General features: G+C 64.3%; 91 protein-coding genes, 1 tRNA gene and 2 pseudogenes. 57 read left to right on the top strand and 37 right to left on the bottom strand.

The features are described from left to right. Positions 1–413: 413 nt before the first annotated feature. Entirely contained in the window at positions 414–1,181 is a 768-nt protein-coding gene (locus IOC82_RS12825; RefSeq protein WP_290546585.1) for a hypothetical protein, read from the top strand. 15 nt (positions 1,182–1,196) lie between these two features. Here IOC82_RS12825 and IOC82_RS12820 read toward each other — a convergent pair whose 3' ends face one another. The 9 genes from IOC82_RS12820 to IOC82_RS12780 form a co-directional block, all read right to left on the bottom strand. Further along, the gene (locus IOC82_RS12820; RefSeq protein WP_290546584.1) at positions 1,197–1,607 is read right to left on the bottom strand and encodes a metallopeptidase family protein; all 411 of its coding nucleotides are present in this window, start codon (positions 1,605–1,607) and stop codon (positions 1,197–1,199) included. A 505-nt stretch (positions 1,608–2,112) separates the two neighbouring features. Continuing rightward, complete coding sequence (gene leuC / locus IOC82_RS12815) at positions 2,113–3,522, bottom strand: 3-isopropylmalate dehydratase large subunit (RefSeq protein ID WP_290546583.1); 1,410 nt, start codon at positions 3,520–3,522, stop codon at positions 2,113–2,115. Between the two features lie 79 nt (positions 3,523–3,601). Then, positions 3,602–4,372, bottom strand: a complete 771-nt coding sequence (locus IOC82_RS12810) for an SDR family NAD(P)-dependent oxidoreductase (RefSeq protein WP_290546582.1) — start codon at positions 4,370–4,372, stop codon at positions 3,602–3,604. Then, a complete protein-coding gene (locus IOC82_RS12805) occupies positions 4,369–5,367 on the bottom strand; it encodes an ABC transporter permease (RefSeq protein ID WP_290546581.1) in 999 nt (332 codons plus the stop codon). The genes IOC82_RS12810 and IOC82_RS12805 overlap by 4 nt, the downstream gene beginning before the upstream one ends. 82 nt (positions 5,368–5,449) lie before the next feature. Next, the gene (locus IOC82_RS12800; protein WP_290546591.1) at positions 5,450–6,484 is read right to left on the bottom strand and encodes a sugar ABC transporter substrate-binding protein; all 1,035 of its coding nucleotides are present in this window, start codon (positions 6,482–6,484) and stop codon (positions 5,450–5,452) included. A gap of 39 nt (positions 6,485–6,523) precedes the next feature. Continuing rightward, positions 6,524–7,333 carry an ATP-binding cassette domain-containing protein gene (locus tag IOC82_RS12795; protein WP_290546580.1) on the bottom strand — a complete coding sequence of 270 codons (810 nt, stop codon included), beginning with the start codon at positions 7,331–7,333 and terminating at the stop codon, positions 6,524–6,526. Next, entirely contained in the window at positions 7,330–8,490 is a 1,161-nt protein-coding gene (locus IOC82_RS12790) for an ROK family transcriptional regulator (RefSeq protein ID WP_290546579.1), read from the bottom strand. The genes IOC82_RS12795 and IOC82_RS12790 overlap by 4 nt, the downstream gene beginning before the upstream one ends. 60 nt (positions 8,491–8,550) lie before the next feature. After that, complete coding sequence (locus IOC82_RS12785; RefSeq protein ID WP_290546578.1) at positions 8,551–9,741, bottom strand: aminotransferase class V-fold PLP-dependent enzyme; 1,191 nt, start codon at positions 9,739–9,741, stop codon at positions 8,551–8,553. A 38-nt stretch (positions 9,742–9,779) separates the two neighbouring features. Beyond that, on the bottom strand, positions 9,780–10,571 hold the full coding sequence (locus tag IOC82_RS12780) for a hypothetical protein (RefSeq protein WP_290546577.1): 792 nt from the start codon (positions 10,569–10,571) through the stop codon (positions 9,780–9,782). 362 nt (positions 10,572–10,933) lie between these two features. On the opposite strand from IOC82_RS12780, the gene IOC82_RS12775 reads away from it, so the two are divergent. From IOC82_RS12775 to IOC82_RS12760, 4 genes are all read left to right on the top strand, one after another. Next, positions 10,934–11,308, top strand: coding sequence for a hypothetical protein (locus tag IOC82_RS12775; protein WP_290546576.1), 375 nt, complete (start codon positions 10,934–10,936; stop codon positions 11,306–11,308). A 133-nt stretch (positions 11,309–11,441) separates the two neighbouring features. After that, positions 11,442–12,386, top strand: a complete 945-nt coding sequence (locus IOC82_RS12770) for a lipase family protein (RefSeq protein WP_290546575.1) — start codon at positions 11,442–11,444, stop codon at positions 12,384–12,386. A 139-nt stretch (positions 12,387–12,525) separates the two neighbouring features. Continuing rightward, positions 12,526–13,149: a transglutaminase-like cysteine peptidase gene (locus IOC82_RS12765; protein WP_290546574.1), complete on the top strand. Its 624-nt coding sequence runs from the start codon at positions 12,526–12,528 to the stop codon at positions 13,147–13,149. A gap of 15 nt (positions 13,150–13,164) precedes the next feature. Continuing rightward, positions 13,165–13,371 carry a hypothetical protein gene (locus IOC82_RS12760; protein ID WP_290546573.1) on the top strand — a complete coding sequence of 69 codons (207 nt, stop codon included), beginning with the start codon at positions 13,165–13,167 and terminating at the stop codon, positions 13,369–13,371. A gap of 183 nt (positions 13,372–13,554) precedes the next feature. On the opposite strand, the gene IOC82_RS12755 is transcribed toward IOC82_RS12760, so the two are convergent. The 6 genes and pseudogenes from IOC82_RS12755 to typA all read right to left on the bottom strand — a co-directional run bounded on the left by IOC82_RS12755 (position 13,555) and on the right by typA (position 18,447). Next, complete coding sequence (locus tag IOC82_RS12755; protein WP_290546572.1) at positions 13,555–13,980, bottom strand: glucan biosynthesis protein; 426 nt, start codon at positions 13,978–13,980, stop codon at positions 13,555–13,557. A 103-nt stretch (positions 13,981–14,083) separates the two neighbouring features. Then, positions 14,084–14,968, bottom strand: coding sequence for a DMT family transporter (locus IOC82_RS12750; protein WP_290546571.1), 885 nt, complete (start codon positions 14,966–14,968; stop codon positions 14,084–14,086). 184 nt (positions 14,969–15,152) lie between these two features. Beyond that, positions 15,153–15,407: pseudogene (locus IOC82_RS12745) on the bottom strand (integrase core domain-containing protein); the annotation flags it as partial. Positions 15,408–15,479: 72 nt separating this feature from the next. Continuing rightward, positions 15,480–15,614 (bottom strand): leucine zipper domain-containing protein, encoded by a 135-nt coding sequence (locus IOC82_RS12740; RefSeq protein ID WP_290546570.1) that lies wholly within the window; start codon positions 15,612–15,614, stop codon positions 15,480–15,482. Positions 15,615–15,707: 93 nt separating this feature from the next. Next, positions 15,708–16,244: an inorganic diphosphatase gene (ppa, locus tag IOC82_RS12735; protein WP_290546569.1), complete on the bottom strand. Its 537-nt coding sequence runs from the start codon at positions 16,242–16,244 to the stop codon at positions 15,708–15,710. Between the two features lie 370 nt (positions 16,245–16,614). Beyond that, complete coding sequence (gene typA, locus IOC82_RS12730; RefSeq protein ID WP_290546568.1) at positions 16,615–18,447, bottom strand: translational GTPase TypA; 1,833 nt, start codon at positions 18,445–18,447, stop codon at positions 16,615–16,617. Positions 18,448–18,574: 127 nt separating this feature from the next. Between typA and IOC82_RS12725 the strand changes: the two genes are divergently transcribed. Then, positions 18,575–19,033 carry a J domain-containing protein gene (locus IOC82_RS12725; RefSeq protein ID WP_290546567.1) on the top strand — a complete coding sequence of 153 codons (459 nt, stop codon included), beginning with the start codon at positions 18,575–18,577 and terminating at the stop codon, positions 19,031–19,033. A gap of 1 nt (position 19,034) precedes the next feature. Here the strand turns inward: IOC82_RS12725 and IOC82_RS12720 are convergent, their stop codons facing one another. The 3 genes from IOC82_RS12720 to IOC82_RS12710 all read right to left on the bottom strand — a co-directional run bounded on the left by IOC82_RS12720 (position 19,035) and on the right by IOC82_RS12710 (position 21,161). Further along, entirely contained in the window at positions 19,035–19,964 is a 930-nt protein-coding gene (locus IOC82_RS12720; RefSeq protein WP_290546566.1) for an alpha/beta hydrolase, read from the bottom strand. A gap of 3 nt (positions 19,965–19,967) precedes the next feature. After that, positions 19,968–20,558 (bottom strand): hypothetical protein, encoded by a 591-nt coding sequence (locus IOC82_RS12715; RefSeq protein WP_290546565.1) that lies wholly within the window; start codon positions 20,556–20,558, stop codon positions 19,968–19,970. Positions 20,559–20,717: 159 nt separating this feature from the next. Further along, on the bottom strand, positions 20,718–21,161 hold the full coding sequence (locus tag IOC82_RS12710) for a hypothetical protein (protein ID WP_290546564.1): 444 nt from the start codon (positions 21,159–21,161) through the stop codon (positions 20,718–20,720). A gap of 237 nt (positions 21,162–21,398) precedes the next feature. Here IOC82_RS12710 and IOC82_RS12705 point away from each other — a divergent pair, with 237 nt between their 5' ends. Next, positions 21,399–21,857, top strand: a complete 459-nt coding sequence (locus tag IOC82_RS12705) for an Hsp20 family protein (RefSeq protein WP_290546590.1) — start codon at positions 21,399–21,401, stop codon at positions 21,855–21,857. Positions 21,858–21,912: 55 nt separating this feature from the next. Here the strand turns inward: IOC82_RS12705 and IOC82_RS12700 are convergent, their stop codons facing one another. After that, positions 21,913–22,962, bottom strand: a complete 1,050-nt coding sequence (locus IOC82_RS12700) for a low specificity L-threonine aldolase (RefSeq protein ID WP_290546563.1) — start codon at positions 22,960–22,962, stop codon at positions 21,913–21,915. Positions 22,963–22,967: 5 nt separating this feature from the next. Then, complete coding sequence (locus IOC82_RS12695) at positions 22,968–24,191, bottom strand: FAD-dependent oxidoreductase (protein ID WP_366935682.1); 1,224 nt, start codon at positions 24,189–24,191, stop codon at positions 22,968–22,970. Between the two features lie 141 nt (positions 24,192–24,332). Here IOC82_RS12695 and IOC82_RS12690 point away from each other — a divergent pair, with 141 nt between their 5' ends. The 5 genes from IOC82_RS12690 to IOC82_RS12670 all read left to right on the top strand — a co-directional run bounded on the left by IOC82_RS12690 (position 24,333) and on the right by IOC82_RS12670 (position 30,088). Continuing rightward, on the top strand, positions 24,333–25,148 hold the full coding sequence (locus IOC82_RS12690; protein WP_290546562.1) for an aldolase/citrate lyase family protein: 816 nt from the start codon (positions 24,333–24,335) through the stop codon (positions 25,146–25,148). 1 nt (position 25,149) lies between these two features. Further along, entirely contained in the window at positions 25,150–26,154 is a 1,005-nt protein-coding gene (locus IOC82_RS12685) for a hydroxyacid dehydrogenase (RefSeq protein WP_290546561.1), read from the top strand. A gap of 70 nt (positions 26,155–26,224) precedes the next feature. Beyond that, a complete protein-coding gene (gene iolD / locus IOC82_RS12680; RefSeq protein WP_290546560.1) occupies positions 26,225–28,069 on the top strand; it encodes a 3D-(3,5/4)-trihydroxycyclohexane-1,2-dione acylhydrolase (decyclizing) in 1,845 nt (614 codons plus the stop codon). Positions 28,070–28,073: 4 nt separating this feature from the next. Then, the gene (iolE, locus tag IOC82_RS12675; RefSeq protein WP_290546588.1) at positions 28,074–28,967 is read left to right on the top strand and encodes a myo-inosose-2 dehydratase; all 894 of its coding nucleotides are present in this window, start codon (positions 28,074–28,076) and stop codon (positions 28,965–28,967) included. Then, the gene (locus tag IOC82_RS12670) at positions 28,967–30,088 is read left to right on the top strand and encodes a Gfo/Idh/MocA family oxidoreductase (RefSeq protein WP_290546559.1); all 1,122 of its coding nucleotides are present in this window, start codon (positions 28,967–28,969) and stop codon (positions 30,086–30,088) included. Before iolE ends, IOC82_RS12670 begins: the two co-directional genes overlap by 1 nt. Positions 30,089–30,331: 243 nt before the next feature. Here the strand turns inward: IOC82_RS12670 and msrA are convergent, their stop codons facing one another. Then, positions 30,332–30,985, bottom strand: a complete 654-nt coding sequence (gene msrA, locus IOC82_RS12665; protein WP_290546558.1) for a peptide-methionine (S)-S-oxide reductase MsrA — start codon at positions 30,983–30,985, stop codon at positions 30,332–30,334. Between the two features lie 112 nt (positions 30,986–31,097). Between msrA and IOC82_RS12660 the strand changes: the two genes are divergently transcribed. Further along, positions 31,098–31,187: transfer RNA gene (locus IOC82_RS12660), tRNA-Ser, on the top strand. A gap of 240 nt (positions 31,188–31,427) precedes the next feature. Here IOC82_RS12660 and IOC82_RS12655 read toward each other — a convergent pair. The 11 genes from IOC82_RS12655 to IOC82_RS12605 form a co-directional block, all read right to left on the bottom strand. Next, the gene (locus tag IOC82_RS12655; RefSeq protein WP_290546557.1) at positions 31,428–32,342 is read right to left on the bottom strand and encodes a restriction endonuclease; all 915 of its coding nucleotides are present in this window, start codon (positions 32,340–32,342) and stop codon (positions 31,428–31,430) included. Further along, positions 32,339–35,014 (bottom strand): DEAD/DEAH box helicase family protein, encoded by a 2,676-nt coding sequence (locus IOC82_RS12650; protein ID WP_290546556.1) that lies wholly within the window; start codon positions 35,012–35,014, stop codon positions 32,339–32,341. Before IOC82_RS12650 ends, IOC82_RS12655 begins: the two co-directional genes overlap by 4 nt. Continuing rightward, on the bottom strand, positions 35,011–36,672 hold the full coding sequence (locus tag IOC82_RS12645; protein ID WP_290546555.1) for a site-specific DNA-methyltransferase: 1,662 nt from the start codon (positions 36,670–36,672) through the stop codon (positions 35,011–35,013). Before IOC82_RS12645 ends, IOC82_RS12650 begins: the two co-directional genes overlap by 4 nt. An 8-nt stretch (positions 36,673–36,680) precedes the next feature. Further along, complete coding sequence (locus tag IOC82_RS12640) at positions 36,681–38,990, bottom strand: AAA family ATPase (RefSeq protein WP_290546554.1); 2,310 nt, start codon at positions 38,988–38,990, stop codon at positions 36,681–36,683. After that, positions 38,987–39,169 carry a hypothetical protein gene (locus IOC82_RS12635; RefSeq protein WP_290546553.1) on the bottom strand — a complete coding sequence of 61 codons (183 nt, stop codon included), beginning with the start codon at positions 39,167–39,169 and terminating at the stop codon, positions 38,987–38,989. Before IOC82_RS12635 ends, IOC82_RS12640 begins: the two co-directional genes overlap by 4 nt. Next, positions 39,166–42,027, bottom strand: a complete 2,862-nt coding sequence (locus IOC82_RS12630) for an SNF2-related protein (protein ID WP_290546552.1) — start codon at positions 42,025–42,027, stop codon at positions 39,166–39,168. Before IOC82_RS12630 ends, IOC82_RS12635 begins: the two co-directional genes overlap by 4 nt. Beyond that, positions 42,017–42,271 carry a helix-turn-helix domain-containing protein gene (locus tag IOC82_RS12625; protein ID WP_290546551.1) on the bottom strand — a complete coding sequence of 85 codons (255 nt, stop codon included), beginning with the start codon at positions 42,269–42,271 and terminating at the stop codon, positions 42,017–42,019. Before IOC82_RS12625 ends, IOC82_RS12630 begins: the two co-directional genes overlap by 11 nt. A gap of 87 nt (positions 42,272–42,358) precedes the next feature. Beyond that, positions 42,359–42,760, bottom strand: a complete 402-nt coding sequence (locus IOC82_RS12620) for a hypothetical protein (protein ID WP_290546550.1) — start codon at positions 42,758–42,760, stop codon at positions 42,359–42,361. Continuing rightward, positions 42,760–44,100: a recombinase family protein gene (locus tag IOC82_RS12615; RefSeq protein WP_290546549.1), complete on the bottom strand. Its 1,341-nt coding sequence runs from the start codon at positions 44,098–44,100 to the stop codon at positions 42,760–42,762. The genes IOC82_RS12620 and IOC82_RS12615 overlap by 1 nt, the downstream gene beginning before the upstream one ends. Further along, entirely contained in the window at positions 44,097–44,543 is a 447-nt protein-coding gene (locus IOC82_RS12610; RefSeq protein WP_290546548.1) for a DUF2924 domain-containing protein, read from the bottom strand. Before IOC82_RS12610 ends, IOC82_RS12615 begins: the two co-directional genes overlap by 4 nt. Further along, a complete protein-coding gene (locus IOC82_RS12605; RefSeq protein WP_290546547.1) occupies positions 44,540–44,755 on the bottom strand; it encodes a hypothetical protein in 216 nt (71 codons plus the stop codon). Before IOC82_RS12605 ends, IOC82_RS12610 begins: the two co-directional genes overlap by 4 nt. Positions 44,756–44,895: 140 nt before the next feature. Here IOC82_RS12605 and IOC82_RS12600 point away from each other — a divergent pair, with 140 nt between their 5' ends. The 18 genes from IOC82_RS12600 to IOC82_RS12515 all read left to right on the top strand — a co-directional run bounded on the left by IOC82_RS12600 (position 44,896) and on the right by IOC82_RS12515 (position 58,969). Continuing rightward, on the top strand, positions 44,896–46,128 hold the full coding sequence (locus IOC82_RS12600; RefSeq protein WP_290546546.1) for a hypothetical protein: 1,233 nt from the start codon (positions 44,896–44,898) through the stop codon (positions 46,126–46,128). After that, on the top strand, positions 46,088–47,056 hold the full coding sequence (locus IOC82_RS12595; RefSeq protein ID WP_290546545.1) for a hypothetical protein: 969 nt from the start codon (positions 46,088–46,090) through the stop codon (positions 47,054–47,056). The genes IOC82_RS12600 and IOC82_RS12595 overlap by 41 nt, the downstream gene beginning before the upstream one ends. A 100-nt stretch (positions 47,057–47,156) precedes the next feature. Further along, on the top strand, positions 47,157–47,732 hold the full coding sequence (locus IOC82_RS12590; protein WP_290546544.1) for a sigma factor: 576 nt from the start codon (positions 47,157–47,159) through the stop codon (positions 47,730–47,732). 34 nt (positions 47,733–47,766) lie between these two features. Beyond that, positions 47,767–48,108 carry a hypothetical protein gene (locus IOC82_RS12585; protein ID WP_290546543.1) on the top strand — a complete coding sequence of 114 codons (342 nt, stop codon included), beginning with the start codon at positions 47,767–47,769 and terminating at the stop codon, positions 48,106–48,108. Next, on the top strand, positions 48,108–48,587 hold the full coding sequence (locus tag IOC82_RS12580; RefSeq protein WP_290546542.1) for a hypothetical protein: 480 nt from the start codon (positions 48,108–48,110) through the stop codon (positions 48,585–48,587). Before IOC82_RS12585 ends, IOC82_RS12580 begins: the two co-directional genes overlap by 1 nt. A gap of 12 nt (positions 48,588–48,599) precedes the next feature. After that, positions 48,600–48,923 carry a hypothetical protein gene (locus tag IOC82_RS12575; protein WP_290546541.1) on the top strand — a complete coding sequence of 108 codons (324 nt, stop codon included), beginning with the start codon at positions 48,600–48,602 and terminating at the stop codon, positions 48,921–48,923. A gap of 2 nt (positions 48,924–48,925) precedes the next feature. Next, positions 48,926–49,801 (top strand): ATP-binding protein, encoded by an 876-nt coding sequence (locus IOC82_RS12570; protein ID WP_290546540.1) that lies wholly within the window; start codon positions 48,926–48,928, stop codon positions 49,799–49,801. Between the two features lie 6 nt (positions 49,802–49,807). Next, complete coding sequence (locus IOC82_RS12565; RefSeq protein ID WP_290546539.1) at positions 49,808–50,404, top strand: hypothetical protein; 597 nt, start codon at positions 49,808–49,810, stop codon at positions 50,402–50,404. A 9-nt stretch (positions 50,405–50,413) separates the two neighbouring features. Continuing rightward, positions 50,414–52,138, top strand: a complete 1,725-nt coding sequence (locus IOC82_RS12560; protein WP_290546538.1) for a DEAD/DEAH box helicase — start codon at positions 50,414–50,416, stop codon at positions 52,136–52,138. Then, positions 52,138–52,359: a hypothetical protein gene (locus tag IOC82_RS12555; protein WP_290546537.1), complete on the top strand. Its 222-nt coding sequence runs from the start codon at positions 52,138–52,140 to the stop codon at positions 52,357–52,359. Before IOC82_RS12560 ends, IOC82_RS12555 begins: the two co-directional genes overlap by 1 nt. Further along, a complete protein-coding gene (locus tag IOC82_RS12550; protein WP_290546536.1) occupies positions 52,352–52,558 on the top strand; it encodes a DUF6511 domain-containing protein in 207 nt (68 codons plus the stop codon). The genes IOC82_RS12555 and IOC82_RS12550 overlap by 8 nt, the downstream gene beginning before the upstream one ends. After that, complete coding sequence (locus IOC82_RS12545) at positions 52,558–53,316, top strand: PD-(D/E)XK nuclease family protein (protein ID WP_290546535.1); 759 nt, start codon at positions 52,558–52,560, stop codon at positions 53,314–53,316. Before IOC82_RS12550 ends, IOC82_RS12545 begins: the two co-directional genes overlap by 1 nt. Next, positions 53,313–55,571, top strand: a complete 2,259-nt coding sequence (locus IOC82_RS12540) for an AAA family ATPase (RefSeq protein ID WP_290546534.1) — start codon at positions 53,313–53,315, stop codon at positions 55,569–55,571. Before IOC82_RS12545 ends, IOC82_RS12540 begins: the two co-directional genes overlap by 4 nt. Before the next feature lie 344 nt (positions 55,572–55,915). Next, positions 55,916–56,419, top strand: a complete 504-nt coding sequence (locus IOC82_RS12535) for a hypothetical protein (protein WP_290546587.1) — start codon at positions 55,916–55,918, stop codon at positions 56,417–56,419. Then, positions 56,416–56,619 carry a hypothetical protein gene (locus tag IOC82_RS12530; protein WP_290546533.1) on the top strand — a complete coding sequence of 68 codons (204 nt, stop codon included), beginning with the start codon at positions 56,416–56,418 and terminating at the stop codon, positions 56,617–56,619. Before IOC82_RS12535 ends, IOC82_RS12530 begins: the two co-directional genes overlap by 4 nt. Then, a complete protein-coding gene (locus tag IOC82_RS12525) occupies positions 56,600–57,037 on the top strand; it encodes a DUF6362 family protein (RefSeq protein ID WP_290546532.1) in 438 nt (145 codons plus the stop codon). Before IOC82_RS12530 ends, IOC82_RS12525 begins: the two co-directional genes overlap by 20 nt. Positions 57,038–57,401: 364 nt before the next feature. Continuing rightward, entirely contained in the window at positions 57,402–58,760 is a 1,359-nt protein-coding gene (locus tag IOC82_RS12520; RefSeq protein WP_290546531.1) for a ParB N-terminal domain-containing protein, read from the top strand. Beyond that, on the top strand, positions 58,757–58,969 hold the full coding sequence (locus IOC82_RS12515) for a hypothetical protein (RefSeq protein ID WP_290546530.1): 213 nt from the start codon (positions 58,757–58,759) through the stop codon (positions 58,967–58,969). Before IOC82_RS12520 ends, IOC82_RS12515 begins: the two co-directional genes overlap by 4 nt. Before the next feature lie 4 nt (positions 58,970–58,973). On the opposite strand, the gene IOC82_RS12510 is transcribed toward IOC82_RS12515, so the two are convergent. The 3 genes from IOC82_RS12510 to IOC82_RS12500 all read right to left on the bottom strand — a co-directional run bounded on the left by IOC82_RS12510 (position 58,974) and on the right by IOC82_RS12500 (position 60,768). Further along, positions 58,974–59,759, bottom strand: a complete 786-nt coding sequence (locus IOC82_RS12510; protein WP_290546529.1) for a hypothetical protein — start codon at positions 59,757–59,759, stop codon at positions 58,974–58,976. A gap of 128 nt (positions 59,760–59,887) precedes the next feature. Then, a complete protein-coding gene (locus IOC82_RS12505; RefSeq protein ID WP_290546528.1) occupies positions 59,888–60,454 on the bottom strand; it encodes a DUF3489 domain-containing protein in 567 nt (188 codons plus the stop codon). 92 nt (positions 60,455–60,546) lie between these two features. Further along, the gene (locus tag IOC82_RS12500) at positions 60,547–60,768 is read right to left on the bottom strand and encodes a hypothetical protein (protein ID WP_290546527.1); all 222 of its coding nucleotides are present in this window, start codon (positions 60,766–60,768) and stop codon (positions 60,547–60,549) included. A gap of 95 nt (positions 60,769–60,863) precedes the next feature. Here IOC82_RS12500 and IOC82_RS12495 point away from each other — a divergent pair, with 95 nt between their 5' ends. From IOC82_RS12495 to IOC82_RS12410, 17 genes and pseudogenes are all read left to right on the top strand, one after another. Next, on the top strand, positions 60,864–61,427 hold the full coding sequence (locus IOC82_RS12495) for a hypothetical protein (protein WP_290546526.1): 564 nt from the start codon (positions 60,864–60,866) through the stop codon (positions 61,425–61,427). Then, complete coding sequence (locus IOC82_RS12490) at positions 61,375–63,405, top strand: phage terminase large subunit family protein (RefSeq protein ID WP_290546525.1); 2,031 nt, start codon at positions 61,375–61,377, stop codon at positions 63,403–63,405. Before IOC82_RS12495 ends, IOC82_RS12490 begins: the two co-directional genes overlap by 53 nt. A gap of 9 nt (positions 63,406–63,414) precedes the next feature. Next, complete coding sequence (locus IOC82_RS12485) at positions 63,415–63,624, top strand: hypothetical protein (protein ID WP_290546524.1); 210 nt, start codon at positions 63,415–63,417, stop codon at positions 63,622–63,624. Next, entirely contained in the window at positions 63,621–65,129 is a 1,509-nt protein-coding gene (locus IOC82_RS12480; RefSeq protein ID WP_290546523.1) for a phage portal protein, read from the top strand. The genes IOC82_RS12485 and IOC82_RS12480 overlap by 4 nt, the downstream gene beginning before the upstream one ends. A 17-nt stretch (positions 65,130–65,146) precedes the next feature. Further along, positions 65,147–67,114 (top strand): prohead protease/major capsid protein fusion protein, encoded by a 1,968-nt coding sequence (locus IOC82_RS12475; RefSeq protein ID WP_290546522.1) that lies wholly within the window; start codon positions 65,147–65,149, stop codon positions 67,112–67,114. Between the two features lie 47 nt (positions 67,115–67,161). Further along, a complete protein-coding gene (locus IOC82_RS12470) occupies positions 67,162–67,497 on the top strand; it encodes a DUF2190 family protein (protein ID WP_290546521.1) in 336 nt (111 codons plus the stop codon). A 1-nt stretch (position 67,498) separates the two neighbouring features. Beyond that, positions 67,499–67,813, top strand: coding sequence for a hypothetical protein (locus IOC82_RS12465; protein WP_290546520.1), 315 nt, complete (start codon positions 67,499–67,501; stop codon positions 67,811–67,813). Positions 67,814–67,817: 4 nt separating this feature from the next. Then, positions 67,818–68,450, top strand: coding sequence for a DUF6441 family protein (locus IOC82_RS12460; RefSeq protein WP_290546519.1), 633 nt, complete (start codon positions 67,818–67,820; stop codon positions 68,448–68,450). A 12-nt stretch (positions 68,451–68,462) separates the two neighbouring features. Continuing rightward, positions 68,463–68,897, top strand: coding sequence for a hypothetical protein (locus IOC82_RS12455; RefSeq protein ID WP_290546518.1), 435 nt, complete (start codon positions 68,463–68,465; stop codon positions 68,895–68,897). 93 nt (positions 68,898–68,990) lie between these two features. Then, positions 68,991–69,518 (top strand): annotated as a pseudogene (locus IOC82_RS12450) (phage tail tube protein); the annotation flags it as partial. Between the two features lie 229 nt (positions 69,519–69,747). Further along, positions 69,748–70,236 (top strand): phage tail tube protein, encoded by a 489-nt coding sequence (locus IOC82_RS12440; protein WP_366935681.1) that lies wholly within the window; start codon positions 69,748–69,750, stop codon positions 70,234–70,236. A 22-nt stretch (positions 70,237–70,258) separates the two neighbouring features. Beyond that, complete coding sequence (locus IOC82_RS12435; RefSeq protein ID WP_290546516.1) at positions 70,259–70,636, top strand: hypothetical protein; 378 nt, start codon at positions 70,259–70,261, stop codon at positions 70,634–70,636. A 161-nt stretch (positions 70,637–70,797) separates the two neighbouring features. Continuing rightward, on the top strand, positions 70,798–70,944 hold the full coding sequence (locus IOC82_RS12430) for a hypothetical protein (protein WP_290546515.1): 147 nt from the start codon (positions 70,798–70,800) through the stop codon (positions 70,942–70,944). Continuing rightward, complete coding sequence (locus tag IOC82_RS12425) at positions 70,941–73,475, top strand: phage tail length tape measure family protein (RefSeq protein ID WP_290546514.1); 2,535 nt, start codon at positions 70,941–70,943, stop codon at positions 73,473–73,475. Before IOC82_RS12430 ends, IOC82_RS12425 begins: the two co-directional genes overlap by 4 nt. After that, the gene (locus tag IOC82_RS12420) at positions 73,475–74,065 is read left to right on the top strand and encodes a DUF2460 domain-containing protein (RefSeq protein WP_290546513.1); all 591 of its coding nucleotides are present in this window, start codon (positions 73,475–73,477) and stop codon (positions 74,063–74,065) included. The genes IOC82_RS12425 and IOC82_RS12420 overlap by 1 nt, the downstream gene beginning before the upstream one ends. Then, on the top strand, positions 74,062–74,949 hold the full coding sequence (locus IOC82_RS12415; RefSeq protein ID WP_290546512.1) for a DUF2163 domain-containing protein: 888 nt from the start codon (positions 74,062–74,064) through the stop codon (positions 74,947–74,949). The genes IOC82_RS12420 and IOC82_RS12415 overlap by 4 nt, the downstream gene beginning before the upstream one ends. Further along, a complete protein-coding gene (locus tag IOC82_RS12410; protein ID WP_290546511.1) occupies positions 74,946–75,374 on the top strand; it encodes an NlpC/P60 family protein in 429 nt (142 codons plus the stop codon). Before IOC82_RS12415 ends, IOC82_RS12410 begins: the two co-directional genes overlap by 4 nt. A 10-nt stretch (positions 75,375–75,384) precedes the next feature. Here the strand turns inward: IOC82_RS12410 and IOC82_RS12405 are convergent, their stop codons facing one another. Next, positions 75,385–75,915 (bottom strand): GNAT family N-acetyltransferase, encoded by a 531-nt coding sequence (locus IOC82_RS12405; RefSeq protein WP_290546510.1) that lies wholly within the window; start codon positions 75,913–75,915, stop codon positions 75,385–75,387. Beyond that, positions 75,891–76,187, bottom strand: a complete 297-nt coding sequence (locus IOC82_RS12400) for a DUF1778 domain-containing protein (protein ID WP_290546509.1) — start codon at positions 76,185–76,187, stop codon at positions 75,891–75,893. Before IOC82_RS12400 ends, IOC82_RS12405 begins: the two co-directional genes overlap by 25 nt. Positions 76,188–76,246: 59 nt before the next feature. Between IOC82_RS12400 and IOC82_RS12395 the strand changes: the two genes are divergently transcribed. The 9 genes from IOC82_RS12395 to IOC82_RS12355 all read left to right on the top strand — a co-directional run bounded on the left by IOC82_RS12395 (position 76,247) and on the right by IOC82_RS12355 (position 85,573). Then, a complete protein-coding gene (locus tag IOC82_RS12395) occupies positions 76,247–80,185 on the top strand; it encodes a glycoside hydrolase/phage tail family protein (RefSeq protein WP_290546508.1) in 3,939 nt (1,312 codons plus the stop codon). A gap of 13 nt (positions 80,186–80,198) precedes the next feature. Next, complete coding sequence (locus IOC82_RS12390) at positions 80,199–80,897, top strand: DUF2793 domain-containing protein (RefSeq protein ID WP_290546507.1); 699 nt, start codon at positions 80,199–80,201, stop codon at positions 80,895–80,897. 20 nt (positions 80,898–80,917) lie between these two features. Then, a complete protein-coding gene (locus tag IOC82_RS12385) occupies positions 80,918–81,250 on the top strand; it encodes a hypothetical protein (protein WP_290546506.1) in 333 nt (110 codons plus the stop codon). A gap of 71 nt (positions 81,251–81,321) precedes the next feature. Then, entirely contained in the window at positions 81,322–81,891 is a 570-nt protein-coding gene (locus IOC82_RS12380; protein ID WP_290546505.1) for a TIGR02594 family protein, read from the top strand. Between the two features lie 23 nt (positions 81,892–81,914). Then, positions 81,915–82,112 (top strand): hypothetical protein, encoded by a 198-nt coding sequence (locus tag IOC82_RS12375; RefSeq protein WP_290546504.1) that lies wholly within the window; start codon positions 81,915–81,917, stop codon positions 82,110–82,112. Further along, a complete protein-coding gene (locus IOC82_RS12370) occupies positions 82,109–82,456 on the top strand; it encodes a hypothetical protein (protein WP_290546503.1) in 348 nt (115 codons plus the stop codon). Before IOC82_RS12375 ends, IOC82_RS12370 begins: the two co-directional genes overlap by 4 nt. Further along, complete coding sequence (locus IOC82_RS12365; RefSeq protein WP_290546502.1) at positions 82,414–83,493, top strand: IS5 family transposase; 1,080 nt, start codon at positions 82,414–82,416, stop codon at positions 83,491–83,493. The genes IOC82_RS12370 and IOC82_RS12365 overlap by 43 nt, the downstream gene beginning before the upstream one ends. A gap of 276 nt (positions 83,494–83,769) precedes the next feature. After that, positions 83,770–83,952: a hypothetical protein gene (locus tag IOC82_RS12360; protein WP_290546501.1), complete on the top strand. Its 183-nt coding sequence runs from the start codon at positions 83,770–83,772 to the stop codon at positions 83,950–83,952. Between the two features lie 1,135 nt (positions 83,953–85,087). Further along, positions 85,088–85,573: an acyl-homoserine-lactone synthase gene (locus IOC82_RS12355; protein WP_290546500.1), complete on the top strand. Its 486-nt coding sequence runs from the start codon at positions 85,088–85,090 to the stop codon at positions 85,571–85,573. Positions 85,574–85,693: the final 120 nt, after the last annotated feature.

Genomic DNA, 85,693 nt, shown 5'->3' with positions numbered 1-85,693 from the left:
GCTTAAATCCGCTCAGCCGCAACACCTGTGGAAATGTGGACAAGGCTCCGCCTTGCCCACAGTCCCACAGGAGAACAAAAGACAAGAAGCGGACATTTGATGTGCTACCAAAACCGGACAAGTTAATTAGCTATCGACACATGGGTGGCCATTCGCAGCCTGAAGGGAAACCATTCTCCCGGTCCGGGGATCTCCAAGCCAGTGGAGACAGGAGAAGCACTGTTCTCCCCCTTGCTGCGGATTCCGATCCCTATCCCCAGCAAATCCCGTGACCGGAACGGCGCAGTCCCTCAGAAACCGGGCGTGACCTTCCCCTCCACGGCCGGTTTCCTCGCTTTGTTGCGCGCTGCAACGGAAGGTGGTTGATCGCGCCCGGGCCTGCATGCTTTCATCGTCCGCAAGGGGAGGCGGAAATGCAGCGGCGGCGGATCATTCTTGCTTTCATGGCGGGCTGTCTCGCCCCGGCCGTGGCGCGGGCCGATGCGCCGGCCGGCCTCGACAGCTTGATCGCGGCGCTGGCGCCAGCGCCCTCGGGCGAGGCGCTGGCGCAGATCCCCGATCCCGGCCGCAAGCTGCTCGCGCTCCGCAGCTACCTCCGCTATGGCAGGGGCCTCTCCGAACGCTGGAGCTGGACGGCGGAAGAGGTGAAGGCCTTTGGCGGCTCTCCGGCATACACGGCGCTGATGGCCGAGATCGCCGCCGTAAATGCCCATTTCAACGCGGCCAATCCCGGCTACGAACTCTATGTGCTCACCACCGTGCGAAGCCTCGACGAGCAGATCGCCAAGTGGAATTCCAACGAGTCGGTGGGTGTGGGCGCGGCAGAAATCCTTGGCGCCTACAGCGTGGCCTTCGGCAAGGCCGGGGTGCAGCCCGCCGATGCCGCAGCCACGAAGCTGGCCGCCTGGCTTCGCGCCTTCCAGCCGGCGAAGCGGGCCAATCTCGCGGCGCCCGGCCTGACGCTGCATGGCCGGGCCAGTGCTATCGACTTCCAGGTGATGAAGGACGGCAGGATTTACGCTGGCGCCAGCGAAAAGCTGGTCGCCAGCGTGTGGCGGGCGGAAGGCTGGGATGTGAAACTCAACGCCAGCATAACGGCCGCGGGGCCGTCCTTCTCCGGGCCGCTGACCAATCCTGACGAGCCTTGGCACTATGACTATTCGCCGAAGCCGCCTGGGTGAGGACGGCGCAGGTTCTTAGGGAACCTGGTCCTCGATGCCGTATATGTCGTCGTCGGAGAGGCCGAAATGGTGGCCGATCTCGTGGACCAGCACATGGGTGACGACGTCACCCAGCGTCTCGTCATGCTCGGCCCAGTAGTCGAGGATGGCGCGGCGGTAGAGGAAGACCATGTTGGGCATGCGCCCCGTTTCCGGGACCGCCGCGTCATGGGCGAGGCCTACGCCCTGGAACAGGCCGAGAAGATCGAAAGGACCGGCGTCCATGTCCTTCTGCACCTCTTCCGTGGGGAAGTCGGAGACGGAAATGACCACCTCGCCGCAAAGCGCGCGAAAATCGTCTGGCAGGTCCCTGAACGCCTCTGCCGCCAATTCTTCGATGTCACTGAGGGAAGGAGCGGAGAGTCCGGCCAGCCGGTGTTCCGCCATGGAGACGGCGTTACTGGCAGCTGCCGGCGCAGCTGCTGGCCGGGCCGGTCATGGCCTGCACGGTTGTAAGGCCGGCGAGACCGCCGGTAACGAGGGTCAGCAGCACAAGAGCGAGGAAAATGCGACGCAAAAACTTCGCGTCAGCCTGAACAGATGAACCAGCCACTGAATACCCCCACTCGAATGTTGACGCCGACTTTAGCCTCGGAACCACCCTATCGCCACTTTGGTGACATAAGGATTAACGAAAGGTTCAACAACAGTTAACGATCTGCATCTCAACCGTGTTGCGACCATCGACTTTCGGGGCCGGTGCCTTGTCCCTGCCGGGGTTTTCCCCGTTCCGGAACGCCTGCAACGTATAGCTGCTAGCCGAGCCGGCTGTGGTTCGCAAATGAACTTTCCAGGCCGAAAATTTCAAAGCGCAATCAATGGGTAGGCCCACTCGCCCCGGTGAACCCCGCCGGGGTGGCGGGGCCGTTCTGCAAAATCATTGGAGCGGACGTCAGGCGCCTTTGCGCACGTCGACGAAGCGGCCGGCAAGCGCCGCCGCGGCGGCCATTTCGGGGGACAGCAGGTGAGTGCGGCCCTTGTAGCCCTGGCGGCCCTCGAAATTGCGGTTGGAAGTGGAGGCGCAGCGCTGGCCGGGCTTCAGTTGATCCGGGTTCATGCCGAGGCACATGGAGCAGCCGGGCTCGCGCCACTCGAAGCCCGCGGCCTTGAAGATCTTGTCCAGGCCCTCGGCCTCGGCCTGCTCCTTCACCAGGCCTGAGCCCGGAACGATCATCGCATAGGCGAGGCGGTCCGACACCTTCTTGCCCTCGACGACCCTGGCCACCGTGCGCAGGTCTTCGATGCGGCCATTGGTGCAGGAGCCGATCCACACGACGTCGAGCTCGACGTCGGTCATCCTGGTTCCCGGCTTCAGGCCCATGTATTCGAGTGCCCGCCATTTGGACTGGCGCTTGCCCTCGTCCTGGATATCGTCCGGATTGGGAACGCTTCCGGCGATCGAAACGACATCCTCCGGGCTTGTGCCCCAGGAGACGATCGGCGGCAGGCTCGCGGCATCGAGTGTGACCACTCGGTCGAAGTGGGCGCCCTCGTCCGTCGCCAGCGTGTCCCAGTAGCGGCGCGCCTTGTCCCATGCCTCGCCCTTGGGCGCCATGGGGCGGCCGTCGAGATAGGCATAGGCCTTCTCGTCGGGTGCGATCATGCCGGCGCGGGCCCCGCCCTCGATGGTCATGTTGCACACCGTCATGCGGCCTTCCATGGACAAGCCGCGGATCGCCTCGCCCGCGAATTCGATGACCGAGCCGGTGCCGCCCGCCGTGCCGATCTCGCCGATGACGGCGAGGATGATGTCCTTGGCGGTCGAGTGCTTCGGTAGCTTGCCGTCGACCTTGACCAGCATGTTCTTGGCCTTCTTCTGGATCAGCGTCTGGGTGGCGAGCACATGCTCGACCTCGGACGTGCCGATGCCATGGGCCAGCGCTCCGAAAGCGCCGTGGGTCGAGGTGTGGCTGTCGCCGCAGACGATGGTGGTGCCGGGGAGCGTGAAGCCCTGTTCCGGACCCACAACGTGGACGATGCCCTGGCGCTTGTCGAGCTCGTTGAAATACTTGACGCCGAACTCGGCGGCATTTTTCGCCAGCGTCTCGACCTGGATGCGGCTTTCCTCTTCCGCGATGCCGTGCGAGCGGTCGGTCGTCGGCACGTTGTGGTCGACGACGGCAAGGGTCTTCTCCGGGTGGCGCACCTTGCGGCCGGTCATGCGCAGCCCCTCGAAGGCCTGGGGGCTTGTCACTTCATGGACAAGATGGCGGTCGATGTAGAGAAGGCAGGTCCCGTCCTCGGCTTCATGGGCCAGATGGTCGTCCCAGATCTTGTCATACAGCGTGCGCGGCTTGGCCATGGGGGTGATCGCCTTCGGGAAGAATTGGATTTTGGGGCGTATTTAGCGGCTTGGGGCTTCAAGTCAAACCCCCGCGGGCTCACTCTGGCGTAATGCGGAAATCCGCCCCCTCGGGGAGCGTCTGGCCGCCGTCGACGATGATGGTCGTGCCGGTGATGTAGGAGGCTTCGTCGGATGCGAGGAACAGCGCGCAGTTGGCGATGTCGCGGGGCGTGCCAAGGCGGCCGAGCGGCACCGCGTTCTCCATGGATTTGATGAAGGCCTCCGAACGGTGCATCTGCATGCCCGACGTGAGGATGTTGCCCGGCTCGATGCCGTTGACGGTGATGCCATAGCCGGAGAACTCAAGCGCCGCCGACTTGATGAAGCCGTTGATGCCCGCCTTCGACGCCGAATAATGACCGTGGCCGGGGCTGGTCACCCGCGGGCCGGTGATCGAGGAGGTGAAGATCATGCGGCCCGCCTTCTTCTGCTTCATGTGCGGCAGGGCCGCCCGCGCCGCGAGAAAGGTGCCCTTGAGGTTCACCGCCAGCACCTTGTCCCATTCTTCAGGCGAGGTGTTCTCGATCAACGTCCAGGGATAGATGCCGGCGTTCTGGACCAGGATGTCGAGGTTGCCGAAGCCGTCGAGTGCCGTCTGCACCGCGCGCTGAGCGTGGTCCAGGCGCGAGATGTCGGTTTCGATGAACAGGCCCTTGAGCCGCGCCGCGGTCTCCTTGCCGGCTTCGGCCTCGGTGTCGGCGATCACCACTCTCGCGCCCTCTTCCACGAATCGCTGGGCCACGCCCTCGCCGATGCCGCGCGCGGCGCCGATCACCAGCGCGACTTTGCCTTCAAGCCGTCCCATCATGCGAACCTCTGGCGGATCTGAATTTTCAATGTGTCGAGCAGCACCGCGGCGAGAACGAGAAGGCCGAGGATCACCTGCGTGTAATGCGCGGGCAGGCCCATCAGGTTGATGGCGGTGTGGATCGATGAGAGCAGCAGCACGCCGGCATAGACGCCCGGCAGTTTGCCCACACCGCCCTTGAGGCTCACGCCGCCGATGACCACGGCCGCAAAGGCGTTGAACAGCATGCCGGTGCCGAGATTGGCGGTCGCGCCGCTCGTGCGGATGGCGAGCAGCCAGCCGGCGAGGCCCGCGATGGCGCCGGCGAGAATGAAGGAGATGAACATCAGCCGGTCGACCTTGATGCCCGCCCGGAAAGCCGCCACCGCATTGCCGCCGATCAGGGTCACGTGGCGTCCGAAGGGGGTGCGTCCCATGATGAAGGAGAACATCACGAAGCAGATGATGGCGATCCAGGCCATTAGCGGAATGTAGAGCACCTGTTCGATGCCAATGGAGCGCAGCGAGGGCGACAGGTCTTGTGCCGAGCGACCGCCCGAGATCGCCACCACAAGGCCGCGGACCCAGATGTAAGAGGCGAGCGTTACAATGAAGGCGTTCATCTTGAGCTTGATGGTGAAGAAGCCGTTGAGGAAGCCGATGAGGCCGCCCACCGCAAGCGAGATGACGAGCGAGACGGGGATGACCAGCCATTCCGGCGCGAACGTCAGCCCCATGCCGATGCCGCGCGAGCAGAACAAGATGCCGGTGATCATGGCAGCCAATGCAGCGGTCGATTCCACGGAGAGGTCCATGTGACCCGCGATGATGACGATGGCGAGGCCGATGGCCATCACGCCCACGAAGGTCGACTGCTCGACGATGTTGGCGAAGATGCCGATCTGGAAGAAATTCGGCACGAAGATCGAGAAGGCGATCAGCACCGCCGCGAGCATGAACCAGACGAGATGGTCAAGAATGAATTCTGCGGTTGCACGCTGGCGGGGTGAGGTCATGGGATGGTCCAGTTGTTTCCTCCCGGACGTCACCCCGGCGCGAAAGCCGGGATGACGTGAGAGAGGCCTGTTGCGTTGTTCGTTACTGCACCGGCATGATCTTGTCGGCGGGCGCTTTCAGGTTGCCCCAGAAGCGCGGTTCGTCGACGTTCTCCTTGGTGATGGCGGCGCCCGGGATCTTGATGTTCGGACCCCACTTCTCGATGGTCATCACCGAGTCGAGGCCGAGCACGTTGTAGTTGCCGGGCTTGATCTCCTGCTTGTTCACCACCTTGTCGGCGAACATGGCAAGGGCGGCGGCCTGGGCATAGAGCGGCTGTTCCACCTCGACGTTGAGCCAGCCCTTGCGGATCAGGTCAAGGCCCACGGGGGCGCCGTTGGACGAGATCATCATCACGTCGCCCGGCTTCTTGCCCTTGGCCTCCAGTGCCGCCACCGCGGCCACCGAGAGATGAGCGGCGTGCAGGAAGATCAGGTCGATGTCGGGGTTCGCCACCATCTGGTCGGACACGATGGTGCCGGCGTTGGAGGCTTCCCACTGCATGGCGGGCAGCGAAATGATCTGAACGCCGGGGAACTCCTTCATCTTGTCCTCGAAGCCCTTCTGGATGTCGAGGGAGTAGGGGTCGGCGGGATCGCCCAGCACCTGCAGAACCTTGCCCTTCACCGCCCCGTTCTTCTCCTTCAGCAGGCGCTGGATCTCGCCCGCCGCAACCTGGCCGATCTCGATCGTTCCGGCGACCGAGGTGAGGTCTGACGGCGTCGAGGTGATCTGGCGGTCGAAGATCATGACCGGGATGCCGGCCGCGCGCGCCTTGTCGATCGACGGAGCGAGCGCGTTGAAATCCACCGCGGCGAGGATGATCGCCGAGGGCTTCTGCAGGATGGTGTCGTTCATCTGGCTCTGCTGCAGGTCGGTCTTGTTGTCGGCGTTCAGCGTCACGACCTCGTAGCCCACGTCATCCATGAATTTTGTAATGGCGTTGACCGACTCGGTCTGGAACTCGTCCAGCAGGGTCGGCACCATGTAGTAGATCTTGCCCTTCGTGTCGGCGAAGGCAGGCGAGACAACGCCCATCGCGGCAATCGCGATGGAGGCGGTCAGAAGGCGGCGCAGTCGGTTCATGTTCGTCTCCTTGTTTGGCTTTGGTCCGGTTCAGTTTGGGATAGGGCCGTTCGGCCTCGTTTCTTGGGTTTGGCCCGAAGGCTTGCCGTAAGCCTGAGCCTCGCCGGTGATAAGCCCTACGACTTCATCGGGGCTCGTCTGTTTCGCCGGCACGTCTCCCGCGACGCGGCCCTGGCGGATGACCACGATGCGGTCCGCCACCTGGAAGGCCTGCTGCATGATGTGGGTGATGACGATGACGCCGATCCCCTGGCCTGCGATGCGCCTGATGAGGCCGAGGCCGCGCCGCGTCTGCTCGACGCCCAAGGCCGCGAAGGGCTCGTCGAGCAGCACCAGCTTGCCGCCCCAATGGGCGAAGCGGTTCAACTCTATCGCCTGGCGCTGGCCGCCCGAGAGATGCTCGACATTGGTGCGCAAGCTGGGAATGCGCGTGCCGGCATTCTGCAGCGCCTGCGCCACCACGGCCTCCATCTCCTTTTCCTGCAGCACGGGGATGAAACCGAGCCACTTCTTCACCATCTCGCGGCCCATGAAGAAATTGCCGACCACGTCGACATTGGTGCACAGAGACAAGTCCTGATAGACGGTCTCGATCCCCTGCGCCTTCGCCTCGGCCGGCGTTGGGAAGAAGCGCTCCTCGCCGTCGAACACCATGCGCCCAGCACTCGCCTTCAGGCCGCCGGATATAATCTTGACGAGGGTCGACTTGCCCGCGCCATTGTCGCCCAGGAGCGCCACCACCTCGCCCTTGCCGACCTTGAAGGAGACACCCCGCAGCGCCTCGATGGCGCCGAAGTTCATGCGGATGTCGTCGAGTTCGAGGAGAGTGGGAAAGCTCATGCCACGCGGCTCCTTGGGAAGAGGGGGTCGTTTGCCGGGGCATCGGCCTGGCCGAAGCGCGGCGACAGCACGCCCGAGAAGGCGAGCGAGGCCGCCCCGCGCAGTACCGCGTTCTGCCCCGAGGCGGAGCGCATGAGGCGCTGCGCCGTGCGCCCCTTGCGGTCAGCAACCGACGTCGGCAGCGGATTGGCGGCGGAGACCAGCGCGCCCAGCAGATCGTCATCCATGATGCCGCCGATCACCACGGTCTCGGGGTCGAAGAGGTTCTCGATGGTCACGATGGCGCTGCGCAGCAAAGGGGCTGCTTCCGCGATCCAGGCCGGCTGCCCGATGATGGGGGCGCGGCGCTGAAAGGCTTCGAGCGAGACGTAGCGCTCGAGACAGCCCCTGTTGCCGCAGGAGCAGGGCTGGCCATCGGGCACCAGCGGCACATGGCCGATCTCGCCGGCGTTGCCATAGAAGCCGCGCATCGGCACGCCGTCCTTCACCATGGCGCCGCCGAGACCGACGCCGAAATAGAGATAATAGAAGGCGCTCACATTGCGGCCTGCGCCGTGGAGGCTCTCGCCGAGGGCCGCCGCCGCCATGTCATTCTCGACGAAGGCGGAAAGCCCTGTGGATTCCGACAGCCGCTGCGCCACGGCCACGCCGCGCCAGCTTTCGAGCGTTGTGGGACCGACGAAACTCATCGACTCGACGTCGAATGGGCCGGGCATGGCAAGGCCCACGCCAACCAGCAGGCGGCCGGCGGTCTGGGCACGGAAGCCCTTCACCAGCTTGCCAATCTCGCGGAAGCTGTCTTCCGGGCCGGGCGGCGGCATATCCAGCCGCCTGGCGGCGACGATGGTTCCGGCGAGGTCGACGAGGGCCGCCTCGATGCCAAGCGGCGTGACGTGAACGCCCACTGCATAGGCTCCCTGCCGGTTGAGTCTGAGGCTCATGGGCGGTGAGCCGCGGCTTTTCTTGTGGGTGCGCTCGCCGGAAATCAGGCCGAGCTCTTCCAACTCGCGGATGATGTTGGCCACCGTCTGGACAGTCAGGCCCACCCGCCGCGCGATCCCGGCGCGTTCGATCGGCCCGTGCTGGCGGATCGTTTCGAGCACGATCCGCCGGTTGTACGGCCTGCCGAATTCCTGGTTCGTCCCCTTGAGGGACATGGTTTCATCCCCGCTTTTGAGTAGCGATGATGCGCCGAATCCCGAATAATGCAAATGAATTTATGATTGGCGAAGGAGTTGAGCGATCTGCCCGCCCACCAATTTTGCCTCTCCTGGCTTCAGGCACATGGGGTTGACCGTCACGACGCCCTTGTCACGCTGGGCGGGGTCCAGCGCCACGGCCGTCTCGCCCGCCTGCAGCCTGAGGCAGAGTTCGGTCGGGCTCATCCGGTCAGGGTCGAGCGTGATCTCGACGGTCGGCACCGCGCCCGTGTCGTTGCTCCCGGTAATGGTGACGAGAAAGCCGTCGAGTTCCGCCACCACCGTCTCGCAGTCCTTCAGCCAGCGCGCATGGCGCACCGCATCGCCCTCGGCGATGAACAGGCGGAGCGCGGTCAGGAGGCCCACGATCTCCTCCTTCCCTGCCTTGCAGCTCCGCCCGATGCCGTGCTGTGGGGCACCCTTGAGCCGCGCCTTGTCGATCAGGCCCGCAGGCGGCTCCCACATGTCCCAGAACACGTCGAGGTCGAGGTGCTGGAGGGCCGCCGCCATCACGAGGTCGCGCCGTCCCGCCAGGATGCCGCTCGCCTGCGGCCCGCCCAGCGCCTTGCCGCCCGAGAAGGCGACGAGGTCCGCACCCTCCGCGATGAAGCGCCGGAGATTGGCCTCGGGCGGCAATTGTGCCGCGGCATCGACCAGCACCGGCACGCCGCGCGCATGGGCCACGGCCGTGACCTCGGCCACCGGCGGCTGCGACTGCGCATCGGCGACGTAGAAGACGCAAGCCGTCCGGCCGGTGATGGCGTCGTCGATCTCCCAGGCTTCCGCATCGCGCACGCCGGCCCCGGCATAGCGATCGGGCAGTCCCACCTCGACGATGGAGAGGCCTGCGGCGCGGATCGCATGGTCATAAAAATTGCGCTGGCTCCGCACCATCACGCATTCGTTCTTCATGCCTGTGGTATCCGGAAGGCGGGCCATCCGGCCGGGGTCCAGCCCGGTGATGCAAGCGGCCGCGCCGATCAGCAGGCAGGCCGAGGCGCCTGAGGCCACATAGCCCGCTTCCGCCCCCGTCGCCTCCGCAATGATGCGCGAGGCCGCGGCCTGCAGCTCCGCGATGTCAACACAGGCCTGCGAGGCCTCCACCATGGCGGCGGAGACCTCGGGCCGCATAATGCCGCCCGAGAGCCGCGTCGCGGCGCCCTTCGCGTTAATGAGGGTGCGCACACCCAGTTCGCCATAGACCGTCACGCCACGCTCCACATTCAGGTCAGTTTATGCGCGCGCCGTCAGAGCCGATCAAGCCAGTCGGCGATGGCGGGAAACTCCGGCCGGAAATAGGCGATCATCCGGCCCTCGGGTGCGCCCGTCGCCGCCTCGCCCCACGGCGCCACGCCATGCACAAGGTGGCGGTGCGCCAGTACGGCGTCTCCGGGCGAGGAGGGGAGCGCCACCCGCTCGCACACCGCGAAGACCTGCCGCCGCGCTTCCCGATAGGCATCGGTAACATCGATCCCGCGCCACGTCCCGGGCGGCCTCCCTGCGAAGGCCGTGGCGAACATCGCCGTCATGATGCGGTGCGAGCCCTTCCACACGGTCAGCGGTGCGGCATCTCCAGACTGCTCGGTCAGCGTCACCCCCAGGATATAGGCATGCGGCTCCCGAAGGTGGCGCCGCTTCTCCGGCCCTTCGGCGAGCAATCCGTCCACATGCGCGGCATCGCGGTTGCGGCGGAAGCGATAGGCAGCCGCGCTCTCCTCCGCCGAGGGCTGGGGATAGCCCCGATAGCAGACGGAGACCTGGGCGCGGTGCAGCGGCAGGCTGACGCCCAGTTCGTCCCGCACGAAGTCCATCGCCGCTCCCGCCAGCGGCGGCCCGCCCGGCAGCCGCCCGGCCGCGTCGTTGGGCAGCGCATCGACGCCGACGAACCACGTGCCGCCGCAGCGCAGCCAATGCGCCTGAGCGGGGTCGCGCGCCGCCGCGGCCGCGAAGCCGCGGGCATGGCGGGCCCAGGCCAGCAGCGGCTCCTCAACCGCAAAGCGCAGGAAACCATCGGCGAGAAAGCTGTCAAGAAGGCCCATGCTTGTTCCCTAGCACGGGCCGCGCCGTCTTCAAGCAGGGCCCCGCGGCATTCGGGCCTGCGGGAAACTCCGGATCATGGTGAAGAACTCCTGAATGAACTGCAGCGCCCAAGGCAAGGCCATGGCGGCTGAAGAGGATCCAAACCGGCGAAAGCCACTCGCATAGGCTGCAAACACCAGTGCTAGATGGACAATTACAACCTTAAAGCGTTCATGTGCCACCACTCTTGACCCACATCAAAGAGGTTCCACGCCACGCTCTCCCCATATTTCAACCACATGAGGCTGCCAAATGCGGGCCCGAAAGCAACGGGCAAGCGGCCAGGGGGCCACGGATTGCCGCAAACAAAGGGTTTCAGTACATGAACCTTCGTACCGCTCTTGCGGCAAGCCTGACTGCTGCCACCATATTCTCCCTCGCCGGCATTGCCGCTGCGGCGCCACTTGCCCGCGCCGAGGTCACCAAGCTGTTTCCGGGCCAGTTCGAGGCCCAGGTGAGGGGTTACCGCGTCAACTTCGCCGGCACCCGTGGCGGCTCCATCACTGGCATGGCCTATGGCCAGCAGGACACCGGACGCTGGTACATGCAGGGCGCGGCACTCTGCGTCTCCTTCGACAAGTGGACCAAAGGCGAGGCCAAGTGCGGCCGCATCAGCCAGCAGGGCGGCTGGTATGTCGCCAAGGGGGCTGACGGCGAACTGCTGAAGTTCCGCCGCACCGACCTTGCCCAGAACTGATCGCACGCCGGGCTGAGGGCGGCAGGCCGCTGCCATCGGCCCAGCTGCGGTTGACCTGGCCTGCGCCTCGCGCCAAGCTGGCGCGATGATCGAACGGGATTTGACGGCATTGCATTCTTCGACATCACGCGGCATGACGCCGCGCTTTTTTCCGCGCCCGCTGGCGGCGGCCGCCATCTGCCTCAGCCTGCTCGCGGGCTGCGCCAGCCTGCCGAGAGGCGAGCTTCAGACACTGGGGTCGGAAGTCGTCAGGGAAAAGGTCGATTTCCAGACGCTGGATGCCGGCGCCAAGCGCGCCAAGGCCGCCTATTCCTCCCCCGCTGCAATCCGTGCCGCCTATCCCAAGACGGTCCGCGTGGCCACGCCGGGCGGCCGCGACGTGCAGTATTTCATCGAGCGGGACGACAAGGCCAAGGTCCAGTACATCACCGTGCGCGGCACCACGGACGACACCACGCTGAAGGAGGATTTCGATACCAAGGTGCGGTCCGACCGCGCCACCAAGATCCCCGTCCACTCCGGCTTCGACCTCGATGCCCGCGCCGTGTGGACGGATGCCCAGCCTTACCTCAAAAGCGGCTATCAGACCTACGTTGTCGGACATTCGCTCGGCGGCGCCGTGGCGGCCATCCTCGGCATCTACATGATCGAGGACGGATATAAGGTGGACAAGATCTACACCTACGGCCAGCCGCGCTTCACCACAGCAGATGGCGTCAAGCAACTGGGCTTCCTGCCGCTGCTGCGGGTGGTTGACGAGAACGACCTCGTGCCGGTGCTGCCACCCGGCATGATGGGCAACAAGAAATATGGCCGCTACGAGCAGGTAGGCCCCGAGATCATCCTGCTGGAAGGTCCGGACTACGTCTACCTGCCAGGCGCGGTGGCGGCCGAACTGAGCTACGGCGAATTCTGGCGTGACCTGCACGTGGCGGACCTTAAGGACCACAAGCTCGACAACTATATCCGCCGCATTGAGGACAAGTTCGCAGCGAGCCGTCAGGTGGCCTATAATTCGCGCGAGACCTACGTTGCCAAGAAGAAGGTGGTGGCAAGCCTGCAGCCCGGACAGCGATGACCCCCGCCGAAGCCCGCCGCGAACAGTGCCGAGGGCCTGTCCGGCCCCTGCCGTTAACTTAACTTTTCGTTTACGATTGCCCGAGACCCGGCCCCAAGGCATGTTTACGCCACATTAACGATATGGCCAAGGCATGGGGATGGGGAAAATCGCAAAGGAAGTGGCGCTGCTGCTGGGTTGGCTTCTGACCCTCGCCAGCCCGTCTTTCGCCGGCAGCAGCCAGAAGGTCTTCGCCTTCGCCCGTGAATACTCCGAGACCCTGCCGCCCATCGGCTTCGTCGAGTTCTGCCAGCGCAGCCCCAAGAACTGCCAGCCGGACGGCGCGCGCGCCCGCCGCATTGCCATGACCGGGGAAAAGTGGCTGCTGGTGCGCATGGTCAACGCCTTCGTTAACGGCGCCATCGCGCCGGTCACCGACGAGACGCTCTATGGCACCGCCGAATACTGGACGATCCCGACCGACGCAGGCGACTGCGAAGACGTGGTGCTGCTCAAAAAGAAAGTCCTGACGTCCAAGGGCATTCCGGAGGAGGCGCTGCGCATCACTGTGGTGCTGGACGAGCATGGCGAAGGCCATGCCGTGCTCACCCTCACGGCTGCAGCGGGCGATTACATCCTCGACAACCGCCGCAACGATATCCGCTCGTGGGGCGATACGGGCTATACAATGCTGAAGCGCCAGTCGGCGCAGGACCCGCGCAAGTGGGTATCGCTCGAGCCGGCCCGACCGGGTTCGGCCATTGCCGGCACGGCCAGCAAGTAACCGGAAAGCGCGCCCATGACCGGACTTCCCTTCCGCATCCTCTCCACCATCGCCATCGCGTTGTTCTTCTCCAGCAAATGGGTGCGCCGCGCGGCGGCGGCCGTCGCGGTCTCCGCGGTGATGGTCGCGGTGCAGAACCAGGACATGCTGCAGGCGCTGGCAGGCGAGCAGTCGGGCCAAGTCTCGCTGCTCAGGGCGCTTTCTGCCATTTCCGGAGGCTGACCCTCCCGCGACTCCCAGGCAGGTGGACAGGGGCAGCCCTGGCGGGCCGAGGGGGGCGCTTATGTGGGAACACGTTACAAGGCTGAGGTCGATGCGCTGGTGGCTGGCCCATGCGGCGGCACTTGCGCATGTGCTGCCGGTCCTCGTCGGGCAGTTGCCGCAGCCGCCACTTTCGGCATCAGCTTATCGACGATCGGCCTGGCCTTGGGGGCCGGGCGTGAACAGGTCGGGGCTGTAGAGCACATCGCGCGACTGGCCGCCCTCGACGATGGCGATCTTCCCCGATAACTTGAAATCGCGCCCCAGATGGAACATCCGTACCGGGCAGCGCAAACCCTTGAACAGCGCACTCCCCAGCTTGAACGCGATCTGCTGACAGGCATCGAAGTCGATCTTCTCCGGCAGCTCGGCGCCGCGCACCGGCGTGGATGCGAAGGGCTTCAGCAACATCTCGCGCGCCGTGGCAATGACGCTGTCGAAGCGGAACGGAACCGGACCCCGCAGGGCGATGCCCCCGATCTCCTGCGCCGCCACGGCGGGCGCCGATTCGGCAAGGCCGGAGGCCGCCGCCGCGGGGAAGAAGGCACGTCTGGAGAGGGTCCGGTTCATGGCGATAATGCCGACGGTTCGGAAAGTGGTTTGCAATACTGACCGGGCCTCCGCATGCAATCGAAGAGTGGCGGCGGCATGTTGGACGTATCGGGAGTGGCGCTCAGTCTTCGACAGGCTGCATGCTGGCCCGCGCGGCGATCCAGCAGCCGGCGATGATCAGGCCGGCGCCGGCCAGCGTCTCCCATGACACGGCTTCGCCGAAGAAGAACCAGCCCAGCGCGATGGCCCAGATGAAGGCCGTGTATTCGGTGCTGATCAGGTATTGCGCCTCGGCCCTCGCATAGGCCCAGCTCATGAGATATTGGCCCGTGAGCGACAAGGCCGTCACCCCCATCAGCGGCGGCCACAGCTCTGGCGGCAGCAGGCTCGCAAGCCAAGGCGCCGCGAGGCTCATGATGATCAGCAGGCAGAGGTTCTGGAAGAACATGATGTCGATGGGTTTGGCGATCTGCGCCTGCTTGCGCGTGAGCACCAGGTTGAAACCGTAGAAGATGGTGGAGATCAGGATGGACAACGTGCCGAGCAGTGTGTCCTGCGTGTAGGCCGCGCCGCCGAACTGTCCCGCCACGATCGCGGCGACGCCGGCAAAGCCCAGCATTGCCGCCCACACCGCCTGGGCGCGGATGCGCTCGCCCAGCAGCAGAGCCGCGAGAAACAGGGCAAAGAGCGGTGCGATGAAGCTGAGCCCGATGGCTTCCGCAAGTGGAAGCCGCGCCAGGCCCCAGAAGAAGGTGATGATGACGATGCCGACGATCGCCGCGCGCAGGGCGTGAAGCCGCATCGCGCCCAAGTCTGGCCGCACGCGAGAATTCACCGCCCAGCCGGCGGCGGACGCGATGGCCGCCAGCAGGCTGCGCCACAACACGATATTGTAGACGCCCGCCGCAAGCACCAGCGATTTCATCCCGGCATCCATGGCCGAGAGAAGAAAGATCGCCAGGGTGCACACCAGCACCGGTATGGTTGCAGACGCGGTGCTCCGCACGTGCATTGTCCCCGGTTCGAATCTGGCCGAACCGTGACACTCTATGGCAGACAACGGCCCCGGCTCATAGCGCCAGCGCGGAATGAAGCGATGCGGCAACTTCGGGGCATGTTGCGCCAGATCTTGGATCAGGGGCAGCTTCGGCGCCACAAGCGAGTCCACTTCCTCGCCCGATGCGCCAGCTGTGGAACCTCAACAGGTTGTCCTGCGATGACGGGAACCGGCTGATGGGCGATTTTGAATTTAGACTGCCGTGCGGTCTGTGCCAATTGTATCTGTGAAGCCAGATAGGCAGCTCGCAGGAGCGTTCGCGGGAGTCGGCATAGGTCCTGGCGTAGGCCCATTCGCGCAGCGCGGTTTGGATGAAGCGTTCAGACTTTCCGTTGGTTCTGGGCGTATAGGACTTGGCGCGGATGTGGCGGATCCTGAGGCGTTTGCAGGCGGCGGCGAAGTGCAATGACCTTCTGGACGGTCCCATCAGGCGTGGCCTCGCCTTGTTCTTCGAACCGCTTCACCACTTGCGCGCCGTCCGCGGGCAGACACCTGTGGCTCGTGCAGCGGCCTCCGGTGTCTGCCCGCTGAGCATCGCCATCACCAGCCGCTCTCGACCAAGCGGCGTCAATCGTGCATTCTTGCGAATGTTCATCCGGTCCTCCTTGAAGAGACTGAAGTGTCACAACCACAGCTTCCTCCATCCGGACCGGATGGACATCCTATTGAGAGATCACATTTAGGTTTTTTAGGTTTTTGCCTTACTCGCGCGCTCGATCGCCTCGAGGATCATCCGCTCGGCTTCGGCCGCGTTGCCCCAGCCCACCACCTTCACCCACTTGCCGGGCTCCAGGTCCTTGTAGTGCTCGAAGAAGTGCTCGATCTGCTGGCGCGTGATCTCGGGCAGGTCGGTGTATTCGTGGACGTTTTCATAGCGGCGGGTGAGCTTCGGGATTGGCACGGCGATGATCTTCTCGTCATGGCCGGCCTCGTCCCGCATCTTGAGCACGCCGACGGGTCGCACCGCGACGAGGGCGCCGGGAATGATGCCGCGCTGGTTGGCGATCAGCACGTCGATCGGGTCGCCGTCATCCGAGAGCGTGTGCGGAATGAAGCCGTAATTGCCGGGATAACGCATCGAGGTATAGAGAAAGCGGTCGACCACCAGGGTGCCCGCCGCCTTGTCCATCTCGTACTTGATCGGCTCGCCGCCGACCGGCACCTCGACGATGACATTGACTTCCTTGGGCGGGTTCTTGCCGATCGAGATAGCGTCGATGCGCATGGGACTTCCTTGGATGTGATCTCTCTGGCAGCCTCTCTGCCATGAGAATGGCGCTCTGGCTATGCTTCTTCTGTTTGTGGCCGGTGCCGTGCTTCTGGCGAAAACACCTGCGGTGATGGGCCATTCGATCGCGGCACGGCAGGCCCGCCGGTGGAGACCGGCGGCAGCGCGGCTTTCGCCGGCATCTGGCGCTGCACAGGGCCCGTTGCGATAAATCGTTATACTCGTGAAATCTGCCGTCAATAGACTGCCGCGAGGGGCGGTCTCATGCGTGCAAGAACTTGCAGACGATTGGCGCGTACGTGCTGCCACATGGAACAATGCCGGGTACGAGCCCGGGCGTCATGGACTTGAATGGAAAAAGGACTGCTTACGCCTCGCTCCCGGCTTCCTTCTGGCGGCTCACGCGCTTCCTTTCATGCGGGTCGAGGATGGCCTTCCTCAGGCGGATCGACTTTGGCGTCACCTCGACGAGTTCGTCCTCGCCGACATAGGCCAGCGCCTTCTCGAGCGACATCTTGATGGGAGGCGTGAGGATCAGCGCCTCGTCCTTGCCGGCTGCGCGGACGTTCGACAGCTTCTTGCCCTTGATCACGTTGAGCTCGAGGTCGTTGCCGCGCGTGTGCTCGCCCACGATCATGCCGGGATAGACCTTGGTGCCGTGCTCGATGAACATGGGCCCGCGGTCCTGCAGATTGAAGATGGCATAGGCCACGGCCTCGCCGTCGCTGTTCGAGATCAGCGCGCCGGTGTGGCGGCCGGGGATCTCGCCGAAATGCGGCGCATAGCCGTAAAAGATGCGGTTGAAGATCGCGGTGCCGCGCGTGTCGGACAGGAGTTCCGACTGGTAGCCGATGAGGCCGCGGGTGGGCGCGTGGAACACGATGCGCTGGCGGCCGACGCCGGAGGGACGCATGTCCTTCAGTTCGCCCTTGCGCTCGGAGAGCTTCTGGACGACAGCGCCGGTATAGGCCTCGTCGACGTCGATAATCACTTCCTCGACCGGCTCCATGCGCTCGCCGGTTTCCTCGTCCTGTTTGAACACCACGCGCGGACGGCCGACGGTGAGCTCGAAGCCCTCGCGGCGCATGGTCTCGATCAGGATGCCGAGCTGGAGTTCGCCGCGGCCCGCCACCTCGAAGGCGTCGGTCTCGTTTTCGGATGGCGTCACCTTGAGAGCGACATTGCCCTCCGCCTCGCGCAGCAGGCGCTCGCGGATGACGCGGCTCTGCACCTTGTCGCCTTCCTTGCCGGCGAGCGGCCCGTCATTGATGCGGAAGGTCATGGTCAGCGTCGGCGGGTCGATCGGCTGGGCGTGGATCGGCTCGGTGACGGTGGGGTCGCAGATCGTATCGGCCACCGTCGCGGTGGTGAGGCCGGAGATGGCGATGATGTCGCCCGCCTGCGCCTCGTCCACCGGCACGCGCTCAAGGCCGCGGAAGGCCAGCACCTTGGAGATGCGGCCCTGCTCGACGCTCTTGCCGTCGCGCGACAGTGCTTTAACCGCCTGGTTGGCCTTGATCGAGCCGGATGTCACCCGGCCCGTGAGCACGCGGCCGAGGAAGGGGTTGGACTCGATCGTCGTCACCAGCATGCGGAAGGGGCCTTCCTCCACGGTGGGTGCGTGGAAGTGCCTGACGATGAGGTCGAAGAGCGGCGCCATGTTGTCCTGCGGACCGGTGGGCGCGTCGGCCATCCAGCCCTGCTTGGCGGAGCCGTAGATGATAGGGAAGTCGAGCTGCTCCTCGTTGGCGTCGAGATTGGCGAAAAGGTCGAAGACCTCGTTCACCACCTCGTTGTGGCGCTCGTCCGGACGGTCGATCTTGTTGATGCAGACGATGGGCCTGAGGCCGATCTTGAGGGCCTTCTGCAGCACGAATTTGGTTTGCGGCATGGGGCCCTCGGCGGCGTCCACCAGAAGGACGGCGCCGTCCACCATGTTGAGGATGCGCTCCACCTCGCCCCCGAAATCGGCGTGGCCGGGGGTGTCGACGATATTGATCCGGGCGTCCTTCCAGTTGAGCGAGGTCACCTTGGCGAGGATGGTGATGCCGCGCTCACGCTCCAGGTCGTTCGAGTCCATGGCGCGCTCGGCCACCTTCTGATTTTCGCGGAACGAGCCCGACTGCGACAGGAGACGGTCGATCAGCGTGGTCTTGCCGTGGTCGACGTGGGCAATGATGGCGATATTGCGCAAATTCATGAGGGCGCACTGACTTTCTGCATGCGTTTGACTGGGAATTGCGGCGCGCTTAGCATGCGCAGAATGGAAAGGCAATTTAACGGTTGCTTCACCTTTGGCGATGTACTCAACTCGTCGAGGGTTCGCAATGTTCAACGGCCGTGACGACAAAGCCAATCGCACTCCGGTCTTCGTGACGCTCGCCGACGGCTCCGTGGTGACCGTATCCATCCGCATGCCGCTGTCCAACCGGCTGGGGGACGCGCTAAACAATGGCGACATTTTCCTCGATGCCGTCTCGCCCTCCGGCCAGCAGCAATACATTTCCAAGTCGATGATCAGGTCGGTGCGCTCCGCCAATGTGCCCAACACCGACCAGCTCGATGTCAGCCCCAGCGCCCCCGGCACGGCCAATTTCGACCCTTATCAGGTGCTCAAAGTGGCGAAGAACGCGAGTCCGGATGAGATCCGCCAAGCCTATCACCGTATGGCCAAGCTCTATCACCCTGACCGCATCTCTTCCTTCGACCTGCCCGACGAGGTGATGGACTATGTCCGCGCCATGCTGGTGCGGATCAACCTCGCTTTCGAGCAGATCGGCGGCTAGCTCAGGCCGGCAGGAAGCTGTCGAGCGCGGCGAAGAACTGGCGGCGGATAATGTCCTGCTCGCCCAGGATCTCGTGCTTGGCGTTGGGGATGAAGGTCAGCGCCACGCCGGGCACCCGGCGCGCAAGGCGGCGGATTCCTTCATTGCCCACCACGCGGTCGGCGCCCGCCGCAACGATCAGCACGGGTGCTGTGGTTTTCCGCATGCGGCGGATGCTGGAAATCGATTTTCTCGCGGCTCCCAGCCAGCCGAAGGTGGGTCCGCCGAGGCCCAGCTGCGGGGCCGCCTCAAGTGTCGAGCTGTCGCGCTCCCAGCGGCGGCGGTCGGAGGTGAGCGGGTTGCCGGGGAAATCGGCGCGGCCCATGGGCGCCCGGTGCACATGTGGCAGGAAGAAGTTGGCGAGGCCGGTGAACCACATGGTGTTGAGCAGAAGCCACACCACCGGCTTCGGCCATGGCCCATAGACGATTTCCACAAGCGGCGACACGAGAACGGCGCGGTCGAACCACTTTTGCTTGCGGAGCAGGCGCAGCAGCACATGCGCCCCGGTCGAATGGCCCAGAGCGAAATAGGGCGCTGGGCAGGACGGAATGACGAGCCTCTCCATCAGCGTGCGCACGTCCTTGTCGAAGCCGGCGAAGCTTCGCGTGCGGTCGCGGTAGGGCTGGCGCTTGGGGCGCTGGGAGCCGCCCTGACCTCGCATGTCGAGGGCCACCACGGCGTAGCCGCGCGCCATCAGATCCCGTGTGGTTTCGAAATAGCGTTCGATGAAATCGCCGCGCCCGCCGAGAATGACGAAGGTGCCGCGCGGGTTCTCCGGCACGGCCTTCATTGCCCGCAGCCGCAGCCTGCCGCGCGTCACCAGTTCCACGCATTCCGCCCCCGGCGGCAGCGGGTTCTCTGGCGTGGGATGGAGGACAGCCGGGCACATGCCTCAGGGCAGCTTCTTGACTTCGGTGATCTCGCCGCTCGCCGGATCGAGCTTGATCGCAAAACTCCTGCCGCCGCGCTTGGCGTTGAAGGCATAGAGCTTGCCGGAGCAGGAGGAGGCTTCAACGCTGGAGAAGCCGAAGCCGCTCACCACCTCAGTGGCCTTCTCGCAGCTGAGCGGAGCGCCGCCGGCGGGATTGGGCGCAGCCCCGGCCGAGGCCGTTTTCTGCGGCAGGGCGGGATTGGCGGGCGCCGCTTGCTTCGCCGGAGCTGTGACCGTACTGGCGGCGGGCTTGGCCGGCTTTGGCTTTGCCGGGGCGGCCGGCTGCGGCTCGTAATAGCTTTCGTCGATCTGCGGCTTTTTCTTCTTCTTTTCGAAGAGCTTGTTGTACTCCTCTTCGGTCAGTGTGTAGTCGCCGAAGAGCAGACGCAGGCCCGGAATATTGCGGACGATGGGCGGGCCGGAATAGGTCCCTGTATTGACCGGCGGCGGCTCGCCCTGTTTTCCGCCCGCCATGGCTGGGCCGCTCGTCCCCAGCGCCAGCAGCGCCACGCCGGCCAGGCTCACACCGCGAATGATCGACGATCCCCACATTGCCTCTTACCTCTCGGCTTCCGGCCATAAGGCCGCCGCATGTCAAGTCAAACAGATGACGCGGCCATGCGCAACCGCTGACGTCCACATTGTGTGAAGCTTCATGGCCATTCTGCGGCGCGGCGATGGCAAGCTTCCGCCCTGTCCAAGGCGCGGCGGTCAGTCATAGATCCGGCGCAGCCTGGTGACGCCGCCGCCGGCGTCGACAGCCATGAGATACTGCTTGCCGTTGCGCCAGGCGGTGTAGCGGTAGACGCCGCGCCGGCAGCTTTGCACCTCGATGCCGGAATAGCCCCGGCGCCACAGAATGCGCCGGCCGTCTCGGCAAGTAACGTAGCCGTCATAGACAGGGCGATGGCCGTAACCGGGGCCGTCATAGCCGTGGTCAACGCCATAATCGCCGTCATCGTCCGGGTCATAGCCGCCCAAATAACCGCCATAACCGCCATAAACGCCATAGCCGCCGTTCCAGCCAGCCGTGACCGGCGGGTGGATGCCGACGCCAATGTCGACGGAAACGCCGGCCTGGGCGGCGGGTGCGGCGGCCAGCCCGAGGGCGAGGCCGCCGGCAGCGAACAGGGTCTTGATCGAAAGGGCTTTCATGGTGGTGCTCCGTATCTGAACGCCGCTGATCGGTGATCGTTGGGCAGACCCTAGCTGAAGCAGATTGAACCCCGTCCGAACCGGCCGTTCATCTGCCGTTCAGCTCGCCGCCAGCCGCCCTTGAAACGGAGGCGGGGCTTCCTATCTCATCCCATGCAGGCGCCCATCCGGGGCCTGCGACCTGAACCTGCCCGGCCCTTGCGGCGGGCGTCCAATGTGACATTGCTCAAGGAGAATGTGACCATGTTCGATCTCACCCCCCTCTATCGTTCGACCGTCGGCTTCGACCGTCTGGCCCGCATGCTGAACGAGGCCTCTGCCTTCGAAGCCCCCACCTACCCGCCCTACAACATCGAGAAGCTTTCGGATGACGAATACCGCATCACTATGGCGGTGGCCGGGTTCGCGCCCGAGGACATCACCATCGAGGTGAAGGGCAACGCGCTCACCGTCTCGGCCAAGAAGACCGAGAAGCAGGAACAGACCAGCGAATTCCTGCACCAGGGCATTGCCTCGCGCGCCTTCGAGCGGCGCTTCCAGCTTGCCGATCACGTGCTTGTGCAGTCTGCCGGCATGGAGAACGGTCTCCTGCACGTCGCGCTGAAGCGCGAGGTGCCGGAAGCCCTCAAGCCGCGCACCATTCCGGTGAACGGCGTCGAGGCTCCCAAGGTCATCGAAGCCAGGAAGGCTGCCTGAACCAGTCACGTCCTGAACGGATGAGGGGCGCTCCCGCAAGGGAGCGCTCTTTGCGTCAGTCCTGTGCCACCAGCCTCACGAAGGCGTCGACCTCCTCTTCCGGAGTGGCGAAAGAGAGGACGAAACGGGCGAATTTCTCGTCCGCTGCGATGGCATCACCGAGGCTGTCCGGCATCCAGTCATAGAACTTGGCGCCTTCCGCCTGAAGCCTGTCGAACATCGTCTTCGGCATCACGGCGAAAACTTCGTTGGCCTCCACCGGATTGGGGATGCGCAGCTTGCCCCCCGCCGTCAGCCCCCCGGCCAGCTTCTGCGCCAGCGCATTGGCGCGCCTGGCATTCTCCAGCCACAAGCCGTTTTCCAGATAGGCGATCATCTGCGCGCCGAGATAGCGGCTCTTCGAAAGCAACTGGCCGCCGCGCATGCGGCGGTAGGCGAAGTCCTCGGCGAGGCCAAGGTCGAAGAACACCACCGCCTCGAGCATCATGGCACCATTCTTGGTGGCGCCGAAGGACATGACATCGACACCCGCCTTCCAGGTGAGTTCGGCCGGCGTGCAGCCAAGCCCCGCGACCGCATTGGCGAAGCGGGCGCCATCCATGTGCAGCTTCATGCCGCGCGGGCGGATGAGGCCGGAGAAGGCCTTCACCTCGGCCGGTGAATAGACGGTGCCGAGCTCGGTGGCATTGGTGAGTGACACGCCCTTGGGCTTCGGGTCGTGCTCGCCGCGGATGAAGCCGTTCAGCGCCTTCTCCACCTGCCCGGGCGTGATCTTGCCGCTGGGACCGTTGAGGCCGATGATCTTGGCCCCGCCGGTGAAGAACTCCGGCGAATTGCATTCATCGACCGCGATATGGGCCTCTGCATTGCAGAAGATCGCACCGAAGCCGGGCGTGATCGTCGATAGCGCAAACCCATTGGCCGCCGTGCCGCTGGTGACGAGGAAGGCGCGCAACTCGCACTCGAACACTTGCCTCAGCATCTCTTCGGCGCGCCTGGTCTGATCGTCACCGCCATAGGAGGGGGCGGTGCCGCCATTCACTTGCGTGAGGGCCGCGAGAATCTTCGGATGCACGCCATAGACATTGTCGGATGCGAAATTCATGAGGTTCAGCCCTTGAGAAGCACTTTGAGTTGAACGGATGGGTCGGCGAGCTGCTCCGCCGTGGGAGCCGAGCGTTTGGCGATCAGCATTTCGGCCAGCTTCACGTCGCGCGCGATGGAATTGCCGGGTCCGATCCCTGACGCGCCGACGAGGCGGCCCTCGGGATCGCGGTGGAACATCACGAAGGACTGTTCGCCCGTCTGGCGCTTCACGACCTCCGGGCCATCCGCCGGGTTGCCGGCAATCTGCAGCGACAGGTCATACTGGTCCGACCAGAACCACGGCACGGCCATGTAGGGCTTCGACGCACCCAGCATGTTCCCGGTCGCGACATTCGCCTGGTCTGTCGCATTGCGCCAGGCCTCGAGCCGCATGCGCTTGTTGCCGAACAGCCCATGCGGGAAGGAGCAGCAGTCGCCCGCGGCATAGATGTCCGGGTCGCTGGTCTGAAGCGTCGCATCGCAGGCGATGCCATTGTCGACGGCAAGCCCCGCGGCCTGCGCCAGCGCGATCTCCGGTGCGGCGCCGATGCCCGCCACCACGATCCCGGCCTTCACCTTGCGGCCATCGGCGAGGCGCACGCCGCCGGTCTCGACCGCCTTCAGCGCGGTGCCGACCTGCATGGTCACGCCTGCTTCGACGTGGCGCGCGTGCACCACCTTGGCAATCTCCTCCGGCACGCCGCGCATCAGAATGCGCGGCTGGGCTTCGATCAGCGTTACGTCGAGGCCGAGCTTTCTTGCGCTCGATGCCACCTCGAGGCCAATGAAGCCGCCGCCGACAATGGCAGCCGACCTGCTTTGCCGCAGGCGGTGGCGCAGGTGGTCGCCATCGGCGAAGTCGCGCAGGGTGTAAGCGAGTTCGCCGCCTTCGATCGACAGCCGGCGCGGCTTGGCGCCGGTGGCGATCAGCAGCTTTTCGTAGGAAATGGTGCGGCCATTCTCCAGCACCAGCGCCTTGGCCGTGCGATCGATTCCGATCGCTTTCACCCCCCGTACGAAGCTGGCGTTAAGCGAGGCGATCATGCCCTGGTCCAGAAGATGCACCGGCTGCGGCTCCGTTTCTTCGACCAGCATGGCCTTGGACAAGGGCGGCCTGTCATAGGGCAGCAGCGTTTCCTCGCTCACCAGTGTGATCGGACCGTGGAAGCCGTTGGCGCGCAGGCTGACGACGGCGCGCGCGCCTGCCATGCCGCCCCCCACGATCACCATGCCTGCGTCCGCCATCATCCCTCCGCAACCTGAGGAGCAGGCTGGTTACGCCATCCCGTCCGGCAATTCCAGCCTCTCCAGCCATGCTCAGACATCGGTGCTCGATCCCTTGACGGCGGGCGGCTGCTGGCCAATCAAAGACGGCAGGGAGAAACGAAAATGACCCAGAACAACATCCGCCGGCTGTGGGCCGAAGGGAAGCCGGTGCTCAATGGCTGGCTGTCGATCGGCAATGCCTTTACCGCCGAAATTCTCGCGGCCCAGGGCTATGACTCGCTCACCATCGACCAGCAGCACGGCTTCCTCGGCTATGAGGCGCTGGCGCCGATGCTGCAGGCCATGAAGGGTCCGGCGACCCCCCTGGTGCGCGTGCCGTGGAACCAGCCGGGCGATATCATGAAGGCGCTGGACGCCGGCGCGCTGGGCATCATCTGCCCGATGATCAACAGCCGCGAGGAGTCCGGGCAGTTCGTTTCCTGCATGCGCTATCCGCCGCGCGGCCAGCGCAGCATGGGGCCCACCCGCGCGGTGTTCGCGCATGGCGCCGACTACGGCAAATGGGCCGACGGCGAGGTGATCGCGCTTGCCATGATCGAGACGGCGGACGGCATAAAGAACCTGAAGGACATTGTGGCCACGCCCGGCCTCGACGGCGTCTATATCGGCCCCGCAGACCTGACGCTTGGCCTCACCGGCCGCAAATATCCCACGGGCTTCGACCGCGAGGAGCCGGAGATGATCGAGGCCATCAAGGAGATTCTGGCGCGCGCCCACGAGGCGGGCATCAGGGCGGCGATCCATTGCGGTAATTCGGCCTATGCCGCACGCGCCATCGGCTGGGGCTTCGACATGGTGACGCTCTTGAACGACGTGCGCCTGCTCGCAGGAGCCGCCAAGGCCAGCGTCGACCAGGCCCGCAAACTCATCGGCGAGCAGGTGGCGGACGCCCCCGCGCCGAAGAATGCAGGCTACTGACATGGCGCATATCCTCGTTGCCGGAAAGCTGCATGCCGCGGGCCTCGAGCGGCTGAAAGCCGCGCCGGACATGACGTTTACGCTGGTGGACGAGATCTCGCTCGACTCCTACCTGCCGCATGTGGGCATGGCGGACGCTGTGATCCTGCGCACCCAGCCGATGACGGCGGAGGTGATCGCCGCGGCGCCCAATCTCAAGATCGTGTCGCGCCATGGCGTCGGTTACGATGCAGTGGACGTGAAGGCGTTGACCGCACGCGGCATTCCATTGTGCATCGTTGGCGACGTCAACTCGCGCGCCGTGGCCGAGCACACGCTGATGCTGATGCTCGCCACCGCGCGCAAGGCGGCCCAGCATGATGCCGCGGTGCGCAAGGGCGAGTGGAACATCCGGAACCGCTTCGAGACGGTCGAACTCGATGGCAAGAACCTGCTGCTCGTCGGCTTCGGCCGCATCGGCCGCCGCGTGGCGGAACTGGCCCGCGCTTTCGGCATGGCGGTCAGCGCTTACGATCCCTTCGTGAAGCCGGAGGCGATGGCCAAGCATGGCGTGCGCCCGGCGGCCGATCTGGCGAAGGCGCTGGGCTGCGCCGACTATGTCTCCCTCCACATGCCCGGCACAACGGCGGGCGGCGTGATCCGGGAGGAGGAGATCAAGGCGATGAAGCCCGGCGCCATTCTCGTCAATGCCGCCCGCGGCGGGCTGGTGGACGAGGCGGCGCTCGACCGGGCGCTGCGCGGGGGCCGCCTCGCGGGGGCCGGTCTGGACGTGTTCAGGGCCGAGCCGCCCGCCGCCGGCGATCCGCTGCTGGCGAATGACCGGGTGCTGCTCAGCCCACATGCGGCGGGCCTCACCGCGGAATGCGCGGCCCGCATGGCGGTGGCGTCGGTTCAGAATGTGCTCGACTACTTCGCCGGCAGGCTGGACCCCGCGCTGGTGATCAATGCGGCGGAGGTGGCGATTTCGCCAGGGAGGCCCCAGAACGGCCGGGTGACGCGCCAATAGAAGTCGTATTCCATCACTTGAAAAAGATAGACGAAATGTTCCAAAACACATTCCAATTGGAGAAACCGACATGCTGACTGTCCGCTTGACCATGGGCCAGGCGCTCGTGCGCTATCTGTGCAACCAGTTCACCATCATCGACGGCAAGCGCGAGCCGCTGTTTGCTGGCCTCTTCGGCATTTTCGGCCACGGCAACGTGACCTGCATCTCGGAGGCCCTGGAGGCGGTGCAGGACCAGCTTCCCACCTGGCGCGGCCAGAATGAGCAATCCATGGCGCTGGCGGCCATGGCCTATGCCAAGGCGATGCGGCGGCGGCAGATCATGGTGGCGCTGTCATCGATCGGGCCGGGCGCTCTAAATATGGTGACGGCAGCAGGCTGCGCCCATGCCAACCGCATTCCGGTTCTGATCCTCGCGGGCGACATCTTTGCCAACCGCAGGCCGGACCCCGTGCTGCAACAGGTGGAGCATTTCAACAACCCCACCACCTCGGTGAACGACGCTTTCAAGGCGGTGACACGCTACTGGGACCGCATCACGCATCCCGAGCAGATCATCTCCTCGTTGCCCCAGGCGGTGGCCACCATGCTCGACCCCGGCGACTGCGGACCCGCCTTCCTCGGCCTGTGCCAGGACACGCAGGAACTGGCCTTCGATTATCCGGAGGCCTTCTTCACCCCGACGGTCCACACTATCCCGCGCCTGCGTCCCGACCGTGACCGCGTGGCTAAGGCCGTCGAACTGATCAAATCCGCCAAGCGGCCGCTCATCATCTCCGGCGGCGGCGTGCGGTATTCGGGGGCGGAGAAGGAGGTCGCGGACTTCGCGCTGACGCACGGCATTCCTATGGCCGAAACCATCGCCGGCAAAGGAGCCGTCACGCATGACCATCCCGCGCATGTGGGGCCAATCGGCGTGATCGGTTCCACCTCTGCCAATGAAATGGCGGGGGCTGCTGACGTGATCGTCGCCATCGGCACGAGGCTCCAGGACTTCACCACCGGTTCCTGGACGGTGTTTGCGCATGATGCGCAGTTCGTCTCCATCAATGCGGCGCGTTACGACGCCACGAAACACCGCGCCCTCGCCGTCGTCGGCGATGCGAAGGAAACGGTAACGGAGCTGGCGGCGGCGCTTGGCGGATGGAAGGCCGATGCGGCTTGGACCAACAAGGGCAAGACCGCCTTCAAGGCCTGGAACGACCTCGTCGACCAGCACCAGAAGCCGACCAATGCGGCAGTGCCGACCTATGCGCAGGTCGTGGGCCTGGTGAACACATGGGCCGCCCCCAACGACACGATGGTGACGGCGGCGGGCGGACTTCCCGGCGAGACGGCCAAGGGCTGGCGCGTCAAGAACCCCAACACCTTTGACCTCGAATTCGGCTTCTCCGCCATGGGCTATGAGATTGCCGGCGGCTGGGGCCATGCCATGGCCAAGAAGGGTGACGGAGAGACCATCGTGATGGTGGGCGACGGCTCCTACCTGATGATGAACTCGGACATCTATTCGACGGTTCTCACCGGCCACAAGATGATCGTCGTCGTCTGCGACAATGGCGGTTTCGCCGTCATCAACCGGCTGCAGAACTTCAAGGGCACGCCGTCGTTCAACAATCTGATCAAGGACAGCCGGGTGAAGCAGCCTTTCGCTGTCAACTTCGCACAGCATGCCGCCTCGATGGGTGCGCTGACGCGCCATTGCGAGAGCCTCGCCGATCTCGAAGCGGCACTCGCCTGGGCCAAGACGACGGATCGCACCACGGTGATCTCCATCGTTACCGACGCCTATGCCTGGGTGCCGGGCGATGCCGACTGGGACGTGGGCGTGCCGGAAGTCTCCGACCGGCCCGAGGTCAACAAGGCGCGCGCGCACCACGAGACCATCCGCAAGAAGCAACGCATTGGAGTTTGAGATGTTGAAAGCAAAGCTGGGCATGTCGCCCATCGCCTGGTGGAACGACGACCTTCCCGAACTCTCGGACGATGTGTCGCTGGAGGAGTGCTTGCGCCAGTCGCGTTCTGCGGGCTTCACCGGCATGGAGCAGGGCCGCCGCTTCCCCGCGACGGCCGCCGAGATGTTGCCGGCGCTCAAGAAGGCGGACGTGACCCTGTGCGGCGGCTGGTACTCGGCCACGCTGGTCAACGAGTCGCTGGACGTGAACAAAAAGCGCATCCAGCCGATGATCGACCTGTTCAAGGCGGTGAACGCGCCTTGCATCGTCTATGGCGAGGTGGGCCTCTCGATCCAGGGCGACCAGTCGCGGCCGCTCGCCAGCAAGGCCAAGCTCTCGGCTGACGAGATGAAGGCCTATGGCGCCAAGGTCTCCGAATTCGCCAAGTGGGTGGAAGCCCAGGGCATGCCCATCGTCTATCACCACCACATGGGCGCCGTGGTCGAGACCGAGCCGGAGCTCGACGCCTTCATGGCGGCTTCCGGCATTGCACTCTTGTTCGACGCGGGCCACATGGCCTTCGCCGGCGGCGACGTGCTGCGCTGCATCGACAAGCATCACAAGCGCATCCGGCATGTGCACACCAAGGATGTGCGCATGGAGGTGATCGAGAAGCTCGACCGCACGAAGGACAGCTTCCTCGATGCGGTGATCAAGGGCGCCTTCACCGTGCCGGGTGACGGATCGCTCGATTTCGAGGCAATCGTGAAGAAGCTTGCTTCCTATGGCTATCAAGGCTGGTTCGTGGTCGAGGCCGAGCAGGACCCGAAGAAGGCGCCGCCCCTGAAGATGGCGCAGGTGGGCCACGCGGAGCTGATGCGGGTGATGACGGCCGCGGGATATGAGGTTGTTGCGTGATGAGGGAACTCGGCATCGGCATCGTCGGCACGGGCTTCATGGGCAAGGCCCATGCCTTCGCCTACCGCGCAGCCCTTGCGGCCTTTCCCGATATTCCTGTCCCCCGCCTTGAGATGATCGCCGATGTGGAGGCGGGGCTTGCCGCCAAGGCCGCGCATCAATATGGCTTCGCGCGCTTCACCGCCGATTGGCGCGCACTGGTGAATGATCCCAGGGTCGATGTCGTGTCCATCACCACGCCCAATACCCTGCACAAGGAGATGGCGCTGGCGGCGATTGCCGCGGGAAAGCACGTGCATTGCGAAAAGCCGCTGTCGCCCTCGCTTGGCGACTCGCGCGAGATGGTGGAGGCGGCGGAGAAGGCGGGCGCCGTCACGCAGGTGGGGTTCAATTATATCAAGAACCCGCTTCTCAAGATGGCGCGCGGCATGGTGGCCGCGGGCGAATTGGGCGAGATCACCGGCTTCCGCGGCATCCATGCCGAGGACTATATGCATGATCCCGAGGGCCCATACACATGGCGGATCGACCCCGTGGGCGGGCCCGGCGTGATTGCGGACCTGGGCTCCCACATCATCGGCATGGCGCGCTTCCTGCTGGGGCCCATCGCGGAGGTGAGTGCGGATGTGCGCACGGTCGTCAAATCGCGCCCCGTGGCGCGCGGTGCGAAGGAGCGGAAGGACGTGCTGGCCGACGACGCCGCGCGCATGCTGGTGAACTTCGCGCGCGGCTGTGGCGGCACGATCGAGGCCAACTGGATCGCCACGGGCCGCAAGATGCAGCTCGGCTTCGAGCTCACGGGCGAGAAGGGCTCGCTGGTGTTCAGCCAGGAGCGGCTGAACGAACTGCTGTTCTACCGCGCAGGCGGCGACAGCCGCACCAATGGCTATGTGAGGATCGAGGCTGGCCCGCAGCACCCGCCTTACGGCGAGTTCTGCATCGCCGGCGGCCACCAGCTGGGCTTCAACGATCTCAAGACCATCGAGATGGGCGAGTTTCTGCGGGCCATCGGCCGGGGCGAAAAGGCCTCGCCGGATTTCCGCGAGGCCTATGAAATCCAGAAGGTGGTGGAGGCGGCGATTTCCTCATCCAAAGCGCGTGGCTGGGTGAGGGTGGGCTGAGGGCTTGCCGTGTGGCCCCCCACCCCTACCCCTCCCCACAAGGGGGAGGGGAATCACAGCCGACAGATCGTCTATTGGAGTCCCCCTCCCCCTTGTGGGGAGGGGTAGGGGTGGGATGCCGTGCAGGGACTTTAGAGTATGATCCGCAAAAGTGGAACCACTTTTGCGATAAGATCATGCTCAAGATTATGATCTGGCGCATGTTCTTGTCGATCAGGTGATTCCACCTGATCGGAACATGCTCTAAGCCGCAACGCCTGTGCCGATGGGGCAGGAGACGCCGGTGCCGCCCAACCCGCAATAGCCGCCGGGGTTCTTGGCCAGATATTGCTGGTGATAGTCTTCGGCGAAATAGAACGGCCCTGCCTCGGCGATCTCGGTGGTGATGGGGCCATAACCCTTGGCGGCCAGCGCCTGCCCGTATATCTCCTTGGCGGCCAGCGCCGCGTCACGCTGGGCGGGAGTCGTCCAGTAGATGGCGGAGCGGTACTGGCTGCCTACGTCATTGCCCTGGCGCATGCCCTGGGTGGGATCGTGCGATTCGAAGAACAGTTTGAGCAGCTCCGCGTAGCTCACTTGGGCAGGATCATAGACCGCCAGCACCGACTCGGCGTGGCCGGTCATCCCCGAGCACACCTCCTCATAGCTCGGATTGGGGGTGAAGCCGCCGGCATTGCCCACGGCCGTGACCCACACGCCCGGCTGCTGCCAGAACTTGCGCTCCGCCCCCCAATAGCAGCCAAGCGCGAAGGCCGCAGTCTCGAAACCGGCGGGGTAGGGGCCCTTGAGCGGGTTGCCGTTCACGTAATGTTTGGCGGCGGTGGAGATGGCTTCGGCCCGGCCGGGAAGCGCCTCGGCGGGCGAAACCATGCGGGCTTTCTGGCGGCTGAAGAACATCTGGAGGCTCCTTCCTCTGTTGCCCGCCAGATATAGGCGGACAAACGCCTCGCCGCCACTCAACAAAGCTTGATTTACGAGAGGGTTGGCGATATTCCCGGCCCCACGTCAAGGAAGGGTGGCCGAGTGGTTTAAGGCACACGCCTGGAACGCGTGCATACGTGAAAGCGTATCGAGGGTTCGAATCCCTCCTCTTCCGCCATTGCCTCCAAATGAAGCGTCTCCCGCATTCAGGCGTCTGCTGAAATCCACAAACAATTCCGGGGCCTTCCCATGCCGAGCTGTGTACTGCGGCGGTCGTGCTGAAGTGTCATCTCTCTCCATTTACCCCGATATTCTCCGTACCCGAGGACTGACGCCGCCGCGGTACGGAACTCAACGCATTGAAATAAATGTGTTTTTATTTCTGCGCTGCCCTCGGAGTTCGAGCGAGCATTGCCGATCATTCTTCGGCAAAAAAGTCCTCGTCGATACGCTTGAACTCCAGCATACGGCTCGACCGAACGCCGACACCGTGCTCGATCATCAGTTCGGTGAGCCTCTTCCCATCGATGAGGATCACGCGTTGCGGAATTCGAGCCGCAAACTCGATGGCCTGAGGCGAGAACGTCGATGTTGTCACGAACACGCCCTTGGTCGCGCCCAGCCCCACAAGACTGCCGGTGAATGCTTGGACGTCAGGCCGTCCGACGGACGTGCCGGGACTGTAGCGCTTCGCTTGGACGTAAACACGGTCGAGGCCCAGAACGTCTTCGTTGATGACGCCATCCACCCCGCCATCACCGGTTCGACCCAGTTGCGCCGCTGCATTGCGATGCGAGCCGCCATAACCCATTGCGACGAGGAGCTCGACGATCAAACCTTCGAAGAACCCTGGCCCATTCTGGAGGATCCGGTCCAAGAGTTCCGTTCGGAGTGCTGCCTGTGTGGCATTGAACGCCGCCTCGATCACTTCTTCGGGCGTGGCCGTTGGCGTGGTGCTCTGCGCTGTTTGACCGACGGTCTCATCTGGCTGATCGGCACGATAGAAATCCCGGAAGACCGGCACGGACAACAGGTATTGGGTGTCGAGCTTCGCTGGTGGCTTCGCCAGTAGGGCCGTCCCAGCGGGCGTGATCATGAAGCGTCCGCGCCTGGGGGCCTCCAGATATCCCGCCTTGGTCAGATAGAACTTTGCCCAATGGATTCGGTTGTGAAGGACGCGCTGCTTGCCGCTCGGGAGCATCTGTTCGCGCTCCTCCTGCGACAGAGCAAACATGGCCGCAATCTCTGCCTCGGCAAGCGGAACCGAGGTTTCGCCCTTGGCGGCGATCTGGAGAACCGGCATCATCAGGGACTGATAGTCGGGGATGCTCATTTGGTCGTACCAAATTGGCGCAGCAGACCGGCCAGTGTCATGTTTTCCGCGATCGCGTCATGTGGGATCAAGGCGTAGCGCCACGGTTTGCCGCCATAACTTGCCGAATGACTGCTCGCGTGCCGGCACCATTCGACCGCTGAATCGCGCTTCGCCACCACCTCTGGCTCGGTCATCTGGTTTGAGGCCTTGGGCTCAAGCATCAGGATGCTGTCATCCGTCTCTGCGACGAAGTCCGGCTGGTACTCCTGCAGATCCGTGCCGTTGCGGTAGAACAACTGAAACTGCCCACGCGCGGGCTTGAACCATTTCTGGGCTTCGCGATCGAGAATGACTGCGAGCTTTCGCTCGGCGTCTGACTGGAACTTTTGTGTTGGATAGAGGCACTTCTGAAACCCGCCGAACAGGTAACGCGCCATATTCGCCTTGTCGGAGGGGGACTGGCGGAAATCGAGAGGTGCCTCGCCGGCTGCCGCCGTGTACGCGCTCTTTCGTAGTTCAGTGAAGCCCCGTGTGACGACGACCTCGTATTCGACCGCCGTGTCCTGCCAGAAGTGCGTCTGCATCTGCGCATGCACGAAGCGGGCGATTTCCTTCTGGTGGAGGCGCAGGATCTTGCGAACGCCGTCGTCCGCGTGCGTCGCCAACAGATGGTTGGCCACCTGTGACGCGAGGTCGTAGAGCAGATCGGCGTGCTCGTCGTAGGCCACGTCATCAAAGTCGATGAGGCCGCTGACGATGTAGTCCTCCAGCCGCTGTTCATCGATATTGCCGGCGCCGAGGCCGATCCGATCGACCTGTCCGGTCCTGAGGTGAGCAGCCCATAGCGTTTCGTTCGGCACTTCGTAGCGCATGCGCGACAGATCGAGCGTGAAGTGATGGAAGCCCGACCTCACCTCGCCCTTCGGCGTGACCAGGATACGCGGAATGTCGATCGTCTGCTGGACGACAAGGTCGACGGTCTTGGCGACGATGGCTGTGAGATCGGGCTGCTTGGCAATCCCCTCCAACTCCAGCTGGGCAGGCCGATACTGGCTTTGGACCTCCCGGAGGACTGCCGCCTGAACCTCCGGCTTCTGCAGATGCGCGACGCTGGGCAGGCGCGACGGCTCGGTCTCCATCTTGCGGATCACGTCATAGGCGATCCGAACAACCTGCTGCTCCTCGTGCGTGAATTCAGCCTGCGCTTCCTCGAAGCCCGACATTCCATTCGCCGGTGTGTCGGAGCGCAGTCCAAGCTTGGCGGCAAGCTGCGGGCGGGACTCGACCGTAACCGTCTTCTGCTGCAACTGTCCTTCGGTGAGGATGACCTGCTGGAGGCGAATGGCCGAGTCCGGCTTGCGGGCTTCGTCAACGATTTCCTGGAAGCGGTCATGCGCCACGATGTTCAGGCGGTCGACGGCTGTGACCCCTGTCCGCCTGCCATAGGGAAGCCGCAGGCCACGCCCTATCGACTGCTCGATCAGCGTCCGCGCATTGGCGGCGCGCAACGGCACGATCGTGTAAAGGTTGGTGACGTCCCAACCCTCTTTCAGCATGTTGACGTGGATGACGATCTCGGTCGGCTCATCCGGGCTTTCGACCTTGAGCAACCTTTCGATCGTCTCCTCTTCCTTCACGCTGGAATCGACCTGGATGACCTTGTCCGCATAGCGCCCCTCGAAGAAGGCGGCGGACTTCACCAGCGTCATCAGTTCAGCAGCCTGGGTCGTGTCGCGTGCGATCACCAGCATGAACGGTTTGACGATTCGATCGCCGACCTGGCGCGCATAGGTTTCCAATTCGACCTTGACGCTTTCGTGCAGGCGCACGCCGTCTTCCAGCTTGATCTGCTGCAACTGCTCGGGCGACTTGCCGGCCGCGACGAAGTTCTCGCGGGTAACGACGGCAGGTTCTTTCACGAAGCCGTCGGCCATGGCGCGGCCGAGCGGATAGTCGAAGATCACATTCTGGAACGGCGTCGGGCCGCGCGTCGTCTCCACGAATGGGGTGGCGGTCAGCTCCAGGCCCATCACCGGCTTCAATTCGTTGATGGCGCGCACGCCCGCCGTCGCGCGGTAGCGGTGGGATTCGTCCATGATCATGACGAGGTCTTTCTGGGCCGCGAGAAAGTCGAAATAGCTGTCTCCGATCTCCTCCTTGAAGCTGCGGATGCGCGGGCTTCGGCCGCCGCGCACCTCGGAGTTGATCTTGGAGATATTGAAGATGTTGATCGTGACGGGGAACAGGTTGCCGCCACTCGCGATCTGTCGTTCGAAATTGTCGCCCGTCGTGATGACGGGCGGCGAAATCGCGAACTCCGCGATACCCTTCAGGACATATTTCGGCGTGTTGGGCGTGAAGTCCGCGATCAGCTTGTTGTAGATCGTCAGGTTCGGCGCGAGCACGAAGAAGTTATTCAGGCCATGCGCCAGGTGCAGATAGGCGATGAACGCGCCCATCAGGCGGGTCTTGCCGACGCCCGTCGCCAACGCGAAGCACAGGCTCGGAAAGTCGCGTTCGAAGTCAGTGACGCTTGGGAACTCGCTGCGAAGCGCAGCAAGCGCGGCTTCAAGATCGGCGTCCTTTCGCGGCGGAACCAGCTCGGTGACGCGATCGAGAATTTCGAGGGATTGCCGCTGCGGAGCGCGGAGGCTGAGACGACCGGCGATGGCGTTGACGTGACGGTTCATTGATCGTCTCCCGCGAGATCAAACAGGCCCGGCTGGGAGGCGGAACGAGGTGTTGCCTTATCGATAGCCTTTGTCGCGGGCGGTGCCTTCGGGAGATTTTCGACATTGAGGCTGTAGTCGTCATGACCCCATTCGCAGCGCTCGCGAATGTGGTTCGGGATCTTTTTCACCGTCAGATTGGGCCAGGCGGAGGGGTTGCCACGGAAGGCGGCGCAGAGCACCAGCAGCGTTCGTCCCTCGCCAACCTCTTCGCTTAGGGCGTCGAGTTGCTCGGGCGACAGCGTCTGCGTCGTCACATAGATGAAGTCGCGCTCGGTCGAGGTGCCGTGCTGCCAGTAGACGCTATCGCTCGGGGCATAGGTGAAGCCCTCGATCTTGCACAACGCCTCGGCCAGCATCTCGGCATTGTAGGACTTGCTGATGACCTCACGGCCCCACTTATCCTTTTCGAGGAGCGAAGGCGCCAGCTTGAAATAGCGGAACCCCCCGCCACCCTGCCAGCCGGTCACCTCGGTCACGCCGCCCTTGTCCTCGCCGTCTATAACCTTCGTCAGGCGCGGGATGATGTGGGTATGGCAGTGCTCACCGAGCTCCACCATGATCCAGCGACGGCCCATCTTGTGCGCGACCGCGCCGGTCGTGCCGGAGCCAGCGAAGGAGTCGAGGACGAGGTCGCCGGGGTCTGTGGCAATATGAATTATGCGTCCCAGAAGCCGTTCTGGTTTAGGCGTGTCAAAAGCGTTTTCCTTGCCGTGAAGATTGTAGGCGTCTTTCTTTGCTTCATCATTATGTCCTACTTCTTCATGAGGCCACCATGTGGATGGGACCAGACCCTCGACTTCTGAAAGATATCGGATTACTCGAGGGACCCCCTTACCATCCGAACCGAACCAAATTCTGCCTTCCTTTCGAAGTCGATGGTACTCAGGCTCAAGCGCCGCCCAATGGCGTCCCTCCGGTGGCCGATGCTCACGCCCATCCGGTCCGATAATCGGATACATCATGTTTGCGCGAAAGCCAGCACCAGTAAAAGAGATAGACTGCCAAGGACCTTTTGGATCGTTGTTCGGATTTTTATAGGGGGCACGCGTCTTATAATCCAATTCAACGCGATTTCGTGTTTTACGAAACGCATCAAATGTCTTCTCATAGACAAATACGTGGTCATGCGCACTGCCAATTGCAGCGTTGTTATCCCGAGCATATCGTTTTTGCCATACGACGTTAGCAACGAAATTCTTTCGACCAAAAATTTCGTCGCACAAGACCTTCAAGTAGTGCGCCTCGTTATCGTCTATTGTAATCCAAAGAGAGCCCTCCTCCGACAAAAGGCGGCGAATGATTTCCAGCCGATCGCGCATCAAGCCAAGCCAGATCGAGTGCTCCAGCCCGTCGTCATAATGCTCGAATGCGCTGCCCGTGTTGTAGGGCGGGTCGATGAACACGCACTTCACCTTGCCGGCGAATTCCTGCTCCAGCGCCTTCAGCGCGAGGAGGTTGTCACCGAAGATCAGCCGGTTGTCGAAAATGTCGTCGTCGCTGACGCGATGCTTCGCGTGATAGGACTTCTCCGGGTCCTCCAGCAGAATGCGCGGCTCAAGCCGCGGCCTGTTCTCTTTGCCGACCCATGTGAGTTCGAGTTTCTGGTTCTTCGCCATGAGTGGCCTTATGTGGGTTTCTTGAGCGGGTGCAGGCGGCGCGTGTCGCCGCCATTGTTCCAATAGCTGCCGGACTTGTCCTTGCTGGGCCAGCCGTGGTCAGGGCAAATGAGTGCATCGGCAAGCTGCTCGACCAGCTTGGCGAAATTGATGCCGTCCTGCGGATAGAGCTCGAAGGATAGTGTATTGAAGTGCGCTCCCATCACATTGCGGGTTTGGGCGATGCTGCTGATTTGATCGATGATCGGCTTGAGCTCGGTAGCTGCAGCGGGAGCGCTTCCTGTCGGATCGAGCGCTTCCACCTTCAACGCGGCGAGCAGTTTTCCATTCACGGTTGGGAGTAATTCACCCAAGGTGTATGAGCCGCCGGCGCGTCGCGGAACGGCACAAGCGTATTTCAGGGTCAGGAAGTCCAGCAGCGCTTCCAAGATCACCCCGGCCTTACCGCTGATGGCTTGTATGTCCGGGTTAGGGTCCGTCAGTAGTGTCCTGAGCCGCGCGATTTCGGGGGTGGAGCCGGTAAGCGTCATGCCGGCCCCAAGATTCCACTGCCGCAATTCGACAAACTGGCAAACCTGATCCGGTTTGAGAAAACCCCAACGAAACTTCTCGCGCCAAGGGCGATAGTGTGTGGTGACGATGGTGTGGCGGAAAGTTGCACTCACCTCGTAAATCATGCTGACGACCCGCTCGACGTGCGGTTCGTCCACACTGCCCAGCACATCGTCGAGAATGAGTACGGTCTCGCCCGGCTTGTCGCGGGTCGCAAGCGCGAGGAAAACGCAAAGCCCCAGTGTATCTAAGTGCGACTGGCTGAAGTAAGCTTGCGGTGGAACATCCAAACCCGAGAACTTCGCCTCCAGTTCAATCGAGGCGCGCTTATTCGGGTCAAGCGGCAGTGCGATCTTCTCCAATCCCTCGCCGGGATGGACTTTCTCGTAGATTTCGCCAACGCGGGTCGCAATGTCTGTGAGGATGCCATCGGTGAACGACCGCCGCTGCTGCATACAGACGTCAAGAGCTTTCTCAGCGCGAGGGCGCAGCTCCTGAAGCGTCATGCGACGGTGAAGATTGCTTTCGTACTGCTCGACTGCGCTTCTCAAAGCCTTGACGAACTTCACTTCCTCACGCCACGCGTCCTCCGTCGCCTGCCAGGAGGCGACCAGATGCGATGTATGCTTCAGCCAGCTGGCGAGATCTGCGACCGCCGCGGGGACGGTGCTGTCTGGCGCAGCGAGGCCGTCCGGCCACTTGAACCCTGCAGCCATCTGGCGCAGAGCTGCCGCCGCGTCGGCAGCCGCGACCTCCTGTTGCTGTAGAGCGTGCTGCGCCTTCTCGCGCGCTGCCTCAAAGTGCTGTCTGTTCGATCGAGCGCTGCGAAGGGCCGCCGAGCGCTGCAGCTGCTCGGTAATGCGCTCTGCTAAGCCTTGAACCTTCTCCGCGCTGCTACACAGCGGGCATTCCGTCAGATCGGGATGGGCATGGACATACCTGCCTCCGGCCTCCATCAGATCGAGAATGTCCTGCGCTTCCGAGCCGACAAGTGCTGCCGCGTCCTCAAAGGCTTTGACAGCCCCGGCGAGTTCTCTTTCTACATCGTCGACCGCTTGTTGTTGGTTCCGCACCTGCTCCGACATAGATTCCAGTCTTGCATAGGCAGCGCGCAACTGGCCCAATGCCGCCGCCTCAGCGCTTTTGTCAGCGCTCGCATCAGCCAACCTGGCCTTTGCCCAAGACACGGGATTCAAGCCCGCCGGCTTACCTGCAGCCTCGAAGAAGCCCTGCAAGCTATCGAGGCTCTGGTTCTCGGCCGTCTGCGCGCCGTTCTCTTCGGCCTTCAGGCTCTTGACGAGGTCGGACAGCACCTTCTCTGACTGTTCGAACTCGGAGATGTCGATGAATCGGCGAATGGCCTCATAGCGCTCTGCGGGCTTTGCTTCCACGAGCCGAGCGATGTCCCGCTGACGTAGGATGGAAATGCGTGGCACCACATCCGGCGGAGTGACAACTGCATTCTTGCCGTTCAGCCGGCCTTCGCAAGCGCCACTCGATGTCTCAAGCCGGATCGCCAAATCCGCTGCAGACTTGCCGGCGAATGGGTAGAACTTTTCCAGCCCGCCACCCATGCCGCGGTCATCGAGCGAGCCGACCTTACCCTTGGCCAGGAACTCCAGAGCGTCGCAGATCGTTGTCTTGCCGCTGCCGTTCTCACCATAGATGATGGTGAGCTGGCGGTCGGTTTCGAATGTCAGGGTGAAGGGATCGGGCGAGCCGCGGAACGCCGAAATGGTCAGTGATTTCAGGCGCACCTTGGTCATGGGGCAGGTTCCGAGGGGGTGGCGAGTTCAAGTTCCAGCTTCCAGTCCTCATCTTTGACCTTGCCGGACGCCAGTTTCGCCAAGAACGTCTTGCGACTGCTCTCGCGCAAGAGGCCTTTGGCGATCAGTTCCTCTATGACCCGCATCGCAAGGCGTACTGACGGCGTTTCCTCTGTCATTCCAGCCTCCAACGGATCGAGAACAGAGGCGCGACCTCGACCTTCTGTTCGAGCTTGGACTCGATTTGGGCGATCAACTCCGCCCGCTGTCGGTCGATCTGGTCTTGGGCATCGAACAGCGAACGACGCTTCTGATTGCGCGCCGCCTCGAGCGTCTTGATCTGCTTCTGACCTGCAAGTTTCTCTTCTAGCGTCATGGCGGTCGTGGCCGCACGTCGCGCCTCTTTGATGAGCCTGTCGATTTCCTTGATTTCGCGCTCCAGCCCGACCTTGAGGTCATCCGCCCAACCATCGAGCTTGTCGGCTTCGGCCTCAAAAAACCGCGCGTTACGCTCCGATACGCCACGACGGATCAGCGTCTGGGCTTCCCCCAAGGACTTTTCGATGCTGCTCATGGCGTCGGGATCCGGCGTGACTTCTTGCCGACGTGTGCCGTGGATCGTCATCAGGCGATCGCAGATCTCCTGTGTCAGCAAATGCCCTTCATCGGTGATCCCCGACAGAAGGATGTGATCCTCGGCCTCATCCAGAGCTTCGACCGTCATCAAGGATGCGACCAGCCAGCCAGCCTTCCCGACATAGGGTTCCAGAATGCTGATTTTGCCGGCGTGATTGGCATAGTCGAAATGCACCTCGGCCGGGTTGAGTTCGCGCGCCTTCGCGCGGGCAACAACGGCCTCGCCGAGGGGATGATTGAGCCGGTAGGTGTGCGCCTCGCCAGAACGTCGTGGCAACTCGTAGAGCCCTGGCGGGATCGCCGCGCCGTTCGCCCATCGCGGCCGAGCAGGCAAGGTGAAGGACGAGCTGTTGTGGAACGTTGCCTGACCATCCAACTCGTGGCGGGTCAGGCGCATCAACCATTGCTCATAGCGATCGAGATGAACCTTCGCGTCCTCATCTCGCACGCGCAGCTTCTCCCGCACTTCGTCGTCGAACTTTTCGAGCAGCTTCTGGCGCGTCTGACTCATCGCCGTATCGATTTCGAGGCTGAGCTCCAGCTGCAGTTGATCGAAGGCTGCCCGGATTTGTTCTGGTTGGCGGCACTCCTGATAGATACCTGCGATCCGCTTCTCGAAATCGACGCCTGACTCGATGGCACCCAAGACTTCGTCGCTGGCACCGAAAACGCCCTCGAAGAGCCGGAATTTCTCGGAAAGAAGCTGGTAGACCCGCTGGTCCGCCTCGTTCTTGCGATTGATGAAATTGACGACAACCACGTCGTGCTTCTGGCCGTAGCGATGGCAGCGGCCGATGCGCTGCTCCACCCTTTGCGGGTTCCATGGCAGATCATAATTCACGACGAGCGAGCAAAATTGCAGGTTGATGCCCTCGGCACCTGCTTCCGTCGCAATCATGATCTGACCTTCGTCACGGAAATAGTCGACCAGCGCAGACCTCATGTCCGCAGTTCGCGACCCGGTGACGCGATCGGATCCCGCGTGCCTTTCGATCCAGCGCGCATAGATCTCGCGGGACAGAGGGTCGGTGTTCGTTCCGTTGAACAAAACAATGCCACCAGCGTATGGGCTGCTGGACAGAATCCTTTGGAGATACTCTTGAGTTCGACGTGACTCGGTGAAGATGATCGCCTTCTCCGCACCGCCCAGTTCGCGCGCTTTCGCGAAGGCAACGTCCAATGCCTTGAGCAGCGCCTTGCCCTTGGCGTTGTGCTCGATCGAAGTCGCCAGCTTCGCGAATGTTTCGAGATCGGCGATTTCCGCCTCGATCGCTTTGCGGTCAGCGTCGGAAAGCGGCTCTTCATCTGCATCCTCGGGCCACTCATCTGCCGTCGCATCGAGGGCCTCGAATTCTTCCGAGAGTTCCTCCTCCAGAGGCGTTGCAACGGGATGCGCCGCGAGCTTCGCGGTCAGCCTTTGCGAGATCGAGTTCAAGGCGCCTGCAATCGCGAATGTTGACGACGCCAGTAGCTTGCGGAGAACCAGCGTCATCAGCGACCGTTGCCCGGAGGGCAGCGCCTGCAAATTGTCACGCTGCAGATAGTCGGAAACGAGCTGATATAGGCGGTCTTCGCCGTCCGCAGGGGTAAACTCCTCCACCAAAGGCAGGCGGCGCGTATAGGGGATGTAGGCCGTCACCTGGCGCCGCAGTGTGCGGTGGCAGATTGGTTTCAGCCGCTCCTTCAGTGCCTCAAAACCCCGCTTGTCGCCAGGATTCGCAAACTGCTCGCGGAAGCTTTTCACGTCGCCAAAGGCATGCTCGTCGATGAAACTGACAAGGCCGTACAATTCCAGCAGTGAATTCTGAAGCGGAGTCGCAGTCAGAAGGAGCTTGTTCTTCTGAGCAAGAGCATTCTTGAGTGTGTTGGCAATGACATTCGAGGGCTTATAGACGTTCCTCAGCCGATGGGCCTCGTCGATCACCACGAGATCCCACGAAACCCGATGCACATCGGATGCCTTGGAACGCGCGAACTGATACGAACAGATCACGATTGCGTTTTCGACCTCGAACGGCTGAAGAACGCCATCGCGAATGGATTGGTTGTAGGATTTCGACTCGAGTATCACGCCGGGAAGCAGGAACTTCTCACTGAGTTCCTGGTGCCACTGTTTGCGCAAGTTCGATGGCGCAATTACCAGGATGCGACGCTTCCTCTCGGCCCATCGCTGCGCGATTACCAATCCCGCTTCGATCGTTTTGCCGAGACCGACCTCGTCGGCAAGCAACGCGCCTTTTGATAGCGGCGATGCGAAAGCGAACAACGCTGCGTCGACCTGATGCGGATTGAGATCGACTTGAGCGCCGGCCACGGCTCCAGCGAGGCGCTCTGAACTATCAGGCGGGCACCGTTTTGTCAGTTCATGGGCCAGATACCTGGCGTGGAAGTCAGTGATCATCCTGCCTCCCGCCACGTTCCATCGCCGACGTACCGGAAGGCGGCGTCTCATTCTGAGCCTTTGCGGAATTCAGAGAGGCCTTTTGCGCCTCGATCCAGCTATCGAGATCCACCCGCATGAACCTCCATTGCCCTCTTACCTTAAATGCTGGAATTTCAGTGCGTTGAGCCATCGTGTAGACGGTCTTCTCCGCGACCTTCAGCAGGACAGCCACTTCCGGCAGAGTCAGAATTTCATCGGGCATCCGCTTAGCCTCAGGTCAAGGTTTGGCAAAGGATGCCAGATTGCGCCTGTCAATGCTAGCCTTCCATCACTACTCGGACCCATAAGCCTATAGGAATTCCGCTCTCTGCCGCTCCCACTCCACTGGGAACGGCTCGAAAAGGTCATCCAGTTGCATCTTCGCCGGTTGCCGCCCGTCGAGAATGGCTTCGACGATATCCGGGGCGAGCAGCGTGAGGCGCAGGACACGGGCGATGTAGGAGGGGTTGATCCTCTCGGCCTCGGCAAGGTCCTGGACGGTCTGGAAGCGACCGAAATCGAGTAGCTTCTTCCAGCGATGGGCGCGGGCCAGCGCCTTGACCATGGTGTTGTCGATGCGGGCGCGGGGAAGCGCCCATGCGTCAGCACCGTTCGGCGCGATGACCAGCTTGCGTCCCCCGCGCTTCCTGAATGTCATCGGCACGGTGACGGTGAGAGCGCCCGCATCGTGGAAGAGAGCGCCCTTCGCCATCAGGCCGCGTCCTTTCGGTCAGAGAAGGTCTGGAGTTCGCCCAGCAGCTTCGTCAGCCCGTTGGTGCGGAGACGGATCGCGATGCCATCAACCTTCACGTCGACACGCTCGACCAGAAGCTGGACGATGCGTGCCTGCTCGGCGGGGAACAGTTCGTCCCACATCGGATCGAGCCGCTCGAAGGCGTCGCGAACCTCGGCCTCGGTGATGCGATCGTCGTGCTGGGTCGCGGTTATCCATGTCCGCACGATCAGTTCCGGCGCGCGCAGGAAGCCGCGAAGCTGCTTGATCACCGCCGTCTCGATCTCAGCGGCGGGAACCCGGCCCACTGGACAGGTTCCCGGACCGCGCTTGAGGATCGACTGCGTGACATAGTAGCGGTAGAGCCGGTCACCCTTTCGGGTGTGGCTCGGCGACATGGCGTCGCCATTCGGCGAGAAGATCAGGCCGCGCAGCAGGGACGGTCCCGACAGTCGGGTCTGGTTGGCGAGCATGCGCGGGCTTTCGCCCATGATGGCGTGGGTACGCTGCCAGAGATCGGCGCTGATGATTGCCTCGTGCTCGCCGGGATAGGCCTCGCCCTTGTGGACGGCCTCGCCGATATAGACCCGATTGTTGAGCAGTTTGTAGAGCGCGCCCTTGTCGAGCATGTAGCCGCGTCTGCTGCGGATGTTGGCCGCTTGCAGTTCCCGCATCAGCAGCTTGATCGATCCGAGCTTCACGAACCGCTCGAAGATCAGCCGGACGGATGCCGCTTCTTCCTCGTTGACGAGCAGCTTGCGGTTCTCGACGCGGTAGCCGAGCGGCACGTAGCCGCCCATCCACATGCCCTTGCGGCGCGAGGCCGCGACCTTGTCGCGGATGCGCTCGCCGATCACCTCCCGCTCGAACTGGGCGAAGGACAGCAGGATATTCAGCGTCAGCCGCCCCATCGAGGTCGTCGTGTTGAAGGACTGCGTGACGCTGACGAAGGTGACGCCTCGCCGCTCGAACACCTCGACCAGCTTGGCGAAGTCCATCAGCGAGCGCGACAGCCGGTCGATCTTGTAGACGACGACCACATCGACCTTGCCGAACTCGATGTCGGCGATGAGCCGCTTCAACGCCGGACGTTCCAGCGTGCCGCCAGACATCCCGCCGTCGTCATAGCGGTCGGCGACCGCAACCCAGCCCTCGGGCTTCTGGCTCAGGATGTAGGCGGCACAGGCCTCGCGCTGAGCGTCGAGGCTGTTGAACTCCATGTCGAGCCCTTCCTCGGAGGATTTCCGCGTGTAGATCGCGCACCGGACCTTCGGCGTGATCTTCGTCGTCGGAGGATGGCCGGTTGCCGCACGCTTCATGTGCCGCTCCCTGCGCTCTTCAGGCCGAAGAACACCCAGCCGTTCCACTTCACGCCAGTGATGGCGCGGGCGACTGCCGACAACGATCTGTAAGGGCGGCCCTGGTACTCGTATCCCTCGACGGTCACCGTCACGATATGCTCGACGTCCTGGAATTCGCGCAGGAGGCGCGTGCCCGCCACCGGCTTGCGGTCGGTGCGGATCCGCCGGGTCTTGGGATTGGTGTCCTCGACGCCGCGCGCGAGGGCCTCGAGCCGCTTCACAGTCTCGGGCTTGAGGCCGCCATAGGCGAGTTCCTGGATGCGGTAGGCCAGACGGCTTTCGAGAAAGCGCCGGTTGTAGGGCGGTGCTTCGGTGCCATGGAGATCACGCCACATCGTTCTCAGGGAGGGCGTGGGCATGGTCTTGATGGCGGCGACGCGCGCCAGCACGGGATCATTCATGGGGTTTCTCCGTCGAGTTGAGTCTCCGCATGACGGCGTTGGTCAGCGGTGAAGTCCAGCCAACTCTCTCCGCCCTCGCGAGATAAAGGTGTGAGTCGTCGCTCCCGCCGCTGCCGCATCCGGATCACGCCGCGCGCGAGGAGCTCGGCGGCCTCGTCGAGCCGCTCGGCATCGCTCATCAATTCGGGGCGCAGGGCGTTGGGGCCAGTCATTCGGCTACCGGGTGGGTGATCTCCCGGGATACCTACTCATTCTGTGGAGAAATCGTATCAGGGGTTGCAGCCGGAATCGACTCACTGCCCTACTTGCGATAGAACGTAGCAAGAACATCATTGCGGTATGGAGGACTGGCGTGTCCCGAGACCATAAGAAATTCGTCAATCCGAAGTTTACCCGCACGATCGATTTCAAACTCCTGCGCAGGCTTCTCGAACGCCACTCGGATGAGCTGCCCCAGTTCGATTTTTCGGTCTTCGGCAAGGACGACGCCGAAGCCCGAAAGTTCATCGAAGGATACTTTGCCGGTCCCGATGAGAACTATTCGGAGGGCCTGATCGCAGATCTGCATCATATCGCAGAACTGGGTACCGCCGCTGGATTGGAAATTCTGTTGCAGCAGGCTCTTCGGTTTGGCGTCAACCTTCTGCCACGAGAAGGCGAAAGCGATCGCGCGCAAGATCCGAAGCATATCGCGGTGAGCGCATTCCTCGATCACCGCGAGGTGTTCGACGCAGCGTCAGACATGATGGTGATCATAGCGCGGCCGAGTCTCGACGAGTTCGTCGGTCTCGATGAAGGCGTTGAGGCAAGGATGGACGACGTCGCTCGTCAGGCATTCGAAACCGCAGCCGCCGAGCTATTCAAGAAGGGGCTTCGCAGTAATCACTGCCGTGTCGGCTGGTACGATGACGACGAGTTCTCGCTGGTGATCACTCATGGATCGCACGTGACGACCGCGTCGATCGTGGATGGCCAGCAGGAGAAGGTAATCAGTTTCCGAACCGCTGAACATGCCGTACTCAAGTATCAGAGCGGCACGGGCATCGTCGGGATTGGAGGCACGGCAAAAGCGTTGCGGCGCGAGCTGGCGGAGATTTTCGCTGACAAGGTTTTGGGACGTCCGGGTTTTTTCGCATCGGATCATGCGCAGAACCTCTACAGCCTCGATCGCGTGCAACAGGTTGGCTTCGGCTTCCGCTTCACCCACGACTTCGACGACTTCATTCAGCGTGTCCAGATCACGGAGGTGCAAGTCGACCGGGTCGGCGCTGATCCGAAGACCGGCGAAACCCGGGCGTTTTTCTCCTACGTGGCGCGCGACGGGCGTGACAACGCACTCGCGAGGCTCGGCGAGATAATGCGGGGAGCAAGCCTCGGAGCTGACTGGCGGCTCAATCACCTGGTGTTTCGGGTGCAATTCGGGAAGGCAGGCACACGAACCAAGAAGGTTATCGTCAAACTGAAGCCACCCACACACGCCGTCTTCAAGCGAATCCACTTCGAGAGTCGCATTTTGCGCCTTCTCCGCCGCAACGGACTGCTTCATGACCGAGACGTTTCTGGCACTGCTGTGGCGGCTGAGTGAGGCTGATGAGCCGATCTTGCTTTGGGGTCGGCAAGCTGCCTGCCACTTTGGTCCGGCCTTCGACCGATTGCTCTCGTCCGGCGTCCTGGAGGAGTGTCTGCCGGCCGCAGAGTGGCACCCTTGCGTCGATTGTTCATGCGGCGCCTATTCCCGCATCATCCAGCTCCGCGAGGGAGCGTCGTGGGCACTTTGTCCGCACGACATATATCGCGATACTCAGCTCGGAGACGATGATCTTCGCAGCTTCCAGGTCCATCCCGATGGCCTCGTCGGACTGATTGCCGACGCTCTGGCACGACGGAAGGACCTCTCACTGCATCTGCCCGGTGTTTGGCTTATCGAGTCCAGCGATGACCCCGCGGCGATCGTGATCATTCCATCGCGCAGAACCCTGGCCCAATCGGGGTTGGAGGGAGCGCTTCGGGAAGCAAGGCGAGGGGATCTCTTGCTGCTGTCTCCATCACTATCAGCTCCGGAGCGGATACGCTTCACGCGGGCCGGGATCAGAACCGCATCGTTGGCAGCTGCCACGAGCATGTCTGGCGCCGGAAAAATGACTGTAACGCTTCCCCAAAAACCGGTGGAAGAGAAGGTGCATCCAACACTCATTCTGTATCGCGGGGCAAGACGCGTTACGTGGGGTGAGAGGCAGATTGTCCTTAGCGATCAGCCGACGCGGCTCCTTGCTGCTCTGATTGAACGAGCGAAAACGCCATCCCCCCATCTTACGACTCGCGATGTTGAAGACGTTATCTATGGGTCGCTGGCGCCCGCCACGGCACGTCCCGGACGCGACATTATTCGTGAGCTGCGTGATGCCTTGACGAAAGGCGGTCTTGACCAGTCGCAAGTCAAGGCGCTCATCCGAAGGGAGGGCAATCGGGGATGGCGTCTCGACTGCCAGGACGTAACAAGGGTTGAACCTTAACCCACAGCCTTCCCACGCGGTTCCCACGCTAAGCCCACCAAGGGCGACCTGTCATTCGGCACTGTGCCGCCATCGAAACGCGATGACGAGGCACCGCTCCATGCATTTCTCTCCATCCCCGGATCAGCTTCACACCCTGCTGCATGAGGCGGACCTGGCCGCCCGCCGCTTGGTGCGGCAGCTTCGACTTCCCCGCCATGATCTGGACGATGTCCGGCAGGATCTGCTGATCGACGCCCTTGTGCGGCTGGCAGCCTTTGATCCGGCGCGCGGGTCGATCGGGGCATTCGCCGCGACGGTGATGGTACACAAGGCGTCGCGGATTGCACGCCGGGTGGTTTCCGAACGTCGCGTGTTCGGCTTCGAGCCAATCTCGATCGACGCTCCGGCCCCCGGAGGCGAGGGAGCGTCCGTCGGCGACGGCGTCCCCGAGGATGATGGTCTTTGCGCGCTTTGGGGGCAGACCACCAAGGGCGCGGCGACGTCCAAAGTCCGGCTCGATGTCGAGCGCTGCCTCGGGACGCTCGATCGGCAAGATGGGCTCCTGTGCGCGGCACTCACGACCAAGAGCGTCGATGAGGTGGCGGCCGAGGGCCGCGGCTCCCGCGCTGGCCTCTATCGCCGCATCAGGACGCTGCGCGGTTCGCTCCTCGCTCACGGCCTTGTGGCTGGCTGAGACGATTTCCGGTGCCGGTGAGTAGGAGCCAATTATGAGCAACACGATCATTCCCCTTCCCACGGTCAGGCTCCGGATCTCGGAGATCGACTTCTGCGGCTGGCTCGGCCAAGCCACGTCCGGTGACCGCCTCGAATACCATCGAGGGTTCCTCGCCCTTGACGGCATGCCGATGGCGACCCGGCTGCTGCCCAAGGACCGCACCGAGCTCCTGAAGCTCGGCCGGCGGGCGATGTGGGCGGCCGAACAGGGGCTCGCGCACCTCGTCCAGCGGCGTCATGGCCCCGACGACTTCTCCTATTTCGCGGTGGCGCGGTTGAAGCCGAAGTCGTCGCCTGTCTCGCTCTCCGCGCTCCTCGCCGAGGAGGTTGCGTGATGACAGATCCTCGCAACAACCTGCCGACGCTCGACGCGCTCCGCACCATGCCGATCGCCGAAATCACAACCCTGGCGGCCGAGGTCCTGGCCGTGCTGCAGGACGACGCCGATGCAGCGCTGAAGAGCGCGAAGGCGCTGAAGGATTGGCTTGACGGCGCCATCGCGCTTAAGTTCGGCGAGCGTGCGCGTGAAGCCCGCGCAGCGCTGGGCAAGGACACGGGAACGGTCCGCTTCAGCGAGGGCTCGGTCACGGTCGTTGCCGATCTGCCGAAGAAGACCGAGTGGGATCAGGCCAAGCTCGCCGCTCTTGTCGAGACGATCCGCGCCTCGGGCGAGGACCCCAGCCAATATGTCGAGATCAGCCTCTCGGTCTCCGAGCGCGCCTATGGCGCGTGGCCGGATGCGATCCGCCGCAACTTTGAACCAGCCCGGACGCTCAGGACCGGGAAACCGGCCTTCCGACTTCTCCGCGATTGAAAGGATCGACCCATGTCCCCGTTCGGCAAGACCAAGCCCGAGGCACCGCTGTCCACGCTCGAAACTCTCCAGAAGGCGCACTACGGCCTCGGCTCGTTGCCAGAGACGATCCGCATTCTGGCGACGCCGGGTACGAGCGCGATCGACGCCAAGCCCATCACCGAGGCGACGCTCGATGATATCGCCTTCGCGCTGCGGGTACTCGAAGCCGAGTTCAACGCCATCGGCGACCGGATGCATGCGCTCCGCAAGCTCAGCCACATCGCCCGTGATGCAGGCGGCGTCGGGGCCGATCGCGCGGTCGAAGCCGCAGCCCGCGCCAAGGCGGAGCGCTGATCATGGCGCTTCCGATCATCACCGCCGACCAGCGCCTTGCCGAAGCTCGTGGCGTCAAGGGCTGCATCTTCGGCAAGTCCGGGATCGGCAAGACGAGCCTTCTCTGGACGCTCGATCCGAAGACGACGCTCTTCCTCGACCTCGAGGCGGGAGACCTCGCCATCGAAGGGTGGACCGGCGACGCATTGCGTCCGCGCACCTGGGCTGAGTGCCGCGATCTGGCTGTGTTCATCGGCGGGCCGAACCCGGCGCTCCGCTCCGACCAGGCCTATGGCGAGGCGCATTTCGCGGCGGTCGCCGAGCGCTTCGGGCCGCCGAGTGTGCTCGATCGTTACGATACGATCTTCGTCGACTCGATCACCGTCGCCGGCCGGCTCTGCTTTCAGTGGTGTCGCGGGCAACCCGAGGCGATGTCCGAAAAGACCGGCAAGCCTGACGTACGCGGTGCCTACGGTCTCCATGGCCGGGAGATGATCGGCTGGCTCACCCAGCTGCAGCACGCCCGAGCGAAGAATGTCTGGTTCGTCGGCATCCTCGATGAGCGGCTCGATGACTTCAATCGACGCGTCTTCTCACCCCAGATCGACGGCTCCAAGACCGGTCTCGAACTGCCGGGCATCGTCGATGAGGTCCTGACGATGGCGGAGGTGAAGGCCGAGGACGGCGCGAACCGCCGCGCCTTCATCTGTCAGACCCTGAACCCGTTCGGCTTTCCCGCGAAGGACCGCAGCGGCCGCCTCGACATAGTCGAGGAGCCGCATCTCGGACGCCTGATGCGCAAGATCCGCGGGCCCTCGCGCCAGCCGCTCGATTTCTCCGGCCGCCTGCCAGATCCAACCCCGTCCGCTTTCGCCTCGAACGACCAGATCAAGGAGTAGTCCCCCATGTCCAACTGGAGTGATTTCAACGACGCCAAGTCCACCACCAGCGTCATCCCGAAGGGCGCGATCGCCAAGGTTCGCCTCTCGATCCGCCCTGGCGGCTACGATGATCCGAGCCAGGGGTGGACCGGCGGCTATGCGACGCGCGGCTCCACCGGCGCGGTCTACCTCAATGCCGAATTCACGGTGCTCGAAGGCCCGTATGCCCGGCGCAAGATCTTCTCGCTGATCGGACTGTACAGCCCGAAGGGCCCAGACTGGGGCAATATGGGCCGGGCGCTGGTGCGCGCGATCCTCAACTCGGCGCGCGGCATTTCCGACAAGGACGTCTCGCCTCAGGCCCAGTCCGCCCGGCGCATCCGCGGCTTCGCCGATCTCGACGGCATCGAGTTCGTCGCCAAGATCGATGTTGGCACCGACACCAATGGCGATTCGAAGAACGAGATCCGGACCGCCGTCACGCCCGATCACAAGGAATACGCCGGGGTCATGGGCCCGGTGGCGCAGTCCTTCGGTTTCCAGAGCGGCGGCGCTCCGCCGACGGCAGCCCAGCCTGCGGCGGCTCCGGCGGCCGGAATGCGTCCCTCGTGGGCGCAGTGAGGCGACGCCATGCTGCTTCGCCCCCGCCAGAAGCTCTTCGTGGAGCGCAGCGTCGCGGCGCTGCGCAGCCACAACAACACGATCGGCGTGGCGCCCACCGGCGCCGGCAAGACCATCATGCTGTCCGGCGTGGTCGGCGAGATCCTGAAAGAGCGCGACACGAAGGCCTGCGTGCTCGCGCATCGCGACGAGTTGACCGCGCAGAACCGCGCCAAGTTCGCCCGGGTCAATCCGGGCCTGTCGACCTCCGTGGTCGATGCGGGCGAGAAGTCCTGGCAAGGGCGCGCCACCTTCGCCATGGCGCCGACGCTCGCGCGCGAAAACAATCTCGACCAACTCCCGGCGCTCGATCTTCTCGTCATCGACGAAGCGCATCATGCCGCCGCCGACAGCTATCGGCGCATCATCGACCGGGTCCAGACGCGCAACCCGAAGGCGCTGATCTATGGCGTGACGGCGACGCCGAACCGTGGCGATCGCAAGGGCCTTCGCCCGGTTTTCTCGAATGTCGCCGACCAGATCCGGATCGGAGAACTCATCGCCTCCGGCCACCTCGTGCCACCCAGAACCTTCGTGATCGACGTCGGCGTCCAGTCCGATCTCGGACGGGTCCGCAAGACCGCCGAGGATTTCGACATGGCCGAGGTCGCCAAGGTGATGAACCGGACGCCGGTGACGGAGGCCGTCATCCGCCATTGGCGCGAAAAGGCGCAAGAGGCGGAGAGCGGCGTTGCCGCGACAGGGAAAGGCGAAAACTACCGGCAGACGGTCGTGTTCTGCGCCGATGTCGCCCACGCCACCGCTGTCGCGAACGCCTTCCGTGAAGCCGACGTGCCGACGGTGCTGGTCACCGGCGAGATGACGGAGGCGAGCCGCAAGGCTGCTCTCGCCGACTTCGCCGAGGCCCGAGCGCGCGTCATCGTCAACGTGGCGGTCCTGACCGAGGGTTGGGACCACCCGCCGACCTCCTGCGTCGTGCTGCTGCGCCCGAGTTCCTATCGCTCGACCATGGTCCAGATGGCAGGCCGCGGCTTGCGCACGGTGAACCCGCAGGAACACCCGGGCGTCGTCAAGACGGACTGTGTCGTCCTGGATTTCGGCACGTCCACGCTGCTGCACGGCTCGCTGGAGCAGGATGTCGATCTCGACGGCCGCGAGCCGACCGGGGAAGCGCCGACCAAGACGTGCCCGTCCTGCGATGCGATCATCCCGCTCTCATCGCGGGATTGCCCGCTCTGCGGCCATGCCTTCACCTGCGACGACGCCTCGGATGCGCCGCAACCGCTCGGCGACTTCGTGATGAGCGAGATCGATCTCCTGAAGCGGTCGAGCTTCAAGTGGTGCGATCTGTTTGGCGACGATGCCGCGCTGGTCGCGACCGGCTTCTCCGCCTGGGCGGGCGTCTTCTTCCTGAACGGGCGCTGGTATGCGGTGGGCGGCCGGCAGGGCCAACCAACCACGCTCGTCGGCACTGGCGAGCGCATGGTCTGTCTGGCTTCCGCCGATGACTGGCTGAACGAGCACGAGAGCGACGAGACCGCGCATAAGACCCGCCGCTGGCTCTCGCAGCCCCCGACCGACAAACAGCTGGCGCTGCTGCCGATGGAGTACCGCCAGGACTTCGGTCTGACCCGCTACCAAGCCTCCGCGCTGATCGCCTTCCAGTTCAACAAGGCCGCGATCCGTCGGCTCGTGTTCGGGGCCGATCGCGACGCGCTGGCGAGGGCGGCGTGATGACAGGCGACGCCCATGACACCATCGCCGCAACCGATGTCGGACCGGGAGCGTCTCTGGCACCCGAAGGGCATCCCCTGTGCCGCCTGCAGGAAACCATCACGCGGCTTTGGCTGGCGCGAGCCCTTGCCGATAAGCCGGCCGCGCCCGGAACGCTGGTTCTGCTCGATCAGCTGTCAGGCCTTCTGGTCCTCGTCGGCACGGAGGCGTTCCGTGGTTGATCTGACCGAACAGGAACGCGCCGCCATGCGTGCAGCGCTCCGGCCCGTCGCCGAGCTGATGGAGGAGATCGGCTGGACGACGCCGCTCGACAGCCTCTCCGAAACGCAGGTGCTGACCCTGATCGAAGCCGCCATCGGCAGCTTTCAGGAAGCGATGGCGGCGAGCGCCGCGCAGGCGAGCGCGGAGATCCCATTCTGATGCTCGACTTCAATTCGGGCACGACCTTTGCCGACCATTTGAACCAGCGCATCGATGCGGCGCTTGCAGGTGAACGCGTTGCCGTCCCGGCGCGCGGCTATCTCGGAGCCTCCCGCCTCGGCGTCACCTGCGATCGCGCGCTTCAGTTCGAGTTCACGGACACCCCCCGTGATCCCGGCGCGAGCCTCGATGGCCGGACCCTTCGAATCTTGGAGATCGGCCATGCTCTCGAAGAGGTCGCCATTCGCTGGCTACGTGCAAGCGGCCTCGATCTCGTCACGCGCACAAGGGACGGCGGACAGATCGGCTTCTCCGTCGCGGGCGGGCGTATCCGCGGTCATGTCGACGGCGTGGTGTTCGGGGCTCGCGACATGCCGGCCCTTCAGGTTCCAGTACTGTGGGAATGCAAGACGATGAACGCCAAGGGGTGGCGGGAGACCGTCGCCAAGGGCGTCGTGCTTGCGAAGCCGATCTACGCCGTCCAGATCGCGATCTATCAGGCCTATTTGGAGCCTGCGCTGCCCGGTGTCTCGGAGCATCCGGCGCTCTTCACCGCCATCAACAAGGATACCGCCGAGCTTCACCACGAGCTCGTGCCGTTCGACGCCGCTAGGGCTCAGGCCGCGAGCGACCGCGCCGTGCGCATCCTGCGCGCCACCGACGCGCATGAACTGCTGCCGCGCATCGCGCACGACCCGACGCACTTCGAGTGCCGCTTCTGCCCATGGGCCGAGCGTTGCTGGAGGCTGCCCGGATGAGCGCTGACGCGAACCCGCGATCCAGCGATGCCCGGTCCGCGGCCGAGCCCATGCTCACGCCGGACCAGGACACCATCGCGCTCTTCATCGACCGCGTCTTCGACTATTGTGATGGGCTGATCCCTGTGCGCGGCCTTGCCGAGAAAGGAAGCTCGGGCCGCCCCCACACCGCCTGGATCGAAGCGGATCGCGACGCCGCCACGAAAATCGTGACCTCGGCCATCTGGGCCGCGCGCGAAGGCGCGGCGCTCTATGTTGTGCCTGGAACCGTCGCCGAGGCGGGTCAGGCCAAGGCCGAGGACGTCCAGCAGATCCAGACCATCGTTGTCGACCTCGACTCAGGCGAGACGCAAGCAAAGCTCTCTCACCTCAGGCAGTACCTGCCGTCACCGGTGATGGTGGTCGAAAGCGGCGGCCGCAGCGAGACCGGCGCGCCGAAGCTGCATGTCTGGTGGCGGCTCAATGAACCCGTCGAGGGCGCAGACGTCGATCTCGTCTGCGCGCTGCGAGGGCTGATCGCCGACAAGGTCGGCGGCGATCCGCATTTTCGCTCGGCACATCAGCCGATCCGCGTCGCAGGATCGATCTACTTCACGGGCGGAGCCTCGCGCCTTGTCGCCATCCGTGAGAGCTCCGCAGCCGAAAGCGACCTGCGTGAATTCGCCGACGCGGTCGAGGTGATGCCGGCGCTTCCGGGTCTCGCACCGCCCATCGAGCCGCACGCAACGCCTGACAAGCCGACGCTCGATGACGTTCTGTCCCGTCGCACCCGCGCAGGCGGCGTCGATCCCGTCACCCGCTTCGAAGCGGCCAGCATGGCGATCGGCCATCATGTCCGGCTCGTTCATGAAGGGCGCGAGACCGAGGACGAGGCCCGGCGCGCGATCCAGGAGTTCAACCAGGCCTGCCTCGATCCGCCCTGGCCGCCGGAACGCATCGATGCGGAATTCGATCGGCTCTGGCGTCGGCATGTCGCCCGCAACGGGCCCGGCCTGACGCTTGGCCACGCACCAGTCGCATCGATCCCGGCTTTCACGCTCGGCGCGCTGATCGACGACAAGAGCCCCATGCCGGCCGACATCATTGCGCCGCGCGTGCTCACGCCCGGTGGCATGCTCGTGCTCGGCGGCGCGCCGAAGGTCGGCAAGAGCGATTTTCTGATCAGCCTGCTCGCCCACATGGCGGCGGGGGCCGCGTTCCTCTGCTTCAAGCCGCCGCGCCCTCTGCGCGTGTTCTACCTCCAGGCGGAGATCGACTACCACTACCTGCGCGAGCGGCTGCAAGGCCTCAGCCTGCCGAAGCCGGTGCTCGCCATCGCGCGCGACAATCTCGTCGTGACGCCGAAGCTCCGGCTCATCCTGGACGGGCGTGGCCTTGGCCTGGTGGAAGCCGCGATCCTCGGCGCGTTCGAGAGCGAGCGTCCGGACATCCTTTGCATCGACCCGATCCGCAACCTTTTCGACGGCGGACCGGATGGCGGCAGCGAGAACGACAATGATGCGATGCTCTTCTTCCTGCAGGCCCGGGTGGAAGCGCTGCGCAATACCACCGCCCCCGAAGCCGGGCTGATCCTCTGCCACCACACACGGAAGGCGCAGAAGAAGCAGATCGCCGAGGATCCGTTCCAGGCGCTCGCCGGCGCCAGCGCGCTGCGCGGGTTCTACAGCGCCGGCATCCTCATGCATCGCCCCGATGAGGAGCGCCCCGAGCGCCGCATCGAGTTCGAACTGCGCAATGGCCCCGCGATCGAGCCCATCCTCATCGACAAGCGGCAAGGCCGCTGGATCATGCTCGATCCGAAATCCGAGCGCCTGGTGCGCAAGGACCTTGGCGAGCGGCTCGATGCCGAGCGCGCGCGCAAGCGCGATGTGATCCTCGACATTCTCGATGAGCAGGCGCGCGCCGGACACCTCTTCACCGCCCTGCAGTTCGCCGAGGCCTTCGAGAACCAGGCGGGGCTCGGCGGGCGCACGACGATCTGTGAACGTGTCAGCGTGCTCGCCACCAAGGGCTACGTGAAGTTCACCCGCGACGGCGGTCCCTATGGCCTGCCCAACGCCCGTTCGAAGCTCGGCTACCTCGTGATCGAAGGCATGCGGTTCCCATCGGGCGAGAGCGTCGATGCGGACACCGGCGAGGTGACGCCCGCCTTCATTCCCGTTCTTCCCACCCACTACAAAGCAGCCCAGACCGGCGCCGTGCTCGACGTCGAGAACCCGCTCGTCTGGGTCTATCCCGAAGGAGAGACCCCATGATGTTCCCCGTCGAGAAGTTGCCAACGGCGCTGTCCTGGCAACTGGCAACTTCGGCAACTGGCAACTTCCCGGCACGAAAAGTCGTTTCATTCCAAACGCTTAAGGAAGCGGCGAAGTTGCCGGTCGGCAATCTGGCAACTTCCCTCCGGCAACTTGGCAACTTCAAAAGATCGTTCTATCTCAACGACTTAGAGAAGTTGCCAGATTGCCAGAATTCCTGCTCTCCCTACGGGAGAGACGAGCGAGCGCCCATCAGGCGCGCTCGTCCGTCGCGACCTGTGTCGTCGGCAGCGGCGTTGGCAACAGCGTGCCAGCCCGTCCTCGTCGCACCCCGTGATCCGACCATGGTGCCCCTCGGCACCGACCCCCTGCGACCGGGAAAGGGCCCACTCCTCGCCCTTGATTTCGGCACCACGACCGGCTGGGCGCTGCGGCTCGCGACCGGCCAGATCCTGCATGGCTCAGTCTCGTTCCGGCCGAGCCGCTTCGATGGCGGCGGTATGCGCTTCGTCCGGTTCTCCGCCTGGCTCGACACCCTGATCGCCGACGCCGGCAGTCTCGAAGCGATCTACTTCGAGGAGGTCCGCCGCCACCTCGGCGTCGATGCCGCCCACCTCTATGGCGGCTTCCTCGCCACGCTGACTGCGTGGTGCGAGCATCGGTCGATCGCCTATCAGGGCGTGCCCGTCGGCACCATCAAGCGCCATGCGACGGCCAAGGGCAATGCGGGCAAGGACGCCGTCATCGCCGCCGTCTCAGCGCGAGGCTTCAGCCCGAAGGACAACAACGAAGCCGACGCCATCGCGCTGCTCCTCTGGGCCATCGAGACAAGGGGAGGCCTGCGATGAGATGGGCGCCACCCGGTTTCGGCGGCAAACGGCGATCGCCGGAAGAGATCAAGCGCGAAGGCTGGCGCGAGCAGAAGGTCCTCGTGGTCAGCGAGACCGATCCGCGCCTGACCTGGCCCGAGCGCGAGCTCGTGCGGCAACTCGGAGACAAACTCTACGGATACACCAAGGAGGCGCGGCATGGACGTCTGGACCCGTGATCAGGTGGAAGAACGGCTCGCCGAGGCGGCCGATGTCCTGAAGCGCCTGCCTGATGCGAAAGGTCAGGGGTATTTCAGCACCTGGCCGCAGATCGTGTACGAGTTTTCGGATCTCGCCGGCCAGGAGCCCCCACGACTGCGCCGGCCTCCGCCGTCGCCTGCCGCCATCTCCCGGATGGAAAAGACCTTCGACTGGCTCGCCTGGCTGGAGCCGGAAGACGCCAAGCTCGTCTGGGCGCGCGCCGAGGGCACGCCGTGGAAGCCGATCTGCTGGCGGTTCGGCCTGTCGCGCGCCACGGCGCACCGCCGCTGGGAATACGCGCTGTGCGTCATCACATGGCGGCTCAATGGACGCCGGCCACCCGCGAAGCGCTCGCAGCGGTTCGTCGTCGATGCGACGCGCCGCGTGTCAAGCTGAATGCATCGCGTGAGACAATTTTCAGTGAGACATTTCCCGGCGAGACAGAACGGCCCGAATTCGCGTATCCCGGTGGCATGTTCGCGAGAGGCGCATCCCAAGCGGCCCGGCTGACGCGTTTGGTTCCTTCCCGGCGGATACCCTATGCGGGAGGGCGCGGCGCGAAACGTCGCTAGCGGCAGGCCGGATTTTTTGGGAAGCCAGCGAGAGTCCAGCGCCTTTCACGGCCGCTCGGAAGTCCCGACGAACACAAACTTTTCTGCCTCCTAGCCGCTGCCATGCCTGGACCCTTCGCGGAGTCCGGCTCGGCATTCGGCATCCAGCGGCCAATCGACGGCGACACGCCCAGCCATCACCGGACATCATGACCCTCAGCTTCGCCCCCGAAGCGATCGAGACCTGGCCGCTCGACCGCCTGCGTCCCTATGCGCGCAACGCCAAGACCCATGGCGCGGACCAGGTCGCCAGGATCGCCGCCAGCATGGCGGAGTTCGGCTGGACCGTCCCGGTGCTGGTGTCGAGCGATGGCGAGGTCATTGCAGGCCATGGGCGCATCATGGCGGCCGCGCAGCTTGGCCTCACCGAAGCGCCGGTCATCGTGCTCGATCATCTGACCGAGGCGCAGCGTCGTGCCTACCGCATCGCCGACAACAAGTTGACCGAACTCGGGGCCTGGGACGACGCGCTGCTTTCGGGCGAACTGCAGGAACTCGTCGCCGATGAATTCGACCTCTCGCTGATCGGCTTTTCCGATGGCGAGCTCGACCGGCTGCTTGCGCTGGAACCGGGCGCCGAGGCATCCGACGGCGCGGGCGTCGCCCCCGTCGTGATCCCGGAACCGCCGCGCAATCCGGCATCGCGGACAGGCGATCTGTGGCTGCTTGGCGATCACCGGCTGCTCTGCGGCGACAGCACGAGCGCCACCGACGTTCGTCGCCTGATGAATGGCGAGCGAGCCATCCTGTTCGCCGCCGACCCGCCTTATCTCGTCGACTACGACGGCTCGAACCATCCGACCCGCAACAAGGACTGGTCGGCATCCTACGGCACCACTTGGGACGACAGCTCACAGGGGGCCGAGCTTTACGACGGCTTCATCGCGGCGGCTGTCGCCGAGGCGATCACGGAAGACGCCGCCTGGTATTGCTGGCACGCCTCGCGTCGCCAGGCGATGCTGGAAGCCTGCTGGGAGAAGGCAGGCGCGTTCGTCCATCAGCAGATCATCTGGGTGAAGGACCGCGGCGTTCTGACCCGATCGCACTACCTCTGGAAGCATGAGCCCTGCTTCATGGGCTGGATCAAGGGCAAGCGCCCGCCGAAGGTGGCCGAGGAAACGCTCCCGTCGACATGGGCGCTGCCGAGTTTCGCAAAGGACGACCGGCCCGATCACCCGACGCCAAAACCGCTCGATGCCTTCGGCATCCCGATGCGCCAGCATGTGGCGCGCGGCGGGCTTTGCTACGAGCCGTTCTCGGGCTCCGGCTCGCAGATCATGGCGGGCGAAGCGAATGGCCGCCGCGTCTTCGCAATGGAGATCAGCCCGGCCTATGTCGACGTCGCCATCGAGCGCTGGCAGGCCGACACCGGGCGCGACGCGATCCTCAACGGCAACGGACGGACCTTTGCGCAAGTGAAGGCCGAGCGGCTGGGCGACGGAGCGGTCGGTCCGCCCGCCACCGACCCCGATCCTGAACCTTCGCCAAAGCGCAAGACCGCCGCATGAAGCAGTCCCGCCTCATCTCGCTGGTCGAGTCCGTTGCCAACGTGATCGTCGGCTACGGGCTTGCGGTGGTCACTCAGATCCTGATTTTTCCGGTCTTCGGGCTGCACACGACGCTGGCGCAAAACCTGAAGATGGGCGCGGTGTTCACGGTGGTGAGCATCGCGCGGTCGTATGTCCTGCGGCGCGTGTTCGAGGCGATCCGCGATTAGTGATTTAGCGTGAAAGCTGGGCAGCTATGGGAGTTAGGTCGGTATCTGGAATCGTTGCGAGGCCCATTTGGTTGAAAAGATCCACTCCCATTCCCTGAATGCTCATGCTGCCCGGCTTTACATCGGTTGGACCAAAAGCGACCTCGCCGGCAAAGTTCACTAGTGCCCGGTGATAGAGATCAAGGCACTCGTAAAGGATTTCGTAGAGCGGCCTGTCGAAATTTTGCTGCCCACGATAATCTCCAGAACGCAGGCTGAAGTTCCCCTGGAGTGCTGCGATTTTCAGAATACATAGTTGTCGATAGGTGAGGTCTTCGGCTGTTTTGACGATCTGATGCGCCAGACCCGGACTGGTCTGGTCGTCGAAGGCGATGTTGCCGATAAGAAAGGCCATGTAGGGAACTTTACGTTCCTCGGCTTCCCTTTGGCACTTAAGCAGAACACTTTCGGCGATTTCTTCTGCATCGCTGCGTCCATTGTACTTTGGATCAAAAAAACCGTCGGTTCGCAGGGTCTCACCTCTCCCTAGCCGACCACTGATCTTCGAAGCTGCAATCGCCAAAGCGCCCCCAACGCGGACCTTTTCGCGAGGGCTGAGGAGGCGATCCGATGCCTGTTCTCCAATGTTTCGCAGGGCGTGTGCGGCCGCCGCTCCGCCAGCGCCACCCGCTGCGGCTCCTGCTGGACCTCCCAATAGAAAGCCAATTGCCCCGCCTGCAGCCGCACCCGCGATATCCGCCCCTGCGGTGATGATCCCGCTAACTTTACGCTGTGTTTCTTTATCGGTCATTTTCTGCATTCCCTACGCGTTAACTGTAATGCACGCAAAGGGTACAGTTCCGGGAGAAGCTGCGTAAGCCCCAAGAAACACAGCCGCCAAAGTTGGCGGCTGTACTTGCCACTTTGCAGTTATGCTCGTCAGGTGCCGGGAAGCCGGTAGACCCGCCCGCGACCGTCGACCTTCTCCGAGGTGACGTCGAGCCCGAGCTTCTTTTTGATCGCACCGGCGATCGCGCCGCGCACCGTGTGGGCCTGCCAACCGGTGGCTGCGGTGATCTCCTCGATGGTTGCGCCGTCCGGCGCGCGCAGCATGGCGATCAGCGCGGCCTGTTTGGTCCCGGCGCGCGGCGTGCGCGTCGCATGTGCGGCTTCGGCGTCGCCATCCTGAGCTGGATCCTGCGGCGGCGCTTCTGTCGCGCTCTTGCGCGCAACGTCGACATCATCCGGCTCGATGCCGATGGCGGCAAGGCCAGCGTCGGTGGCGACCAGCGTCGTGCCGTGGCCGTCGCCGGTTTCGCGCCAGACCAGTTCGCCCCGTCGTGCGTTGACTTCGACCTCCTGCAACAGGCCCTTCGCGATCATCGTGCTGACGACCTTTGCGGCTGCACCGCCCCGCAGGCTGTCGGGCAGCGGGAGGGCGATGCGTTCGGGTCGCTGCGCAGCAGCGCTCAGGATGATGGCTTGGGTGTCGGAAAGCTGGGTCATCGGAACCTCCGGTTCGAGAGCGCCGCGACCATCGCGGCGCTTCTACGAGGCCAAGCCCCGCAATCGCGGGGCTGGCGCGGAGGTCGGCCGGATCATTCGGCGTGTTCGCCTTCGCGAAAGGCGCTGTCGGTGATGCGCTTCAAGAGTTCGGCGTAGTGGGCGAGCGTTCCGACATGGCCCCAATGCACTTCGTCCGGATGAACGTCGAAATGCTCGTCGCTCAGGGCGGCAAGCCGGGCCAGCATGGCGTCGATATCGACCTTGCGGGCGATGAAGGCGTCGAGGGCCTGGGCGTTATTGGCTTGGCGGGTCATCGGAATTCTCCTTGGTTCGTCACTCCATACAGGCTCTGTCCGACGCGCTTATCAAGGCAATAAGTGCATCAAAACATTAAGTTTTCGGAGCCGACATGCAGGGCATGAGCGAGCGCCAGTACGCGTCCCATGTCGGCTTGTCGCGGGGCGCGATCCAGAAGGCGAAGACGTCGGGACGGCTCGTCCTTCATGCCGATGGTTCGATCGATGCGCGGGTCAGCGATGCGCGCCGCGCGTCGATGACCGACCCTTCGAAGCAGCGCCGCGATGGAGCCGAGGCCAAGCTGAGGCCCGTGTCCGATGCGGCCTTGTCCGCCGTCGGCGACACCCTTCGCGAAAGCGGCATCGCGCCGTCTCCGGTCGGCGGCGGAACCACGTTCCTCCAGGCCAAGACCGCCAACGAGGTGCTGAAGGCCCAGGAAAGGCGTCTGCGGCTGCAGCGGATGAAGGGCGAGGTCATCGACCGCGCGCGGGCGACAGCGCTCGTCTTTCGACTGGCGCGCGAGGAGCGCGATGCGTGGGCGAACTGGCCCGCACGGATCGCGGCACTGATGGCGGCGGAGCTCGGCCTCGAAGCGCACGCGATGCAGAAGGTTCTGGAGACCCATGTCCGAGCGCACCTCGCAGATCTCGCCGAGGTCGCCACAGATTTTCGCTGACGCGGACCGTGGGTCAGAGGAGCTGTTCGCCTTCGAAGGCGTCGATGCGCTCATCCAGGCCTGGCGTGATGGGCTCACGCCCGATCCTGCGCTCACCGTCTCGGAATGGGCGGATCGGCACCGGTTTCTGAGCCCGCGCGCTTCGGCCGAGCCGGGGCGCTATCGTACCGATCGCACGCCCTATATGCGCGCCATCATGGATGCGCTGTCGCCCGGCAACGCCGCGCGGCGCATCGTCTTCATGAAGGCTGCGCAGGTCGGCGCGACCGAGGCCGGGAACAACTGGATCGGCTATGTCATCCATCATGCGCCGGGACCGATGCTCGCGGTTCAGCCGACGGTGGAACTGGCCAAGCGCTTCTCGCGCCAGCGCATCGATCCGCTGATCGCGGAAAGCCCGGTGCTGCGCGAGCGCGTCAAGCCGCAGCGCTCGCGCGACGCCGGCAACACGGTTCTGTCGAAGGAATTCCCGGCTGGGCTTCTGGTGATCACAGGCGCGAACAGCGCGGTCGGCCTGCGCTCCATGCCGGCGCGCTACCTGTTTCTCGACGAGGTCGATGCCTATCCGCCGTCCGCCGACGAGGAAGGCGATCCGGTCGCGCTCGCGGAGGCTCGCACGCGCACGTTCTCCTGGCGCTCGAAGGTCTTTCTGACATCGACGCCGACGATCCACGGCGTGTCGCGGATCGAGCGCGAGTTCGAGGCCAGCGACCAGCGGCGTTACTTCGTGGCGTGCCCGCATTGCTATCATCGCCAGTGGCTTCGCTTCGAGCGCCTGCGCTGGGAGAAGGGGCAACCGCACACGGCGCACTATGTCTGCGAGTCTTGCGACGGCCAGATCGAGGAGCATCACAAGACCTCTCTGATGATGTCCGGCGAATGGCGCCCGACGCGCGATGGCGTGCACGCGGGAACGGTCGGCTACCACCTCTCCGGGCTTTATTCGCCGGTGGGCTGGCTCTCATGGGCCGATATCGCCCGGATGTGGGAAGCCGCGCAGACCAGCGACGAGGCGAAGCGCAGCTTCAAGAACGGCGTTCTGGGCGAGACATGGATCGAGACCGGCGAAGCGCCGGACTGGCAGCGGCTTTATGAGCGGCGCGAGCCCTGGCGCATCGGTACGGTGCCGAGCGGCGGCCTGTTTCTGACGGCAGGCGCCGACATCCAGAAGGATCGCATTGAAGTCTCGATCTGGGCCTGGGGTCGCGGGCTCGCAAGCTGGCTCGTCGACCATATCGTCATTCCCGGCGGCCCGGACAGCGCCGAGGCTTGGGCGGCTCTGACGGATCTGCTCGGTCAGACCTGGCCGCACGCCCATGGCGTTCGGCTGAGCCTCTCGAAACTAGCGATCGACACAGGCTTCGAAGCGCCAGCCGTCTACGCATGGGCGCGCCAGCAGGGCTTTGCGCAGGTCATTCCCATCAAGGGCGTCGAGGGGTTCAATCGCGCAGCGCCCGTCACCGGCCCGTCCTTCGTCGATGCGACGGAAGGCGGCCGGAAGATCCGACGCGGCGCGCGGCTCTGGACGATCGCCGTCGCGACCTTCAAGGCCGAGACCTATCGGTTTCTCCGGTTGTCGAAGCCCACCGACGAGGATGCGGCCGATGGAGCGCAGGGCCCGGCCGGACTCGTGCATCTCCCGCAGGGTGTCGACGCCGAATGGGTGAAGCAGCTCGTCGCCGAGCATCTCGTGACCGTCACGACCAAGCGCGGCTTCCAGAAGCTCGAATGGCAGAAGGTGCGCGAACGCAACGAGGCTCTGGACTGCCGGGTCTACGCCCGCGCCGCCGTCTGGATCGCCGGAGCCGATCGCTGGCCCGAGGACAAGTGGCGCGATCTCGAAGATCAGGTCGGCCCCCAGCCTGCGGACACAGACGACACGCACTCGAACATCGAAGCCGGGCGTCTCGCCCGTCCAAACCCGCCATCGACCAAGCGGCAGAGCGACTGGCTCGGCCCGCGCGGGAAGTGGTTCTGAGGATATGCCATGGCCTGGACGACGGACGAACTCGATGCGCTGAAGCGCGCCTATGCCAGCGGCACGCTCCGGGTCAGCTATGACGGCAAGACGGTCGAGTATGGCTCGGCGGACGACCTTCTGAAGCGGATCCGCACCATCGAGACCGAGATCACGGCATCCTCCGGCGTGTCGCGCCCGAACGCGGGCTATGCCGGGTTCGGACGAGGCGACCGATGAACCATATCACCTTCTTCGACCGGATGGTGGCGTGGGCCGCGCCCGAGGCGGGCGTGAGGCGGGCGCTCGCCCGCCGCAGCTTCGAGGCGCTGAGCGCCAAAACCCATGGCAATTCCCGTGGCTATGACGGCGCTGCCAAGGGACGGCGCACCGACGGATGGAAGGCGGCGGGAACATCGGCTGATGCCGAGATCGCCGCCGCAAGTGGCCTGCTGCGAGACCGCATGCGCGATCTCACCCGCAACAATCCGCACGCGGCGAAGGCTGTGTCCGTGCTGGTCAACAACATTGTCGGCAGCGGCATCATTCCTCGCGCTGCGACAGGTGACGCCAGGCTCGACGAGACGGTTGACCGGCTCTGGACGGAATGGTCAGCCGCCTGCGACGCCGATGGCCAGCTTGACATCTTCGGGCTGCAGACCCTGGCGTTAAGGGAAATGATCGAGGCTGGCGAGGTGCTGATCCGCCGCCGCCCGCGACGTCTCAGCGATCGTCCGGCCGTGCCGCTCCAGGTCCAGATCATCGAAGCCGATCTGCTGGACAACACCCGCAACGGCGATCTCGCCGATGGCGGGCGGTTGCTTCAGGGCATCGAGTTCGGTCCTCTGGGCCGACGCCGCGCCTATTGGCTCCATGCCCAGCACCCGGGCGACGCGGTCGTCACCATGCGCCGGCGACTGGAGAGCCTCGCCATCCCGGCGAGCGAAGTGCTGCATCTCTACGAGAAGCAACGCACGCAGGTCCGTGGCGTCCCGTGGGGCACGCCGGTGATGCGGGCACTGCGCGATCTCGATGACTGGACGCAGGCCGAGCTGGTCCGCAAGAAGACGGAAGCCTGCGTCGTCGGCATCGTGCTTGGCGCCGACGAGGCGGACCAAGGCATCGCACCTTCCGTGGTCGACGCCGACGGCAATCGTGTCGAGCAGTTCGAGCCTGGACTGATCGCCTATGCGCGCGGTGGAAAGGACATCCGCTTCAACCAGCCCGCCACGACGGCGGGCGTCGGTGAATGGCTTCGCGCGCAGCTTCACATCGTGGCGGCGGGGTTCCGCATGCCCTACGAGCTGCTGACCGGCGATCTCAGTCAGGTCAATTATTCATCGATCCGGGCGGGGCTGGTCGAGTTTCGCAGGTTGATCGACGCCGTCCAATGGCAGACCGTCATCCCGGTCCTCTGCCAGCCCATGTGGGTCTGGTTCTGTCAGGCCGCGTGGGCAGCCGGCAAGTTGCCTCGGCCGGACATCGCGGTCGAATGGTCGCCGCCGCGTTTCGAAGCCGTGGACCCGCTGAAGGACGCGATGGCCGATCTTCTGGCGTTGCGTTCGGGCACCATGTCGCTCGCGCAGGCCATCGCCCGCCAGGGCCACAACCCCGACGCCGTGCTCACCGAGATCGCCGCGATGAACGCCAAGATCGACGCCCTCGGGCTCATCTTCGACAGCGATCCGCGGCGCGTGACGAAGACCGGCGTGATGCAGGCGGCAACCGACCCGTCACTCGGCTGATCTCAAGGACCACTCTCATGAACCGACATATCGACCTGCCACCGCTGACGCGGGTGGCGGACCTGTTGCCTGCGTCGATCGACGCGGCCGAGCGCACCATCGAGGTGGTCTGGTCCACGGGCGCCCGCGTGCGCCGGAATCCCTTCTTCGGCGATCCGTTCGACGAGGAACTGGCGATGGATCCGCGCGCCGTCCGTCTCGATCGCCTGAACGCGGGCGCGCCACTCCTGAAGGTGCACGACGCCTCCGTGCTCGACAGCATCATCGGTTCGGTCGTGCCGGGCAGCGCCCGCATCGAGAATGGACGCGGCATCGCCCGTGTCCGCTTCTCCGACCGGGTGGAAGTCGAGCCGCTCTGGAAGGACGTCGAGGCCGGGCACATCCGTGCGGTCTCGATCGGCTACCAGGTCCATCGCTTCGAAGTGACCCGGCAGGCAGGCGCGCCCGAGCTGTGGCGCGCGGTCGATTGGACGCCCTTCGAGATTTCCGCGGTGCCCATTGGTGCTGATCCGGCAGCGGGCTTCCGCGCCGACGAACCCCTTAACCCCTGCGTCGTCCACCGTGCCGACGTTTCCATCGAGGAGAAAACAGCCATGGACGACACGCCCGAAACCCTTGAGCAGAGCGCCAATACCGAACCTCGTCCCAAGGCATCCGACACTCCGGCGCACCGTCCCGAACCGCAGCTCGATCCCGACGCGATCGCAGCCCGTGCGCGCGATGCCGAACGCTCCCGCGTCTCCGCGATCTTCGATCTGCAGGCCCGTCTTGGCCTCAAACGTGCCCAAGCGGATGACCTCGTGAAGCGTGGTGTCGCGATCGACGATGCCCGCCGCGAGATCCTCGACACGCTTGCTTCGACAGCGGACGAAGCGCGGGTGTTCGCGCAGGCGGCAAGCCCGATGGGCGGGCGCGACGAGCGCGTCACGCGGCGCGAAGCTGTCGCAGGCGCGTTGCTGCACCGTCACTCGCCAACGCTGTTTCCGCTTGCTGAACCTGCGCGGGATTATCGCGGACTGACCCTGATCGAGCTTGCCCGCGAGTTCCTGGCATCCGCAGGCGTCAATGTGCGCGGGCTTTCCCGCGACGAGATCGCCACACGCGCCCTTCACTCCACCTCGGACTTTCCCGAGGTTCTTGCCGCCGTGACGGGCAAGACGCTGCGGCAGGCCTATGATGCCTATCCACGCACCTATGTTCCCTTCTGCCGGCAGGTGCTCGCGACCGACTTCAAGGCGATGCACCGTGTTCAGCTCGGAGAAGCGCCGCAGCTCGTGAAGGTGAACGAGGGCGGCGAGTTCAAGCGCGGCACCCTGGCCGAAGGGCGCGAGAGCTACCGGGTCGAGACCTATGGGCGCGTCGTCGCGGTCACGCGGCAGGTCCTCATCAACGACGATCTCGACGCTTTCACCCGCATTCCGGCGATGTATGGCACGGCGATCGCCACGCTGGAGAGCGACGTGGTCTGGGGCATCATCCTGGCCAACGCCGCCATGAGCGACTCCATTGCGCTGTTCCACCAGACCCACGGCAATCTGGCGAACCCGGCCACCGCTCTGAGCGTCACCGCGATCGGTGCCGCGCGCGCGGCCATGGCCCGGCAGACCGGGCTTGACAAGAAGACGATCCTCAATGTCCGGCCCGCCTACCTCATCGTGCCGGCATCGCTCGAACTCGCGGCCGAGCAGCTGATGGCGCAGAACCTTGTGCCTGCCCAGACCGGCAGCGTGGTCCCGTCCTCGATCCGCACCCTGACGCCGATCTCCGAGCCTCGTCTCGATGCCGCGAGCCTTAACGCCTGGTACCTCGCCGCGAACCCCGCCCAGATCGACACCATCGAATATGCCTATCTCGAAGGCCAGCAAGGCGCCTATATCGAGACGCGCAACGGCTTTGACGTCGATGGCGTCGAGATCAAGTGCCGCCTCGACTTCGGCGCGAAGGCGATCGACTGGCGCGGGCTCTACCGCAATCCCGGCGCGTGATCGCGACCGAAACTCACCCTAAAACCTGACACATTCGGAGAATTCCCATGCGTGGCTACATCCAGCCCGGCAACACCATCACGCTTCCCGCCCCCTATGCCGTGGCCTCCGGCGACGGACTGCTGGTCGGCGCAATCTTCGGCATCGCGACCGGATCGGCTGCCATCAACGCCGAGGTCGAAACCCTCACCGAGGGCGTGGTCGAACTGCGCAAGGCACCCTCCCAGGCATGGGCTGTCGGCGTGCGGGTCTACTGGGACAATACCGCTCGCCTCGCAACGACCGTGGTCGCATCGAACACCCTGATCGGCGCGGCGACCGAGCCGGTGGCAGGCGGGGCCAACGACACGATGGGCCGTGTTCGGCTGAACGGCAGCTTCTGACGTGAACGTGTTCGCCGCAGCCACCGACGTCCTGTTCGCCGACCCGAACCTTGGCGAGACCGCGCTCTGGCAAGCAGACGGCGTCGGCCCGTGTGTCCCCGTTCGCGTCATCCGCCGCCGCCCGGACGCCGTGGTCGAGTTCGGAGCGTCCCGCGCCTTGATGGCGACCGTTCTACTCGACTTGCGCAGGGCAGAAGTCTCGGTAATCGACGAGGGCGATCTCTTCGTGATCGGCGCGGAGACCTTCAAAATCATCGGGATGCCCGCATCCGATCCCATGGGGCTCGTCCTCACCTGCGAGGCCGTCAAGGTCTGATACCATGCGCTTCAGCATCGAACGTCCCGACATGCGCAAGGTGCTGGCGGGCACGCAGCTGGGCATCGAGCGCGCGGTTACGTCGGGGATGCGCGATGCCGCCGACGGCCTTAAGCAGGATTTGCGCGATGACGTTGTCGTCTCCGGACTTGGCGAACGCCTCGCGCGGACATGGCGGGGCAAGATCTTCCCCGAGGTCGGCGAGAGTGTGGAGGCCGCAGCCTTCGTCTGGTCGAAGGCCCCGAAGCTCATCGACGCTTTCGATCGTGGCGTCACCATTCGCTCGGCGCGGGGGTTCTGGCTGGCGATCCCGACACCAGCCGCTGGTGCTCGTGGGCGCGGGCCGAACGGGCGTGCGTCACGCATCACGCCCGGCGGCTGGGAGCGGCGCACCGGCATGCGGCTGCGCTTCGTCTACCGCAAGCGTGGTCCTTCGTTGCTGGTCGCCGATACAGCCCGCCTCAACACGCGAGGATTGGCGGCAGCGAACAGGCGCAAGACCGGTCATTCAACGGTGATCGTGTTCCTGCTCGTGCCCCAGGTCATGTTGCGCAAGCGACTCAACATCGATGCGATCGCGAAGCGGCAAGCCGCGCGCGTGCCAACCCTGATCGCGCGACACTGGCCTCGATCCTGAAGGCTCGTCCTCATGCCCTCGAAACGCGAAACCGTCCTTGGCGCGGTGAAGTCGCTTGTCGCCGCAGCGCTCCCGGGCGCGGAGGTGAAGCGCAATCTCGCCAAGCCGGAGCGCATTCCCCCGGGAGGGCTGGTCGTGATCCGCGATGGCGATCCGGGAGAGCCCGACGTCACGCTCTCGCCGGTGTCCTATCTCTACACCCATCGCATTCCCGTCGAGATCGCCGCCTTCGAAAGCGCCACGCTCACGCGTGAGCAGGTGGTCGATGAGATGCTTGCCGCCATCGGCGCGGCGATCATCGCCAATCGCAGGCTCGGCGGGCTTGTCGACTGGATCGAGGCGGAAGCCCCGACCTCCGAGGACATCGAGACCACGGGCAGTCAGGCAGGCCGCTTCGCCGATTTCGTGATCGTCGCGACTTACGCCACCGCCGATCCGCTCAACTGAATGACGATCCTTCGACTGCGCTCGGACCTTTGGAACTGATCGACGGTCCAGCCCCGTTCAGGCCCCGACACCACACCACATGGAGAACGACCCATGCCTCGCGCACGCGGCGTGAACGCGGCTCTCGCCGCCGTGTTCGAAAGCACCTACGGCACCCCGCCCGGCACCGGCTTTCGCCGCATGCCGTTCGCCTCCGTCAACATCGGCGAGGAACAGGGCCTGATTGCCAGCGAGCTTCTCGGCTTTGGCCGCGAGCCATTGGCGCCGGTCTATGACGTGATCACCAACATGGGCGATCTCGTCGTTCCCGTGGATACCCGCAACATCGGCGTCTGGCTGCGCGGCCTGATGGGCGCGCCGACGACCGTCGCGGCGAATGCCGCCACCGCCACGATCACGCTGACCGCGAACCTTCTGGTCAACGACACCGTGACGGTCGATGGCACGGTCTATACCGCCGTCGCCTCCGGCGCGACGGGTCAGCAGTTCAACCTCGGCGGCACGGCGGCGCTCACCGCCACAGCGCTCTCCGCGATCATCAATCCGAGTGCGAACGTCGCCGCCGCGGCGGTTGGCGCGGTCGTCAACCTGACCGCCAAGGCGCTGGGACCGGGCGGCAATGCGCGGACGCTGGCGACGAACGCGCCGACGCGCGCTAGCCTGTCGGGCGCGACGCTGTCGGGCGGGGCCAACAGCCACACCTGGTTCTCGGGCGCGCAGGCTCTCCCCTCGATGTCGATCGAGGTCCAGCTTCCCGACGTGCCCTTCTTCGGCATGAATTACGGCGCGCATCAACAGCTTCCAGGTTCAGGCGCAGCGATCCGGGCTGCTCACCGCATCGCTCAACATCATGGCGCAGGGCGAGACCATCGCCGCCACGGCGCAGTCCGGCACGCTGTCGGAGTTCGTGCTCGAACGCTTCGGCCAGTTCCAGGGCGAGGTCCGCCGCAACAACGTGGCGCTCGGCAACGTCATCTCGGCGGAACTCACCTATTCGAACAACCTCGAAGCGGTCGAGGTGATCCGCAGCGACGGGCGCATCGCCGATGCCGATCCCGGGATCATCGCGCTCACCGGCAACATCACCACCCGCTTCGAGGACCGCGTCCTTCTCGATCAGGCCACCAACCGCCTGCCATGCGAGCTTCAGTTCCGCTGGGCGGCTGGCGCGGCTGCTTCGCTGGTCTGGACCGCGCACCGGGTCTTCCTGCCGCGCGGCGACCGTCAGATCCAGGGACCGGGCGGCGTGCAGGCCCCGTTCGCATTCCAGGCCGCGATCGATCCGGTGCTGAACCGCGCCGCGACCTGCGTGCTCACCAACGACGTCGCGTCCTACTGATCCGCTTCACCAGGAGGCTCCCTTGCTCAAGCTCTCGACACCGTCCCGCGATCCGTTCTGGCTCGACATCCTGCCGGGCGTGCGCATCCAGTTCCGGCCGATCTCCGTCGCCGACATGCTGGTCGCCCGCGCCGCCGCCGCCGAGTCTCTCGGCACGAAGGTCGAGAGCGACCAGCCGCTCGACCGGAGCACCACGGTCGCAGCCGGCGCGGCCTTCACGCGCTCGCTCGCGCTGAGCGGCATCGTGGCGTGGGAGGGCATCGGCGATGCCGGCGGCAAGCCGATCGATCCGAACCCGGTCGCCATCAATCAGCTGCTTGAAGTCTGGCCCGCCTTCGACGCCATCGATCGGCTATATGTCGGCCCGGCCCTCACGAGGCTCGACGAAAAAAACGTCTGATCGCCCTCGCGCGTTGGCACTTCGAGGGCGGCGAGGGCTACTGCGCCGCCTGTCCATCGCGGTGCGGGGCTTGCGCCTATATCGAACACGCGCCCCTCACCAGCGAGGGGCTGCTGGCATGGGAGGTCATCCGCCGCTGCGTTGGACAGGTTCGCGCCGTGATGGGCGGCGTCTACGCCATCGACTTCGGCGCGGTCCTGATGCTCGCCCACGCCATGGGCGCGCTGAACCCGCTTCTCGTCGATGTCCTCCCAGAGATCGAACCCATCGTCGTCAACGCCTATCGCCGGAACGCTGATGCATCATGAGCGCCACGAATGTCTCGATCCGCCTCGGCGTCGAAGGCAAGGCGGAGGTCAAGCGTGCCTTCGAGGAAGTCGGCCAGGCGGGCGGCCAAGCCTTCGGGCAGGTCGATCGGGCGCTTGAGAAGACGGGAGCCGCGACGGATCGCGAAATCGCCCGGTTCAAGCACCTGGCGGAAGCCGCCCGCATGGCGGCGCAGGCCGATGCCGCGCAGGGGTGGTTCAATCAGGTTTTGGGCGTCGACCGACAGTCGGCGAGTTCGGCACGCGCCTCTGCCGAAGTCTTCGAACAGGCCGCGAGGGACGCCGAGCGGTACGAGGCCCGCGCCCGGGCACTTCGGGCGGCGATTGATCCCCTCGACGCCGCTCAGGCCCGGCTCAATCAGGAACTTTCCGAATACGCGGCCCTTGCCGGGCGCGGTGCCATCACGTCTGCCGAACATGCGGTAGCACAAGGGCTGGCGCGGCAACGCTATGACCAGACGGCGCAAGCGATCCGCGGCATGGGCGGGGCAAGCCGCCTGACCCGCAACCAGCTCCTTACGCTGCAATATACTTTCAACGACGTGGTGGCGTCGCTCTCGACCGGCATGTCGCCGATGACCATCCTGCTGCAACAGGGCGGACAAGTGACGCAGGCCTTCGGGGGCCTGCGCGGTACCATCGCGGCGCTGGGTTCAGGCCTGGGCGTCGCCGGCGCCGCAGTGGCGGGTGTTGCCGCCGCGGTGGCGGGTCTCACTGCCGCCTGGGTGGCGAACGATGCGTCGACCCGCGCGGTTGCCGTGGCCCTTGCCGGCGTGGGCCGGGCTTCGGGCGCAACCACCGCCCAGCTTGAACAGGTGGCGCTCAACGCTGCCGCGGCCGGCGGGGTCTCGGTCACCGCCGCCCGCGAGATGGAAGTGGCGCTGCTGCGCGCCGGGCGGATCGGGGCGGGCGAAATCGGACGGGCAATTTCTGTTGCTCGCGATTTTGCGGTCACCCTCGGGGCTGATGCGAAGGCGGGGGCCGAACAGCTGGCGGCGGCCCTTGCAGACCCTGTGCGCGGCGCTGATCAACTCAACACGAAGCTGGGCTTCCTCGACGACCGCACCCGGCAACTGATCCGCACGCTGGTTGAACAGAACGACAAGACCGAAGCGCAGAAGGTGCTTCTCGACGCTCTCGTGCCCGCGCTTGCCGATGCGGAAGAAGCCACCAACGCCTTCGGGCGCGCCTGGGCCTATGTGGCGCGGCAGGCGTCCAACGCCTTCGACGCCATTGGCAAAGCCGTCGACCGCGCCGTCGATGGCCGTAGCTCGCAGGAAGAACTCGATCTTCTGCGCTGGCAACGCCAGCAACTGCTGGATAATGCGAGAGACGGCGATATGCCGCTCATGCTGCCGCAGGTGGAAGAGCGCATCCGCCTGTTGCAGAATGAACTCGACCGGCAACAGCGCAAGGCCCAGCTGGTGGCGCAAGATATTGCGGCCAACGAGCTTTCGATCCGGGCTGGCGAAATGGCGCGCGATATCGCGCCCGGCTTCCGCGAACTCGAACGGCTCAAGGCGCAACAAGCCGCCCTGAAATCAGCACTCGATGATCCGCTGGCCCGCGGCAAGCTGGCCGATCTGGCGATGATCGAAGACGCCTATCGGCGCATCACGCAACGGATCGAAACCTATCGGCCACCAGTTGAAGCGGCGGCGAAGGCCGAAGATGCCCAGGCAAGGGCCTTGCGCGGCACCGCGTCCGCACTTGATAGGAAGGCCGCCGCCACCGCCGAAGCGGCACGGCGCCTGCGCGAAGGCCACGGCAACGAAATTGACCTCCTCACCCGCAGGCTAGCACTTCAGGGTGCGGATGCCGCGCAGCGCGATCAGCTGCTCGCGGGGCTCCGGGCCGAGCAGGATCTGCGGCGGCGGGGCATTGACCTTGCGGGCGAGGAAGGGCGCGCGATCGTCGAAAACGCGGGCCGCATCGAGCGCCTGACGCAGCAACTTCAGGCGCAGGACGCGGCCTATCGCGCCATCGAAACGGCGGTGGGCTCAGCGCTCGATCGCTTTGGCGAGGTTCTTTCCCAGGGCAAGCTCGATTGGAAGTCCTGGGCCGATGCCGGCCGCTCGGCCTTGCAGGACCTTACCCGCGAAATGGTCAAGCTGGCGCTTCTCAATCCCCTGAAGAATCTGCTGTTCGGATCGAGCCTGCCGACCTTCAGCCAGGGCATGAACCTGTTCTCGCGCCTCTTCCATGATGGCGGGCTGGTGGGGGCGGGCGGTGTGGGCCGCGTTGTGCCGGCGTCGCTGTTTCTGGGCGCGCCGCGCTTTCATGATGGGGCCTTCCTCAAACCCGATGAAGTTCCCGCAATTCTGCAAAGGGGCGAACGCGTGCTGAACCGGAATGAAGCGCGCGCCTATGAACGCGGACCCTCACGCCGCGGGCAAGGTGCTGTGGTGAACGTGACAATCCAGACGCCGAACCCGGCAGCCTTCGATGCCAGCCGCACCCAGCTTGCGGCGGGCCTCGCGCGCGCGGTTCGGTCCGGCATGCGAGGTATGTAATGCCACAGCCGTTTCTCGATATCGCCTTCCCCGGTTCGGTCGGGCGCGGGGCTACCGGTGGTCCGGGATTCTCGACCCAGATCGTCACGCTGGCCTCGGGCGCCGAGCAACGCAATATCAACTGGTCGCAAGGCCGGGGCCGCTGGAACATCTCGACCGGAATCCGCAGCCGCGCCGATATGGCTGCGGTCATCGCGCATTTCCATGTCGTCAAGGGCCGCGCCTATTCCTTCCGCTTCAAGGATTGGAACGATTACGATGCCGCCGATCAAGCAATGGTGCAGATCGCGCCCACCGTCTGGCAGATCGTCAAACGCTACAGCCGCGCGGGCTATGAGCACGTCCGCACCATCACCAAGCCGGTTGCCGGATCGGTGACGGTCAAGATTGCGGGCAATGCCGTGACACCCGCCGCGATCGATACGCTGACGGGTCGGATCACCTTTGCCTCCGCGCCGGGGTCTGCGCCGGCCGCCTCGGCCCAGTTCGACGTCCCCGTCCGCTTCGATACCGACAGCCTGCCAGTTCAAGCGAACGCCTGGGACTTGCAGATCGTCAACAACATCGATCTCGTGGAAGTCCTCGAATGAAGACGCTGCCTTCCTCACTTACCGCGCACCTCGCGGGCGGGTTCACCACGTTGTGCCGCTGCTGGCGGGTCGACCGCCGCGATGGCGTGGTGATGGGCTTTACCGACTTCGACCGCGATCTCGCCTTCGATGGCGTGACCTATCGGGCGGCCTCGGGCTTCACGGCAAGCGCCATCGAGGGCCAGCTGGGCTTGGCCGTCTCCAACCTCGATGTGCAGGGCGCACTCTCCGCCGATGCGCTCACCGAGGAGGATCTCCATGCCGGGCGCTATGACGATGCGGCGGTCACCATCTATCTCGTCAACTGGTCGGACGTGGCGCAACGGGCGATCCTTCGTGCGGGCCATCTGGGCCAAGTCTCGCGTGGCAAGCTCGCGTTCTCCGCCGAACTCCGTGGCCTGGCGGCGAGGCTCGATCAACCGGCGGGCCGCGTGTTCCAGCGCTCCTGCGCCTGGGATCTGGGCGATGCCCGTTGCGGCGTCGATCTCAACGCGCCGGGTCGCAGAGCTTTGGGCGCTGTCTCGCAAGTGATCGATGCTTTCGAATTCACCGCCTCGGGGCTTGGCGGGCTTGCGGCGGGCGCGCTCAACCGGGGGCGGTTGGTATGGACCTCGGGCGGCAACGCGGGGCTGGCTGTCGAAATCAAGGCGCATGCCGCAAGCGGCGGATTGGCGCGCATTGCGCTTGTCCTGCCGATGGGCGCGCCGGTGGCGGCAGGCGATGGCTTCGCCGCGACGGTCGGCTGCGACTGCAGCTTTTCGACCTGCCGGGACAGCTTCGGCAACACGCTCAACTTCGGGGGCTTTCCGCATATGCCGGGCACCGACTTTGCGATCTCCTACCCGAACCAGGGGGCCGGCAATGACGGCGGCAGAATCGAATGAGCCTCCGTGACGCGGTAATCGCCGAGGCGCGTGCGTGGATCGGCACGCCCTATCATCATCAGGCAGCCGTCAAGGGGGTGGGCTGCGATTGCCTGGGCCTCGCGCGCGGCGTCTGGCGCGCCGTCTATGGGTTCGATCCCGAACAGCCGCCCGCCTATTCGCGGGATTGGGCCGAAACGCTCCGCCGCGAGACGCTGGCCGAGGCCGCAAGCCGCCATATGATCCCGGTGGCGCTTGATGCGATTGCGCCCGGTGATCTTCTGCTGTTCGCAATCAACGCCGATGCGCCGGCCAAGCATTGCGGGATTCTGGTGGCACCGGATCGTATAGTGCACGCCGTTGAATCCCATCCCGTTGCCGAGGTCTCGCTGGTGCCGTGGTGGCGCGGCCGCCTCCGCTTCGCGTTCCACTTTCCGGAGATGTGACCGGTGGCCGTTAGGCCCGCGCGGTCTCTACAAGCCACGCGGCGATGTCGTCAATTGATCGGAACAGTATCGAGGAATCGGAGGTTGCCGGCATAAAGCCGCAAGACCTCCAGAACGCCTCAGCCTCGCGATCGATCGCGCGGACGATCACCGCCCGCCCGCCGATCGCCTCTGATGCGGCAACGCAACGCTCAAGCGCGTGACGGAGAAGCGCGCTGCCGATGCCTTTGCCTCCATATGCCTTATCGACGGCAAGCTGACCGAACAGGATGCACGGCACAGGATCGGGTGGCCGTCCAGTCCGGACCTTCCGGGACAGGATCGATGGCGGAACCGCTGTTGGGGCAAGGCCATAGAAACCGATCACCCGGGTGTCCTCCCGGACGATCATGACGCGTGTGAAGCCCTTCGCCTGATTGGCAAGGGCGTAGGTTCTGAGCCAATCGTTCAGGGCCGATTTGCCGCAATCGAAAGCCGATAGATTGTGACCGGCGTTGAGCGGCTCGGGCGGCGATATCATCCTTTCGGCTTCCTCGCCCATGGCGCCTTGCGCGCAAGCCGCTGCCGCATCTTGGCCGGCAAGGGGGCCACAGGCGCGTCGATTGCGGCGGCAAACCTTTTGAAGGCCCCGGGCTCAAGCCGCACAACCGTCTCGTTCAGAATGGCGATCTGGGCATCGTGGATCGCCGCCTTACGCATGAACTCCGTCCGGGAAAGCCCAGTCAACTCCGCACCCCGGTCGATGATACCGAGGTCATCGTCCCGGAACCGCATCGATACCGCCACGTCACGCTTTCGGATTGGATCAACCATGTCATGCCTCCCTGTATCGCGTTCCTATATATACATCTCCTGCCGGGAAATCTAGGCTCATGGCCGTCCTTCTTCTCACCGCCGCCGCTTCCGCGCTCACGGCGGGGGCTTCGTCCATTGTCCAGATCGCGGCGGCCGCCGCCGCAACTGCGATCGGCGGCTATATCGACAGCCGTCTGTTCGGACCGGCGGGCGACGACATAAAACAGGAAGGCCCGCGCCTTGATAGTCTGCAAGTCCAGGCCTCAACTGAAGGAGCGCCAATCCCCGAGATGGCGGGGCGGGTGCGGATCGCGGGCCAGATCATCTGGGCCACGCGCTTCAAGGAAGTCGTCAGCACCAAGACCACGGGCGGCAAAGGCGGGCGTGGCGGTGGCGGCTCGGTCAAGACCAAGACCTATTCCTATTTCGCGAACTTCGCGGTGGGGCTTTGCGAAGGCCCCATCGACCGGATCGGGAGAGTCTGGGCCGATGGCAAGCCCCTGTCGCTCGCCGGCATCACCATGCGGGTCTATCCTGGTTCTTCCTCGCAAATGCCCGATCCGCTGATCGAAGGGGTCGAAGGGGCGGGCAAGACACCGGCCTATCGCGGCCTCGCCTATGTGGTGTTCGATGATCTTCCGCTTGAGAAATTCGGCAACCGCCTGCCGCAACTCAATTTCGAGATATTCCGGCGGGTGATCCCCGATGCCGCTGGCGGGCTTGAAGATATGGTCCGCGCCATCACCGTGATCCCCGGTGCTGGCGAACGGGTCTTTGATACGAAGATTCAGACGCGTAACGCCGGGGGCGGCTCCTTTCCCCCTGAGAACGACAGCGCCGGGCGCGCCATGGCCGACTGGCGGGTCTCGCTCGACGATCTCAGGACAACGCTTCCGAATGTCGAACGGGTGTTTCTGGTGGCGGGCTGGTTCGGCGACGATCTGCGCTGCGGTTCCTGCACCATCCGGCCCAAGGTTGAGGTGGCCAACAAGACCACCTCGCCCGATGCCTGGCGCGTGCATGGTCTCTCTCGTTCGGGTGCGCTGGTGATGTCGCTTCATGACGGCAAGCCCGCCTATGGCGGCACGCCTTCCGACGATTCGGTCGTCCGCGCCATTCGTGATCTCCGGGCGCGCGGCTACAAGGTGGTGTTCTATCCCTTTCTGTTCGTGGACGTGCCCGCAGGCAACGTGCTGCCGAACCCCTATGGCGGCACGGGTCAGCCCGCTTATCCCTGGCGTGGCCGGATCTCCTGCCATCCCGCGGCGGGCCAGCCGGGCACGGTGGACAAGACCGCCGCGGCGGGGTCCCAGCTTTCTGCATTCCTCGGCTCCTGCTTGGCCAGCCAGATCTCTGTGTCTGTGAGCTCCGGCGGAAGCGTCTCAACGTCTTATTCCGGTCCGGCGGAATGGGGCCTGCGCCGCTTCATCCTGCACTATGCCAGGCTCTGCGCTGCGGTAAACGCAAGTGATCCCGGTACGGTCGAAGCTTTCCTGATCGGTTCGGAATTCCGCGCTCTCTGCGCGGTGCGCGATGGGCCGGCAAGTTTTCCTGCCGTCGCCCGGCTCAAGGCGCTGGCCGCCGATGTGAGGAGCGTACTGGGCGGCAGCGTCAAGATCGGCTACGCCGCCGATTGGTCGGACTACAATGCCTATAGCCCCGCGGACGGCTCGAACGATCTGTTCTTCCATCTCGATCCGCTGTGGGCCGATCCCAACATCGATTTTGTGGGGATTGACTGGTATGCGCCGCTCGCCGATTGGCGTGACGGATCAAGCCATCTCGACGGCCAAGCCGGTTTCTCGTCGATCTATGACCGGGCCTATTTGCAAGCCAATATCGAGGGAGGTGAGTTCTTCGAGTGGTTCTATGCCAGCGAAAGCGCGCGCAACGCCCAGCTCCGCACACCCATTGCCGATGGCGCGCATGGCAAGCCTTGGGTGTTCCGCACCAAAGATCTGCGGAGCTGGTGGCTCAACTCTCATTACAACCGCATGGGAGGGGTTGAAGCCGCAGCACCCACCCCCTGGGTTCCGCAGTCGAAGCCCATATGGTTCTGTGAGCTCGGCGTCCCCTCGGTCGACAAGGGCGCAAACCAACCCAATGTCTTCTACGATCCGAAATCCTCCGAAAGCGTCCTGCCTTGCTTCTCGAAGGGCACGCGCGACGATCTCATCCAGCGCGAGGCGCTCAAGGCGGTGCTCTCCTATTGGGCGCCTTCGGGGTCCCGAAACCCGGTTTCTGCCGTCTATGGCGGCCGCATGATTGAAACCATCGGCGTCTGGACCTGGGATGCGCGGCCCTATCCCGCCTGGCCCGGCCGGACCGATCTGTGGTCGGATGGCGATCTCTATCCGCTGGGCCATTGGCTGAACGGCAAAATCGGGCTCGCCGATCTCGCGGCGCTGGTCGCCGAACGCTGCCGCCGGGTGGGCCTAACGGCCTATGATGTTTCCGCACTTTATGGCGTCGTGACGGGCTATCTGCGCGATCGGCCGATGAGCCCGCGTGCCGAAATCGAAATGCTCGCCGCCGGCTTCTCTTTCGATGCTGTCGAAAGCGATGGCCTGATCCGCTTCGTTCCGCGCGGGCGGCCGCCTGTGCTGAGCCTGATAGCCGGGGATCTCGCCGTGCCGCAAGGCGGCGACGAGCTTACGCTCACGCGCGGCCAGGAAACCGAACTTCCGCAGGAGATCGGCCTTGGTTTTGCCGATGGCCTCGATGAATACCGGCCCGGCGCTGTCGCCGCCCGGCGGCTTGCGGGCTATTCCGAAAGGAAGAGCGATCTCCACCTGGCGCTGGTGATGGATCAGGTGCAGGCCCAAACCACCGCCGATCGTGCTTTGGCCGAAGCATGGATCGAACGCGAGACCGCGCGCTTCTCGCTGCCGCCCTCGCGCATCGCGCTTGATCCCGGCGATGTCATCGATCTCGTCGTCAATGGGCGGCCACGCGCCTTCCGCCTGCAACGGATCACCGATAGCGGGCTTCGGGCCGCCGAGGCGGTGCGGGCCGAGGCCGCGATCTATGGCCCGGCGCTCAACGGGATTGCGCCGCCGCGCGTCCCGGTGCCGCCGGTCTTCGGCGCGGCCCTGCTGCGCCTGATGGATCTGCCGCTGCTGCGCGAAACCGATAATGGCGTCGCCCCCTATGCCGCGGCCTCCGCTTCGCCCTGGGGCGGGGTGGCGGTGATGGACAGCGCCACCGGCTCCGATTTCGCAACCGATACGCTTCTCGATGTGCAGGCAACGCTTGGCGAAACGCTGGGCGCGCTCGCTGCCGGCCCTTCCGAATATTGGGATGAAGGTGCGGTGCTTGAGGTGAAGCTTTATTCCGGCGAACTCGCTTCCGCGACGCCCGAGACGATTCTCAGCGGGACGGCCAACAGCCTTGCGCTGGGCACCCCGGACGGCGACTGGGAAATCGTGCAATTCGCCAATGCGGTGCTGACCGGCCCTCTGACCTACCGGCTTTCGATGCTGCTGCGCGGGCGGCTTGGCACCGAACACGCCATCCGGACGCCTCTGCCCGCCGGCGCGCCGGTCGTCGTGCTCGACGACGCTGTCGTTCCGCTCAGCGGCAGCATCGCCGAACGCCTCGCCTCGCGCTTTTATCGCTGGGGTCCGCCCGGCCTCGATCTTGCCGATCCGGCCTGGCAGCAGACGGTGTTCGCCACCAAAGCCGCCGGGCTGATGCCATGGTCACCGGTGCTGATCGCGGGCGCGCGCAATGCGGGCGGCGATCTTTCCATCACTTGGGTTCGGCGCACCCGCTTCGGCGGCGCCTGGACCGACGGCGCCGATGTGCCGCTCAATAAAGAAAGCGAACGCTATGAGGTCGATATCCTCGACGGCGCAGTTGTTGTGCGCATGATTGCCGTGACCGCGCCTGCCGCGAACTACACCGCCGCCCAGCAGATCGCCGACTTCGGATCGGCGCAAGTCACGGTTTCGGTGCGCATCTATCAGCTCTCCGCCTCGGTGGGCCGCGGCTGGCCGGGTGCGGCGATCATCTGAAGGATATCAAAATATGCCAACGCCGAATCTCGGCCTGTCCACGCTCGCGCAGGGTCAGGCGCAAAAGGAGATCACCCATAACGAGGCGCTGTTGCGGCTTGACGCGCTGGTTCAGGCGAGCGTCCGCAGCCGGGTTCTCGCCACGCCACCGCCAGGCCCGGCCAATGGCGAACGCTGGATCGTTCCGCCGGGCGCCAGCGGCGCATGGGCGGGGCAAGCCGACCGGATCGCCCTTTGGCGGGAAAACGCCTGGGCCTTCTTTGTGCCCGTCGTCGGTTGGCGTGTCCATGTCGAGGACGAGCGCCTCACCGTCGCCTGGACCGATAACGCCTGGCGCGACCGGATCATCGGCACCGCGAACGGCGGCGCGATCCGCCTCGTCGCAATCGAACAGGAACTGACGCTCACCGGTGCCTTCGTCGATGCCACCACCGCCGTGATCGCCGACCGCATGATCGTTCTGGCGGTCGCCTCGCGCACCACGCAAACCGTCACCGGCGCTGCCTCCTATTCGGTGGGTGTCGCCGCGAATGCTGGCCAGTTCGGCGGCTCGCTGGGAATTGCCGCTGGCTCCTCGAACGTCGGCGTGATCGGCCCCACGGCCTTCTATGCCAACACGCCCGTCCGCGTGACCGCCAATGGCGGCAGCTTCACCGGCGGCAGAGTCCGCGTCGTCCTCTACGCGCTCGCCCTCGCCGCCCCTTCGTCGTGAAACATGGAGAATGCCCCCTAATGTCCGCCGCGCCGGTTTCGATTGGCGCCGATGCGATCACGCTTACGTGGGTCGTTGCCGGCAGCCTGGTCCTCGAACTTCTGATTCTGATTGTCTTCCTCGTCCGCGTGACGTGGTGGCTTTCGCAACGCTTCACGCTGATCGATGCAACCCTCGCCGCCCATGCAAAGGATATACTGGCGATCAAGGCGGACGTCTCGAACGATATCGCCGGCCGCAAGGTGGTCGCGGACGCTCGGACCGACATTGCCCATATCAAGGCGACGATGGTCGAGTTCCGCGAACGCATCGACCGCCTGGAAAACAACGAGGACGGGCGAAGACACACCTGATCGGCCGCGCTCATCCCTCAAACCCAATCAAGCCCGCCTTCCGGCGGGCTTTGCCGTTTCCGGAGCCCTATATGTTGCCCGCCCAATACCGCTGGCTCGAAAGCGAGCCCGGCCCGCGCATGATTTGCGTTGCGCTGAAGGAATTCGGCACCCTCGAAGCGCCGGGTGTCTCCGACAATCCCAAGATCGTCGGCTGGCAGGCTGAGCTCGAAGCGGCCGGTCTCGGCCGCTCCTATGCTGGCCTCTATCGCCACGACGCAATTCCGTGGTGCGGGCTGTTCATGGCCATCATCGCCCACCGCGCCAACATCGAGCGCTGGCCTGAGCGCAATCCACCCCGCCTCTATCTCTCGGCGCTCGAATGGGCGTCCTTTGGAACGCCGGTTCCCACGGGCGCCGCGGCGCTGGGCGACGTGCTCGTCTTCAAGCGCAAGGGCGGCGGGCATGTGGGCCTTTATGTGGGCCACGACGCCTCGGCCTTCCATGTTCTCGGCGGCAATCAGGCCGATCGTGTCTCTATCGCTCGGCTTTCCAAACGGCGCCTCGTGGCCATCCGCCGCCCGGCCTATCGCGCTCAACCGGCGAATGTCCGGCCGATCCTCCTCTCCGCGAGCGGAAGCCTCTCCGTCAACGAGGCCTGATCCATCAACCCAAGGAGTTATCCATGAACGCCGTCCTCAAATTCGGTGCGGGCTATCGCACCTATATCATCGCCGCCGTGCTGGTGCTCGTCGTGATTGTCGAAAAGGGCCTGGGCATCGACGTGCCGGGCGTGGAAGTCGGCCCCGACTGGCTCACGCACCTCCTCGCCGCCCTCGGCCTCGGCACGCTTCGCGCTGGAATCGCGGCGGCGAACAAGTGAGCGCCTGGATCACACTGGTCCTCATCGCCGCGGTGGTCCTCACCACCGCGGTGATCTTCCGCGCCGGCCGCAACGCGGGGGCCGCCGCCGAGGCGGCAAAAGCCCGCGAGGCCGAACTCAAATCTCAAACGGAAGTCTCCGATGCCCAAACCCGGATGCTCGAGGCCGGCGCTGCCGCTCCTTCTGATCGCGACACTCTCACTCGCCGCCTGCGCGACGGCACCTGGACGGTTCTAGAAACCTCGCCAGACGGCATGGATTTTGATTCATTGCGTCCTGTGATTGTTGATTGGAGGGCGCGATGCGGGGACAGGCTGGATTTTTCGATATTGATGAGCGGCTGAAGCGGCTCAGCGACCTGGGCGACCAGCTCGAGGCTTTCGCCGGCGCGGTCGATTTCGAGGTTTTCCGCGCCGATCTGGTGAAGGCGCTGTCCTATTCAGATGGCTCACAAGGCGGCCGTCCTCCTTTCGATCCGGTGATGATGTTCAAGGTGCTGGTGATCCAGGCGGCCAACAATCTCTCCGACGAGCGGACGGAGTTCCTGATCAGCGACCGTCTCTCCTTCATGCGCTTCCTCGGGCTTGGGCTGTCCGACCGCGTGCCAGATGCCCGCACGATCTGGCTGTTCCGGGAGAAGCTCACGAAGGCCGGCGCGATCCAGCCGCTGTTCGACCGGTTCGACGCCACGCTTCGTGCTGCGGGCTATCTCGCGATGGGTGGTCAGATCGTCGATGCGAGCCTGATCGCCGCGCCGAAGCAGCGCCACACGATTGAGGAGAAGAAGGACCTGAAGGAAGGGCGCATTCCCGAGGAGTGGAAGGCCAGGCCGCCCAGGCTCCGGCAGAAGGACCGGGACGCCAGATGGACCGTGAAGTTCAGCAAGGCAAAGGAGCGGCCCGACGGCTCGAAGCCCCCGGTCGACATCGCAATCCCGACCTTCGGCTACCAGAACCACATCGCGATCGATCGGCGGTTTGGGCTGATCCGCAAATGGCAGGCGACAGACGCCGCAGCCAATGAGGGCGCGCGGCTGCGCCAGGGGCTGCTCGACAAGTCCAACACCGCAAGCGGCGTCTGGGCCGATTCCGCCTATCGCTCGAAGGCCAACGAAGCCTTCATGGCCGACAACGGCTTCGTCTCCAACGTTCATCGCAAGAAGCCGAAGGGCAAGCCCATGCCCGAGCCGGTGCGGAGGGCCAACAGCGCCAAATCAAAGATCCGCAGCCATGTCGAGCACGTCTTTGCTGCGCAGAAGGACCGGATGGATCTCTTCATCCGAACGATCGGCATCGCGAGGGCGACGACGAAGATCGGCATGGCCAATCTCGTCTACAACATCAAACGGCTGCTCTTCCTGCAACGAACTGCCGCTGCTTGACGCAAGCAAGGCCGGAAAAAAACGACGCGTAAATCGTCAGCCAAGGGACGAACCCTGCGCACGGAAGGAACTCACGCCGCGCTTATCAGCACGGTTCCCGTCGCGGCATAAATAGAAGTGTCCACCTTCTAGGCCATCGGTCGTCTGCCCACCGGTGGTCGCTTACACCCGCGCCTTCCAGGCCCAGCTTGCCGAAGAAATCCAGCGCCTGCCGCCTGGCGCGGCTTTGGAACGGGCCATGCTGGACTACGCTCAGTTGCGCGATCAGGCGCGGGCTTGTGCGGCTCGGCCCTGATCGCCTTTCAGAAAGTCGTCCAGGAATTCCGAGACCGGATCGACGCCGGTTATCAGCAAATGTTCACGGGCGCGCGTGCAGGCGACGTAAAGCAGATGCCGCTCGGTATCGTAGACTTCCTCAAGGTCTCGGCATTGTTGGCAACGCTCTCGATCCGTTCTTGAAAGGGAGTGACTTGATCGTCACATGCCATCACCACGACGGATCGGAACTCTAGCAGGCTGCTGAAAACTCTTCGATTTTGTTATTGTGATGAGATTCAGTCTGTCTTGCAAGACGGGGCGATCTGGAATGCTCGGCGTAGCTGAAGAGATAAGGCAGCTTTTCTCATATGTCGATATAGAGGAGCGTGTTCCGGCGAATCATCCGCTTCGTGCGGTAGGCCCTCGGATGCGGATTAACAGGTTCGTGTTCCTCAATCTTCCAATACTTCAGCTTCGGGGAACCATTTTTGCGCAACGGCTTCGCCTTAACCCCCTTATCTGCGGGCTACGTCATCCTGCCTTTTAACAGCAGGTCGCCGCCGCTCGGGCTCATGCCCCCTCATAGCAGAAGGCAGGCAAGTATTCACATCCTTCTTTCTCGTTTGCATTCCAGTCATATGCCTTCCAGATTGGGGCGAGGTGCACCGTAGAAGATGCCTGTCGCCCAGACGTGGTCCGACCGATCGACTTTCATCCCGCGTAGGATGTAAGGGTAGATCTTCTGCTCGGGCGTCGGATTGCTCCTGTTCGGACGGCGACGGATCGCCTCGACCCCCACCACCCAGCGCCGTCGAGGAGTTGTGACTTTCAAGTCGTGGTCTGGCTCGCATGGACGTCGTACTACTGCGCCAGTTCGGCGATCGTCTTCTCGCCCTCGATGGCAGCCAGCGCCACTATCACTTTGAAGGCCGGGTTGTGGTTATGGCGCGGTCGCTTCGACATCTTCTGTGCTGTTCGCCAAGCCATCTTGGCCGCTCACAGACGGACAGACCATTCAATGGATCTGTTCAGTCCCGAAGCCAGATCAGAAACCGGACGCCTCGACATAAGGATGCTCATTGCCATAAGCTTCGATGATCGAACGAAATTGTGAGCCGCGGAGGCGAAGCTTAAGACCAACTAGACCTTGAATCACCGGCGGAAGAAGCCGCGCGATCACGCTAATTTGCCCGATACATATCCTTTTTCATCTGGATTACTCCATGAACCACCATGTGTCAATCCCGAAATTTCCGGCATTGACTACACTTGGTGCAAAACGGATCTTACGTTAACGTGAGGTTAACGTAACTGATAGTATATCTGAGGAGGAATTATGAAGTGCCGGTTCATAGAATTTTCCGAGAGATCGCACACTGTTGCTCCATTGACCGAACAGATGCACCGGCTGCGGGCCCGGCAGTTCCTGGATCGTCGCGGATGGCGAGTCCGTGTCGAGGACGGCAAGGAGATCGACGACTTCGACGCGCTCGTTCCGATCTACGCTCTCTTAGTATCCGACGGCGGGCGGCTCGTCGGCTCGCTGCGCCTGCTCCGGACCACCGGGCCGCACATGCTTGCCGACCTGTTCCCCGAGACGATGGGTACCGCCTCGGTCATCCGAGACCCGCAGGTCTGGGAAAGTTCGCGGTTCTGCATAGATACCGAGGCCGCGCGAGCTTACGGACCGGACGGCGTCAACCTCGCGACACGGTTGCTGCTGCTTGGACTGTTCGAAATGGCAGAGACGCGCGGCTTGCATGGCATCGTGTCGGTCTTCGACCTGGCGATGGAGCGCATCCTAGAGCATTTTCACAGTTAGCTTCGATATCCTGCATGAGTGAGGAAATTTTCGCATTCGCTTTGTGTGAAGCCTGAGAGGGCGTTGGCGACGGCAGTAGTGAGGTCGTCGAGCGTTCGTGCTGCGGTCTTGCGCAACAGG

The sequence above is a fragment of the Aestuariivirga sp. genome (assembly GCF_020252395.1).
GTDB lineage: Bacteria > Pseudomonadota > Alphaproteobacteria > Rhizobiales > Aestuariivirgaceae > Aestuariivirga.
This window is presented reverse-complemented; position numbering and strand designations above follow the sequence as displayed.

What these genes read in the sequence shown, in the direction of transcription:
- IOC82_RS12825 (WP_290546585.1), top strand. Translation starts at nt 414, where the DNA reads ATGCAGCGGCGGCGGATCATTCTTGCTTTCATGGCGGGCTGTCTCGCC.
- IOC82_RS12820 (WP_290546584.1), bottom strand. Translation starts at nt 1,607, where the DNA reads ATGGCGGAACACCGGCTGGCCGGACTCTCCGCTCCTTCCCTCAGTGAC.
- leuC (WP_290546583.1), bottom strand. Translation starts at nt 3,522, where the DNA reads ATGGCCAAGCCGCGCACGCTGTATGACAAGATCTGGGACGACCATCTG.
- IOC82_RS12810 (WP_290546582.1), bottom strand. Translation starts at nt 4,372, where the DNA reads ATGATGGGACGGCTTGAAGGCAAAGTCGCGCTGGTGATCGGCGCCGCG.
- IOC82_RS12805 (WP_290546581.1), bottom strand. Translation starts at nt 5,367, where the DNA reads ATGACCTCACCCCGCCAGCGTGCAACCGCAGAATTCATTCTTGACCAT.
- IOC82_RS12795 (WP_290546580.1), bottom strand. Translation starts at nt 7,333, where the DNA reads ATGAGCTTTCCCACTCTCCTCGAACTCGACGACATCCGCATGAACTTC.
- IOC82_RS12790 (WP_290546579.1), bottom strand. Translation starts at nt 8,490, where the DNA reads ATGTCCCTCAAGGGGACGAACCAGGAATTCGGCAGGCCGTACAACCGG.
- IOC82_RS12780 (WP_290546577.1), bottom strand. Translation starts at nt 10,571, where the DNA reads ATGGGCCTTCTTGACAGCTTTCTCGCCGATGGTTTCCTGCGCTTTGCG.
- IOC82_RS12775 (WP_290546576.1), top strand. Translation starts at nt 10,934, where the DNA reads ATGAACCTTCGTACCGCTCTTGCGGCAAGCCTGACTGCTGCCACCATA.
- IOC82_RS12770 (WP_290546575.1), top strand. Translation starts at nt 11,442, where the DNA reads ATGACGCCGCGCTTTTTTCCGCGCCCGCTGGCGGCGGCCGCCATCTGC.
- IOC82_RS12765 (WP_290546574.1), top strand. Translation starts at nt 12,526, where the DNA reads ATGGGGAAAATCGCAAAGGAAGTGGCGCTGCTGCTGGGTTGGCTTCTG.
- IOC82_RS12760 (WP_290546573.1), top strand. Translation starts at nt 13,165, where the DNA reads ATGACCGGACTTCCCTTCCGCATCCTCTCCACCATCGCCATCGCGTTG.
- IOC82_RS12755 (WP_290546572.1), bottom strand. Translation starts at nt 13,980, where the DNA reads ATGAACCGGACCCTCTCCAGACGTGCCTTCTTCCCCGCGGCGGCGGCC.
- IOC82_RS12740 (WP_290546570.1), bottom strand. Translation starts at nt 15,614, where the DNA reads ATGAACATTCGCAAGAATGCACGATTGACGCCGCTTGGTCGAGAGCGG.
- ppa (WP_290546569.1), bottom strand. Translation starts at nt 16,244, where the DNA reads ATGCGCATCGACGCTATCTCGATCGGCAAGAACCCGCCCAAGGAAGTC.
- typA (WP_290546568.1), bottom strand. Translation starts at nt 18,447, where the DNA reads ATGAATTTGCGCAATATCGCCATCATTGCCCACGTCGACCACGGCAAG.
- IOC82_RS12725 (WP_290546567.1), top strand. Translation starts at nt 18,575, where the DNA reads ATGTTCAACGGCCGTGACGACAAAGCCAATCGCACTCCGGTCTTCGTG.
- IOC82_RS12720 (WP_290546566.1), bottom strand. Translation starts at nt 19,964, where the DNA reads ATGTGCCCGGCTGTCCTCCATCCCACGCCAGAGAACCCGCTGCCGCCG.
- IOC82_RS12715 (WP_290546565.1), bottom strand. Translation starts at nt 20,558, where the DNA reads ATGTGGGGATCGTCGATCATTCGCGGTGTGAGCCTGGCCGGCGTGGCG.
- IOC82_RS12710 (WP_290546564.1), bottom strand. Translation starts at nt 21,161, where the DNA reads ATGAAAGCCCTTTCGATCAAGACCCTGTTCGCTGCCGGCGGCCTCGCC.
- IOC82_RS12700 (WP_290546563.1), bottom strand. Translation starts at nt 22,962, where the DNA reads ATGAATTTCGCATCCGACAATGTCTATGGCGTGCATCCGAAGATTCTC.
- IOC82_RS12695 (WP_366935682.1), bottom strand. Translation starts at nt 24,191, where the DNA reads ATGATGGCGGACGCAGGCATGGTGATCGTGGGGGGCGGCATGGCAGGC.
- IOC82_RS12690 (WP_290546562.1), top strand. Translation starts at nt 24,333, where the DNA reads ATGACCCAGAACAACATCCGCCGGCTGTGGGCCGAAGGGAAGCCGGTG.
- IOC82_RS12685 (WP_290546561.1), top strand. Translation starts at nt 25,150, where the DNA reads ATGGCGCATATCCTCGTTGCCGGAAAGCTGCATGCCGCGGGCCTCGAG.
- iolD (WP_290546560.1), top strand. Translation starts at nt 26,225, where the DNA reads ATGCTGACTGTCCGCTTGACCATGGGCCAGGCGCTCGTGCGCTATCTG.
- IOC82_RS12670 (WP_290546559.1), top strand. Translation starts at nt 28,967, where the DNA reads ATGAGGGAACTCGGCATCGGCATCGTCGGCACGGGCTTCATGGGCAAG.
- msrA (WP_290546558.1), bottom strand. Translation starts at nt 30,985, where the DNA reads ATGTTCTTCAGCCGCCAGAAAGCCCGCATGGTTTCGCCCGCCGAGGCG.
- IOC82_RS12655 (WP_290546557.1), bottom strand. Translation starts at nt 32,342, where the DNA reads ATGAGCATCCCCGACTATCAGTCCCTGATGATGCCGGTTCTCCAGATC.
- IOC82_RS12650 (WP_290546556.1), bottom strand. Translation starts at nt 35,014, where the DNA reads ATGAACCGTCACGTCAACGCCATCGCCGGTCGTCTCAGCCTCCGCGCT.
- IOC82_RS12645 (WP_290546555.1), bottom strand. Translation starts at nt 36,672, where the DNA reads ATGGCGAAGAACCAGAAACTCGAACTCACATGGGTCGGCAAAGAGAAC.
- IOC82_RS12640 (WP_290546554.1), bottom strand. Translation starts at nt 38,990, where the DNA reads ATGACCAAGGTGCGCCTGAAATCACTGACCATTTCGGCGTTCCGCGGC.
- IOC82_RS12635 (WP_290546553.1), bottom strand. Translation starts at nt 39,169, where the DNA reads ATGACAGAGGAAACGCCGTCAGTACGCCTTGCGATGCGGGTCATAGAG.
- IOC82_RS12630 (WP_290546552.1), bottom strand. Translation starts at nt 42,027, where the DNA reads ATGATCACTGACTTCCACGCCAGGTATCTGGCCCATGAACTGACAAAA.
- IOC82_RS12625 (WP_290546551.1), bottom strand. Translation starts at nt 42,271, where the DNA reads ATGCCCGATGAAATTCTGACTCTGCCGGAAGTGGCTGTCCTGCTGAAG.
- IOC82_RS12620 (WP_290546550.1), bottom strand. Translation starts at nt 42,760, where the DNA reads ATGGCGAAGGGCGCTCTCTTCCACGATGCGGGCGCTCTCACCGTCACC.
- IOC82_RS12615 (WP_290546549.1), bottom strand. Translation starts at nt 44,100, where the DNA reads ATGAAGCGTGCGGCAACCGGCCATCCTCCGACGACGAAGATCACGCCG.
- IOC82_RS12610 (WP_290546548.1), bottom strand. Translation starts at nt 44,543, where the DNA reads ATGAATGATCCCGTGCTGGCGCGCGTCGCCGCCATCAAGACCATGCCC.
- IOC82_RS12605 (WP_290546547.1), bottom strand. Translation starts at nt 44,755, where the DNA reads ATGACTGGCCCCAACGCCCTGCGCCCCGAATTGATGAGCGATGCCGAG.
- IOC82_RS12595 (WP_290546545.1), top strand. Translation starts at nt 46,088, where the DNA reads ATGACCGAGACGTTTCTGGCACTGCTGTGGCGGCTGAGTGAGGCTGAT.
- IOC82_RS12590 (WP_290546544.1), top strand. Translation starts at nt 47,157, where the DNA reads ATGCATTTCTCTCCATCCCCGGATCAGCTTCACACCCTGCTGCATGAG.
- IOC82_RS12585 (WP_290546543.1), top strand. Translation starts at nt 47,767, where the DNA reads ATGAGCAACACGATCATTCCCCTTCCCACGGTCAGGCTCCGGATCTCG.
- IOC82_RS12580 (WP_290546542.1), top strand. Translation starts at nt 48,108, where the DNA reads ATGACAGATCCTCGCAACAACCTGCCGACGCTCGACGCGCTCCGCACC.
- IOC82_RS12575 (WP_290546541.1), top strand. Translation starts at nt 48,600, where the DNA reads ATGTCCCCGTTCGGCAAGACCAAGCCCGAGGCACCGCTGTCCACGCTC.
- IOC82_RS12570 (WP_290546540.1), top strand. Translation starts at nt 48,926, where the DNA reads ATGGCGCTTCCGATCATCACCGCCGACCAGCGCCTTGCCGAAGCTCGT.
- IOC82_RS12565 (WP_290546539.1), top strand. Translation starts at nt 49,808, where the DNA reads ATGTCCAACTGGAGTGATTTCAACGACGCCAAGTCCACCACCAGCGTC.
- IOC82_RS12560 (WP_290546538.1), top strand. Translation starts at nt 50,414, where the DNA reads ATGCTGCTTCGCCCCCGCCAGAAGCTCTTCGTGGAGCGCAGCGTCGCG.
- IOC82_RS12555 (WP_290546537.1), top strand. Translation starts at nt 52,138, where the DNA reads ATGACAGGCGACGCCCATGACACCATCGCCGCAACCGATGTCGGACCG.
- IOC82_RS12545 (WP_290546535.1), top strand. Translation starts at nt 52,558, where the DNA reads ATGCTCGACTTCAATTCGGGCACGACCTTTGCCGACCATTTGAACCAG.
- IOC82_RS12540 (WP_290546534.1), top strand. Translation starts at nt 53,313, where the DNA reads ATGAGCGCTGACGCGAACCCGCGATCCAGCGATGCCCGGTCCGCGGCC.
- IOC82_RS12535 (WP_290546587.1), top strand. Translation starts at nt 55,916, where the DNA reads ATGGTGCCCCTCGGCACCGACCCCCTGCGACCGGGAAAGGGCCCACTC.
- IOC82_RS12530 (WP_290546533.1), top strand. Translation starts at nt 56,416, where the DNA reads ATGAGATGGGCGCCACCCGGTTTCGGCGGCAAACGGCGATCGCCGGAA.
- IOC82_RS12525 (WP_290546532.1), top strand. Translation starts at nt 56,600, where the DNA reads ATGGACGTCTGGACCCGTGATCAGGTGGAAGAACGGCTCGCCGAGGCG.
- IOC82_RS12520 (WP_290546531.1), top strand. Translation starts at nt 57,402, where the DNA reads ATGACCCTCAGCTTCGCCCCCGAAGCGATCGAGACCTGGCCGCTCGAC.
- IOC82_RS12515 (WP_290546530.1), top strand. Translation starts at nt 58,757, where the DNA reads ATGAAGCAGTCCCGCCTCATCTCGCTGGTCGAGTCCGTTGCCAACGTG.
- IOC82_RS12510 (WP_290546529.1), bottom strand. Translation starts at nt 59,759, where the DNA reads ATGACCGATAAAGAAACACAGCGTAAAGTTAGCGGGATCATCACCGCA.
- IOC82_RS12505 (WP_290546528.1), bottom strand. Translation starts at nt 60,454, where the DNA reads ATGACCCAGCTTTCCGACACCCAAGCCATCATCCTGAGCGCTGCTGCG.
- IOC82_RS12500 (WP_290546527.1), bottom strand. Translation starts at nt 60,768, where the DNA reads ATGACCCGCCAAGCCAATAACGCCCAGGCCCTCGACGCCTTCATCGCC.
- IOC82_RS12495 (WP_290546526.1), top strand. Translation starts at nt 60,864, where the DNA reads ATGCAGGGCATGAGCGAGCGCCAGTACGCGTCCCATGTCGGCTTGTCG.
- IOC82_RS12490 (WP_290546525.1), top strand. Translation starts at nt 61,375, where the DNA reads ATGTCCGAGCGCACCTCGCAGATCTCGCCGAGGTCGCCACAGATTTTC.
- IOC82_RS12485 (WP_290546524.1), top strand. Translation starts at nt 63,415, where the DNA reads ATGGCCTGGACGACGGACGAACTCGATGCGCTGAAGCGCGCCTATGCC.
- IOC82_RS12480 (WP_290546523.1), top strand. Translation starts at nt 63,621, where the DNA reads ATGAACCATATCACCTTCTTCGACCGGATGGTGGCGTGGGCCGCGCCC.
- IOC82_RS12475 (WP_290546522.1), top strand. Translation starts at nt 65,147, where the DNA reads ATGAACCGACATATCGACCTGCCACCGCTGACGCGGGTGGCGGACCTG.
- IOC82_RS12470 (WP_290546521.1), top strand. Translation starts at nt 67,162, where the DNA reads ATGCGTGGCTACATCCAGCCCGGCAACACCATCACGCTTCCCGCCCCC.
- IOC82_RS12460 (WP_290546519.1), top strand. Translation starts at nt 67,818, where the DNA reads ATGCGCTTCAGCATCGAACGTCCCGACATGCGCAAGGTGCTGGCGGGC.
- IOC82_RS12455 (WP_290546518.1), top strand. Translation starts at nt 68,463, where the DNA reads ATGCCCTCGAAACGCGAAACCGTCCTTGGCGCGGTGAAGTCGCTTGTC.
- IOC82_RS12440 (WP_366935681.1), top strand. Translation starts at nt 69,748, where the DNA reads ATGGCGCAGGGCGAGACCATCGCCGCCACGGCGCAGTCCGGCACGCTG.
- IOC82_RS12430 (WP_290546515.1), top strand. Translation starts at nt 70,798, where the DNA reads ATGGGCGGCGTCTACGCCATCGACTTCGGCGCGGTCCTGATGCTCGCC.
- IOC82_RS12425 (WP_290546514.1), top strand. Translation starts at nt 70,941, where the DNA reads ATGAGCGCCACGAATGTCTCGATCCGCCTCGGCGTCGAAGGCAAGGCG.
- IOC82_RS12420 (WP_290546513.1), top strand. Translation starts at nt 73,475, where the DNA reads ATGCCACAGCCGTTTCTCGATATCGCCTTCCCCGGTTCGGTCGGGCGC.
- IOC82_RS12415 (WP_290546512.1), top strand. Translation starts at nt 74,062, where the DNA reads ATGAAGACGCTGCCTTCCTCACTTACCGCGCACCTCGCGGGCGGGTTC.
- IOC82_RS12410 (WP_290546511.1), top strand. Translation starts at nt 74,946, where the DNA reads ATGAGCCTCCGTGACGCGGTAATCGCCGAGGCGCGTGCGTGGATCGGC.
- IOC82_RS12405 (WP_290546510.1), bottom strand. Translation starts at nt 75,915, where the DNA reads ATGGGCGAGGAAGCCGAAAGGATGATATCGCCGCCCGAGCCGCTCAAC.
- IOC82_RS12400 (WP_290546509.1), bottom strand. Translation starts at nt 76,187, where the DNA reads ATGGTTGATCCAATCCGAAAGCGTGACGTGGCGGTATCGATGCGGTTC.
- IOC82_RS12395 (WP_290546508.1), top strand. Translation starts at nt 76,247, where the DNA reads ATGGCCGTCCTTCTTCTCACCGCCGCCGCTTCCGCGCTCACGGCGGGG.
- IOC82_RS12390 (WP_290546507.1), top strand. Translation starts at nt 80,199, where the DNA reads ATGCCAACGCCGAATCTCGGCCTGTCCACGCTCGCGCAGGGTCAGGCG.
- IOC82_RS12385 (WP_290546506.1), top strand. Translation starts at nt 80,918, where the DNA reads ATGTCCGCCGCGCCGGTTTCGATTGGCGCCGATGCGATCACGCTTACG.
- IOC82_RS12380 (WP_290546505.1), top strand. Translation starts at nt 81,322, where the DNA reads ATGTTGCCCGCCCAATACCGCTGGCTCGAAAGCGAGCCCGGCCCGCGC.
- IOC82_RS12375 (WP_290546504.1), top strand. Translation starts at nt 81,915, where the DNA reads ATGAACGCCGTCCTCAAATTCGGTGCGGGCTATCGCACCTATATCATC.
- IOC82_RS12365 (WP_290546502.1), top strand. Translation starts at nt 82,414, where the DNA reads ATGCGGGGACAGGCTGGATTTTTCGATATTGATGAGCGGCTGAAGCGG.
- IOC82_RS12355 (WP_290546500.1), top strand. Translation starts at nt 85,088, where the DNA reads ATGAAGTGCCGGTTCATAGAATTTTCCGAGAGATCGCACACTGTTGCT.